Here is a 113,162-nt window from a genome sequence, read left to right as displayed (position 1 = left end):
GTTCGATTTCAGGCGCCCGGCCCGCTCGGCCATCCAGCCCGCGCAGATCTTGTAGCGGCGGACCGGGACGTCCAGGGTGGCCATGAGGTCGAGCAGGGCCTCGCGGTCCTCGGTGATCTCCTCGGCGATGCGCCGCAGTTCCGGGCCGCGTACCGAGCGGCGGTTCCGGTCGGCGATGCGCTGCACGAGCCCGACGCCGGAGGTCGCACCCATGAGGTGGTCGTTCAGGTAGATCCCCAGCTTGTCGGTCAGCATCCTGAGCCCTTCTGCGCCGTCTTCGTCGGTCCCCTTGCCGGTACGGGTTCCTGCGTCCGCGGGCCGGCCCGGCCGCACAGTGCAAGGACAGCAAACCGTGAGAGACCCGGATCGACCGGACGCAATGCCGGACAGAGGGCCGAACGGATCACGCACCGGACGGCCGGTGCGCCGGACGGTCAGCGCACCCGTGCCGCCGCAGGGCCGGACGGGGCGAGGACGTGCCCGCTCATACCGAGGGGGCGAAGGCATCGACGCCGGTGAGCCCGGCCGACAGCTTCCACAGCCGCGCCGCACTCTCCCTGTCGGTGGCCCAGGCGTTCACACCGCTGCCCAGAACGGAGCCCTGCGCCGCAGGTCCGGCGATATCGCAGTCCTCGCAGTAGACCCCGCCCTCGCCCGCCAGCTGCGGAGAGGTCGCTGCCCATACCTGGGTCGCTGCCCCCTGCCCGGGCGTTTTCCAGCCGCTGCCCGACGTGCTGGCGTCGATCATCGCCGTCAGCTCCGTCAGCTCGTCCTGGGACATGTGGCGGCCCAGTTGCGTGGGGATGGCGCCGGGGTGCAGCGAGAATGCCCGGACTCCCGAGGCACGGCCGCGTACGTCCAGGTGCAGGGCGAAGAGGGCGTTGGCCGTCTTCGCCTGTCCGTACGCCTGCCACTTGTCGTAACCGCGTTCGAAGTGCACATCGTCCCAGCGGATGTCCGAGAGCTGATGGCCGTTGGAGGAGACCGAGACCACGCGCGCGCCTCCGCGCTCGATCGCCGGCCACAACCGGTTCACCAGTGCGTAGTGGCCGAGGTGGTTGGTGGCGAACTGCGCCTCCCATCCCGGGCCGACCCGCGTTTCCGGGCTGGCCATGATCCCGGCGTTGTTGATCATGATGTCGATGTCCCGGTCCGAGGAGAGAAAGCGCTCGGCGAAGGACCGCACGCTGTGCAGGTCCGTCAGCTCCAGCTCCGCCACCTCCACGCCGTCGGTCCCGCTCAGCACCTCACGGGCGGCGGCGGGACGCCGGGCCGGGACGACGACATGCGCGCCCGCGCCTGCCAGGGCCCGCGTCGTCTCCAGGCCAAGACCCGATGAGCCGCCGGTCACGATGGCGAGCCTGCCGGTCAGGTCGATCCCCCGCAGGACGTCCTGAGTGGTGCTCGCAGCCCCGAAGCCGCTGTTGATCTTCTGCTGAGTGGTCATGCGGCGAACCTACGGTTTCGAGTGCACTTCAGGGCAACACCGGCTCGCGGCGGGATCCGGCTGCGGCCCGGGCCTGCCGGCGCACCTGGCGTACTCCAGGGCGACGGCCGAACCGGGTGTGCCCCGCGGGCAGGGGTACGGTCCCCGCGTGTGCGCAGGCGCCGGAGCCCCCGGGCTCGGGTGAGGGTGTCGCGTGTGCGCTGTCTGAGTTGTCGATGACGGTGTTGCCCGGCGAGTGTGTGTCATCGCGAAGAGAGGGCGGGCGGTGTTTACGGTGGGGCGATGCGACGTGCCCCCTGGTGGGTCCTGCTCCCTTCGGCGGGCGCCCCTCTGCTCCTGATCGGCAGCTCGATGTTCGCCCAGCGCATGGAGGGACCGGCCTACAACCCTGTGAAGGACACGATCAGCGTGCTGGCGTCCCACGGTGCGCCCGGCTACTGGCTGATGACGGGGATGCTCATCGCGCTGGGGGCCTGTTACATGATCACGGCGCACGGCCTGCGAGAGGCGGCCTTCCCCGGGCGGCTCGCCCTGGCCGGTGGCGGGATCGCCGCCATGGCTCTGACGCTGGCGCCCGCGCCTCTTCGCGGCGGCGCCCTGGGACACGGGTCGGTCGCGGCCGTCGGCTTCGTACTGCTCGCCGCGTGGCCGGCGCTGGCCGCGTCGCGCGGACAGGTGATCGTGCCGTGGGGGTTACGGGTGAAGGTGTCCCTCGTGGCAAGCGCGGTGATGGCCGCGGGCGCGCTGTGGTTCGCCGTGGAGCTGCAGGTCGGGCACGAACCAGGCATCGCCGAGCGTGCGGTGACCTTCGCCCAGGCCCTCTGGCCCCTGGTGGTGGCCGTCTCCTGCCGGGTGTGGGCAGGCGGTCCCGTCTCACCGGCCACGTGACGTGCCGAACAGGACGCCGGGGAAGCGGATCACGCCGGGGTGCCGAGCTCGACGAGGTGCCGGACCGTGGCCGGAGGATCGGCGATCTGGTGGAGGTGCGTACCGGGCCGGCGCACCACCCGCCAGCCCCGTTCCAGCGCTTCGGCCGCGCAACCGTCGTAGGGCGGGCTGAAGAGCAGATACGAGCAGGGGTGGTCGTCCCAGCCGCCGGGGACCGGGATGTGCTGTTCGTAGTAGGACAGTGGCAGGGCGGGCTGCTCATCGATGACTGCCCGTCGCGCGACGGGGTCGGAGAACATCGGGGCGATGTCGGCCTCGTCCCACCAGTCGGTCCAGCGGGGCAGCCTGCCGTTCACGGCCTTCGGGCCGAGGAACTCCAGCAACTCCGGTGACGCCACGGGCGTCGTGCCGGTCCGGGCGGGGAGCGCGGCGTCGACGAAGACCGAGGCCGCCACGGGATGGTCGAGGCCGGAGCGGATCACCGGAATGAACAGACCGGCGTTGCTGTGCGCCACCAGCGTGACGGGCCGGTCCACGGGGACTCCCCGGAGGGCCTCGCGGACGGCGCTGACGACGCGGGGCCAGAAGGGCGGAGCACCGCTCCCCACGTGCACCAGGGACGGCACCCGCGCCTGGTGTCCTGCCGCCGTCAGGTGGTCGGCCACGGGGAGCCAGGTGGAGGGGCCCACGGATGGACTGTGCACGAGGACGAAGAGCGGTTTCATCCGGCAATCCTGCCTCCCCTGCCACCGGATGAGCGGCAGCCTCTCCGCGAGCGGAACACGTCGTCGCCGCGCCCCTGTTCACAGCGCCGCAACACTCGTTCCCAGCATACGGACAGCGGCCGCGTCAACTCGACAGACCGGCCGGGGCACTGCGAGTCTCCCGCTATGCATCTCGTCAACCGCACCCTGGTCACAGCGCTTTGCTCAGCCGTAGTCGTCTGCACCACCCTCGCGGGCTGCGCCCCTCAGCCGGAGAAGAAGACTTCGGGCGCGGACAGCACGGCGAAGTCCTGTGCACCCGGAGGGCTCGCCACCGAGGTACCGGGGAAGCTGACCGTCGGCACCGACAAGCCGGCGTACGCCCCCTGGTTCGCCGACGACGAGCCGTCCAACGGCAAGGGGTTCGAGTCGGCTGTGGCGTACGCGGTGGCCAAGCGGCTCGGCTACGGGCGCGGCTCCGTGGTCTGGCAGAACGTGCCGTTCAACAGCTCGTTCGCGCCCGGCGTGAAGAAGTTCGACTTCGACATCAACCAGGTATCCATCAGTGACGCCCGCAGGAAGGCCGTCGCCTTCTCCACCGGCTACTACGACGTGCGCCAGGCCGTGGTCGCCCTGAAGTCGTCGAAGGCCGCGAAGGCGAAGAACGTGGCTGATCTCAAGGGGGCGAAACTGGGCGCCCAAGTGGGCACCACCAGCCTGGACTTCATCAACGACCTGGTGAAGCCCACCCAGCGGCCCGCCGTCTATCAGAAGAACGACTTCGCCAAGTCGGCTCTGAAGAACGGCCAGGTCGACGCCATCGTCGTGGACCTGCCCACCGCCTTCTACGTCACCGGTTCGGAGGTTCCCGAGGCCGAGGTCGTCGGCCAGTTCCCGAACTCCTCCAGTACCCCCGAGCAGTTCGGCCTCGTCCTGGACCGGGAGAGCACGATCACCTCCTGCGTGAGCCGGGCGGTGGACTCCCTCCGGAAGGACGGCACCGTCGCCGCCCTGGAGAAGCAGTGGCTCTCCGATGCCGTCGGCGTGCCGGTGCTGAAGTGAAGCTGACCAAGACCGTGCCCGGTGAGGACTTCTACGTCCCTTCGGAGCGCCGCATGGCCCGCGAGCGCCACCGGCGCAACCGCACCCGGCGGGCGACGGCGATCGCCGCGGTCAGCACACTCGTGACGGGTACGGTGCTGTTCCTGCTGATCACCGGCTCCCCCGGCTGGGCCCGCACCAGGGAGACGTTCTTCAGCGCCCACTACGCACGTGTGGCGCTCCCGCAGGTGCTGGAGGGCCTGTGGCTCAATCTGCGGCTGCTCGCGGCGTGCGGTGTCGCGGTGCTGGTGCTCGGCCTGCTGCTCGCTGTGGCACGTACGCTGCGCGGGCCGGTGTTCTTCCCGGTGCGCGCGCTGGCCACCGCCTACACGGACTTCTTCCGCGGCCTCCCCCTGATCATCTGCCTGTTGATGGTCGTCTTCGGCGTACCCGCGTTGCGCCTCCAGGGGGTCACCACCGATCCCGTACTGCTGGGCGGCGCCGCTCTCGTGCTGACCTACTCGGCGTACGTCGCCGAGGTCTTCCGGGCCGGCATCGACTCCGTCCATCCCTCACAGCGGGCCGCGGCCCGGTCCCTCGGGCTCAGCAGCGGGCAGGCGCTGCGCTACGTCGTGCTGCCACAAGCCGTACGCCGTGTCGTACCGCCGCTCCTCAACGACCTCGTGTCCCTCCAGAAGGACACCGGCCTCGTGTCGATCGCCGGCGCCGTCGACGCCGTGTACGCGGCACAGATCATCGCCAGCAAGGACTTCAACTACACCCCGTACGTCGTCGCGGGGCTCGTCTTCGTCGCGCTCACCATCCCGATGACCCGGCTCACCGACCTGGTCACGGCCCGGATGGACCGGCGTCGGGCACAGGGAGGAATCGTATGAGCGTGACACCTGCCGCCGCTCCGGACGCGCCCGTGCTGCGCATGGAGGCGGTCCGCAAGTCGTTCGGCTCCTCGCTGGTGCTGCGGGACGTGGATCTCGTGGTCGCCCCGCATACGGTGACCGCGCTGATCGGCGCCTCCGGGTCGGGGAAGTCGACCCTGCTGCGGTGCGCCAACCTCCTGGAGGAGGTCGACGACGGGGCCATCTGGCTCGACGGTGAGGAGATCACCGACCCGCGGACCGACACGGACGCGGTGCGCCGCCGGATCGGCGTGGTGTTCCAGGCGTACAACCTCTTTCCGCACCTGACCGTCCTGCAGAACATCACGCTCGCCCCCCGGCGCGTCCACGGTCTCCCCCGGGCGCAGGCCGACGCGCACGCCCGCGAACTGCTGGAGCGGCTGGGGCTCGGGCCGAAGGCCCATGAGTACCCGGACCGGCTCAGCGGCGGACAGCAGCAGCGGGCGGCGATCGTGCGCGCGCTGGCGGTCCGTCCCCGGCTGCTGCTCCTGGACGAGATCACCGCCGCGCTGGACCCGGAGCTGGTGGGCGAAGTGCTCAGCCTCGTACGCGAGGTGAAGGACGAAGGCATGACGATGGTCATCGCCACGCACGAGATGGCCTTCGCACGTGAGGTCGCCGACCAGGTCTGCTTCCTGGACGCCGGAGTGGTGCTGGAGCGCGGCACCCCGGACGAGGTCTTCGGAAGCCCCCGGGAGGAGCGGACCCAGCACTTCCTGCGGCGGATCATCGAGGCGGGGCGGCTGTAGGAACGCGGATGCCACGGGCGCCGGTTGCGGATGCCCGCCGCCGTGCACGGCAGCCCGTCCAACCCATTGACACCGGTCTCATGATTCCTTAGCGTCCTCCCGCAGCCAATAGGAAGGTTTCCTAACTTACGTGGGAGCGGAGTTGTGCGGGCCGGTGCGGGGCGCCGTCCGCTGCGGCTTGCGCACAGCGCCGCTCGCCCGGCGGCACGTACCCGGACGACCCGAGAGAGGGCTGATCTCATGGACGGCATACAGGAGCGGACCGGGCAGAACGAACCTCCCGGTGAACCCGCGGGGTTCGTCCGCCGTATCGGGCTCTTCCAGGCCACCACCATCAACATGAGCCAGATGTGCGGCATCGGGCCGTTCGTGACGATCCCCCTGATGGTCGCCGCGTTCGGCGGTCCGCAGGCCGTCATAGGCTTCGTCGCCGGCGCGGTCCTGGCCCTGGCCGACGGCCTGATCTGGGCCGAGCTGGGCGCCAGTCTGCCGGGCGCGGGCGGCAGTTACGTGTACCTGCGGCAGGCCTTTCAGTACCGCACGGGCAAGCTGATGCCCTTCCTCTTCGTGTGGACGGCGATGTTGTTCATCCCGCTCACCATGTCCACCGGCGTCATCGGCTTCGTGCAGTACCTCGGCTATCTCTGGCCCGGCATGAGCCAGGGGCAGGGCGATGTCACCGGACTCGTCGTGACCGCCCTGATCGTCGTGCTGCTGTGGCGGCGGGTGGAGAACATCGCCAGACTCACCGTCGGACTGTGGTGCGTGATGATCACCTCCGTGGTGCTGGTCATCCTGGCCGCGTTCACCCACTTCAGCCCGCACCGCGCCTTCACCTACCCCGCTCACGCCTTCGAACTGTCCAGCAACCACTTCTGGATCGGCTTCGCCGCGGGTCTGACCATCGGCATCTACGACTACCTCGGCTACAACACCGCCGCCTACATGGGCGCCGAGATCAAACGCCCCGGCCGCACCATGCCGCGCGCCATCATCTACTCGATTCTCGGCATCATGGCCATCTACCTGCTCCTGCAGATCGGCACGCTCGGCGTCGTCGACTGGAAGGACATGCTCGACCCGTCCGACCCGGCCTCCACCTCGGTGGCCTCAGCGGTGCTGGAGAAGGCCTGGGGCAAGGGGCCCGCCGACACCGTCACCGTCCTGATCCTCATCACCGCCGTCGCCTCGGTACTCGCCGGACTGCTCGGCGGCTCCCGGGTCCCGTACGACGCCGCCCGCGACAAGGTGTTCTTCCGTGCGTTCGGAAAGCTGCACCCCCGCCACCGCTTCCCGGTCCTGGGCCTGCTGTCGATGGGCGTCATCATGGCCGTCGGCTTCCTGATCGGGCGTCACACGGACCTGGCCACCATCATCCAGCTGCTGACCACGGTGATGGTGATCGTGCAGGCGCTCGCGCAGGTCGCCGCGGTCACGGTGCTGCGCCGCCGCCAGCCGGGGCTGCGCCGCCCGTACCGGATGTGGCTCTACCCGGTACCGAGCGTCGTGGCCTGCGTGGGGTGGCTGGTGATCTACGGCTACGCGGACAAGAACTCCCCCGGACGGCACCCCATCGAGTGGTCGCTGGCCTGGCTTGCCGCCGGCTGCGTCGCCTTCGTGCTCTGGGCACGCTACGAGAAGGTCTGGCCGTTCGGCCCGCGGGAGATCTCCGAGGAGTACCTGCACGACAACGGTCCGGACACGTCCCCGGGGGCCCGGGACAGCGCGGGAGCGGCCGGCCCGGCCTCGTCCTGAGGACCGGATCGACCGCCCGGCGACCCCTCCCCCGCTCTCAGCGGCCTCCGGTACCCAGGAGGGCGCCGACCTCGTCCATCTCCCGGGCGGTGAGGGGGCTCCGCTCCAGTGCCCCGGCGTTCTCCTCGGCCTGCGCCACCGTCCGGAAACCCGGGATGGGCACGCCGTCCTGCAGGACGTTGAGACGGTGCTGGACGGCCGCGCAGTGTTTCCCCTCGGCGAAGATCCGCCGCCCGGTCGGGGTCGTCGGTGCTCCAGCCGGAGGCGCGCACCAGGCCCTCTCGTACGAACTCCTCGCACAGGTCGCGCAGTTCGGCGGCGTGCTCGGGGTCCGCATCGGCGATGTGCAGCTGATAGAGGTCCACATGGTCCGTGCCCAGGCGGCGCAGCGAGGCGGTCAGGGCGCGGCGTGCGTGAGCAGGCGACGCGTCGTTGCCGGTGAGGACCCTGCGTTCCGCGTCGAAGGTATTGCCCCACTCGGTGGCGATGACGACGTCGTCACGACGGCCCGCCAGGGCGCGGTTCAGGATGTGTTCACTGTGTCCGGTGCCGTAGGTGTCGGCGGTGTCGAAGAAGGTGACGCCCAGATCGATGGCGCGGCGCACCGCCCGCACCGACTCCTCGTCGTCGACGCGCCCCCAGCCGGGCGGGCGGCCCTCGGAGTCGGTCCACTCACCGCCGATCGCCCAGCATCCGAACCCCAGCGCACTGACATCGATACCGCTGTTCACGAGCTTCCTGGTGGTCTCCATGCCCAGGGACGGCAGGAGTTGGAGCATTGGCGAAGTCAAGGCCGCGGGGTGCGGGGTTCAGCGGTCCTCGCCGGGGAGCGCCCGGCGTCACTTCACGCCCATGGGCAGCAGCCACCTCCGGCCACCGCACCGGGCGCGCACCCGGGGAAGCGCCTTCTGCCCGCTCCGGACCGGGGCTCCGGGTCAGCGCGGGCCGGTCCCGGCACAGGTCACGCAGGTGCTCGCGGCCGGGCGCACCTCAAGGCGCTCGGCAGGTATCGGCTCGCCGCACCGCTCGCACCGCCCGTACTCGCCTCGGTCCAACCGCTCCAGCGCCCGGTCCACGTCGTCGAGACGCGAGCGCGCCCGCACGAGCAGGGCGGCGACATGGGCACGCTCGAAAGCGGTACTCGACCCCTCGGGGTCGTGTTCGTCATCGACCGCCACCAGGGCGTTCGCCTCGACGATCTGGTCGAACTCACGGCTGAGGGCCGCGATCTGCTCATTCGCCCCGGCTCGTTCGGCCGTCAGCCGCCCGGCGGCGCGCTCGCGCCCTGCCGGATCGAAGAGCGCATCACGGAAGGAATCACTCATACCACCCTCAACAGTGCCATGACGGATCACATTCCGTCCGCCCTGTGCCTCCCTGTGCCACACGGCCGCACACGGCCGCACACGGCTGCAGAGCCCCCGGGAAGCCTTCGGCCGGGAGCCTGGGCTGTCTCCGCGACACTCTCGGTCGCACCTTCGTCGAGACCATCCGGCGGGGCCCGTCAGAGCGGCCGATGGGCGTTGAGCCGGGCGGCCTGCCGCGTCAGATGGTCGCGCTCGGCGAGATTCGCTGCCTTTCCGGCGGCCTCGGCGTACAGCCGGGCCGCTGTCACCAGGTCGCCGTCCCGTTCGTGGAGGTACGCCGCCACCGCGGTGTGGCGGGGCAGTGAGTCGTCCAGCGCGGAGAGCGCCGACAGCCCGGCGCGCGCCCCGTCCGCCTCCCCGAGGGCCACCGCACGGTTGAGCCGGACGACCGGGCTGTCGGTCAGGCGCACGAGCTCGTCGTACCACTCGACGATCTGCACCCAGTCGGTCTCCCCGGCGGTGGGCGCGTCGGCGTGGAGTGCCGCGATGGCGGCCTGGGCCTGGAACTCGCCCAGCCGGTCGCGGGCGAGGGCCGCCTGCAGCACCGCGACGCCCTCCGTGATCGCCCCGGTGTCCCAGCGTTCCCTGTCCTGCCCCGCGAGCGGCACCAGGCTCCCGTCCGGCGCGGTCCGGGCGGCGCGCCGGGCGTGGTGCAGCAGCATGAGGGCGAGCAGCCCGGCCACCTCGGGGTGGTCGGTCCCGGCGGCGAGCTGCCGGGTGAGCCGGATGGCCTCGGCGGAGAGGTCGATGTCGCCGGAGTAACCCTCGTTGAAGACCAGATAGAGGACGCGGAGCACGGTGGCGACGTCCCCGGGCTGGTCGAACCGTACCCCGGCGACGGTGCGCTTGGCCCGGCTGATGCGCTGCGCCATGGTCGCCTCGGGTACCAGGTAGGCCCGGGCGATCTGCCGGGTGGTCAGTCCTCCGACGGCGCGCAGTGTGAGCGCGACCGCCGACGACGGCGTGAGCGACGGGTGAGCGCAGAGGAAGTACAGCTGGAGCGTGTCGTCCACCGCGGACGCGGGCCCGGCCGCCGGCTCCTCGTCGAAGAGGTCCTCGCGCCGGCGCCGGGCGGCGTCCGCGCGCGCCGCGTCGAGGAACCGGCGCCAGGCCACGGTGACCAGCCAGCCCTTCGGGTCGCGGACGGGGTGCCCCTCGCCGGCCGAGCCAGGGGAGGCACCGGCCGGCCAGACGCGGACCGCCTCGGCCAGTGCCTCCTGCACGGCGTCCTCGGCCGCCGCGAAGTCGGCTCCGCGGCGGACGAGGATCCCCAGCACGCTCGGCGTGAGGCTCCGGAGCAGGGCCTCGTTCACCTCAGTGCTCACTCCGTGATGGTGGGCGGCGCGGCCAGGAACGGGCGCGTTTCGATCCACTCGTGGATCGGCTTGCCGCCGGCCCCGGGGGCGGCCGACAGTTCCCCGGCCAGCTCGATGGCGCGCTCGTAGCTGTCCACGTCGATCGCCATCCAGCCGGCGATGAGGTCCTTGGTCTCGGCGAACGGGCCGTCGGTGACCGGCGGCCGGCCCTCGCCGCCGTACTGGACGAACGTCCCCTCGGGGGCGAGCGCCTGGCTGTCGACCATCTCGCCGCTCCGCTCAAGGCGGGCTGCGAAGTCCTGCATGTACTTCACGTGGGCCGAGATCTCCTCAGGGGTCCACTCGTTCATGGGTACGTTGTTGATCGGAGCCGGGGCGCCGCGGTAGTGCTTCAGCAGCAGGTACTTGGCCATGGTGTTCTCCTCGGTGGTGGGGCGGCCCATTGTGGTCGCGTTCACTGCGGGGACGGAGCGGGCCACGGGTTCTCGACACCGTTGCACGAAATCGGCGTAAGAATTTTTTCCGGCCGTGCGGACAGGCCTGGGCGGGCCGGGCGCCGGGCACGGTTCAGGGGCCCGGTACGGGGACGGGGGGCTGCTGCACCCCGCCGGGCGTAGCCGGAATCCCGCTTCCCCACCGCATCCAGTTCGTACGGTTGCCCCTGCGGTCTTGTCCGTAGCGGAGCACGACCGCCCGCCGCTCACGCTCTAGCGTCTCGGGCACCACCTGGAGCGAGGAGCGGCACGTGAACTGGCTCATCCATGACTACCGCGAGGACGACCTGGCGTCGGTCGTCCATCTCATCGACACCACAGCTGATCTCGGCCAGGAGTCCGTCTTCTCCCTCGCCGAGTGCATCAGCGCCCTGACCTCCCGCCAGCCCGCTGTGGTCGCGGTGCACCGGGGGGAGCCCATCGGCACGGCGCTCGCCCATGTCTCCGGAGGCCGGGCCTGGGTGATGCGCATCGCCATCGCGCCGGCCTGGCGCGGCCGGGGACTGGCGAGCGCTCTGCTGATGGAGCTGGAACGCCGGCTGGTCGAGGCACGGGTGCACCGCATCGCCTATGTACTGGCCGAGGAGGAGATGCTCGGTGAGGGGCTCCGGAAGGCCGGCTACACGCGGCGGCCCGCCGTCGCGTACTTCGAGAAGACGGAACCGGCCACCGGTACCACGGCCAACCTGCTGGAGGAGCTGGGGGGCCGGCTGCTCTCCGGCGGTCTGTGGGACAGGGTCGCCGGGATGGAGTCGGAGAAGAACCTGATCGAACGGCGGATCGTCCTGCCCCTCGCCGAACCCGAGCGGGCCGCCCGGCACGATGTCATCCCACCCCGTGCCATCACCCTCTTCGGGCCGCCCGGGACCGGCAAGACCACGTTCGCCCGCGCCATCGCCTCCCGCCTCGGCTGGCCTTTCGTCGAGCTGCTGCCGTCGCGCCTGGCGGACGAGGGGAACCTCGCTGCGGCCCTGCGTTCGGCGTTCGCGCGGATCTCGGAGCTGGAGCGCGTCCTGGTCTTCATCGACGAAGTCGAGGAGATCGCACCGGTGCGGAGTGCCGGGACGGACTCGGCGATGTACGGGGTCACCAACGAGCTCCTCAAGCTCATCCCCGGCTTCCGCGAGCGGGACGAACGGCTGCTGGTGTGTGCCACGAACTCGATCCGTTCGCTCGACCCGGCCTTCCTGCGTCCCGGCCGGTTCGACTACCTGATCCCGATCGGCACTCCGGACGCCACCGCCCGCGCGGCGATCTGGTCGCGCTACTCCGCCGGGCGGAACACCGTCGACCTGGACGCACTGGTGGAGGCGAGCGAGCTGTTCACTCCGGCGGACATCGAGCACGCGGCCAGGATCGCCTCCCAGGCCGCGTTCGAACGCGACTCGGCGGACGCAGGCGCCCACACGGGCGACTACCTGTCGGCCCTCCGCCAGTGCCGGCCGACGGTGACCCCGGCCGCCATCGCCGAGTTCAACGCCGACATCACCACGCACGCCCGGCTCTGACCCACGGCCCCGACACGTCGTAGCGGGCCGGACCGTGGGTCCGGTCAACGGCCTCAGGCACCTGGAGTGTGCGCAGCCGGGCGGGCGCCCGCGCGGCGACTCGGGCAGGATGTCTCGGTGACCGAAATCCCGGAGGCGTTCTCGCGCAGTACCGTCGAGCGCGAGGGGGAGCCCGGAGCGGCCTGGCTTGCCCGGCTCCCCCGCATCGTCGGCGAACTGCTGGATCGGTGGGGGTGTGTGCCGGACGGCGCGGTCATGCACGGTGGCGTCGGAGTCGTCGTCCCGGCACGACGCCGGTCGGGGCCGGCCTCGGTGCTGAAAGTGTCCTTCCCCCACCCCGGCAATGCCCATGAACCGGACGCGTTCGTGACGTGGGCCGGGCGCGGAGCCGTTCTGCTGCACGAGCGTGACGACGACCGGTTCGCCATGCTGCTGGAGCGGGTCCGGGCATCGCCCCTGGCAGAGTCCGGGGACGACGACGAGGTGGCGGCGGTCGCGGGGCGCATCAACCGCCGGCTGGCCGTGCCGGCGCCGCCGGGCCTGCCACGGCTCCGGGACCGAGCCGGGTCCTGGGAGCGGCAACTGCGGGAGGACTCACGGGAGTCGGTGCACACGCTGCCGCGCCGCGTGGTGGACGCGGCCATCGCGACAGTCCGCGACCTCGGCCGGGAGCAGCCGGACACCCTTGTGCACGGGGACCTCCACGCAAGGAACATCCTGCGCGCCGACCGTGAGCCGTGGCTGGCTGTCGACCCCAAGGGCTACGCGGGCGACCCTGCTTACGACTGCGGCACCCTGCTCAAGTCGCGCGCCCTGTCCCTCCTCGAAGCCCCCGATCTCCGCACAGCGGTGCACCGCACCCTGGACGTCTTCACCGAGGCGGCGGAGATAGAACGGGAGCGTGCCCGGCGCTGGTCCCAGCTGCACGCCGTGCAGGCCGCCTTCTGGGGCCGTCGCCATGGATTCCGCATCGCGCGCAGCGGGCCCCGGCTGGACCGGCTCACCGAGTTCGCCGACCACTTGGCCTGTCTGCTCACGGAAGAGAGCCCGAAACGGCTCTGAGGATGTCCTGGCCGGACCACCCGGGGGCAGCTGTCTGCGAGTGTCCGCCCCCACCACGCCGGTGGGAACGCGTCGCAGAGGCCGGGCTCCGCTCTCGCGGGGCCCGGCCTCACCTTCCCCCGAGAGGGCGCGGCGCATCACCCGATCGCCGGGCGACCGGCCTCAGCGGACGCCGGTGACCCGGCTCTCCTTCAGGGCAGCGCAGTTGGAGTTGTCCACCGACACGTACACGTTGCTGATGGTGCCTCCCCAGCTCACGCAGTGGCCCTTGCCGTACACGTAGCCCGGTCCCGCGTAGGACGTGTAGTTGCCGTCGTCGCCGGCCGAGGCGTCGGTGTCGGGGACGTATATGTACGTGGCGACGTACGTGGCCTTCCCCGGGTTGGCGCGGATCGTCGCGACGCAGTTCTTGCCGTTCGATGAGTTGTAGGTCAGGTAGACGGTGCCGAGCGAGCCGATCGGCGCCGAGTTCACGGTCTTGTAGGCGCTGCCACAGACGCTCTGCGGGGTGACGTTGGGTGCGGCCGAGGCGGTGGTGGTGCCGAGCGCGGTCGTGGCACCCACCGCCAGAGCGGTAAGCGCCCCGGCAGCCATGAGATTACGCGTGATCCTCATATTTCCCCCTTGCGTATCCGAGAGCGGTTTGCTCCCACTTGATGTGACCCGCGAGGGGAGCCGATAGTTGTACGGCTTCGCACAGGGGCTGCCGTTGCCTCAGGCCCGGGCCGGACATACTCCCGGCCGTCACCGCCGCCGATGTCCGCGCCGGTCCCCTGACCCGCGTACGCGCTCGTCGTCACGGACCGGCGCCGGTCCCGGCTCCTGCCTCCGGATACGGACGACCGATCGGAACTCCGTTGTCCCGCAGGCCCGTTCGGGGATCTAAAGGCGCCGCCGACGTCTTCCCCGCAGCGGACGGTCTTCACGACAAACGCACACTGCTTCATCTTGGCAGGTGCTGGTCCAGGCCATAGCGTACGTGACGTATCGCGCTCGGTAATGGCTCGTTTCGAGCAGAAATCGACATAGCGAGTGCACGGATCGGCGTGAACTCCGCGGCTGCTTCCCTGGGTCCTGCGGTCGCTCACCGCTGCACTCCGGACGGGAGACACCATGCCCAGAACGTTCCGGATCGCCGCACTGGCCGCTGCGGCGTCACTCGGCGCCGCGGCCCTGGCCGTGCCCGCCTCAGCACACACTCCGCCGTCCGCGACGGTCCTCACCCCCTACGGACGGGTGCCCCAGTCCGATGTCGTGCAGGTCGACAGCCACCAGGCACTCAAAGTCGTCAACGGGCAGGTGGAGAAGGTGGATCTGCGCAGCCACGCCGTCGTCGCCCGCCTCGGCGCCGCTGCCTCCGGCCCGGCCGCGGCCGACCCGTACCGGCATGCGGCGGAGCTGCGCGCGCAGGCAGGCACAGCGGCCACCCCGAGCAGTACCGACCTCGGTGGCAACTGCCCGGCCGACTGGGGTCCGACCAACATCCAGTCCTTCGACACCACATGGACGGTCCCGCCCAAGCCCTCGGACTCGGCGAGCACGACAACGTTCTTCATCTGGAACGGACTGTCCGGCGGCGCCCTGCAGCCGGTACTCCAGTGGGGCAACGGAACGGCCGCCTACCAGATCGCCAACTGGTACTACGTCGGCGGCAAGTACGCGCACGGTACCTATCTGAGCGTCGCGCCCGGCACCTCCCTCACCGGCAAGATCGACTTCGTCTCCGCGGGCAACGGAACGTACACCTACAAGGAGTCGTTCGCCGGATACCCGTCCGCCGACGTCACCGTGGAGCGGACGAGCGCGGCCGACGGCGTCATCGAATGCTTCGAGCCCTACACCGACGGGGACGCGACGAAGAATCCGGACGCACCCGATGTGGCGATGAAGGGCATCCACCTGACCGGGCAGTCAGGGCACCCCGCGCCGTCCACCCTCGCCTGGACCGGCAACGGTTCGGCGGCCGGCACCAAGGTGATCGACGACAGCAGCTCCAACGGGGAAGTGGACCTGTACTTCAACGGCATATAGGCAGGCGGCCGGGGCCCGTTGACAGCTCCCACCTGTCGGCGGGGCCGGAGAGTGACCAGCTGGCCGGTCGGCCGGCTGGTCCGCTCGTACCGCCGGTGGAGACGCCGTCCTGGGCACCGGCTCACACGGTCGCGTACGGACCCTCTGCCGCCTTGGTGAGCTGCATGTGCGTGAGCTTGCGTACGAAGAAGACCGCGAGGACGGCGGCCGCGAGGTCGACGACGTCGCCGGCGAGCATGACGGCCACCGACTGCCGGTACATCACGGGGTCGTCCGACGACCTGCCCAGCACCGAGCTGATCCTGCCGAGTGCCAGCGAGAGGACCCATGCGGTCCACCATGCGGTCAGCAGCGCCCGCGGCGCCGGCCGCCGGGAGCCGTCGGCCGCGGTCGGGGAGCTGGCGTCCCAGGAATCCGAGGCGATGCCGTGCGGTATCCAGAGGCTTCCGAGCGGGACGAACCAGCCACCGACCGCCCAGCCCGCGCGCCGGCCCTGGATACCGGGGGCGAAGACCTCGGCATTCTTGCGGGTCCGGTGGAACCAGATGATGAAGACGACCGCGGTCACGATCAGCGCCAGCCCGTAAGAGACGGCGCCCAAATTGACCAGATGGTCGGCCCGTCGGCCTTCCTCCACGGTGTAGGCGGCGACCCCGTCGGCCGTGACATTGCCCAGCAGGTCGTACGTGTTGATGTGGACGACGACCGAGAAGACGTCCGTCGCGGCGCACAGCGCGAGCAACGCGGTGACGGCGAGGGACAGCCCCCTGGTCGGCTTCAGCCGCGGTCCGGCGTACAGATTGCGCGGTGGTGTGAAGGCAGGCGTGTGCGACATAACTGAGAGAACCCCCCACGGGTACGAAAAGCCGTCCACCGAAGGACGACCAGCCCCGAAGCTTATGTTCTGCTTATACCCCCGTCCAACCAGTTGTCGCTCAGTCAGGCCATGGGACGGCGTCCTGTGCGGCGCGTCGAACACATCGCTGGAGCAGCGTCGTTGCAGCGGCATCGCTTTGCGGCACGGCGTGGCGGCGCGTCCGGAAAGGGCCAGGCGATCGGGGCTCAGCTCCCGACAGCCGCCCGGTAGGGGCGGAAGAACTCGCGCAACTCCTGAGCGTACAGCTCCGGTTCCTCGAAGGCGGCGAAGTGTCCGCCACGCCGGGGCTCCGTCACACGTACGGCGTTCGCCGTGCGTTCGAGCCAGGCTCGCGGCGGCCTCACGATGTCACCGGGGAAGAGGGCGAAGCCGGACGGCACCTCGACCCGGCGGGCGAGCTGCGCGGGCGGGATCGCGGCGTTGGCGCTGTACATGCGCATCGAGGAGCCGATCGTCCCGGTGAGCCAGTAGAGCGTGATGCTGGTGAGGATCTCGTCCTTCGTGAAGGAGCGCTCGATATCGCCGCCGCAGTCGCTCCATGCCCGGAGCTTCTCGACGATCCACGCGGCCAGACCGGCAGGCGAGTCGGTGAGCCCGAAGGCTGCGGTCCCTGGCTTCGTACGGTGCATGGCCGCGTAGGCGCCCTCGGCCCCTCCCCAGGCCGCTGCCGCCGCGAGCCAGGCGCGCTCCTCGGGTGCCAGGTCCGCCGGGTCGCCGGTGTGGAGGGGAACCCCGGCGTCGGTGCGGTGGACTGCCACCACGCGCTCGGGGTGGTCGAGGGCGAGGTAGCGGCTCACATGGCTGCCGATGTCCCCGCCCGCCGCGCCGAACCTCCGGTGACCGAGGCCCTCCATCAGCCTGGCCCACAGGCCCGCTACGGCGATGGAGTCCAGTGGCGGGCCGGTGGGGCGGTCCGAGAAGCCGTATCCCGGCATGTCCGGCACGACCACGTCGAACGCGTCCGCGGGATCGCCACCGTGGGCTCCGGGGTCGGTCAGGAGCGGGATGACTTTCGTGTACCGCCAGAACGAGTCCGGCCAGCCGTGGCACAGGACCAGCGGCAGCACGGGCCCCACCGGCGCGACGGCCCGGGCATGCACGAAGTGGATCCCGAGACCGTCGACCGGGACGCGGTACCGAGGGAGCCGGGCGAGCGCCGACTCCTGCCCCGGCCAGTCGAATCCGTCCGCCCAGTACGCGACGAGCTCACGGAGGTAGTCCAGGTCGGTCCCGAGCGACCACCCGGCGTCCTCGGGCGCATCGGGCCACCGGGTCGCGCGCAGCCGGCCCCGGAGATCTTCGAGCGCCTCGGGGGTGGTCTGCGAGGTGAACGGCTGGGGATGGAGCAGGGAGTCCGGCATACGGCGCATCGTAGCGGCGGGCACTGACACCGTCCGGGAAGCGGGTTTCCTCACCGCTCGTGCCCGGCTTCCGGGTCCTCCGCCTCCGGAGGGTCGCGACCACCGTCGTTGCACCCGTCGGCGCGTGCGCTCAGCCGCGGGGCACGGTCAGTAGTAGTGCCTGCGGCCGCCGATCGCGTGTCCGGTCCCGCCGAGAATCCACAGGACCGCGCCGACCACGACCAGCACACCGCCGACGGTCGTCAGGAGGGAGACACCGACCAGCAGGCCGATGATGAGCAGAATGGCTCCGAGAACAATCATGTGAGGTCTCCTCGTGAGGTCTCTTCGGTCTGCGCATCCCCGCCGGGCGGGGCACGCAGCACCTTTGTCCTGTCCGCTGCGCAGCCCGGACCCGCGACTGCACGCCTACGACTTGGCCGTCTGGCGTCCCAGCGCGAAGGCCGCGCCGCAGATCCCGACGACCCCTGCCGCGGCACCGGACACTATGGCCTTGCGGTGCTTGACGACCGTCCAGGTCGTCGCCGCGGCGGAAGTAGCCTTCCCGGCGGTGGAGACGAGGGCCTTCTGCCCGCTCTCGACACCCTGGGCGGCAGCCTCACCGACCCGCGTGGCGGCCGTCCCTGCAGACTGCACGCCGGACTTGGCGGCAACCCCGGCGGACTTGGCAGCGGTCCCGGCGGACTTGGCAGCAGTCCCGGCGTCACGCGTCGTGGCCTTCGCCTTCGACGCGGTGCGGGCCGAGCTCTGCTTGGCCCGGTTCCCTGCGGCCCCGGCCTTCTTGCCGGCCGTGCTGGTGACTCGCTTCGCGGAATTCTTGTTTGCTTCAGTCATGACATCCGTGTTGCCGCAGGAGCGCCGGTGAAACACCATCAGCCCGTTCAGGAGCCATTGCCCGGCAGCAGCGAACCCAGCGGACCGAGGTCCAGGTTGAGGTCCTCCATGGTGAGTCCGTAGCGGTCGCAGAGCTCCGTCATGCGGTCCTGGAGGATCATCAGGGTCAGACCGATGCGCTCTTCCTGGTCGTCGCTGAGATCCCCCTGGTCCACCCGGTGCAGCGCCGTACGCTCCATCAGCTGGCGCAGCAACTCCACGATGGTGAGCACCAGTTTGATGAGATCACGCTCCACGGTCTCCGGATTCGTCCGCAGCCTGCGTGCCATCTCACTCTGGTGCGAGCCCTGCCCGGAGCCCTGCCCCGCCTCCTGGCCCGTACCGGACCCGCTCTCCGGACCTGCGGGAAGCAGGTCGAAGGCGTGCGCCGCCGCCTGGGTGAGGTCGTTCAGCCTGAGCTCTCCTGCAACCCCTTGAGGGTCTTCGGCCGTCATTGTGCTCCTCACCATGGTGCTGGTTCGTCGGACGTGATCGAGCGGATGACGGCCCGCAGATTGATGTGCACCAACTCGACGTCCGCGATGGACAGAACGAGGTCCCCGGTGAGAACGGCGCCACCGTTCAGGAGGCGGTCCAGCAGATCGACGAGAGCGACCTGCCTGCCGCCCAGCGGCTCACTGTCCTCGAAACCGGTGCTCTGCAGGGCGTCACTCACTGCGGGCCGCCCTCTCGGGCGTCGGGCGGGGTCGCGAACGAGTACGGAGCCCAGGGCCCGGTGATCTCGATGCGTACGCCGCCGGCATCGTCCGCGAGTCCCTTCAGCGACTGGCGGAACTCGTCGGCCCGGGCGGCCGGGACCAGGTACGCCTCGTTCGCGACGTTCTCCCCGGCGGCGCGGGCCAGTTCACCCTGCTGCGGGCGGTGCACCACGCGGGCACGCGCGATCCCGGACACCCGGCCGGACACCTCGGCTGCCAGTGCTCCAGCGGCTCGGTAGGCATCCTCGTGGCTGCGCTTCCGGGCCCTGCGCTGCTGCAGATAGGCCCGGCCCGGGCTCTCGGCGGCGGCCGGTCGCGGCGCGTCCGGCCGCGGCGCGGCGGCGGCCGTCCGCTGCGGGTCGGCATACACCTTCACCCCGAGTTCGACATGGCCTTCGAGCCAGGAGAGCAGCTCACCGAAGTCCTGCCGGCGCTCGTGGAGCATCGCCTCCACCCGCGAGTCGTCGAGATAGACCGTCGCCAGCCGCATCGGGAGGACGGTGGCGCTCTCGTAGGCCGCGGCGACCACCGTGTGGTGGGCACGCGCCAGAACCTCAAGCCGGTCCAGGTTCTCCATCTGCGCCTTCATGCCTTCGGAGCTGAAGGCATCCTCCGGCACGGATGACACCACCGCGGCGAGGCCATCGGCGCACACGGTGCGCAACGCGCCGCCGTCCAGGCCGGTGGCCGACGCGTCCGGCGCCGTACCGGCCCGGCCGACGGCGTAGACGTACGAGATGCCTGCCGCGCGCTCCGGGGAGTGAGCACTCACTGTCGCTTCCTCTCTTCGTCCGCCTTCCCGGCCGGCTGGTCCTTCCCCGCCGACTGGTCCGCGGATCCTGCGGGGAGTCCCGCAGCCGCCCTGAGCTCGGCGAGCTCCGCCTTGAGACGGTCGTTCTCGAGCGCCAGCTGTTCGTCGGCGGGGCGCAGGGGTGCGCGGGTGTCCTCCTGCTGCGAGCGGGCTCCGGAGGAAGCCCTGGAGGAGAGCGATGGATCGTGCTCCCACCAGTCGATGCCCATCTCCTTCGCCTTGTCGACGGAGGCGACGAGCAGCCGGAGCTTGATGGTCAGCAACTCGATGTCGAGCAGGTTGATCTTGATGTCGCCGGCGATGACGATGCCCTTGTCCAGGACACGTTCGAGGATGTCGGCCAGGTTGGCGGATGACCCTTGCTGGCCGTACGGGGACGCCCCGGAGGGCGACCCCATACGGCCTGCCAGTGAATCGGACACGTGTATTCAGCCCTGTCTGTGCTGTCGGCTCATGTCAGCGACTGGCCGATGCGGTGCGACGCGGAGCACGGCGGGCGGGACGGTCTTCTTCCTCTTCGTCCTCGTCCTGTTCTGCCTCGTCCTGTACGGTCTCGTCCTCGTCGGGAAGGTCCTCCTCGCCCCGGGGCTCGTCCTCGTCGGGGAGGTCCTCCTCGTCCTCGTACTCCTCCTCGTCGGCGTCCTGGAGTTCGTCGTCCTCGTCGTCCTCGGCGGGCTCGTCGTCCTCGTCGGCGTACTCGTCGGACTCGTCCTCGTCGGAGCCGGCCCCGTCCTCGGGCGCCTCCGGGTCCCCGGCGCCGTCCTCCTCGCCGTCCTCCGTGTCGCGGGCCTCGGCTTCCTCCTGCTCGACGGCGTCGTCGTGTTCCACGACGACCTCCCCGTCCCGGATCTCGCCCCGCCAGCCGTCGGTGGCCTCGCCGCGCATCATGATGAACTTGCGGTAGAGCTTGAGGTCGAGGCGGGCACGGCGGCCCTGGGCGCGCCAGATGTTGCCCGTCTTCTCGAACAGGCCCTTGGGGAAGTACTCAAGGACAAGCAGGACCCGCGTCAGGTTGTCGGTGATGCGGTGGAACGTCACCACACCCTTGACCGTGCCCTTCGCGCCCTCGGTGGTCCAGGTGATCCTCTCGTCCGGCACCTGCTCGGTGACGTTCGCCTTCCAGCTGCGCGTGGACTTGGCGACCTTCACCTTCCAGTTGCTGCTGGTGTCGTCCGACTTCTCGACGCTGACGACACCCTTGGCGAAGGTGCTGAACTCCTGGAACTGGGTCCACTGGTCGTACGCCTCGCGTACCGGAACGCCGACATCGATGTCCTCGACGATCGTCACGCTCTTGGACTTTCCGCCACCGCCCTTGCGGCCCTTGCCGAACATTCCCTTGACCTTGTCCTTGAGGACGTCCTTGACATGAGAGGTGCCTGCACTGAGCGCCGCCTGGGCGGGTGACTTGCCTTCGCTGAGGGCCTGTCCGCCCTTCGCCAGGCTGCTCGCGAGACCACCCCCGCCCTCCCCCGGGCTGGCGAGCTTGCTGACGCTCTCGCCCAGCTTGTGCCCGAGGTTGCTGACGGTGTGCTCGGCCCGTGCCCGCAGGTAGTTCTGCAGCTCGTCCTTGAGCCGGTCGGTCGCGGGGTTCTGCGCCACTTCCTGCTTCAGCTTGCCGAAGGCGGAGTCACTCATCGTTCCCCCCGCTCTTCTTCGCCGTACGCGTCCGGGTGCTGCTGCCACTGCCGGACGACGTCTTCTTGCGCGGGGCCGAGCCGGTCTTGCGCGCTCCGCCCGATGCGGTCCTGCGCGCCCCCGAGGAGGCCTTGCCCGCGGTCGAGCGGGCCGTCTTCGCCGCTCTGCGCTGCGGGCGCTCCTCCTCTTCGCCCTCGTCGTCCTCCCCGTCCTGGCGGGCACGGCGCCCGGTGTCCGGCTCGTCACCGGAATCCTCGTCGCGGGCCTTCGTGTCCCGCTCGTCCTCAGCGCCGTCCGGGTCGTCGAGCCCCAGCGTCCGCTCGTGGAGCGAGTCGGCCAGGCTGGTCGCGCGCTTGGTGAGGGCGGACGTGGCGGCGGACTTCGTGGCTTCCACCAGCTCCTTGCGGACCTGGGTGTTGAGGCTGCCGAGGACCGGCGAATCCGCGACGAGCTTGCCCAGCTGTGCCGGGTCCAGGCTCAGCTTCTTGCCGGCGAGGAACATGCCCAGGCCGATGGCCAGTTTGGCCTTCTTCGTACGCCCCAGCAGGTATCCACCCACCAGAGCCACGCCTATCTTGCCGTTGCATTTCATCGTTCGCACACCTCGGTCTCCCTGATGTCAGGGGTTGGATCGCAGTCGTCGCTGATTGGCTTCGAGCCATTCGAGCCGGTCGAGCAGCTCGTCCTCGCGACGGTCGAATTCGTCGTCCCCGATTCGGCCGCTGAGCAGTTCCTTTTCCAGGTCTGCCAGTTGCTGCCGTACGGGTTCGGGGTCGTAGTACTCCTGCTCCGCCGTGACCAGCACCTGGTCGATGACCCATGCTGTTCCGCGTACGGGAGCCAGCGGCAGAGTGAGAATGTTCGAAATGAGGCCCATGGCGGGGTCCTCCACCCGGATAGTTCGTTCTCGGGATCAGACGAAACTGTAGGGCGGCAGTGGCCCGTTGAGAGCGAACGTGTAGGCGTCGCCCCTCTTCTCGGCCTCCTCGTGCACCGCCTGGGACAGCTCCGCCGTCGCTTCGCGCTTGACGAGGAAGGAGACATTCAGAAAGTGCGACTTGGTCGGTTCGCCGACCGAGACACGCACCGCGGCAGGCGTCAGACGTGCCACGATCTCATTGCCCTCGTTCTCCTCGCGGACACGGACCTCGTTCGAGATCAATTCCCCGAGCGCCATCATGTCGCCCTGGTTGGCGGGGTTCTTGCGGGTCCGCTCGTTGAGTTCGCGTACCTCGGCGGATCCGGAGACGATCTCCAGCAGGAGATCCTGCTCCTCTCGGGCGATTTTGAGGTTGTACTCAAGACACCCGTCGATCTCCTTGAGCCGCTCGGTGTACGCGTCCTGCTGCTGCTCCAGGACCGCGTGCACCTGATCGTCGTCAGGACCCACCAGTCCGAAGCGCATCGGCAGGGCGGCTCCGTCCGCCAGCAGCCCTTCCAGGACCGTCTGATGGGCGACCAGGTCGCGGCGCTTGGCCCGCAGGTCCTGGGGTGCGTCACTGACGACCGCGCTGAGGCGCTTCGTACTGACGACACGCAGCTCCGAGGCCGGTTCGCCGACACCGACCGCGCCGTCCAGACGCAGGGGGTGGTCCGCGGCGGTTATCGCGTAGATGTAAGTGGACACAGGTGCTACTCCTCTCGGCGGCTTGAGCTACGGCGGCTGCTCGACGTGGACTTGCGCGCGGGGCGCTCCTCCTTCTCCTCCGACTTGCCGCCCTGGAGGGACTCACTGAAGGCCTCGACGGCGCCCGTCAGTGCTCCTTTCGACTTCCCCTTCGCACCGCTCTCGGTCGCCTCTCCGACCAGGTCGGTGAGCTGGCTCGGGGCCTTACGGCCGGATTCCAGGTCCAGTCGGTTGCACGCTTCCGCGAACCGCAGATACGTGTCGACGCTGGCGACCACTACACGGACATCGATCTTGAGTATCTCGATGCCGACAAGGGAGACACGAACGAAGGCGTCAATGACGAGACCTCGATCAAGGATGAGCTCCAGGACGTCGTAGAGGTTTCCCGATCCACCCCCACTGCCACTGCTCGATGCACTGCTCTGCTGAACAACACTCATGGTGAAACTCCTTTCCGATGGAACCGCGTACATCTCGCCGCGGCTGTACCGGATTTGGTGTCAGCGGTCTATCTGGCCCTTTGCGTAGCGGCGCACGCGCTCGTATCCCAGGAGACTCCCCTGTGCGTCGAGCGATACGCGGTAGGTGGCCATGACACTGGCGGTATCCGGGACCTTTTCGATCTCGGTCACCTCCACATCCGCCGACCAGCCGTCGTCCGTGGCCTTCAATGCCGACACCGAACTGGGTTCGCGCTGCAACATCTGCGCGAGCTGCTCGGCAGCACGCCGCATTGCAGTGCCGACATCCAGACGCTCCGGGCTGTCTTTGCTGCTTTGACTCTCCGTGGTTGCCATGATCCCGCCCGTCGTACGTCTTCTTGTGGGCTCCGATGGACTTCGTCCGAAGTCCGTACGCCGTCGTTCACGGCTGGTGAACGCGTGCCCCTAGGTCGGGAACCTATTCACGCCGGGGCCTGAGCATTCGCTTTGCGTCACGTACGGAGCGATCGGAAGGGCCTGACCTGCTGCATTGAATTCCGGGCAGCGGAAATCCACCGGTGAGGCAGGGGCCAGAACGACGGCTGGCCTGCCGGGACGCACAGGAAGGCGCGCCCTGGCTCAGCCGCGGCGGTGGTCGGCGCCCGGCGTGACAGGCGTCACAGGCGTCACAGGCGTCACAGCGTGGTCGGCTGCGCGCCCTGTGCCCAGGCCGTGCCAGCGGCCGGGGTGCAGGGAGAGGATCCGGTCGAGACCGACGACGCGCAGCACGCGGACGATGTGGGTGGAGGCGCCTGCCAGAGCGATTCCGGCCCCCGTTCCGAGTGTCGTGTTGCGCGCGACGATGAAGGCGTGGAGTGCGCGTCGCCGTAGCGCTCCCCTTCCGTGCCGGTGCGGGCTTCGGTGAGGCCGTCCATGTGGAGCAGCAACGTATCGACGGGCCGCAGAGCGGTGGTGGCGGCGGCGAAGCGCGCGTCGGGCAGGGCTCCGACGAGGAAGCCTCCCGGCGTGGCCAGGTGACCGGCGGTGCCGTCGGCGCGCAGGACCAGTGCCGGCGGGTGGCCTCCACTGGCCAGGGAGACGTCGAACCCGTGGTCCCGGGGGGTGAGAATGCCGAAGATGACCGTGCAGTACCGCGCGCGAAGTGCGTCTCGTGGTAGAGCTTGCCGCCCACGGTGAGCAGATCGGTGAACCTCAGCCGGCCCACCATCTCCTGCCGTCCGTAGCCGAGCCGGTTCAGCAGGGTGGTGTTCGCCTTCGCGATCCTGCCGTCCAGCAGGGCGGAGAGGTAGTCGCACGGAGCGTTCTCGTAGAGGTCGTTCACGTCGTCCTCCAGCAGTGCGCTGAACGACGCCGCCGGCGACACCTCCTCCCCCGGCCCGGAGCCGAGGTCGACGCCGTCCGGCCCGTGCCCGGCCCCGCACATCACTGGGGGTCGCAGAGGAAGGAGAGGATCGCGCGGTACTGCTCCGCCTGCGCGGGCACCACCAGCCGCCACATGTTCTGGTCACAGCCGAATCCGTGCGCCAGGAGGACCACCGGCCCGTCCGGCCGACCGGTCACCACGACGTTGTTCCTGCGCTGGACGTCCATTCGAACGTCCCGCCACCCGTGGGCTCCTGGCCCACGCCGGTCCCAGGGGATCCGGGCCGGCGTGGGCCGACCAGTGGGGGGAGCCGGCGGCACGGCGCATGGGTATTGACCATGGGGAACGAGGCCCAGAGATGGCTGCGCCGTTCCAACGGGACGCGCAGCCGGCCGCAACCGCGCAGACCGGGGGGACCGCCGGGATCGCCGGGATCGCCGGGATCGCCGGGACCGGATCATGCCATTCGAGGCAGGACATCCGCCTCTCTTCTCAGAGTTGGCTGCCGACGGCGACCAGCAGCGCTGCCATGCCGACCGTCAGCCACATCACGTAGTCGCCGAGCAGCCCCGAATGCAGACGGCGCAGGGGTACGACCAGGTGGCGCTCGCCCGGGGCCAGCACACTCCGCAGCACCTGCGAGGGCCGCCAGACCGCCGCGCAGGCCATGGCAGCGGCGAGGCCGGCCGACAGCAGGCCGAGCAGGACACCGGGCGAGGTCCACGCCGCTTCGGGCGCCGCGGAGACCGCCTCCGCGGCGCCGCTCCGGACGCTCGCGAGGTATCCGGCGTGGTCCGTGAAGGCCCTGGCTCCCCTGGCGACCGCGGCCGCCACCGCGGGCACCGCCCCGATCGCCAGACAGAGGGCGAGGAGGACCGCCGGGACTGCTGTCATGGTGCGCGGGACCGGCCGGCGCGGATCCCGGATCTCGGGTTCCTCCCCCTCGCCGCTGGTCTCCAGATCTGCGTGGGTGCGCCGTGGGGCCGGCCCCGCACCGAAGAAGACCCGCAGCCCCGCGCGGAGCACGGCGGCGCCGGTGACCGCGGACACGAGGACGTACAACGCGGGCAGCCATGGCCCGCTCCCGCCCGCGGCATGTTCGGCGATGGACTTGCCCAGCCCCGTACCGAAGGGCGGCAGGCCCGCCAGGGCGAGCCCCCCGGCCAGGAACAGCACACCCGCCCCGCGCAGCTCGCGGCCCCGGGCGTGCAGCGCGTGTTCGTCGACCGACCCGTATCTGTCCAACAGCACACCGACGAGGCCGAACAGGGCGGCTTTGGCGCCGGCGTGTCCGGCGACGTAGACGGCGGTGCCGGCCGCGCCGCCGGGGCTGAGCAGGCCCAGACCCACCAGGAACAGACCGGTGTGTCCGATGGTGGAGAAGGCGAGCAGCCGCTTGAGGTGCCGCTGCTGCCAGCACATCACCGCACCGACGACGCCCGTCACCGCCCCGGCGGCGACCATGGTGTGCTCGAACGCGTCCGCGGGGATGCCGTGCCGGCCCGCGAAGACGGCGTGGTAGACCCGCGCCGTTCCGTACACGCCGAGTTCGACCATCACACCCGACATCAGCATGCAGACGGGCGTCGGGGCGACGGCGTGGGCGTCGGGCAGCCAGAAGTGGAAGGGGACGATCGCGGCCTTGACCAGCATGCTGACGACCACGAGGACGAATGCGGTCACGAGCAGCGCGTCGGGCCGGTGTGCGGCGAGGTGGCTGCCGATCTGCGCCATGCCCAGTTCGCCCGTGCGCGCGTAGAGCAGGCCGATGCCGAGCAACGAGCAGTACGCGGCAAGGGAGTTCACCACCCCGAAGGTGAGCGCCCCGTGCAGCGGGCGGGGGTCCTCGACGTGGTACCCGGTGAGCGCGTAGGCGACGACCCCCATCAACTCGAAGAAGACAAAGGCGTTGAAGAGGTCCCCGGTGAGGGCGAACCCGCACATGCCCGCCTCGAAGAGCAGCAGCAGGGCGGGGAAGGAGCCGCGGTGCCGCTCGGGGGGCTCGTCGAAGTACCGCCACGAGTAACCCAGTACGGCCAGGATCAGGATCGAGACGAGCAGCGCGAGGCCGATTCCGATCCGGTCGCCGACCAGCACGATCCCGACGCTCTCGCCGCCCTTCATGGTCCACCCGCCCGACCAGGAGACCACCCGGCCGTCCCCGGCACGCAGCCACACCTGCAGCAGCCCGGCGCATGTGGCCACGGCGGCCGCGATCGCCAGGACGTCGTTGACCGTGCGGGGCAGCACCCGCCCGACAACCACCAGCAGGGCAGCCCCCATCAGCGGGAGTGCCACGGTGAGGGGCAGCAGATCGGTCGTATCGGGCACCGGCTAGCCCTTCAGCCCGGTCAGGGCTTCGGGGTCGAGGGTCCCGGTGCGTTTGCGGATCTGGATGACGAGGCTCAGCAGCAGCGCGGTCACCGTCGCGCCGACGACGACGTCGGTCAGGACGAGCGCCTGCACCACCGGGTCGACCACGACGGAGCTCAGCGGAATGTCGGCGAAGACCGGCGCCGTGCCACCACGGCGGTAGCCCACGGCGAGCAGCAGGACGTACGTGGACGACTGGGCCACCGCGAGGCAGCCGACCGCGTGAACGAGATTACGGCTCGTCACCATGCCGTACACACCGACGAGGAAGATCCAGCCGGCCGCGAGAAAGGGCAGCATGGTCACGATTCCTCCTGCGGAGCCTGTGCGTTGCCGGATGGGGACGAGATCTCGACCGCCTGGTCGAGGAACTGGGCGAGCAGCACGATGACGCCGGATGCCACCTCGACCCCGACGGCCGCGTTCACCAGCGGCACGAGGCCGCCGGACGACAGCTGGTCGAAGGTGCCCAGGGGGAGGACGTTCTGCAGGTACGCACCGCCCGCGACGAGCCCCGCCAGGCCCAGTGCGGTGAACGACCCGGCCGCCGCCGCGTCCAGGGCCCCGTAGAGAGCCAGCGGACGGACGCGGCGCAGCACGCGGTAGTCGGCCGCCAGATAGGCCAGGTGCAGACCGGTGGCGAGGACTACGCCGCCCTGGAACCCTCCGCCGGGGGTCAACTGGCCGTGCGCCACGATGTAGATACCGACCAGGACCGTCACGGGCAGGAGACCCGCACCGAGCAGCAGGGTGGACGGCATCACCCACTGCGGTTCCGGATCCTCCCGGTCCTCGTCGCGGGTTCGCCGCAGGAGCACGACCGCTCCGAGGACGGCCGCGAAGAGGATCGACTCCTCCCCCAGGGTGTCCAGGGCCCGCTGGTCGAAGTTGATGGAGGACACGACGTTGGCGGTGTGCCGGTGGAGGGCGGCTGCGACCGACCTGTCGCCGTACGGATGGCTGCGCGTACCGAACGGCGGAAGGCCCGTGCAGGCGGCGGTGAACGCGATCGCCACCACCAGCGCGGCGGCGAGGAAAGCCCCTTTACGTACGGTCCTGGTCATGGGTCACACCCCCTTCCCTCCGTCCCCGCCGCCCGGGCCTTCCTGGTCACGACGTCCGTCACGGCGCGGCATCCGGCGCGTCTTGCGCACCGTCAGCAGGACGAGGAGCGGGGTGAGCGCGCTGCCCACGGCCAGCTGTGACAGTGCCACGTCGGGCGCCTGAACGGCGAGGAACAACACCGAGAGGCAGAGGCCCAGAGCCGCCAGCACCACCGCCTGCCGCACCGGGTCGCGTGTGAGAGCCGCGCAGGTGGCCGCGACCGTCACCAGAAGCAGGGACACGGCGACCAGGAAGTCGACGCCGCCTGCGTCGCCGCTCACGCCGGCGGCCCCTGTTCGGTGCGCGGCCGGACTGTCGTCTTCGTGATGGTGCGGGCGATGGAGATGGTGACGACCGGACCGGTCACCGCCATCACGGCGGCGATGAAGAGGAACTTGACCGCCGGGCGGCCTGCGCCGGCATCGACCGCGAGCGCCAGACAGATCAGTGGCAGTCCGACGGAGGTGGCGGGCGAGAGGGCGTGCAGCCGCAGGTACGGCCCCGGCAGGACGACCAGCGCGAGGGCCGCCAGCGCAAGCGCGGCCAGCCCGCAGCACATCAGGACCACGGCGCAGATCTCGCGGATGCCCATGTCAGCGCCCCGGTGTCCGCGTACGGTCCTGCGACGGGCGGGCACCGCCGGCCAGGCAGCGGCAGAAGACGAGCGTGCCCGCAGGCGACAGCACCGCGAGCACCAGGGCCAGGTCGGTGTAGGCCGGTCGCTGCAGCCCGCGTGCGGCCAGCAGGAAGACCGCGGCCGCCACCGCCCCTCCCAGCGCGATCCCGGCCAGGCGTACGGCGGGTTCACCCCGGCAGGCACTCCACAGACACGGTCCCATCCCGAGGGGCAGCAGGACGCAGCAGGCCAGCAACCACGCGTTCACGCGCAGCGCCTTCCCGGCAGCGCCCGCTCCACGCCGGGAACGGCGCTTCCGAGGAGGTGCACCGTCAACTCGGCTCCCGTGCCGGGGCTCCCGGCCTTGCTGATGTCGACGACGCATGAGCCCGGGCTCGCTGCCAGCAGCACCGCGGCCCACCCGGGACTCACCCCCGGTTCCAGCCGGAACGTCGCCGTTGTCCCCGGCACGGGCCGGCCGGCCAGCACCCGGACGACCACGCCGAGAAGCTGCGCGCACTCGCGCAGCAGGGCCGCGGGCAGGGACGCACCGGCGGCGAGCAGGCCGCGTACCCCGCCGCGCGGTTGCTCCGCCCTGCGCAGCCCCTCGGCGGCGACCGCACCGAGCGCCGCGGCGCCGGCGCCGACCGCGAGCTCCAGTTGGGAGACCGAGGTGATGAGGACGGTGTAGAGCAGGAAGAGGAACGCCCACCAGCCCAGCAGGGTCACCGCGGTCACCACGCCGCGTGCGGTCACGGTCGCCTCCTGACAGTCGTGGTCCCCGTGGATACCGACAGAGCAGAGCCGGGACGGAGTCTCCGCCGACGGAACACTCCAGTTCCTGCCGCGTCGACGCCACAGGCGGTACCGGGACAGTGCTCGTCTCTCCGGACGGACCGGGACTCAAACACGGCCCGGCCGCCGCGGCCCGTACGCCCGCCGCGCGGGAACTTCCGTTACAGCAGGCCGCCGTGGAGCTCTCGGACCTCGTCCGTGCGGACTGCTGTGGCCACAGACTGCTGGATCCCGGGCTCCCCCGGGGCTCCCGCGTGCGGGCATCACCCGAAAGGTTCCGGGATTGCACCGGGTAGCGGCCGTACACCCGGGGCCATGAACAGCTGAGATGCTGATCGGCCGACGGGCTCTTCGGCCGAGGGGTGGAGCAAGCGGGCGCGGGAGGGGCGGGCACCGGTTGCACGGGGGGGACCGGGTACTGCGGTGGCCGGGTACTGCGGGGTGGGAGAGAACGACAGGCCGGTGCGCTCACTCTCCCCCTTCGTGATCGCTGCCCGCGTCTCCGGCGCCGGTCTGGGCGTTGGCCGTACGGTCCACCTCCAGCCAGGAGTCCGCGTGGGAGTTGTCCACTTCGACGGCCGCGAGGTGTGTGGGCAGGGTGACCGAGGACACCAGCAGCGGGAGGGACGCGGCGGTGGCGGCTCCTTGCCCGCAGACAGCGCTGATGGCAAGGCCGGCGGCCACCGTCAGGATGCTTCGCACCCTCGCCGCCGAGCTGGTCCTGGGCGGTTGGGGCTGGAGTCGTGGCACGCCGGGTGCGTCGGCGTTCCGCGGTGGCGCGGTGTGATGCGGGGGCGTGGTGTCGTGTGGGTGTGTGGTGTCGTGTGGGTGCGCGGGTTCACGTCGGGATGTCACTGTGTCGTCCTGCCTCTCACGGCCACCGTGACGAGACGGTGGCCGCCGGATTCAAGGGCCGCCATCGGGCGATCGGACAGAGGGTCGGGCAGTGCCCGTGGGGTGAAGGCCACGGGCAGGCCGTCAGACTCCGAGAGGCGAAGCCGCGTCGTGGTGGCGGCTGATGTTCCGCTCCAGGAGCCGCGTCGACTCCGGCACACCGATGCTGCGCTCGCCGCCCCTTTCGGGGAGGCGCCCGTCCGATGCCTTCAGCTTCCGCATGGCGGTGTCGATGGCCTCGTGAGCGGCGAAGAGACACGGCGTGGAGTAGATGGCGACGTCCACATCGAGTGCGTCAAGCTCCGGCAGGGACAGGCGTGGTGACTTTCCGCCGGCGATCTGGTTGAAGAGCAGCGGCTTGTCACCGATCACGTCACGGATGCGGCGGATCCACTCGACACTGCGTACGCCGTCGACGAGCACCACATCGGCGTCTGTCTTGGCCAGCGCCGCCGCGCGGTAGAGGATGTCCTCCTCCTCGACCGCGTCGGTACGAGCCACCACCACCATGTCGCCGCGGCACTCCAGCACCATGTTGAGCTTGTCCAGGTACTCGCCGAACGGCAGAACCTGCTTGCCGTCCGCGTGTCCACAGCGGCGCGGGCGCTTCTGGTCCTCCAGGATCACGCCGGACGCACCGGCCCTGTTCAGCCGCTGCACGACGTGACAGGCCACCTCGGGGTCCACGTATCCGTCGTCGATGTCGACGAGGAGGTGGCGGCCGGGGAAGGCCAGACGCAGCCGCTCGACGAAGGCGACCATGTCGGGCCACGCGATGTAGCCGATGTCGGGAAGTCCGTAGTGCGAGGCAGCGAAACCGAATCCCGAGACGAAGAAGCCGTTGTAGTGCTCGGCGGCGACAGAAGCGGAGTACATATCGTAGATACCGATGAGCGGTGTGGTTCCCGGCGCGGAGATCTCTTCGCGCAGGGCATTTCCGTAATGCATCGAACCTCCAGGGGGTCCCGGCTCCGAAAGCGTTATTGCTCTCGGCTTGACCTTTAATTTACAGATCCTTGACGTTCCGATCGCCGATCCCGGCGCCCATTCGCCCCTGGAAGGAACCGGTGCCGGAACCCGGTATATCTAGGCAGAATCGTTTCTACCCAGGAGCCGTTCGGATGATTTGCAAGAGGCTCCCGCCCCGGGGTGTCCGCCCGGGGCGGGCAGGCATCACCGAAGTGGCCGAACGCTCCCCTTTCGGCGGAGCCCTCGCAGGGGTACGCGAAAACACCTTTCCCGGGTGACGCACTTCCTTCCCCTCTTTCTCCAGCCGGGCCGGGCGGCGGAAGAGGGGCTGATCGACACGCTCACCCGCACATCGACCGTCACCGAACTCTCCCGTCACATTTCCGATGTGCTGCACCGCCGGATGGGGGCGGCCCCGGATATCCGCGCAACGCGGCTGCGCACACCGGTCACCAACTGGCCCACCAGGAAGAGGCGGAGGGGACCGTCACGCCGGTCCGGTGGCATCCGCCGTGCAGGTGAGAGCGTGGAGCCGGCGGTCAAGTGCCCCTGCATACAAGGGCACTTGACGGGCCCCTTCTACAGCGGGCGGCCCCCGGCCACCGCGACACGGCCGCCGATCTCGATCCAGCCCTCATCGGAGACCCGGGCCACGATGTCCGAACCGCGGCCCTGCCTGATGCGCAGATCCCGGCCCAACTCACCCGCCAGCAGCATCGCCGCGGCGCCGGTTGCCTCGTCCTCGGTAATGGCGTCGCCCCGCCTCGGGAATCCACGCGCCCGGACCGTGCCCGCGTCCTCGTCCGCCCAGGACCACGCGTACAACCAGCCATCGCCCTCCGGCGGCGCCGGCAAGGCGTCGACAGCGGCCGCCGACGGATACTGCTGGGTGCGCTTGCCCGACACCCACCCCGCCCGGCCGCGGATCCAGGTGAACTCCCCGTCGGTCCAGGTGCGCACATCACCTGCCACTGTCCGCAGCACACCGGCGGGCGTGCCATGCGCCCGGAGCAGCCACGCCGTTCCGATCAGCGGATACCCGGCGAAGGGAAGCCGCACGCTCGGCGTGTAGATGTCGACCGTGACCTCCCCGGCGACGGTATCGACGAACACGGTCTCCGAGAAACCGAGTCGCCGGGCGGTCTCCTGGCGCTCTGCCGTGCCAGGGACGGCAGTTCCGTCACGGAACACACCCAGCGGGCTTCCCCCGGTGCCGTCCCGGCCTATGAACACCTGCACCATCTCCATATCGGTCATAGTCGAACTCAAGCATGTACGCGGCTCTCCCCCGAGTATTCGGGAACGCTCGCCACCGGCGGGGCGCCGCTCACCGAACAGGCCCGCCCGGGAAGGAAATCCAGTCGTGGCATCCACCTCCGTCCTGGTAGGACGGGGGCATGGCTACCGAAGTCCTCGACCCCCTGGGCCGTCTGCTCGCCGAGCGTGCCTGTGAGCGCCTGATCACCGAGTTCGTCCGCCGGCTCGACCTGGGCGTTCCGGGTGACGTGGCGGAGCTGTTCACACCTGACGGGCTCTGGGAGTGGGCCGAGGGCGGCCGGAGGGTCCAGGGCCGCGAAGCTCTGCGGACCTACTTCGGTTCCCGGCCTGCCGACCGGCTCTCGCGGCGGATCTGCACGAACATCCTGGTGACTCTCACGTCCGGGTCGACGGCGACCGCGACCACCTACTTCACGACGTACCGTGTCGACGGCCACACCGGCGGAATGCAGCCCCCACGGATCCCGGCACAGGTGGGGCACTACGCGGACACCTTCCGCAAGACTGACGGCGAGTGGCTCCTCGCCGCCCGCTCCACGTTCCTGGCCTTCGCCGGTCCCACGGAACGTCTGGGCGCCGCCGTCACGTCGTAAGGCTGCGGCGGAACCGGAGGGGGAACGGGGCACGCGTGTGCCCCGGGCGCCGCCCGCCGCTGTCGGCCCTGTTTCCGTGCTGTACGCCGTGCTGTACGGTCGGGGCATGTCGAAGCCAGTGACGATCCGGGTCGATGACGAGTTGCACGCGCTGCTCAAGGAACGGGCCGAAGCCGAGGGCACCACGGTGACCGCGCTCATCGCCCGCGCCGCACACGACGCCGTCCGTGACCCCCGTCTCGAAGGCGCAGCGGAAGTCTTCCGTGCGTTCGTCACCGACAACGCCGACGCGTTCGACAGCGCCTTCCCCGATGACGCGCCGTCCCTGCTCGACGCACCGGGGCGGGCCGCCTGACGTGGAGCTCCATGTCGATATCCGCTGGCTTCTGGAACGCCAGGCGGAGGCCCTGCCCAAGCACCCGCACATCCATGACTTCTCCAGCCTGGTGGCAGCTGTCGGGCGGCACCGCGTCAACACCCCGAGGGTCGGGGCCACCGTCGACAACTCCTGGCGCGCTGCCGCGCTGATGCACGCCGTCATCCGCCTGCGCCCGCTGCCCGCGCGTAACGCCCTGTTCGGCGTAGGCCTGGTCGTCGCCTACATGGACGCCGCCGGTGAAGGCATCGACGCCCCGTACGGCGCGCTGATCGACCTCGCCCGTGACATCGACTCCGGCCGCTGCGACGCGTACGACGCCGCCGACCGCATCCGGTCCTGGCGCATCTGACCACCACGGCGGGGCCCGCTCCGCCGGGACGCCGAACGTGCGGGGCTCCGCTCGGCCCGGCACGTGACGGGTCTCAGGCCGTCCCTGGCCGGGCCCCGGAAGCCGCGGGCTCAAGGCCTCCGTGCCACGACCGGGCAAGCCGGAACCCGAGGTCGTCGACGCGGAAGGCCGGGTGGCTCTTGCGGCGGCACGACGCCCTGCACCCTCGCGGGGCGTCGTACGCACCTCCGCCACGGAACACCCGGTACGGGCCGTAGACCCCGGGGTCGTACACGTCCCAGCACCACTCCCACACGTTGCCGAGCATGTCGTGCAGGCCCCACGCGTTCGGAGCCCTGGTCGCGACGGGGTGCACCCGGTCGCCGGAGTTCCCCCGGTGCCAGGCGATGTCGTCCAGCTCTCCGTAACGGACACCGGAGGTCCCGGCCCGGCACGCGTACTCCCACTCCGCCTCGGACGGGAGGCGGTAGCCGTCCGCCTCCCAGTCGCAGCGGACGTCCCGGGCCTCCGGATCCTGCCCGAGCACGTAACAGGGGTCCAGACCCGCCTGCCGCGACAGCAGGTTGCAGAAGCGCACGGCCTCGCCCCAGGACACCTCGGTCACCGGCGTACGCGGCCCTGCCGGAGCGGAACCCTCCCCGCCCTGAACGGAGCGGTACAGCTCGTGCGTCACGGGATACGGCGCCAGGCTGAACGCCCTGACCGCGACCGTCCAGTTCGTCCTGGTGCCTTCGTCCCGCAGGGAGATCTCACCGGCCGGGATACCGACCATGCGCGGGGAGACGGCCTCGCACGTCTGCGCTTCGGAAGTCATAGTGTGATCATATAGGTCAATACCCCTGCCCCATCAGCCTGTTCGGGACAGTGGGCCTCTCGAACCGGAGAGCGTTCCGCGCTGTACGGACTTCCCGTCGCCGAACCTCAACTCTCCCGCACGGGGCGGGCCTTGCCGTCACCGGTCACGTAGGAGGTCAAGTCGCTGCCCAGGATTTCGGTGACGAGCCGGTGCCCGGCCTGGTTCGCGGGCCCGGACGGCTTGTGCTGCCCCGACGCCGGGCCGGAATCGGCGGCCGCCGCGCCGGCGCTTCCCAGAACGGCCTGAGCGATCAGTGCGCTTGCGGCCAGGAGCTTGGGGAACGTACGCATGTGACACGCCTTTCTTGGCACAGGTCCTGGCGGCGGGGCACGGCCCGTGGCCCGCCGCTGCCCGCGGTGGGGTGTTCAACGGCTCGCCCGGGGCGCCCCGTCGGAGCCTCTCGCCCGCGGTTCTCCTCCCAGTGTGTGTGCGAACGCCGGCCGGACCGGCCGAAGGAGTGGCTCCGGGCGCTCCGTTCACTCGAACGGGGCCACCCGTGCGGCGCACGGCCAACCACGGCGTCCTCGCCGGGAGTGACCACACCGGCAGCCACATACGGCAGCTTCGTCGCCGGGCCCCGGGCCGGGGAGAGAACTCGTGGGAGTGAAGGCGGACGGGCGTAGTGCGGTGGCGGGCGCGGCGCGGTACCCACGGGGTGGGTTTCCTCCCGGTGGGCCACCCCCCTGCGGGCACCCTCGTACGGCCAGGGTTCTGCCCCCGCGATGCCGCCCGGCGCTGCCCCCCGGCGGCGCCGAGGGGCACGGACCGCGGTGACCGGGGACAATGAGGTACTCGACCCCGGAGAGGGCGGCCGGGGACGCGGCACACGGTCGGAGGTGCGGCATGGAGGCGAGCGCACAGCAGCCGGGGCGGACCACCGGCTCCACGGCGCGGCCGGGACGGACCGGACGTGCGGTCCGGACCGCGCACGGCACGGTGGCCCACCGCCTGATCGCGGACCACCTGGTGGAAGGCCGGGCCGAGCCGGGGACCGAGATCGGGCTGCGAGTGGACCAGACCCTCACCCAGGACGCGACCGGCACGCTCGTCATGCAGGAGCTGGAAGCACTCGGGCTGGACCGGGTGCGCACCCAGGTGAGTGTGCAGTACGTGGACCACAACATCCTCCAGACCGACGAGCGGAACGCCGAGGACCACGCCTTCCTCCGCTCGGCGGCCCGCCGGCTCGGTGTCTGGTACTCGAAGCCGGGCAATGGTGTCTCGCACCCCGTCCATATGCAGCATTTCGGTGTTCCGGGGCGGACACTCGCCGGTTCGGACTCGCACACCTGCGCCGCCGGCGCCCTGGGCATGTTCGCGGTCGGCACCGGGGGCCTGGAGGTCGCACTGGCCATGGCCGGCCGGCCGCTGCGCATCACCATGCCGCACATCTGGGGCATCCGGCTGACCGGAGCACTGCCGGAGTGGGTCAGCGCCAAGGACGTCGTCCTGGAGATGCTGCGCAGGCACGGGGTCAAGGGCGCGGTGAACCGGGTCCTGGAGTACCACGGCCCCGGTCTCGCGTCGCTGTCGGCGATGGACCGGCATGTGATCGCCAACATGGGCGCGGAACTGGGCGCCACCACCACGGTGTTCCCCTCCGACGACGCGGTACGCGACTTCCTCCGCAGCGAGGGCCGTGCGGACGCCTGGACGCCTCTGCGGGCTGCGGACGACGCGGTCTACGACCTGGACGAGGAGATCGACCTCACCGCACTGGAACCGCTCATCGCCCGCCCCACATCGCCGGGGAACGTCATGCCCGTCCGCGAGGTCGCGGGTGAACCGGTGGGGCAGGCGGTGATCGGTTCGTCCGCCAATCCCGGTCTGCGCGACTTCGCCGTGGCGGCGGAGATGGTCCGCGGGCGGCAGACCCCGCCCGGGGTCAGCTTCGACGTCAACCCGACGTCCCGGGAGATCCTCCAGGACCTGAGCCGCTCCGGCGCGGTATTCGACCTCATCGCCGCGGGCGCCCGGATTCACCAGGCGGGCTGCCTGGGCTGTATCGGCATGGGGCAGGCACCCGCGGTGGGCCGCAACTCGCTGCGTACGTTTCCCCGTAACTTCCCCGGGCGTTCGGGTACTCAGGACGACGCGGTCTGGCTCTGCTCGCCGGAGACGGCGACCGCCTCCGCGCTGCGGGGTGTCATCACCGATCCGCGCGACTGGGCGGCGGAGACCGGACTGGCGTATCCCGATGTCAAAGCCCTGCGGGCCGAACCCGTCAACACAGCGATGCTCGAACCACCGCTGCCACCCGATGAGGCCTCCCGGGTGGAGCTGGAACGCGGTCCCGGTGTCTCCGCCCTGCCCGACCTCGATCCGCTTCCGGACAGCGTGCTCCTGCCCGTCCTCCTGAAGATGGGCGACAACGTGTCGACCGACGAGATCTCACCGGCCGGCGCCAGGGCACTCCCCTACCGCTCCGACATCCCGCGCCTCGCGGAGTTCACCTTCACCCGGATCGACCCCGATTACCCGGCCCGCGCGGCTGACTGCCGTGACGCGGGCGGTCATCTCGTCGTCGGCGGGGAGAACTACGGGCAGGGCTCGTCACGCGAGCACGCGGCGCTCACACCCCGGTACCTGGGGCTGCGGGTGGTGATCGCCACATCGTATGCGCGGATCCACTGGCAGAACCTCGCCAACTTCGGTGTTCTCGCACTCGAATTCGACGATCCCGGGGACTACGACCGTATCCGGCAGGGCGACGAGATCCGGCTCGACGGCCTGCACGGCGCTCTCGCCCCGGATGCCGAACCGTCGGTGGTCGCCGTCAACACCACACGGAACGAGCGCTACCGGCTCCACCACCATCTGCCGGCCCACCGGCGCAGCACTGTCCTGCTCGGGGGCGTCATCCCGGCAGTGGCCGCCGAGGAAGCCGGACGCCGGACGGGCGCGGGCAGTTCGTCCGACGGCGCGGCAACGGGCGGCGGAACGTGATCGACGCGTTCGACTGAATCCACGCATGGGGGCCCGGTCCTGCTGATAATGACGCTGTGGCGTTGAAGGACAGGAAACTCCTCGCGCCCCTGACGCTCGTCGTCGTCGGGGCGATCGCACTGCTGGGGTACGCCTCACAGGCCGAGACCAGCAGTGCACAACGGCGCGCCGACAGCCGGGGGGTGCCCGGCGCCGAAGCGCGGGCCCCGGACGGGGACCAGCCGGGGAAGGTCCGTGAAGGCACCGCGTACACCCCGCGCAGAACGCAGCAGAACGCCCGTGTGGGCGCGCTGTTCCAGAAGGACGACACCGGTGATCACTTCTGCACTGCGAGCGTCGTCGCGAGCCCGGGACGCAACATGCTCATCACCGCCGCACACTGTGCTTACGGCAGCACCGGGAAGCCCAGGGCCGACCTCGTCTTCGCGCCCGCCTACCGGGCAGGGAAGGCTCCGGCCGGCCTGTGGCACGTCAGCAAGGCCGTCGCGGACGACCGCTGGGCCAGGAACGGGGACCAGGATCTCGATGTCGCCTTCCTCCTCCTGGACAGCAACGACGGCAGACGGATCCAGGACGTCCTCGGCGGCAACACGCTCGGTATCGACCGGGGCTTCCGCCACACGGTCAAGGTGACCGGCTACCCCAACAACCGGGACACACCGATCTCCTGCCGCAACCGCTCGACCCGTTTCAGCGCCACACAGATGCGGATCCACTGCACGAACTTCGCCGGCGGTACCAGTGGCAGTCCCTGGGTCACCGAACCCACGCCGAACGCGCGCACCGGCACGGTGATCGGTGTCCTGGGCGGCTATGAACGCGGGGGTGACGACGATGACGTGTCCTACGCGGCGTACTTCGGCAAGGACATCGCGCGCCTGTACCGTCGCGCCCTGTCCGGGGACTGAGCCCTCCGGGCGGGGCGGCGGCACAGGCGAACGTGATCGCACCCGGAAGCAACAGCCCCCGGAACAGGATCCGCCGGCCCGCCGCCGGCGCGGGTGTACCGCCCGTGGGCCGGGAGGGGGTCAGGGCGCGGCGATGTGCTGCCGCTCCGCTGCGACAGCCAGGTCGGCCTCCGTCCGCGCGACCGCCGCAGCCAGGTGAGGCAGAACGGCCTCCAGGAACTGCTGCCGGGTGGCACGTCCCGCGTGCTGCGACACGTTGACGGCCGCGATGGTGCGCCCCGAGCCGTCCCGGAGCGGCATCGCGACCGAACGCAGGCCCTCCTCAAGCTCCTCGTCGACCAGGGCGTGGCCGTCGCGTGCGACGGATTCCAGAATGTCCGCCAGGGCGCCGGGTGTTGTCACGGTATGGCGGGTGAGCGGCTCGAACGTGATCCGTGCCAGCCGGGCGGCGCGTTCCGGCGCGGGCAGGCTGGCGAGGAGGACCCGGCCCATCGAGGTGGCATAGGCGGCGAACCGCGTGCCGACGGTGATGTCCACGCTCATGATGCGGGCCGTGGGTACCCGCTCCACATAGCGGATCTCGTCACCGTCCAGGACCGCGACGGACGCCGACTCCCTTACCTGGCCGGTGAGTTCGGCCAGATGGGGCCGTACGATCTCGCCGAAGGAGAGCCGGGAGAGCCGGGCGTAGCCGAGTTCGAGTACGCGCGGAAGCAGTGTGAAGGCACCCTCGTCGGCGCGCACATAGCCGAGGTGCTGGAGAGTGAGGAGGGAGCGGCGGGCGCTGGCACGCGGGAGGGCGGCCGCTGCGGCGACGGCGGTGAGGGTCAGTCCGCCGCGGGCCGCGCCGAGAGCGCGCAGGACGGTGAGCCCTCTGGCCAGCGACTGGAGGAAATCGGGGCCCAGTTCGGCCTTCAGGCCGGTGCCGGTGTCCGCCGCCGCGGAGGTGACCGGCGGTGCCGCCGGACGGGAGGGCGCGCGCAGTGCCTCTTCCATCGCCGCCGCGGCCAGGCGCAGGCGTGGCAGGGCGTGTTCGCGGAGGGACTGCGCGCTGTGCCGGCTGGTGTGGCTGACGACGCTGAGGGCGCAGACCGGCGTCCCCGCCGGATCGCGGACGGCGTGGGCCACAGCGACGAGGCCCGGTTCGATGAGCTGATCGTCCGTCGACCAGCCGAGGTCCGCCGCCTCCCGCACACGTGCTTCGAACGCCGCTTCGGTCCGGTCCGGCCGGAGTGGCGGGACACGGGGCGGCACGGCGGGGAACCCCGTGTCCAGCGGGTCCTGCCCACGCCGGGTCAGCCATCGGGTGCGGTCGGCCCCGTCCCATCCGGCGGCGAAGACCGCCCCCGGGGCGCAGCGCTCCGCGGGCAGCAGATCGCCGATCCGGAAGGCCAGTGCCATGGCCCGCCGGCGGGTGGCCTGGGTGATGAAGCGGACTCCGTCGCCGTCGGGTACGGCGATCGAAACGGACTCGTCCAGCTCGTCGGCGAGGGCGATGGCGTGCGGCTCCAGCGCGCCGGGCAGCCCGCAGGAGGCCAGGTAGGCATTGCCGAGCTCCATCAGCCGCGGGGCGAGCATCAGGTCGCGGCCGTCGGAGCGGAGGTACCCGAGCCGGGCCAGGGTGAGCGCGATCCGGTCGACGGTGGAACGCGCCAGCCCTGTCGTGCGGGCCAGGTCGCTCGCGCGCAGGCGGGAGTCCGGGTCCCCGGCCATCGTGCGCAGCACTGCCAGGCCGCGCTCCAGCGGGCCGACGGTCTCGCCGGGCGGGGCGAGTGCCGCGGCGGACTCCCGCATGGCCTGCGGCATGGGCCGTACCTCCTCGGGGCGGTCGCCGGTGCCGGCGACGGTGGGAAAACCGTACCCGCAGCCGTTGACAGGGCCGAAGGCTCGGCGGAGACTCAAGCCCAAGCAATTATGAACGAAAGTTCATCAGGCGAACAGGGGCTTGGCATGGACAAGTTGGCGGCCACCGCCGATGAGGCGGTGGCGGACATCCCGGATGGCGCTTCCCTCGCTGTCGGCGGATTCGGCCTGAGCGGGGTCCCGGACGTCCTGATCCAGGCCCTCCATGCCAGGGGCTCCACCGGGCTGAGTGTCGTCTCCAACAACTGCGGTGTGGACGGCGGCGGCCTCGGCACGCTGCTCGCGGCCGGCCGGATCGCCCGGGTGACCGGCAGCTACGTCGGCGAGAACAAGGAGTTCGCCCGCCGCTATCTCGGCGGTGAACTGGAGCTCGAACTCACCCCCCAGGGCACGCTGGCCGAGCGGCTGCGGGCCGGCGGCTGCGGCATCCCGGCCTTCTACACGCCCGCGGGCGTCGGTACCCAGGTCGCCGACGGCGGGCTGCCCTGGCGGTACGCCCCCGACGGCAGCGTCGCGGTGGCCTCGCCGCCCAAGGAGGTACGTATCTACGACGGCCGCGAGTACGTCCTGGAACGCGCCATCACCACCGACTTCGCCCTGGTGCGCGCAGCCAGGGGCGACCACCACGGCAACCTCGTCCTCAACAAGGCGGCCCGCAACTTCAACCCGCTGGCGGCGATGGCCGGGCGGATCACCATCGCCGAGGTCGAAGAGCTCGTCGAGCCGGGCAGGATCGGACCCGACGAGGTCCATGTGCCGGGGGTGTTCGTCCAGCGCGTCGTCGCGCTGACCCCGGCCCAGGCAGCCGACAAGGGCATCGAGCGGCGGACCCTCTCGGTCTCCGCCGCTCCGAGGGGGGTGGCGGGCTGATGGCCTGGACACGGAACGAGATGGCGGGGCGCGCCGCGCGCGAGCTCAGGGACGGCACCTACGCCAACCTCGGCATCGGCCTCCCGACGCTGGTGCCCAGCTTCCTCCCCGCCGGGATCGACGTGGTCCTGCAGTCGGAGAACGGGCTGCTGGGCGTGGGGCCGTATCCGACCGAAGCCGAGGTCGACCCCGACCTCATCAACGCGGGCAAGGAGACCGTCACCGTGCTGCCCGGCGCGAGTTTCTTCGACTCCGCGCTCTCCTTCGGCATGATCCGCGGTGGCCACATCGACGCCGCGATTCTCGGTGCGATGCAGGTGTCCGCGGCGGGTGACCTCGCCAACTGGATGATTCCCGGAAAGATGGTCAAGGGGATGGGCGGGGCGATGGACCTGGTCCACGGCGCCCGCACCGTCATCGTCCTCATGGAGCACACGGCCAGGGACGGCTCGCCGAAGATCCTCCAGGAGTGCACGCTGCCGCTGACCGGCCGCCGCTGCGTCAACCGCATCATCACCGACCTGGCCGTCCTCGATGTGACCGGTGAAGGCCTCGTGCTCGCCGAGACGGCGCCCGGCGTGAGCCCGGACGAGGTCGCGGCGCGCACCGCCGCACCCGTACTCCTCCCCACGGGCCGCGCGGACGCCCGCTGACCCGGCCCGGGCCGAACGGAAGACCCCGGCCCGAGGGCCGTGCCGCACCTCCCTGGTACCGGAAAGGCAACCGTCCACCATGTCGCTCACCCAGTCCGGCATATCCCGCGAGATCACCGAGGCGCACGAGGCCTACGCCCGCTCCGGTGTGGTCCGGCACCACCCCGCCCGGGGCTACGCCCCGTACCGGAGCACCCTGCTGCGCCATCCCGCGCAGCCCCTGACGGCCGTGCACGACCCGGAAGCGGTGGAACTGTCGGGCCCGGCCTTCGGCGTCACCGACGTCACGGCGCTGGACGCCGACCTGACGCGCCAGCACCAGGGGGAGCCGATGGGAGAACGGATCACCGTCACCGGCCGCGTCCTCGACCGTTCCGGCCGCCCGGTGCGCGGCCAGCTGGTGGAGATATGGCAGGCCAACGCCTCGGGGCGCTACGCCCACCAGGGCGACCGGCACGCGGCGCCTCTCGACCCCCACTTCACCGGGGTGGGCCGCTGCCTGACGAGTGACCAGGGCGAGTACTCCTTCACCACCGTCAGACCCGGCGCCTATCCCTGGCGCAACCACGCCAACGCGTGGCGCCCGGCGCACATCCACTTCTCGCTCTTCGGGCAGGCCTTCGCCCAGCGGCTGGTCACCCAGATGTACTTCCCGGGCGATCCGCTCTTCGCCTACGACCCCATCCTGCAGTCGGTCACCGACGACGCCGCCCGGGAGCGTCTGGTCGCGCGGTACGAACACGAACTGTCCCGTCCCGGGCAGTCGCTGGGCTACCGCTGGGACATCGTCCTGGACGGCCCCGCAGCCACCTGGACCGAGGAAGGCCGATGACCGTGCCGCCCACCCCCTCCCAGACCGTGGGCCCCTTCTACGGATACGCGCTGCCCTTCCCCGGCGGCCCCGAGATCGCCCCGGCCGGACACCCCGGCACCATCACCGTGCACGGCTCGGTCCTCGACGGGGCCGGGGAGCCGGTCCCGGACGCCGTGCTGGAGTTCTGGCAGCCCGCCCCCGACGGTTCCCGTACCGGGGCACCCGGCTCGATGCGCCGCGACCCGGTGACCGGCGGTCATCTCGGCCGGGACGGGGTCACCTTCACCGGCTTCGGCCGGGTCGCCACCGACGCGGACGGCCGGTGGGCCGTGCGCACCGTGCCCCCCGGCGGCGTGCCCTACCTGTCCGTCTGCGTCTTCGCCCGTGGACTGCTGCACCACCTCTACACCCGGGTCTATCTCCCGCAGGCGGCTGCCGGGGACGATCCGCTGCTCGCCGCCCTCGACCCGGCGCGCCGGCGGACCCTGCTCGCGGCCGGGACGGCCCCGGACACCTACCGGTTCGACATCCGCCTCCAGGGCGAAGAGGAGACGGTCTTCCTTGACTTCGGCTGAACACCGCACGACGGGCGCGGTCCCGTCCGGGGACCGGGGGGAACGGGAGGCCGCCGATGTCGGCCTGCTCGATCCGGTACGGGCCGGGTCGGCCACCGAGGCGGCCACCGGCGACCGCGCGTTCCTGCAGGCGATGCTCGACGCGGAAGCCGCCCTGGCCCGCGCCCAGGCGGCGCTCGGACATGCCCCGGCACGGGCCGCGGCAGAGATCTCGGCTGCGGCCCGTGCCGACCGCTTCGACGTACGCGACCTCGCGCTGCGGGGCCGCCCGGGCGGCAACCCGGTCATCCCGCTCGTCAGTGATCTCACCGCCGCCGTGTCCTGCGAGGCCGCACCGTACGTCCACCGGGGCGCCACCAGTCAGGACGTGCTCGACACCGCGGCCATGCTGGTGACGGCTCGCAGCCTGCCGGACATCATCCAGGATCTGCACCGGACGGCCGGGACACTCGGGCGGCTGGCAGCGGAGCACCGGGAGACGCCGATGGCGGGCCGCACCCTCACCCAGCACGCCGTCCCCACCACCTTCGGCCTGAAGGCAGCCGGCTGGCGCAGTCTCGTACTGGACGCGGCGGACCGGCTGTCGGCCCTGCGCCCGCCGGCCCAGCTGGGCGGCGCCGCCGGGACCCTGGCGGCCTTCGAGGTCCTGGCCTGCGAGCCCGGCAGCGGTCCCGGCCTGCTCGCCGCCTTCGCCGGCGAACTCGGTCTGGCCGCGCCCCCTCTGCCCTGGCACACCCTGCGCACCCCCGTGGCCGACGCGGGCGGGGCGCTCGCCCTCACCGCGGGCGCGCTCGGCAAACTCGCCGCGGACGTCCTGGTGCTCTCGCGCACCGAGATCGGCGAGCTGGCCGAGGGCGGCGGTGGCCGCTCCTCCGCGATGCCGCACAAGAGCAACCCCGTGCGGGCCACGCTGATCGCTGCCGCGGCCCGCAGAACACCGGCCCTCGCCTCCGTGCTGCTGGGCTCGCTGGCCGCCGAGGACGAACGTCCGGCAGGTGCCTGGCACGCCGAGTGGCAGACCCTGCGCGAGCTGCTCCGGCTGACCGGCGGAGCAGCCCGGCTGGCCGCCCGGCTCACCGCGGATCTGGTGGTGTTCACCGAGCGCATGGCCGGGAATCTGACCGTGACGCAGGGTCTGGTGGTCAGTGAGCGGATCACCGCCGAGCTCGGCCGGCTGCTCGGCCGCGCCCCGGCCGCCGAACTGCTCGCCCGCGCCGCCCGCAGGGCCGCCGGCGGGCCACTGAGCCTCGCCGCGGTACTGCGGGAGGATCCCGCGCTCAAGGGCCTCGTCAGCGACGAAGCCCTCCGGGAACTCGCCGACCCGGTCCGTTACCCCGGCTCGGCCGCCGCCTTGACCGACCATGCTCTGAAACGCGCCCCCCTCGGAAGGAACCGGCCGTGAGCCCCCTGCCGCACCACCTGCTCGACGGCGCGCCCGACGGCGCCCCGCTCATCCTCGGCCCCTCCCTCGGCACCTCCGCGTCCGTCTGGGCGGACCATGCCGCCGCCCTGTCCCGTACCCACCGCGTCCTCCGCTTCGACCTGCCGGGGCACGGCGGCTCCCCCGCCGGGCTGCTCCCCCGGGACGGCTCAGCCACCGTCGCGGACCTCGCCGCTCTCGTCCTGCGGCTGGCCGACGCGCAGGGCTGGGACCGCTTCGGGTACGCGGGAATCTCCCTCGGCGGTGCCATCGGCGCACACCTCGCGGTGCACCACCCGGAGCGGGTCGGCGCGCTCGCGCTGGTCTGTTCGTCCGCCCGGTTCGGCGACCCGGCCGGCTGGCGGGAGCGCGCCGCACTCGTCAGGGCCGAAGGCACAGCGGTGCTCGTACCGGGCGCGTCCGGTCGCTGGTTCACCCCGGCCTTCACCGGATCGGCCGCCGCCAGGGCCACCGTCGCCGACCTCCGCGACGCGGACCCGGCCGGGTACGCGGCGTGCTGCGACGCGCTGGCCGCGCACGACCTGCGGAGCGAACTCCACCGCGTCGGCGCACCCACCCTGGTCGTCGCCGGGCGCGAGGATCCCGCCACTCCCCCGGCCCATTCCCGGGAACTCGCCGACGGGATCCCCGGGGCCACTCTGCTCGAACTGCCGGGCGCCTCCCACCTGGCCCCGGTCGAGCAGCCGCAGCCCGTACTCGCCGCACTCCGGGCGCACTTCGACGCACCGGCGGGTGACGACGCGGCGCGCCGGGCGGCGGGGACGGCCGTACGGCGGGCCGTGCTGGGCGGCGCTCACGTGGACCGCTCCGTCGCACGCAGCACCCCGTTCACCGCCGCCTTCCAGGACCTCATCACCCGCTACGCCTGGGGGGAGATCTGGACCCGCCCCGGCCTGGACCGCCGTACCCGCAGCTGCATCACGCTCACCGCACTGGTGGCCCACGGCCGGCTCGAAGAGCTGGCGATGCACATCGGCGCGGCGATCCGCAACGGGCTCACCCGCGACGAGATCGAGGAGGTCCTGCTCCAGAGCGCCGTCTACTGCGGTGTCCCCGCGGCCAACGCGGCCTTCGCCACCGCCGAGCGTGTGCTGTCCGACCTCGACGGGACCACCTGACGGCGTCCGCGCCGCTCTCCGCCACCGCCACCGCCCCTCGCCGTACCAGGAGTCCGCATGCGCACACGTGTAGGCATCATCGGCGCCGGCCCCGCCGGGCTGCTGCTGTCCCACCTGCTCCACCGCCAGGGCATCGAGAGTGTCGTGCTGGAACTCCGCACGCGGGAGTACGTCGAGCGGCGCCAGCGCGCCGGCATCCTCGAACACGGCACCGTCGAGGTACTGCGGGCCTCGGGCGCCGGGGAGAGGATGGACCGCCAGGGCATCCCGCACCAGGGGGTGGAGCTCAGGTTCGACCGCCGGGCCCACCGCATCGACCTGGCAGCCGGCACCGGCGGGCGCTCCGTGATGGTCTACGCACAGACCGAGGTGGTCAAGGACCTCATCGCACTGCGTGAACAGGCGGACGGTCAGGTGCTGTTCGAGGCAGAGGCCCTCTCGGTCGACGGCGCCGATACGGCTTCCCCCTCGGTCCGCTTCCGCCAGGCGGGGGCTGAACAGACCCTGGACTGCGATGTCGTGGTGGCGTGCGACGGCTTTCACGGCATCGGGCGGCGTGCGGTGCCGGACGGCGTCCTCACCGTTTCGGAGCGCACCTACCCCTTCGCCTGGCTGGGCATCCTGGCCGATGTGCCGCCGTCCTGCGACGAGTTGATCTACGCCCACCACGCCCGTGGCTTCGCCCTGCACAGCATGCGGTCGCCGCAGGTCAGCCGCCTCTACCTCCAGGTGGATCCCAGCGACACCACCGACAACTGGCCGGACGCGCGGATCTGGGACGAACTCGACGCGCGCTTCGAGACCGAGAGCGGCTGGACGCTCGGGCGCGGCCCGGTCACCGAGAAGAGCATCACCCCGATGCGCAGTTTCGTGGCGGAGCCCATGCGTCACGGCCGTCTCTTCCTCGCCGGGGACGCGGCGCACATCGTTCCGCCCACCGGGGCCAAGGGGCTCAACCTCGCCGTCGCCGACGTGACACTCCTGGCGCGGGCCCTCTCCCACTGGCACACCCGGCAGGACGAGACGCTGCTGGACGCCTACTCCGAGACCGCGCTGCGCCGCGTCTGGCGGGCCGAGCACTTCTCGTACACGATGACGAGCCTGCTGCACACCGACCCCGCGGCCACCGCGTTCGACCGCCGCCTCCAGCTCTCCCACCTGAGGTACATCACCTCGTCGGACGCCGCGTCCGCCTCGCTCGCCGAGAACTACGCGGGGCTGCCCGTCGTCTGACAGCACCGCGGGGCGCGCGGCCGGGCGCGGACCCCGGTGTCGTTATGCTCGGAGGCCCGTACCCGCGAGGAGCCATGACGACCGCCCCGAACCTGCCCCAGCTGCTCATCGAGGCCAAGCGGTGGTTCGACGACGCCCTGCTGGCCGGTATGCGGCAGGCGGGCGAGCAGCCGGTGACCACCGCCCAGGCAGCCGTCTTCGCCACCCTGGACGCCGGGGGCACCACCGTCTCCGAACTCGCCCGGCGCATCGGTGTGACCCGGCAGACCGCGCATCAGGCCGTGCACGGCCTCATCGGGATGGGGCTGCTGGAGCAGGCGACCGACCCGGTTTCGGCGCGGAGCCGGCTGATCAGGACCACCGAGGAGGGCGCACGCGCCCACCGGCACGCCCAGGACGTACTCGCCGTCATCGAAGCGGCCCTGTCCGACCGTATCGGCGCAGCCACCGTCGCCGCCCTGCGGGAGGCGCTGACCGCGCCCTGGGGCGAGCCGCCCCGGGTGGACGCGCCCGCCGCCGGATGAATTCGCCGAGGGCAGAACGCCACCGGCGGTCTGCCGGGCGCGGGGCTCCTACGCTGAGGAGGTGAGCAGCCATGCGCCGAACGAAGCCCGCGTCCTTCCCCTGCGCCCGGGTGCAGCCACCCCTGCACCGGCCTCGCGGACCGAGACGAGAGAACCCCTGTGGCGTGATGTCGTGGGAGGCGTCCTGCGCCGGGAACGCCTCGCGCAGGAGCGCACGCTGAAGGATGTGGCCGACGCGGCCAGAATCTCGATGCCGTACCTCTCCGAGCTGGAACGCGGTCGCAAGGAGGCCTCGTCGGAGGTCCTCGCGGCTGCCGCCCGTGCGCTCGGGCTCGGGCTCGCCGATCTGCTCGGGCTGGGCCGGCGCGAGCTCGCCCGTCTCGCCCCTCCGGGTTCGGCCGTTCCGCGTACCGCGGCAGCGCCCGCCCCCACGGCGCCCGGGCTCACCGCCGGGGAGCAGCCCGCCCGCACCGGCCGGAGCGGCTCCGTGGTGCCCCTGCCGGACCCGGCCCACCGTACGGCGGCGTCCCCGGTCTCCCACCGGGGCGAAGTGCGCCTGGCCGCCTGATCGCCGGCCTCCGGGAGGCTGTACGGGGCCGCGCCCCGTACAGCCTCCCCTCCCGGGCGCCGGGGCGCTACGCCGCCGCGTTCCGGCGGCTGAGTACCTGGTCGGCGAGCCCGTACGCGACGGCTTCGCGCGCGGTGAAGACCTTGTCGCGGTCCATGTCGGCGCGCAGTTCGGAGATCTCGTGGTGCGTGTGCCGGGAGAGGACCTCCTCGATCTCCGCGCGGATCCGGAGCATCTCCTTCGCCCGCAGGCTGAGGTCGGAGACCGTGCCCTGCTGGCCGCCGCTCGCGGGCTGTCCCAGCAGCACGCGGGCGTGGTCGAGGACGAACCGCCGGCCGGGGTCGCCCCCGGCGAGCAGCACCGCTGCGGTCGAGGCCGCCTGGCCGACGCAGAAGGTCGAGATGGGCGAGTTGACGAAGGTCATGGTGTCGTAGATGGCCATGAGTGAAGTGACCGATCCGCCGGGTGAGTTGATGTAGACGGAGATCTCCGTTTCCTGACCGGACGACTCCAGGTGCAGCAGCTGGGCGATGACGACGTTGGCCACGCCGTCGTCGATCTCGGTGCCGATGAAGATGATCCGTTCGGAGAGCAGCCGGCTGAAGACGTCGTAGGACCGCTCCCCCTGCGGGGTGCGCTCGACGACGTTCGGAATCGTGTACTGCCCCATGTGCATCGGGTACCGGTCCATCTCAGAGCCCCGTCCGTCGCCGCGGGCCGGCCGGGCGGACGTCGCTGAGCGACTCCACGACCCGGTCGACCATGCCGTACTCCCGGGCCTGTTCGGCCGTGAACCAGCGGTCACGGTCGCCGTCACGGGAGATCGTCTCCTCGCTCTGGCCGGTGTGCTCGGCGGTGATCCGCTCGATGGCCTTCTTGGTGAATTCGAGGTTCTCGGCCTGGATCGCGATGTCGGCTGCGGTCCCGCCGATACCGGCCGACGGCTGATGCATCATGATCCGCGCGTTCGGGAGCGCGTAGCGCTTGCCCCGGACTCCGACCGTGAGCAGGAACTGGCCCATGCTGGCGGCGAACCCCATCACGAGGGTGGAGACGTCGTTCGGGATGAGCCGCATGGTGTCGTAGATCGCCAGCCCGGCCGTCACCGAACCGCCGGGGCTGTTGATGCAGAGGCTGATGTCGGTCTTCGGGTCCTCCGCCGACAACAGGAGCAGCTGGGCGCAGACCCTGTTGGCCGACACTTCGTCGACCTGGGTGCCGAGCAGGACGATGCGCTGCATGAGGAGCTGTGCGGCCAGGTGGTCGTCGAAGCGTGTGGCGGGGGTACCGGCGTCATCGGACGCGTGTGGGGCGAGGGCGGCGCCCCAGCCGGCGGGGGGAGTAGGCATCGGTCCTCCTTGTCGGGGGCGCGGAGGTTCCGCGCTCCCCCCACTGTCGGGCCGTTCCCGCACCCTGTTGAGCTCTCTCGGCCCGCAGCAGATTCGCTGACGGCAGAGCCGGTCCGGCCTGCCCCGGCGGGTTCCGGGGCAGGCGGTGCGGCGATCAGCTCAGCGAGCGGTAGAGCCCGAACTCCGTTATGCGGGCGGGGCGGCGGGAGGCACATACGCGCAGCCGCCACTGCCGGGCGGCCACCGGGGCGGGCAGCAGCACGATGCGGCTCGCACCGACGGTGCCCACCTTCGCGACCTGCGTCCAGCCGTCCTCCGTCCTGGCCTCCACGACCGCCTGCTCGATCTGCTGGCCGTGCCGGATGTCCTCGGCGAGCCGGATGCGGTTCACCTCGCGCGGGCGGCCGAAGTCGGCGTGGAGGGCGCCCTTCGACGCGGCGGGCGCGGTCCACGCCGTGTCCGGGTCGCCGTCGACCGCGCGGGCCGGGTGGTGCCCGTCGCCCCAGGTCCGCGCGGTGTGCGCGAGGTTCTTGGGCAGCTCGCTGCCAATGCGCTCGTCGAAGGCGCGCAGCACTGCGACGTCCGCGGCGGGGAGCCTGCCCTGCTGGTCGGGCGGAATGTTCAGCAGGAGCACGGAGTTGCGTCCGACCGACCGCATATAGATGTCGGTGAGTTCGTCGACCGTCCTGGGCTTCTGGTCCGCGTGGTAGAACCAGCCCGGCCTGATGGAGACGTCGCACTCGGCCGGCCACCACTGGAGGTACTGAGCCACCGCCCGGGAGGCGGCGAGCGCGTCCCGGCTGCCCTGGTCCGGAGCGTCGTACGGGAGCGCGTAGTCGGTACGTCCGTACTCCTCGGCGGCGACGGGGACGGCGCTCCACTCGTCCTCACGGGCCAGCCCGCCCTCGTTGCCCACCCAGCGGACGTCGGGCCCCGAAACCGCGACGGAGGCCCCGGGCGCGAGGGCCCGGACCACCTCGTACCAGCTGTCCCAGTCGTAGTGCTCGACCTTCTCCGGAGGGATCCGCCCCTGGGCTCCGTCGAACCACACCTCGTCCACCGGGCCGTACTCGGTCAGCACTTCGTAGAGCTGGTTGAGCATATGGGCGCCGTAGTCGGTGGCCTGGAGCCGGAAGCTGCGCAGGTGCTTTCCTGTGCGGTCGTCGCCGTCCACGAGCGTGGGCACGGTGCGCTCCGTGCGGGCGCTGCCGTTGGCGTACACGCCGTGCAGGTACTGGTTCTCGTCGGCCGGTGAGATGTAGACACCGACCTTGATGCCGTGGGCGCGCATCGAGTCGGCGAACGACCGCAGTACGTCCCCGCGGCCGCCCTCCCAGCTGCTGGAGGCGACCCCGTGCTCCGTGTAGCGCGAGGGGTAGAGGACGAAGCCGTCGTGATGCTTGACGGTGAGGATGGCGAGCCCGAAGCCGCCGTCGCGCAGCGCACGGGCCCACTGGTCCGTGTCCAGTCCGGTCGGCTGGAAGACATCGGGGCTTTCCTCACCCGTCCCCCACTCCAGGCCGGTGAAGGTGTTGACGCCGAAATGCAGGAAGGCCGTCTTCTCCAGCCGCTGCCAGGCGATTTGACGCTCGGTCGGGCGGAGTCGTGCGGCCTTCTCGACCAGTTCGTCCGGGGTGTCATCGGGGCTGATCGCGATGCGGTATCCGGGCTCAACGGGGAAGGAGGGGCGGCGGTGAGGCGCGGCCAGAGCGTCCGGGGCGAGCAAGGGTGAGCCTGCGGAAGCGGTGACGGTGGCGAGCGCGGTGACGAAGAGGCGGCGGCTGAGAGCCATGGGCGGGTCCTCCGGTTTCGGTGGCTTCGGGCGCGGGCCTGCGTACGGCCGCACCTTCGTCCAGTCATCCGATGTCCTGCGGAGCCCAGCCTCTCAATTCCACCGTCTCGCCGATGAGCCGACGGAGAAGAGTCCATCTGTCCGTAAGGAAAGTCCATCCGGGCACGACGCGGGGCCGGCAGGGCCGGTGGCGTGGCCCACGTGTGCTGTGGGTACGTGCCACCGGCCCTGCCGGCCCCGCGCGCTTCCCGTCAGTCCGCTGCGGGAATCCTTCCGGTCTCCTGCTTCTTGCCGAGTCCGGGCAGATAGCGCCCGATCAGCAGCTTGTACAGCCCGGCGCCCAGAGCGCCGCCGATCAGCGGCCCGACGATGGGCACCCAGAAGTAGAGGTTGCCGTACTGATCCCGCCAGGCGGAGTGGTAGCCGGTGATGAAGCTCGCGAGCCGGGGACCGAAGTCACGGGCGGGGTTGATGGCGTAACCGGCGTCCGCACCGAACGCCATGCCGATGGCCACGATGAGCAGACCGATGAGCAGCGGTCCCAGATTCGCGCCGGGCGGGTCGTTCAGCAGGTCGGTGAGGGCGAACAGCACGAAGAGCAGGATCGCGGTCCCGAGGATCTGGTCACGCAGCGCGCCCCACTCGCTGACCGGCAGGGTTCCGTTGCCGGGCAGTGTCGAGAAGACGAACTGGGACTTCAGCGTGTGGCCGGGGTCGAACTTGGCCAGCACCTCCGTGTAGTTCCACCTGACGAGCAGCGCGGCGGCGAAGGCTCCCGCGGTCTGGGCCACCACGAAGGGCACGACCTTCGCCCAGGAGAACCCCCTGAAGAGGGCGAAGGCGAGCGTGACCGCCGGGTTGATGTGGGCCCCGCTGATCCGGCCCGCGACATACACACCCAGCGTGACACCCAGGCCCCAGGCCCAGGCGATGCTGTCGTGGTCCCCCAGACCTGCGGCCGCCACCTGCGCCACCACTCCGCACCCGAACAGAATGAGGATGAGGGTGCCTGCGAACTCGGCGGACAACTCAGCGACGAGTCCCGTTCTCTGTGCGCCTTTTGACATGGACACCTGCCTCCAGACAGTCCGGACTGAGACGTACGGCCGGCGGCGCGAAGGGGGCGGAGCGGCAGACCGACGCACCGCACGGCCCGGACACGCACACCGGCATACCCATACGACGTGCACCGGTCCAGCAGCGCAAGCCGTGGCGGGCGACCGGGTGCAGGTCCGGCCGGCCGGGCCGGATTCCGCCCCTCCGCGCACCCCCGCCCGCGCGCCCGCCGCGGTACCCGGGGAGCCCCCGCACACCCCCTCTTGACGCGGACACGTCGAGCTGAAATGGTCTGGACCAACCGGGTGGAGGCCACGGATGCCACGACCGCATCACTCGGTTCCCTCCGGTACGGAGGTGGTCCCCACCGCCCTCCCTTCGCGCCTCTCGGCCCCACCCGCGAGAGGCCGGCCTGCCCGCAGCGGTGTCCCCCCACGGACCCGCCGCATGCAGGAAGACCTGATGTGAAGGAGTTCTCATGCACGCGAAAAGGAAGACAGCCGCGATTCTCGGCGCGATCCTGGCGCCGGTACTCGCCCTCAGCCTGCCCGTCGGATCCGCCAGCGCGCACGGCTACATCTCCTCGCCTCCCAGCAGGCAGGCGCAGTGCGCGGCCCACACCGTCAGCTGCGGCGCCATCACCTACGAGCCGCAGAGCGTCGAGGGCCCCAAGGGCCTGCAGAGCTGCAGTGGCGGCAACTCCCAGTACGCCGAGCTCGACGACGACTCCAAGGGCTGGGCCGTCACACCGGTGTCCTCCACCACGGATTTCCAGTGGACCCTGACCGCGCAGCACGCCACCAGCACCTGGCAGTACTTCGTCGGCGGGCAGAAGATCGCCGAGTTCGACGACCATGGCGCCAAGCCCGGCGCGACCGTCACCCACTCGGTGAACTTCGGCAGCCTGAAGGGCAAGCAGAAGGTCCTCGCCGTATGGAACATCGCGGACACCAGTAACGCCTTCTACACGTGCATCGACGTGAACGTCGGCTGACACGCGTACCGCACCGGCGCCGTACGTCCGGTCGCGCGCAGCGGGCCCCTGCCCGGGACAGGCCGGGGGCCCGCTGTGCGCCGGCGGCGCAGCGCCGGGTCCCGCACCTCCATGGCAGCCGGGGCGCTCCCGCCGGGACCCGCCCCACCCCACGGACGAGGAGTGGCAGAGAATGTTCCGACGACGAGGCCTGCGCGGCTTACTGGCTCCCCTGCTGGCGCTGGCGTGCCTGGGAGCCGTGGCGCCCGCGGCGAGTGCGCACGAGGGGCGGCGGTCCGCGCCCTTCGTCGTGAGCGAGAGTCAGTTCGAGCGGATGTTCCCCGAGCGGGACCCCTTCTTCACCTACGACGGGCTGATCGAGGCCACGCATTCCTACCCGCGGTTCGCCCGGACGGGGGATCTGCTCGTACGGCGGCAGGAGGCCGCGGCGTTCCTCGCCCAGGTGAGCCATGAGACGGGCGGACTCCTCTACAAGGTCGCCCAGGACAAGTCGACCTACCCGGTCTTCTGCGACACGACCCAGCCGTACGGCTGCCCCGCCGGGCAGGACGCGTACTACGGACGCGGCGCGATCATGCTGAGCTGGAACTTCAACTACAAGGCCGCAGGTGACGCCCTCGGGCTCGACCTGCTGGACGACCCGTGGCTGGTCGAAGAGGATCCGGCCGTCGCCTGGGCCACCGCGCTCTGGTACTGGAACACCCAGGACGGGCCCGGCACCATGACCGGCCACCAGGCCATGGTCCGCCACGCGGGGTTCGGCGAGACCATCCGGAGCCTCAACGGCACCGCGGAGTGCGACGGCGGCGATCCCGCCAGGATGCAGCACCGCGTCGACCTCTACCTGCGGTTCACCCGCGTCCTGCACACCCCTCCGGGCCGGCGGGTCACCTGCTGACGCGCGGCGGCGCACCGTCGCGCAGGTCGCCGGCCGCCTCGACGAGGAGCCAGCCTCGGGGCGGCAGGTCCTGGCCCAGCGTCAGGGCCCCGGCGACCGAGGTGATCATCGCGGCGGGCGCGGGTTCGGCGAGCGGGGCGAGCAGCGTCGCGTAGGTACGCGCCGGGCTGCGCGGCAGGCTGATCCGGGGGCGGACCGGGTCGGCGCTGCCGTTCGTGACGGCGAGCTGCCAGCCATGACCGGTGCGCGCCAGACGCGGGATCAGATACGGACCGCCGCTCACCAGGGGCAGCCCCGGCCCGTCACCCTCCAGATGGCGCACCATCGCGTGCAGCAGCCGCCGGCCGTCGTTGTCGTGGGGCAGCAGCTCCGGAGCGGTGGCGGCGAGGACCCCCACCCGGCCGCCGAGCTCGTTGGTGAAGACGCAGCGGCCCGGACCCCAGGGGCGCAGGTCCGGGGTGAGGATCGTGGTCCAGACGTCGGCGCCCCCGGCGGGGTCCAGCCGGGCAAGCGCAGGTTGCAGGTTGACGCTCAGATGGATGTCGTCACCGGCCGCTTCGGCCGGCGGGGCCGGAGCGCATTCCAGGGAGTACGGGCCGGGCGCGGACGGCGCATGCCGGTCGGCGAGCTCGGTGACGGTGACTCCGAGCAGCGCCCCGAATCCCCGCTCGGTCAGCACCTGCGCGGCGACGCCGTCGACGAGGAGCCCCCCGGAGAGCATCCGCCGCAGTGCCGCGTCGTCGAACGCCCGGGCCGCCTGGCCGAACAGCGCCCGTACCGGCGCGTCCTCGGCTGTCACCGGCACCCCGTAACGCAGCAGGAAGTCCGCGGTGGGCCCCGGATCGACCGTCAGATCCGCCAGGTTCCCCGGCTGCGCCGTGTGCGCGTGTGCCGGGGCGTCCGGGTGGAAGGGCAGCCCCACACCGTACGTACCCAGCTCGCCGTGGTGACGGTCGGCCACGTGGTCGAGTGCGGGGCGGGACCGCCGCAGCAGGGCGGCGACGCCCGGGAAACGCTGGGCCCGGCCGGACTGGACGGGCAGGACGTTGAGCAGCAGGGCGTCCGCACCGCAGAGCTGTGCGGTCACCATCTCGGACCAGGTCTGGGTGTCGGACTTGGACCAGGTGGTGTGCGGCCAGTTCTCGATCTCCGGTTCGGTGCTCACGCGAGGAGGCCGCAGACTCCGCTGGTGGTCCAACGTCCATAGGGAACCGCTCAGTTCCCGGCCGGACGTGTCGCTGTAGGGCGCGAAGTGCGGCCGGTGCACCACTTCGCCGCCGATCGAGAGCGCGTCGAACAGGGCCGGCCAGTCGCGGCCCTCGACCGCGTGCACCGCTGGGCCCGAGCTCATCAGGCCCAGCCGGGAGCGGCCTGCCGAGTGCTTCTCGACGGCCTCTGCCACCAGGGCGGCGACTTCGAGCTGGGCGGTGCGCCACGTTCCGCGCAGCAGGCCGCGCCAGGGGTGGGGGGTGCCCGGCGCCGTCACCGCGGCCACCACCTCCTCGCGCGTCACGGGTGCGCCGACCAGCTCCGCGAGCCGGTCCAGCATGGGTGGTTCGAATCCGCCTCCCCATTCCAGCGGCGCGTGGTTGTGGTAGCGGAAGTCGTCCTCCAGCCACAGGACGCGGAAGTCGAGCTCGGCGAAACGGGCGTAGTGCGCGGCGATCCAGGTGCGCCAGCGCGGACAGGCGAACGACGCCTGGCCTGCGGCGGTCTGCCCGTCGGGCCCCACCATGGGGGCGAAACCGTGCCGGTCCCGGCGTCCGCGGTCGGCGTGCCCCGCGGTCACCCACGGGTTGAGGCTGACGTCGAGACCGGCGTCGCGCAGGATCCCGGCCGCGGTGGCAGCCGTTTCGTACAGCCGGTCCTCCTCGGCGCCGTCGGGGTGGCCGTTGTGGAACTCCTCGGCCGCGAGCAGCAGTACGACCTCGTCGACACCCGAGAGCCGGCAGAACCCGGCGAGTTCGGCAGCCTGCCGGGCGGCGGCCGGTGTGGGGTGGATGTGGAACCTGAGGTGGTACCGGGCGGGCACGTGGGGCCTCCATGGTGCGCTGTCGGCGGTGAAGGCCCCAGGCGCTCTGCGTAGTGACGTACTGATTCGGTGGCGGGATGTCCGCCGCCCCGGGCGGCGGCGCCGCACTGCCGTCGTCCGGCCTGAGGCGCGGCAGACGGCAGTGCGGCGTAATCCGGGGTCCTGCCCCGCCGGTCTTCGCGGACCCGCGAGGACCGGCGGGGCAGGGTCAGCGGGCGGAGCCCGCAGCGGTCAGCGTGAGGGTCTGCTCCGCCGCGCTGCGTCCACCGCCCACCGGGCCACCGGTGGTGTCGGTCCACGCCCGGGTGGGCGTGGTCTCGGCCAGGCGGTTGCCGGCGGCCGACAGACCGAGCACGAGTCCGCTGTAGCGGTTCACCAGACGGTAGGTGCCGGTGGACTTGCCGCCCACGGTGGTGTTCTTGATGACGAACCACTGCTGCCCGACGCCCGGTCCGCCGGCCGGCGCGTCGGTCGCACGGGGCTTGGCCCCCCAGGCGCGCCCGCTGTCGGACTTCGCGTCCACACCCAGGAGTTGGTGGGTGGCCGCGTTGGTGATGCGGTAGGAGCCGTCACCGCCGGGGGTGAAGATCCAGTGGCCGAGAGCCGAACCGGCCGCCGGGGCCCGGGATGTGGTCGCGGTGCTGCCCCGGACCTGGGTGAGGGCCCGGCCGGCGTCTCCGGCGATGGTGTAGCTCTTGCCCGGGGTGACGGGAGCCGCGGGGGCGCCCGTGTCGACGACGGTGTTGTAGTACTCCCCGTCGGCCCCTCCGGAGCAGGAGAACGAGCAGTACGAGCGGAACGACTTGCCGACGATGGTGGAGCCGGTCTTGTTCGCCGAGTCGAGGAACCAGCGGTACCAGGAGCCGCTCAGGTAGTCGCCGGAGTCCCCGATGAGCCGCCACTTCTGGGTGGCGAGGTTGTCGGTGACGTAGAACCGCTGCGGCTCACTGCCGTCCTGGTTGATGGCCTCGGGCTGGCCTATGTACACACCCAGGTAGGCGTCGTAGGCGATGTTCATGGTGAGCAGGTCGGACTTGGCGGGAAGCTTCCCGTTGGCCCGCTGCTCCTGGACGTTGCCCGGGTTGGCCGGGCTGTAGTCGTTCGCGACGGGCGTGTAGCCGGTGGTGTGGTCCGCGTCGACCGGCTCCAGGTTGCTCTCCAGCCCACCGGTCCCCGGCTGGGACCAGGAGCCGTTGTACCACTTCTTCCAGGAACCGGGCGCCATCTTCGCCGACATGGGAGCGCGGGCGACGTGGGAGAGGCTCCCGTCGGTCCATCCCCCGGAGACACCGCCCTTCGGGAGGACGCGGGAGTTGTAGTAGACGTAGAAGTAGCCGGACGCGGTGTCCACGAACAGGCGCGCGTCACCGTCGCCGTAGTCGTAGGTGTCGTGGGGGAAGGCCTTGGTGTCGCCGCGCTGGGTGCTGTACGGCGAGGTCAGCACGTGGTCCTTGATGGTCCAGGTCTTGCCCTGGTCCTTGGACACGGTGTAGTCGATCGCGTCGTAGTGCAGCCCGTCGCCGAAGGGCTGCGGGCTGAACTCGTTGTGGACCAGGCCGTACCAGTCACCGCTGTCGGGGTCCACCCACACCCCCATCAGGTCGCAGTAGTTCTTCTGCGCGTAGCTGGAGTTGCCGGGGGCGTAGGTGGCCGAACGCCCGGTCGGGCTGTTGTTGCACCGCCAGGTGGTGTCGTTGTTGCGGTCCTTGGCGTTGGCCGGGTTGACCGCGTCACTGAGCGCGGAGGAGCGGGTCGCCGAGTCGAAGTCCTTGCCGGCGTAGAACGACCAGGTGCGGGAGTCGTCCGCCCCGTACAGGGAGTGGGCCGACTGGTAGTAGAACGCGCCGTTCTTGTCGGTGTACGTGGCGGCCGGGCTGTCGTCCGGGTTGGTCCAGGAACCCTTGGAGCCGATGGAGACGGTGTACGCGGGGCCGGGCGACTGGGCCGACGCCGGGGCGGTGGCGAGTGCGCCGGTCAGGACCACGGCGACGGCGGCGAGCACACCGGCGGTCTTCGTTCTGAAGCGGACTGACACAGATACTCCTCTCCTGCCCGGGCCCGGCCGCCTGTCGGAGACGCGTGGGGCCCAGGACTGCGGGACGTCCGGCGGCACAGGGCTGGCCATGCCGGCGGGCTGGGGGTGGGGGTGCGGGGTTCACAACGGTGCAGGAATTAGTTTGAATAAAATCTGAACTAATAGAAGACTGTCAAGGCTCCCGGCCGGGATCGCCCCGCAACCGGCGCCCCTGGCTGCGGGCTTGCCATCATGGGGGCGCCGGGATTCCACGCCCGCACAGCCCCCGCCCAGAGATGAGGACGCAGTGACCGACCTTCGTGCGATGACGTCGTCGTACGCCCGGCCCGCCCGCCCCCGGGACCGGGGGTCCATCCGGCCCGCCAACCTCGGCGTGGTGCTGCGGATCCTGCGCGACGCCGGTCCCCGCTCCCGCGCGCAGATCGCCACCGACACCGGGCTGCCCAAGCCGACCGTCACCACGCTCGTCGCCGAGCTCGTCGCAGCGGGCCTGATCCGCGAAGGACCCGCGCAGCGCGAAGGCGCTGTGGGCCGTCCCGGCACCCTGGTCCGGATCGACGGCGGCGACCTCTGCGGCATCGGCCTGGAGGTCAGCACCAGTTACGTCCAGGTGCTCGCACTCACGCTGAGCGGGGACAGCGTCTACGAGCACCGCGTCGCCGTCGCGGTCGCCGAGGCCGGCGCGGAAGAGGTCCTGGACCTGACCGCGCGAGAGATCCAGGCCTGCCTCACCGCCATCGACGGCGACGGAATCCGTCCGGTCGGCCTCACCCTCGCCCTTCCCGGCGTCATCGACTCCGCGTCCGGAACGGTCGACTACGCACCCGCCATCGGCTGGCGCGGGGTGGCCGTGGCAGACGGGCTCCGCCGGCGCCTCGACCGGCCGGTACCCGGTCTCGTCCTGGAGAACGACGCGAAGCTCGCCGCCGTCGCCGAGCACGTCCAGGTGCAGGGGTCGGACGTGCACGACATGGTGTGCATCACCGGCGAACGCGGCATCGGCGCCGGCATCATCAGCGACGGCCGGCTGTTGCGCGGGGCCACCGGCTTCGCCGGCGAAGTCGGCCACATGCCCCTGGACCCGCAGCGCCGCCCCTGCGTCTGCGGGCGGCGCGGATGCTGGGAGGTGATGGTCGGCCTGGACGCGATCCTGCGGCAGGCCGGCGCCGGCGGCGACGACCCGGTCCTCGACCCTGCCATCGAACTGGAAGCCCGGCTCGGCGAGTTGCGCCGGCGCGCCCTGGACGGGGACGGGCGCACCCGCGAGGCCCTGGAGCAGGTCGCGGAGGACCTCGGCCTGGGCCTCGCCCTGCTGGCCGACGTACTCAATCCGCGCGTCGTGGTGCTGGGCGGATACTTCACCCACATCGGCGACCTCATGCTGGACCGCGTACGGGAGGTCGTCCGTGAACGGGTGATGGCGTCGGACGCCGGCAGGTGCGAAGTGCGGCTCTCCGAGCTGGGTTTCGCCGCCGCAGCCCGGGGCGGCGCGTATCTCGCGCTCGACGCGGTCTACCAGGACCCGGGGGCGGTCTGAGGCGGCTGCCGTCAGGGCGTCCAGGGGTGCGGCGCCCGGTGTTCACCGCTGTTCGTGAGCCGTCCGCCTCTCCCGCAGGACGGCCGAGATCCGCAGACACCAGTCCCGGTTCCCCTCTTCGAAGGCGAGACCGCGCAGGCACGTCAGGTACGGGCCGATCCGTTCACCCCCGAGCAGGAAAGCGTCCTCGTCCGTGTCGCCCCGCATCTGCGCCAGCAGCTTGCCGAAGAGCTCGATCCGCGCTCCGGCGGCGGAGGCCCGCTCCTCCAGCTGCTCGATCACCGGCTCGATACCGATGTGGTCGGCTGCCTGGACCTTCACGAGCAGATCGTCACGGATGAACGAGGGCTTGGACACGGCAGCCGCGAACTCCTCCAGCTCGGCGAGACCGGCGTCGGTGACCCGGAAAAGCCGTTTGTTGGGCCGGGTCTCCTGGACCACCTGCCGACCGGAGACCAGTCCTTCCCTCTCCAGCCTGGTCAGCTCGGCGTACAGCTGCTGGGGCAGGGCGTACCAGAAGTTCGCGACGCCGACGTCGAACGCCTTGGCCAGCTGGTATCCGCTGTACTCGCCGTCCAGCAGCGCCGCCAGCACGGCATGTCGCAAAGCCATCGGGGGAGGCCTTCCCTTCCGTCGTCCGCCCTTGCATGATACTCAAGAAAATGACTAGTCACATTCTTGAGTATCAGGAGGGGTCATGGAGACTGCCGAACGCTTCCGCGCCGCCGTGGAGAAGCGCGATCTCGCAGCGCTGGAGGGCCTGTTCACCGAGGACATCCGCCTCTACAGCCCGGTCAAGTTCACCCCGTTCGAGGGCAAGGGCATGGTGCTGGGGCTCTTCGGTGTCCTGCTGCGCACCTTCGAGGACTTCCGCTACACCGGCGACTTCGAGGGGGCAGCCGAGACCAGCGCCGACGGCCAGGAGGCACCGTCGGCGATCCTCGTCTTCCGGGCCACCGTGCGCGGCAAGGAGATCCACGGCATCGACCTGCTCCAGTTCGACGAGGCTGGCCTCATCAAGGAGTTCACCGTGATGGTCCGCCCGCAGTCCGCGGTGCACGCCCTGGGGCAGGCGGTACTCGACGGCCTGGTCACCGACGGCCTCGTCCCCCGGCCGGACGGCAGCTGAGGCGGCGCGTGGCGCCGCCCTCGCCGGGTACGGCCGGCAGGCCGGGCCACCCGTAGGCCGGGACCTCAGCAGGCCGGGGCCGTCAGCTGGGACAGGGCTGCCGTCGCGAATGCGGCCGTTCCGGTCTCCAGGGTGAGGCGGACGCTGGGAAGGTAGCGGGAGGAGTGGTTGCCGGGCAGGCCGCGGAGCTTCTCGGCGGCCCGGGCGCCGGGGGCGGCCGCCCACTGCGCGGGGCCGACGGTTCCGAGCATCCAGTAGCCGCCGCGGATGCCGGGGCGTCCGTGAAGGTGGGCGCCGGCGCCGGTGAGGAGCGGGAAGTCCTCCGTGGCCGAGGTGGCGGGCCAGCCGGTGACGCGGGAGCGTCCGAAGGCGGCCACGTGGGCGGTGCGTACGACGGCTGAGACGTCCGCGTCGGCGAGAGTGACCCCGGAGCGGGACGTCTCCGTGCAGGTGACCCGCGGCGGCAGGGCCGCGGAACCCGCCTCGGCCCGGGCCACCCGCTCCACGGCCGCAGCGGCCCGGTCGAGGGCTGCCTCGGAGAAGGCGCGGACGGTGACGCGCAGCACGGCCCGCGAGGCGATCATGTTCCCGGTCCGCCCCGCGTCCGGGGTCCGCAGCGAGGAGGCGGTGACGACCAGTCGCTCGGCCGGGTCGGTCTCGCGGGCCACGACGGCGGAGAGCCGCGTCACCACACCGGCGGCGGCGAGCAGGGGGTCGGCGGTGAGGTGCGGGGTGGCGGCGTGGCCGCCGTCTCCCTCGAAGCACACCTCCAGCGTCAGGCTGCCGGCCAGAACCGGTCCTTCGGCGTGCGCCACCATGCCGCCGGGGAAGGATGCCGTGTGCTGCGCGAGGACGACGTCGGGCGGGGTCACGCGTTCGTACAGGCCGTCCTCCAGCATGGCCCGGGCACCGGTCAGGGTCTCCTCGGCGGGCTGCCCGACGACGAGCAGGGTGCCGCGCCAGCTGTCCCGCCGGGCCGCCAGCCAGCGAGCGGCGGCCGCCGCACAGGCCAGGTGCACATCGTGACCGCAGGCGTGCATCACCGGGACGGGCCGCCCGTCCGGTCCGGGGGCGGTCGCGGTACTGGCGTAGGGAGCACCGGTCCGCTCGGCCACGGGCAGGGCGTCGAGTTCGGCGCGCAGGAGGACGGCCGGGCCTTCGCCGTTGGCGAGTTCGGCGGCGACGCCGTGACCGCCGACGCCGCGCAGCACGCGGAAGCCGTCGGCCCCCAGCCAGTCCGCGAAGCGGGCGGCGGTACGGCGCTCGGCGCCGGAGAGTTCGGGATGCCGGTGCAGGTCGAGATAGAACTCGGCGGCGGACGGCAGCAGGACGGCCAGTCCGGGTAGCGGGTGCGGGGCGCGGTCGGCGTCCGTGATGGTGGCGGGTCTGTCGTGGTCTCTGGTCACGGGCGGGACTCCTCAGTTGTCGGCCGGATGCGCATCGACGGTGGGGATCGTCGAGTTCCTTGCGAAGTCGCCTGCACGGGTGGTGAGTTGGCAGACGCAGTGGCGAGTGGGGCCTCGGTGGAGCTGCCGGGGACCGGCGGATGCGGGGGTGTCAGCGGAGTGACAGCGGAGAGCCAGGGGGCTGACGCCGCAGGCGCGTAGAAAGGTGGAGCCCGAGGCCCCGGCCTCCGGCAGGTTCAGCGCTTCACCGGTCACGACCGTCCCGGTCGGCAGCCGGTCCTCGGACTCACAAGGAGACATCATGGCCGACACCCTCGCCTCCCTCGCCCAGGAGATCCTTGACCTCGAGTCGGAGACGTTCGAGATCACCGACTACTCGGACGCCAGCGAGGTCATGCTGGGCTCCTCCACCAGCTGCTCCTCCACGAGCACCTGCTCCAGCACCACCAGCACCACCTCCTGCACCGCCTGACGTCCGACGCCGGGTTCGACGGTCCCCGGCGCGCGTGTGCGCGCCGGGGACCGTCCACGTCCGGAAGGGGTGTCCGGTGGGGATCCGACGGGCACCGGGGCGCCGGGGCCCGTGGAGGAGCAGGGCCCGGACGGCCACGGGTGCGGGTGCGGGTGCGGGTGCGGCCACCGTCACGGGAACGGGTGCGGCACCCGGCGCAGATCCTCCTCCCGCAGAGGGGCCGGGACCAGACCGGCCCGGTGAGGCGCGGTCCGCAGACGCGGCATGTGCAGGGCGCGCTGGCGCAGCCAGCCGAAGTCGATCGGCAGCAGTCCGGGGGCGAGAGTGGCCACCGTACGCAGCCCCATCCGGCGCTGCTCCGGCGTCGTCTGGTCGACGGCGATGACGTCGCACCCAGCGCCGCCGAGCAGGTCGCACAGGAGCAGCAGGTCGTCGCGGAGGTCCCCGGTACGCGGCCGGCGTTCCTCCCAGTCGGCGAACAGGCGTGTGAGCGAGCCGGTACGGGGTGGAGCGAGATAGCTGGCGGCGTGCCGGCGCATGGCGGGCAACCCGAACAGCGCCGCGTGGTCCGGCAGGCGGGTGACGAGGTCGAAGTCCGCCGCCATGGCGGCGAGTTCGTCCGGTCGTTCGGCGACCTGGCCGGGCAGGTGGGGGAGGTAGGTGAGGATCTCGGACACGGCGCCCTCCACGGCCGTCTCCGGGTCGAAGGAGGCGGCAGCCGCGAACGCCAGTGTGCCCGGCCCGTCGTCACGGCGGACGGCGAGGCCGGTGGCCACGGGCACCGGGAGGTCCACACGGTTGTCGAAGACATGGACGTCGTAGCCCTGGAGCGCGGCCCGTGCCACCATCGCCCGCACCTTCGGGCCGCGTACCGAGTCCAGGTCGATCTCGGGCAGGGGCAGGCCGCCGTACCAGCCGAGCAGGAAGGCGTCCCGTTCGATGAGTTCCAGGAGCCCGAAGAACACGGCCTCCTCCCATGTCCCGCCGGTGGCGCAGCCGTTGGAGCACTCGAAGACGAAGTTGTCCTCACGGGTCCCCGCGCTGTAGTACACGAGCCTGGCCGGGACCAGCACCGGCCGCTCGTCGCGCAGTGACCAGCCACTGACCCAGGGCAGCGGCCGGGCCGGGTCGAAGGGCTCGACCATCGGATCCTCGGCGTAGGTGCGGGGTCCGTAGAGGCCGCACAGACGCGGGTCGAGGGCCCGGTCGCCGAGTTCGTCGAGGGAGGCGGTGACGACGGGGGCACGGTGGCGGCGGTGGGTGCCCGCGTACCGTTCCAGACCTTCCAGGAATGCCAGGTCGCGGCTGTTCGCATAGGAGTTGGCCTGGCCGCTCCAGGTGACGTCGGTGAGTCCGGCGTAGCCGCGCATGAAGACGCTGCCGGCGACCGGGGCGGTCGTGGGCGAGGTGACGTCGATCCAGGTGCCACCGCCGAGCACCCCGCACACCGGGTTGGCGAGGCCGAGGACCGGCAGGGGGTAGTCGGCGGGGCCACGCAGCCGGTAGGCGTCGGGGCTCGGCTTCGGGCGGGAGGACGGCGGCGCCGGGGCGGCCTCCGCGGCAGCCTCCCGAGTGGCATCCTCGGTGAACGGACGGCAGTGCGGGCACATCGGTTCGGGCACCAGCGGGAAGGTGCGCACCCGGAGGGTCTCCAGGTCGAGTTCGGTGATCCGCGGGAGTGCGGCGTCGGGGCCCGGCGGGGTGTGGCGTGCGGCGCCGGTGGCGGTGAGGCGGTGCAGGGACCACACGGCGTCCACGGTGTGGTCCGGCAGGACGGGCCACCGGCCGGCCGCGGTGGTCTCCGTGCCGGTCTCCAGTGCCTCGCGTTCGGTCCGGGTGCGCAGCCGCTGACGGCGCATGGCCAGGCAGGTTCCACAGGCGGGACCGGCGTCGGGCGCACCGCCCCAGGGGCCGAACAGGACAGCCTGGGCCGTGAGATGGACGACGGCCGAGCGCGGCGTCGCGTGGTCCGTGCGGCCGAGCACGTTGGCGTCGCCCATGCGGGAGACGGCCGGTGCGGGCAGGCCGGTCGCCGCGGCGCGGACCGCGAGGCGGGACTGGAGGTCCGCGCGGGCGCCCTCCAGGGTGGACACGGCCGGTGCGGGGGCGGTGAGAGGGGTCATGGCCGGTTGCTCCAGCGGAAGATCCGGGTCGCGACGACTCCGAAGACCAGGGCGAACACCGCGAGTCCTGCGCAGTCCACGGCGATGTCACCGAGGTCACCCCGTCCGCCGTAGGCGTCGGTGAGACCGTCGTTGAGGTAGTGCAGCGGCAGCACCTTGGCGACGGTGCGCAGCCAGCCCGGCATGAGGTCGTCGGGGAAGAACGAGCCGGAGAGGAAGGCCATGGGCACCATCACGATGTTGGCGATGGCCGCGACCGCCTCTGGGGTGTTGGCGACGCTGCCGACGACCAGGCCCATCGAGAGGAACGCGGTGACGCCCAGCACCAGCAGCGGAACCGCCGCCCACCAGGGCCCACTGATCCGGAGGCCGAAGAACGGAAGCAGGGCGACGACGGTGAAGAGCACCGTCTGCACGAGAGCGATGACCAGCGCCACGGTCCAGCGTGAGGCGAGCAGGGTGCGCAGCCGGGTCGGGGTCCGCCAGATGAGGCGGAGCAGGTCGTCCCGGCGCCACTGCATCAGGGCGAAGCCGACGGAGAACACCGCCGCGTTGCCCACACCCCAGGAGAGCACGCCCGGGGCGATGTAGTTGATGGACGACAGTCCGCCGTCGACGTGCTGGCCCTGGAAGATCAGGCCGAAGAGGACCAGGAAGGCGAGCGGGAAGGCGAAGGTGAAGAAGAGGGTCGTCTTGTCGCGCACGCTCGCGACGTAAGTGGCCCTGGTCAGTGCGGCGTAGGCGCTCAACGGTGGTGCTCCGATCCAGTGCCGGTCAGTGCCAGATAGGCGTCTTCGAGGGTGGGCGTGCGGACGCTGACCGTGTCGATGTCCACCAGGTCACCGAGGGCGGGCAGGACGCGGTTGGGGGCGGTCGTCTCCAGCGCGAGGTCGTCGCCCTGGAGAGTGACCCGGTCCACGCCGTCCAGCGCGAGCACCGTCTCGCGGGCGAGCCCCGCGGCGGGGACGAGCAGCCGGGTGGGGGCGGCGAGGGAGCGGATGAGGTTGCGGGGCGTGTCGAGGGCGGCGACCCGGCCGCCGGCGATGATCGCCACCCGGTCGCAGAGCGCCTCGGCCTCCTCCAGGTAGTGGGTCGTGTAGATGATCGTCCGCCCTTCCGCGCGCAACGAGCGCAGAACGGCCCACAGTTCGCGCCGGGCTTCCGGGTCGAGGGCCGCCGTCGGCTCGTCCAGGAAGACGAGTTCGGGTTCGTGCAGCAGCACGGTTGCGACGGCGAGGCGCTGGCGCTGACCGCCGGAGAGGTGGTCGACGCGGGCGTTCTCCTTCTCGGTGAGGCTGACGCGCTCCAGCGCGGTGGTCGCGGCGGCCGGGTCCATGCCGTAGAGCGCGGCGACGGTGCGCAGGTGCTCGCCGGCGGTGAGCCGGGCGAAGAACGCCGACGCCTGCGTCTGCACCCCGATCCGGGCCAGCAGCGCGGTGTCGCGCGGCCAGGGGCTCTGCCCGAAGACCGTCACGGTGCCGGAGTCGGCCTCGCGCATGCCCCCGGCGATCTCCACCAGGGTGGTCTTGCCGGCGCCGTTGGGGCCGAGGATGCCGAAGAACTCGCCGCGCCGTACGTCGAGGCCGACTCCGTCCAGAGCGGTCACCTCTCCGTACCGCTTGGTGACGCCGTTCAGGGCGATGACCGTCTCGGTGGAGGTCTCGCCGGGGACGGTTTCGGTGGTGCTTTCGGGTGTGCTCATCGCCTCAATCCCAGGGTGGTTCCGTGGGCTCGGAACGCCTGGGAGCGGTCCGGTGCCCGCCGCCGGGGCGGGGTGCCCCGGCGTAGCGGTGGGGGGTGCGGGACTGGTGCCGGAGGGCTTCGTGGCGGCTGTGGCACCTCCGCGGGTCGGCGTGGCGGGCGTGGGCCCGCCGGTCGCGGGAGGCACGGTGCGCCGGGAGCGGCCGAACGAGCCGAGGGCCCACAGCAGCAGGACGACGGCGAGCAGGCCGACCGGCGACCACCAGGCCAGGGTGGCGAGGTCGTCCGGCAGGACCGTGCGCAGCGCGGCTCCGCACAGGGCGAGGAGCGCGGCGCTCTGCACGGCGGTCAGCACGGCGAAGCCTCCGTACAGGACCTGTAGTCGGGGCGGGTACGCGGCGAGGCCGGGGCCCCGGCGGAACAGGGCGCGGACCGCGATGCCCGCGAAGTCACGGCTGCCGGAGGCGAGTCGGGTGACACCGAGGGCGTGGCCGAGGGCCCGGTAACCGTCGAGCGGCGGCAGCGGCAGCAGGTTGGCCAGTGCGGCGACCACCCCGAGAAGGAGCAGCGCGCCGAGCGCGGGGCGGGCCTGGGCGTGTGCGGGCAGCAGGGCCCACACCGGATAGAACGGCACCAGGAAGAGCAGGTTGGCGAGGGCTCCGGCACACGCGGTGGCGACCTTGCGGCCCCGGCTGCCGAGGAACTGCACATCGTCCACCGTGCAGTAGAGGTAGGTGGCGCCGAGGATCCAGCGCAGCCCGATCTCGGCGACACGGCCGCCCCAGGCCCGTGCGAAGAGACCGTGGGCGAGTTCGTGGAGGGCGAGGCTGCACCACAGGACGCAGCCGACGGCGAGCAGCAGCGCGGGCTGCCGCGCCGTCTCCTCGGTCTGCCGCCACAGTGTGCCGCTCTGGACGAGGACGGCGACGAGCAGCGCGACGGCCGCCGCGACGAGGAGGGTCCGGGCGACGGGCCGCCGGGCGGGGGCGGTGACCCGGTGCAGCCGGTCCATGAGCGCGGGCGCGTCGGCGACCATCCGGGTCCGCCCGGAGAGGATGCCGCTCGGCGGGCGGTCGGCGGCCTGCGTGGCGGGACGCACGGAGGGCGCGGCCGCTGCGGGACCGCTGTCGAGGAGGTCCCGGCCGTGCAGCAGCCGGAGCATCTGCCCCCACTGCGCCTCGCCGAGGCGGGCGCCGAACTCACCCGCGTACGCGTGGCCGATCTCGTCGAGGCTACGACTGCCGTCGAGCCGGGCGATGATGAAGTGCTCCTTGGGACCGAACTCCAGGCGCCGTCCGGTACGCGGGTCCATCAGCAGATGGATGCGGTCACTGCCGCGCAGCAGGCTGGGGCCGAACACGACGTCGCCCCGCACGCGCGGCCGGGCGGCGAGGAACGCGCCGGCGCTCACCCCTCGCCCCCTGCCCCCCGGCCGCCCGCCCGCGCGCCCGCGCCGTCCGGCGCACCGCCGGCGCCGGGCCCGCCGGTGTCCGCGGCTCCCGCACCCAGGGTTGCGCCGTCGCGCAGGGCGCGGGCCAGGACGTAGGAGAGGAACGCCTCGTCGCGGATGGTCGCGCTCAGCCGATTGTTGGTCATGTGCATGTACGGCGAGAGCAGCATGGGCAGCGCGTGGGCGGGGTCGCTGGTCCGGATGTCGCGGCTGCCGTCCCACGCACGGAAGGCCAGTTCGCCTCGCAGGGTCAACTCCGTTGCCCGGTCCCGCAGTTCGGCGCAGTGCTCGGCCCAGCCCCGCAGGAACGCCGGGAGCCGCTCCGGCTCGCCCCGGGACACCGCGTCCCGGATGCCGCGGAAGCGCCCGGGGAGGCTCGCGCCCATCGCGGCGTAGGCGCTGTCGTAGCCCTCGGTCGCGGTGTAGTTCGTTCCGTCGAACGCCTGGTCCCAGAAGGCGTGATAGCGGTCGAGGAAGGCGAGCAGGGCCTCGTCACCCTGGAGGAACGTGCCGGACATGACCATCATCAGCTGGGCGGAGAGCCCGAGCAGCACGGTGCGCAGGTGCAGGTTCATGCTGCGCGCGGCTTCGATGACCAGGTCGCTGGAGTGCTGGAAGTGCCACTCGGCGAGCGAGACACCGCCGGGGCCGCCGTACTTGCCGTACTCGGGCTCGTAGGGGCGGTCCTCGAAGGAGTTGTTGGGGCGCAGCCGCATCCGCCCGTCGTCGCCGACGAACTGCGCGCGCTGCTCCCCCGTGTACTCCAGGGTGAACAGCGTCTCGTACAGCTCGGCGAGGAATCCGGCCTTCACCTCGTACAGCGCCGGGCGTTCGCGCAGGAAGGCGGCGAGGGCCGCGTGCGTCCGCTCCCGGACGACAGGGGCGCCGGCGGCCCGCCGCGGGCGCAGACGCAGGCGCAGATGTGGGCCTTCCAGCCAGTAGTTGATGAAGAAGTACCCGTCGAGCAGGCCCTCTTGGGTGAGGTCGTCCACCAGCGGCTTGACGCACTGCAGGAGCAGCGGGCGGGGGCTGGCGGCGTAGAAGACATGCACGGCCAGCCACTCGCCGGGCGCGTCACCGGCAGGAATGGCGTGCGCCTCGTCGGCATGTGTGGCGCCGGTGGCTGAGGAAGCGGTGGGTGCGGTCATCGGGTTCGGTCCTCTTCGCGCAGGCCGGCGGGGCGGGGCAGCATCTCTACGGCGAGTTCGGCGACGTGCCGCCCGCGGGGTGAGGTCACGTGGAGTTCACTCTCGCCGGGCAGCATCTCCTCGAATACGGTGCGGGCCCGTTTGCCGGCCAGGAGGCCTTCGAGGGCGATGAGGGAGAGCGGGCTCTCGAAGTCGACGTACTGCGGCTTGGAGCCGCCGAACCAGCCGCCGTCCTCGCCGGAGGCCTCCTCGTGGACGGTGGCGAATACCCGGGCGGGCAGCCCGTGCCGGACGCGCCAGCGGTACCAGGCCAGGTACCACTCGCCGTCGGTGGCGTCGGGAGCGTGCGGCGGGAGGCTGCCGTCGGCCGCCGTCCATGAGCGCCGCTGGAGCACGAGGGAGTGGTGGCGGACCCGGGGCCGCCGGGTGACACCCGCGTCCTGCGGCCCGGTCGGCACCCCGCGCCACACGTCCGGCACGGACCGGGCGGTCGGCGAGAACAGCAGCAGGGTACGGGGAATCTCGGGCAGCACCATCGGGACGAGGTAGCCGAGGTAGAGCGGGACGACCTCGCGGTCCAGGCGGCGCGAGCGCAGCACGAGCCGGTCGGTGTCCGCGTCGTGCACGGCGTGGAGGTCCTCCAGGTACAGCCGGGCGTCCTCGGGTGCGGTGCTGTGCTCACCGGGGCAGACGATCTCGTAGTCGGTGAGACGGCCGTGGAGGTTGAGGTTGGTGGTGGCGGCACCGGCGGTGATCTCCGCGAAGACCGCCCCGGGAGGCAGCAGCCGGCGCAGTTCCGCGCGCAGCGCGCCCGTCAGGCCGGCGGTCTCGGCCGGGCCGGTGCCGCCCTTCGGACCGGAGGTGTCCGTCGGGCCGGAGGTGTCCGTCGGGCCGGAGGTGTCCGTCGGGCCGGTCGTGACCGCGCCGTCGAAGCAGTGGGTGAAGCGGGTGAAGGGGAAGCACAGGCCGCCGAAGGAGTCGTTGAGCACGACCAGCGGATCGCCTTCCCGACGGGCCAGCTGGAGGAAGTGACTGTGCGGCTGGAAGGCAGGCGTGGCGGCGCCCAGCGCTTCGGCCACCTCGTCCACGACAGCGTCGTCGAGGGTGAACTCCTGTGCGTCCGCGGGCATTTCCTCCCAGCTCTCGCGCATGCGGGTGCTGAGGGCCGCGCGCGCCCGGTCGATCGCGGTGATCTCCGGCATGCCGAGCCAGTTCTCCTCCGGGGCGTGGCTGCCGTCCGGGAGACGGTCGTCCTTGGCCGCGGTGAACTGGAGGTACTGCCGGAAGATGTCCTCGTGGAAGTCGTGGACCAGGCGCAGCAGGTCCGGGCAGTGTCCGCCGCGACCGAAGCGGGCAAGGAAGAAGCCCTTGAGGGTGAGCCGCTGGGGCAGCGCCACGTCGAAGGCGGGCAGCACCCGGCCGATCGAGCGGAGCGGTGCGGCGGCGAGCGCGGTCCACTCGGCGAGGCCGGCGGTGGTGGTGCCGGCGGACACGTCCTCGTAGACCAGGGTCCGCGGTAGTACCGGCCGCTCGGCGCCGAGGTCGGCCTGGAGGCCGAGGAGGTCGGCGCGCAGCGCCTTGAGCAGGACGCGGCGGCCGGGGACGTCCTCACACGGGTACCGGGCCAGGATATCGGCAGGTCCATCCAGGCGGTCGGCGAGTTCGCCGGCCCAGGGACGTTCGAGTGCGCGCAACGAGCCCTGGAAGGCGCGCAACGGATCGCGATCGTGAACGCCCGTGTCGAGACTCGGCAGTTGGAGCATGCCGAGGTCGAGCAGGGCGGTGAGATAGCGTCCCGCGGCCTCGTCGTCGGCGCCGGTGGTGGTGGCCAGCCAGGCTGCCAGGTCACCGTGGCGGAGGGTGCCGTCACGGTCCCGCAGCAGGGTGAGCATGCCGTCCAGCGTGCCCCGGCGGCGCAGGAAGAGGAGGCGGTCCTGGGCGGCGTCGAAGCTGACCGTGGCACTGTCGTCGCCCGCGGTGACGGCCCGCTGGACGTAGCGGACCCGGTCGTCGTCCAGTTTCCATCCGGAGGCGAGGGCCACCGGCAGGTCGGCGCGGCGCCGCGGGTCGGCGGCGATGAGTTCGACGATCCGGGTGAGCGCGACGACGTTGAGCCGGCAGTGCCCGGTCCAGTCGTCACCGACCCGGGTGGCAGCCGGTGCGCCGTCCTCGCCCGCCGTCTCGAACCCGCCGAGGGCGACGCCGGTGAGGGTGCTGAAGGGGCTGGTCTTGCACGCGGTGCGGTAGACGTAGGAGAGCAGGGAGCGCTCCATCTTGCGGGCCCGCTTGCCGGGTACGGGAGCGGTGTCGGCGGCGAACGCGTCGAGCCGCTCCTCCACGGTGGGCGAGGCGAGCAGCAGTCCCTGGCGCAGCCGTTCGTCCCGGGCGAGTTCGCGCAGGGCGGTGCGGGTGCGGGCGAGCCCGGCCCCGAGGACGGTCTCGCCCTCGGCGCGCAGGGCGGCCCAGCGGGTGCGGGCGTCGAGCCAGGCCGCGAGGTCGGCTCCGGCGCCGCCGCCGATACCGGCGGCCAGGGCCCGGGCCGCGTCCAGGTCGTTCGGCAGGCGGTTGTTGAAGACGCTGCGGCGCAGCGCGAGCAGGCGGCGGCGCAGCGCGGCGTCCTCGGTGGCGCCGACGACGACGGACAGCGGGTCGCTGAGCGCAGCGCCGAGAGCGGCGATCCGGTCGTCCTCGGCGGCGGCCCGAACAGCCCAGTCGGCCGCCTCCGGTGCGCGCAGGGCGGCGACGGTGTCGACCGGCAGGCCCGCGACGCGCAGCATGAAGCGGCCGTGCAGGTCCGCCTCCGCGGGCTCGCCGCCGGGGCCGGTATGCCGGGCCGGGCTGGTGGCGCTGGTGGCGCTGGTGGCGGTGGGGCTCACGCCCTCCCCCTTTCGTGTGGGGTGTGCTGCGGTCTGCCGGAGGGCCGCCGGGCCGGCCGGCGGCTCCGGGACGGGAAGGGGCTGCGGGTCACGGCGCGACGATGTCGTAGCGGTAGTCGGCGGAGCGGGACCGTTCGTGGCCGATCATCATGATCAGCAGCGGGAATTCGCCCCGCTCGGCCAGTCCGAGTTCCTCCTCGAAGGAGACGCTGTCGAAGCCGAGGGCGACTCCGCAGCCGGTGCCGACCGCGGAGGCGGTGGTGTAGACGGCCTGGGCGACGGCGCCGACGACGGCGTTGACCAGGCGGTAGCCGCGGTCGCCGACGGCGTCCAGTACCGCGTGGGTACGGGCCACGGGCACCAGGACGGCGGCGGCCTGCTCCACGTTGTAGTTGGCGAGGAAGTAGTTCCGCTGGAGGAAGGGGCCGTGGTCCCCTGCCTTCATCAACACCAGCTCGCCGCTGTCCCGGTCGTACTCGTAGAGCCCGGCGGGTACGTCGCGGACCTGGTTGACGAAGACGCACAGCCGGGTCAGGGGGGCTCCGCCGGGTGATTCGGCGTCGCTGTCCAGGGTGCCCGCGGCGACCGCGGCCCGCAGTGCGGCGGAGAGCCGGGCCGCGTCGAGCGGCTCGGCGGACGTGAACCGCCCGAAGCTGCTGCGGCGTTCACGCAGCGCCCGGCGCACGGAGACGTCCAGCGGCGGAGGCTCCGGCAGCGCGACCCGGTCGCCGGAAGTGGCGGGCGCGGCGAGGGAGCCGTCCAGGACGCCGGGGGCGGGCCGGTTCGCGGCGCCGTCCAGGGTGGCGGCGTGGATGCGACGCAGGGTCGGGAAGGCCAGCACCCGGTGCGACTTCTCGTCGGGCACCCGCCGTACGGAGGCCCCGGGCGTCGGCCGGGCGGGTACCGCCGGGGCGGCGCCCGCCCAGCGCAGCGGTACGACGGCGAACACACCGTCCTCCTCGGGATCCAGCCCGAGCATCCGGCCGAGCCGGGACTCGTCGAACCAGAAGGCGCTGCCGAGGTGGAGGCCGTGCGCGCGGGCCCACATACGCCAGGTCTGCAGGAGGGCTCCGACGTCCATCGTCACGGCGTGGTAGCAGAAGGAGTTGTACTTGAAAGAGTTCTGCCAGAACGTCACCCCGAGGACGAGGAACTGGTCCGTGCCGGCGGCTTCTTCCAGGCCGCCGAGGGCCGCACGGACCTCCGCGCTCACGTCGCCCGACAGGAGCCGGGTAAGGCGGTGGCGCGGAGTGTCGTAGTAGTGGACGCCCGGCGTCAGGGGTCCGCTCGCCCCGCTGATCCAGTGCACGCCGACGGGGTAGAGGCCGCCGCCGGAGGCGGTGCCGCGGGACCAGTTGGCGTGCGAGTAGAACGGCAGGGAGCCCAGGTCGGTGTTGGCCTGGACGGCGAGGCGGCGACCGGTCAGGCCGTAGGAGTCCCGGAGCATCGCCCCGAGCAGGGGCAGTGTGAACGCCTCGGTGCCGGACCCGCCGAACAGGCCCCGGCCGAGGGTCGCGTCCTCGGCGCAGCCGCCGTCGGGCAGCGGCACGGACTGGGCTCCGGGGAAGAACTTGCCCTTGCGCGGCCGGTCGGACCAGTCGGGGACGAAGTCGGCCGGCTCCATGGGGACGCGTCCCCGCCGCATCACCGCGGTCGCGTACTCATGGGCGTATCTCACGATCACTCCCTCGTTTGCTCGTGCTCGGTGGTGGTGGCCGGCGGCGGCTGAAATGCCGTACGCCGGTGGGTGGATGGTGCGCGTGTCCGGTACGCGCCGGTCGCAGGTGGGGCGGTGTCAGGGGAAGGGGTGCGGGGCCGGGTTGAGGCCGTCCGGCGGCAGGTCGTCGGCGCGCAGTCCGGCCTCGCGCAGCGCGGTGCGGACGCGGGGCATCAGGGGGCCGCGCTGGCGGTTCCAGCCGAAGTCGATCGGGATCAGACCGGGCACCAGGACCTTGACCGTGTGAAGGCCCAGAGCGCGCTGTTCGGCCGCGGTCTGGTCGACCACCACCACGTCGAACCCCCTGGCCACCACGGCCTCGACGCAATGCTGCACGTCCTGGCACAGATCGGCCGCGACGGGAAGGGCGCCGGGTCCGGAGGCGAGTGAGGACAGCGGCACCCGGTCCGCCTCGTCCCGCCCGCGCAGCAGGAAGTCGGTGTACCGGCCCATCTCGGGCAGCCCGTACAGGAGCGGGTGGTCGTGCAGTACGCGCACCTCGTCGAAGTCGTCGGCCATGCGGCGCAGCCGGCGCTCCTCGCGGACGGTACGGCGGCGGAGGTTGACGGAGTCGGTGGCGATCTCGCAGAGCCCGCCGGCGAGCGCCGCCTCCGGGTCGAGGGAGGCTCCCGCGCCGAAGCAGAGCAGCCCGGAGCCGCCGTCGACGCGTTCGGCGACCGCGGTCACCACCGGTACCGGGAAGGTGACACGGGTGTCGAAGAACCGGGCCCGGTAGCCGTACATCGCCAGCCGGTCGACCATGGCACGGGTCTCCGGCCTGGTGCTGCTCGACGGGTCGATCTCGGGCAGGCGGGCCCGGCCGAACCAGGCCAGCAGGAACGCGTCCCGCTCGACGGTCTCCATCAGGCCGTGGTACACGGCCTCGGTGCGACTTCCGCCGGAGGCACAGCCGTTGGAACTCTCCTGGACGAAGCGCCGCCGGATGCCTCCCGGCGCGTGGTAGTACGCCACGATCTCCGGTACGAGGACCGGCCGGTCCTCCCGGAGCGACCAGCCCCACACCCACCGCACCGGGCGGTCCGGGGCGAAGCGGGGTGCGTCCGGATCGGCGGCGTGGAAGGCGTCGGAGTACAGACCGGTGACCCGCGGGTCGACCGCCGTGTCGCCGAGGTCCTCGTAGGCTGCGGTCACCACGGTCCGCTTGGCGCGGGCCCGCATCCCGGCGTACCGCTCAAGGCCCTCCAGCAGCCCCACTCGTACGCTCGCACCGTACGTTCCGGTGTGACCGCCCCAGTAGCAGTCCCGCAGGTAGTCGCCCGAGCGGGTGGTGAACGCACCGACCGTGGAAGAGGTCGAGCCGGAGGCCAGATCGGGTACGACGGAGGGGCCGAGCATCCCGGTGAGGGAGTTGGCGAACGCCTCCGGCACCAGGTCGTAGGCGTCCAGCGGGCGCAGCCGGAAGCTGTCCGGGGCGTACGCGGGGCAGGCGTCCAGGGTGATCCGCGCGCCCTCGGCGGTGTCGTCGGGGCGCGAGCCGCAGGACGGGCACTCGCCGTCCGGCACCAACGGGAACCGGGCGACGCGCAACGTCTCCAGGTCCAGCAGCCAGACCCACGGATGACGGGCGGGGCGCGGCCGCCGGGCCGCAGCCGCGACGAGCGCGGACAGGGCGTCCACCGCGAAGTCGGCCCGCCACGGCGGGGTACCGGTGGCCCGGGTCTCCCCGCCGCGCTCGATGGCGTCGCGCAGGTACCCGGCGCGCACCGACTGCCAGCGACGGGCCAGGCACCTTGCACAGCCCGGACCGCCGTCCGCGCTCACAGGGCCGACCACGGCGTGGTGCCCGTACACCCCCACCGGCACGGCACGGGGCTCCACATCCGTTGCTTCACCGGGCAGTTCGTCACGCAAGCCGAGTGGAACCACCACGGCCGGCGGCATGCCGGGGTGGCGCCCCGCGCGCTCGGCGAGGGCGGCGGTCAGCGCGGCACACACCTCGTCCCACGGCCCGGCGGGCACCGGGTCGCGTGGCAAGGCCCGGTCGGGCGGCGCTGCCACGGTCTCAGCCGGCACGGTTCTCCCCGCGGGTGAGCAGGACGCGCGCCACGTGGATGTGACCGGCGGCGAGGTCGGCGGCGGGCAGTGGCACGGCGAGGGCGTCCCGGCCTGCGGCGGCGAGTGCGTCGAGCACGGCGGCCCAGGTGGTGCCCGTGTCCGGCAGCGCCACTGCGCCCTCGGCGACCAGGGTCGCGGCGTCCAGGTCGTCCCATGCCGGATCGCCGGTGTCGGGACCGTCCGCGGTGCCGGGATCACCCCCGGCGCCGCGCAGTTGCTCCGCGCCGAGCAGGTCGCGCAGGGCCTCCACCGCGGCATCGCGGTACCGCAGACCGCTGCCGACCGCCCAGCGCACCGCGCCGGTCGACGCGTCGGTGAGCCGGGCCAGCGCCACGGGCAGCAGACCGCCGCCGGCCGCGGTGAGGTCGAGGATCTCGACGGTGACGCCGAGGTTGTCCGCCGAACGCAGCAGGAAGAGCCCCTCCGGGTCGGCCGCGAGGGAGGACGCGTCGACGACGGACACCGGGGCACTGCGGCGGACGGCGCCGCGCAGCGCGTCGAGGGCGAGCGCGGTGGCCAGGGCACGCGCGAGCGCGGCCCGCGGGCTGCCGCCGGCGCCGGTGCCGGCCGAGGTCCGCTCGAACAGGCCCAGTTCGTTCCAGCCGCCCAGAGTGCGCACGGCACCCGACGGCACCAGCACGGTCCGTCCGTCGGTCAGGGAGACGGCCTCGCTCCAGTGCGCGACCCGGTCCGCAGGGACGTCGAGACCGCTGGAGACGGCCAGTTCGGCGGGCGCAACGCGCGTCCACTTGGCCGCGGCGGCCTGGAGAGCGGCGTCGTCGAGCACCCGGGGCGGGACGACATGTTCGGCGTAGACCTCCGCGGCGCGGAAGAGGGCGGCGAGACGGGCGCCGGCCACGGTGTGGATGTCGGCGGCGGAGATGCGGCGCTCCTGGCCGGGCGCGATCCCGAGGCGGACCGTGCTCACCTTGAGCGGGGTCTGCTCCCAGTCGTCGTCGGCGAACGCGGTGAACACGCCGACGCGGTCGTGGACGAGAACGTCACGCTCCTCCAGTGCCGCGAGCAGGTTCCGGGCCGCGTCCTCGTCGGCGGCCCCGTCGGCGGGCGCCGCGACGGGCTCGTCCTGCCCGTTCGGCGCTCTCAGCGCGTCGCCGGGGAGGCCGTCCGGCTCGGCGGATCCGGTGTCCTCGGCCGCGCAGTACGGGCAGCGGGGATGCGGCAGCAGCGGCTCGGTCAGCACGTCGAGGGAGTCGAGGTCCTGGACGACGACCTGGTTGCGGGTCTCGGCGGGCAACGCCTCGGTGGTGAGGCGGAACACCTCGAACGCGAGGAGGTTGCCGAGCATGCCGGCCAGCGGTCCCGCGAGGTCGGGTGCGGGGGCGCCGAGCGGAGCGGCGGGACCGACGGAGGCCCACAGTTCCGCGCTGTCGGCGGCGTCGGCCCCCGCACCGAGCCGCAGGGCGGCGCAACACCAGCAGCCGGGGGTGCCGGCGGTCATCACCGGGCCGACGACGGCACGGTCGCCGAAGGTCCAGGCGCCGAGGAGACGGCGGCCCGCGGGCACGCCCTCGGCGAGCAGACGGAGCAGTTGGCGGCGCCCGGCCGCCCCGGTGACCACGACGGTGTCAAAGCTGTCGAGGTCCGGCCAGCCGTACGTCCCGTCGGCGGAACCGGCTCCCCCGGTGTGCGGGGCGGCGGGCGCGGGCAGGCGGACCAGATGCGGGGCGCAGTCCGCTTCGGCGAGGGCGGCGGCCTCCGCGTCGAGGTCGGCCGCACCCTCGACGCCGTGGAGTTCGCGGGAGAGTACGGCGCGCGGCCCTTCGGCGGGTTCGGTGAAGGCGACGGCCTCGCAGCCGTTGCGGAGCAGTCCCAGCGCCGCCCAGCGGGCCAGGGCGTCGTCGCCCAGGACGGCGACCGGGGTGGAGCGGAAACGCAGGAACCGGCCGGGCGCGTCGTCCGCGTAGTGGTCGAGGTAGTCGAGCTGGTGCGCGAAACGCCGCGCGATCTGCGGCGGCACCGTGTCCGCCGAGGGTCTGGACTGGGTGTCCCGGGCGAAGCCACGCGCGTAGAGGGCGCGCACGAGCTGGACGACCATGTCGCGCTGCTTGTCCCCCAGACCGGCGCACAGCTCCTCGACCCGGCGTTCACCGTCGAGGTGGGGCACGATCAGCGTGGCGAAGCGGTAGGCGGACTGGGTGACGACGTTGAACCCGCCGTGGGCGTTGTGGAAGAGCACCCCGGACGGAGTCCGGGTGAACAGGACGTCCCTGCGGATGCGGGGCCGCGACTGGGCGATCTCCTCGTAGGACGCGGGAGCGGTGGCCATGGGGTGCGGAAACCTCCGGAGTGTGGTGGGGACGGTCAGCCGGCGGTCGACGGAGGCAAGTCCGTCGGACCTGGTGGGGCGGCATCCGGCAGGTTGGTGCCGGCCGCCTGGACGAAGAGCCGCAGCAGGTCGTGGACGCGGTAGCGGCCGGACGGGTTCTCTTCCAGCAGCCCGGCGTTGACGAGGGCGCGCAGGACCAGGTTGCCCGGGGCCGGGGGCGACGTCTGTTCGAGGCCGGTCGGCGCCCAGCCGGAAGGGGGCGGCGGTGCGCCGGCGGCCGGCAGCGCGGGGCGCCCGCCGGTCGGTTCGCCGCGCAGGACGGCGCCTTGCAGTTCGCGCAGCGCCTGGCCGGGCTCCACACCCAGCTCCGAGGTCAGGTGTGCCCAGATCCTGCGGTACTCGGCGAGCGCCTCGGCCCGTCTCCCGGACCGGTACAGGGCTTCGATGAGGAGGGCGGACAGCCCCTCGTGCCCGGCGGCGGCCTGGACTGCCTCACGGGCCTCGGCGATCACCTCCCGGTGCCTGCCCAGGCGCAGTTCACCATCGAGGACGCGTTCGACGGCGAGGAGCCGCTCCTCGGCCAGCCGGGGCACATGGTCGCGATGGAGCTCGTCGGAGTGGACGTTGCCGAGGAGCGGGCCCTTCCACAGGCTCAGCGCGGTCCGGCCGAGGCGCAGTGCGGAGTCCGGATCCTCGCTGGCCCGGGCCCGGGCCAGTAACTCGCGGAACCGCAGCAGGTCGAGGGTGTCGGCGTCGGCATGGAGCCGGTAACCGCCGGGAACGGCCTCGATGGCGTGGTCGGCGACGCCGTACTTCACGAAGAGCCGGCGCAGCCGCAGTACGCACGTGTGCAGCGCCGACCGGCCGCCGGCCGGTGGCCGGTTGCCCCACACCGCGCGCTGGAGCAGATCGCCGGAGACGAAGACGCCGGGATGCAGCAGCAGCGCGGCGAGCAGCGAAGCCGGCTTGGAGGGCTGCAGGACGACCGTCTCCCGGCCGTCGGTGATGGCCAGCAGCCCGAGCACCAGGAACCGGGGACGGCTGGTGGCCACCGCTGTGGCCGTCAGTTCGGGAAGCGCGCCGTCGGGCGCGGGGGCACCGGTCTTCACCACAGCCTTTCGCATCGCACGTTTGGTGGGCTTGATCCGCCAAGGGCCGTACAGGGCAGTGCTGTTACGTGGTGCTGAGATGCGCGACTGGCGCAACTTCCGTGCCGAGTGGTGAACTTAGGTTCGATCAGGCCATCGCGTCCAGTGGTCGTCGCGAAACAGATGGTTATATCTGAGGTCGTCGATGCTTGGTGATGTCCGTCCGTTGACGGGGTTTTGGCGGGCGGCCGGCCGGGGCATAGGGTCCCGGGGAGAGCGCGGCAGGATCCTCGTACGCCGCGCCCAGGGGGAGGGTTCATGCAGTGGTGGGTGTTGATCCCGGTCGTCTCGATGATCACCGGGCCCGCGGCCCTGTACCTCATGACCCGGCGCAAGCGCCGGTCGGAGGGCTCCGGCGAGCACGAAGAACTTTCGCGGAAGTACACCGCGCTGCTTGAGGATTCCACTTCGGGCGAACTGCCCAACGGCCGCGGGCGTTACCCGGATACACACTGACCTCCGGCGCACACACACGGGAACACAGCCCGCCGACGAGCGGACGATGCGATTCCGGGCGCGCGGCGGCGGTTCTCCCCCGCGCCCCCCGAACAGGATGCGGTGAACTGTCCGCGCTCCGTCCCCGGAACCAGCATCGTTTCCGGGCAGCACGACAAGGGACCCGCTTCGGCTCCTGGGCAGGACCCGCAACAGATCAAGGACGTCACCGGGCAGTACCCGGGCCTGTGGGGCGGCGACCTGATGTCAGGCGCCGGACCCCGACGAGGCACCGGTTACACCCGTCGCAGAGACGTTCGATCATGTCTCGATCCACACGATGCGGTGTGATCTCCGCCGTTTGTACTTAACCCCGGTAGGTCTCCAGCAGCCGCAGCCACACCTCGCTGATGGTCGGATACGCCGGGACCGCGTGCCAGAGCCGCTCGACGGGGACCTCCCCCGCGACCGCGACCGAGGCCGAGTGGATCAGCTCGCTCACCCCCGGGCCCACGAACGTGGCGCCCACCAGGACCTCGCGGTCGAGATCGACGACCATACGGGCCCGGCCCCGGTAGCCGTCGGCGTAGAGCCCCGCGCCCGCGACGCCCGCCATGTCGTAGTCCACCGCCCTGACCCGGTACCCGGCGCTCTCCGCCTCGGCGAGGGTGAGACCTGCCGACGCCGCCTCCGGGTCCGTGAAGACCACCTGGGAGACGGCGGCGTGGTCGGCGGTCGCGGCGTGGGCGCCCCACCGGTCGGTCTCCAGGAGCGGGACCCCCTGGGCCCGTGCGGTGATCGCGGCGCCCGCGATACGGGCCTGGTACTTGCCCTGATGGGTCAGGAGCGCGCGGTGGTTGACATCGCCCACGGCGTAGAGCCAGTCGCTGCCCTCGACCCGGCAGCTGTCGTCCACGGTGAGCCAGGAGCCCGCGGTCAGCCCCACCGCTTCCAGGCCGATGTCGTCGGTGCGCGGGGCGCGGCCGGTGGCGACGAGGATCTCGTCCGCCTCGATCCGCTCGCCGTCCTCCAGCACCACGGTCACCGGTCCCCCGCCCCGCTCGACCGAGGCCGCGGAGGTGTGGAAGCGGAGGTCGGCCCCCGCCTCCTTGAGCGCCGATGCGACCAGCTCACCCGCGAAGGGCTCCATCCGCGGCAGCAGTCCGCCGCCGCGCACCAGCATCGTCACGCGGGAGCCGAGCGCCTGCCAGACAGTGGCCATCTCGGCGGCCACCACTCCCCCGCCAACGACCACCAGCCGCCCCGGGACCTCCCGCGCACTGGTCGCCTCGCGGCTGGTCCAGGGGCGGGCCCCGGCCAGTCCGGGTACCTCGGGTACGACCGCGCGGGTGCCCGTGCACACGGCGACCGCGTGCCGCGCGGTCAGCTGCCGCTGCTCGCCGGCGGGACCGGTGACGACGACCGTCCTGGTGCCGGTGAGCCGCCCCTGGCCGCGGTAGAGGTCGACTCCGATGTCCTCCAGCCAGCTGACCTGGCCGTCGTCCTTCCAGTGCGAGGTGTACTCGTCACGGTGGGCGAACACCTCCGCCGCGTCGAGGGGGCCCTGGACGGCCCCGCGCAGCCCGGGCACCCTGCGGGCGTCGGCGCGCGCCGTCACCGGGCGCAGCAGCGCCTTGCTCGGCATGCACGCCCAGTACGAACACTCGCCGCCGACCAGTTCGCTCTCGACCACCGCCGCGCTCAGGCCTCCCGCACGGGCGCGGTCAGCCACGTTCTCGCCGACCGGACCCGCTCCGATCACCACTACGTCGTACGCCGTGTTCTCCATGCCATCGGTCATGGTGGCCAGTCTGGTACGGGGTGTGCCGTGCGGCCACATGGGCAGTCGGAATAGGACAGCGAACACCACGGTTGACGCGGGCGAAAACACCGGTCAGCCAGGAGAGGCGGGCACAGCATGAGCACGGTCGAGCTCACCAAGGAAAACTTCGACGACGTCGTGACCGACAACGACTTCGTCCTCATCGATTTCTGGGCTTCCTGGTGCGGGCCGTGCCGTCAGTTCGCCCCGGTCTACGAGGGCGCGTCCGAGCGGCACGAGGATCTCGTCTTCGCGAAGGTCGACACGGAGGCCCAGCAGGAGCTGGCGGCTGCCTTCGAGATCCGCTCCATCCCCACCCTGATGATCGTGCGGGACAATGTCGCGGTCTTCTCGCAGCCGGGCGCTCTGCCGGAGGCCGCCCTGGAGGACGTGATCGGACAGGCCCGCGCGCTGGACATGGACGAGGTCCGCAAGTCCGTGGAGAACGAGAAGGAGGCCTGAGGCCTCCGTCCCCATCCGGCCGGGGTCCGCCGGGAGGCACTGCCTGCCCGCCGGAACCCGGCCGGATCTTTCTCTGCCCCGCGGGTCAGCGTTCGAGTACGAGCGCGAGCCCCTGGCCGACGCCGATGCAGAGGGCCGCCAGACCGGTGCCCGAGCCGGCCGCGGCCAGCTGGTGGGCGACGGATCCCGCCAGGCGTGCGCCCGACGCACCGAGCGGATGGCCGATCGCGATGGCGCCGCCGCGCGGGTTCACGACGGCCGGGTCGAGATCCGGCCATTCGGCGAGGCAGCCGAGCGACTGGGCTGCGAACGCCTCGTTCAGCTCGAAGGTGGTGAGGTCGGCGAACCCCTTGCCCGCCTTGGCGAGGGCCCGCCGGACGGCTTCGACGGGGCCGAGTCCGAAGAGCTGCGGCTCGACACCGGTCACCGCGGATGCCCGGATGCGGGCGAGCGGTTCCCGCCCGGTGGCCCGCAGCCCCTCGTCATCGACCAGCAGCAGGGCCGAGGCGCCGTCGTTGAGCGGCGAGGCGTTGCCCGCGGTGACGGTGCCGCCCTCACGGAAGACGGGCTTGAGGCGGGCGAGCGCCTCCATGCTCGATCCGGCACGGATGCACTCGTCCCGTACGAGGTCGGTTCCTTCGTACGGCACGACCTCCCCGTCGTAGTGGCCCGCGTCCCAGGCCGCGGCGGCCTTCGCGTGGCTGGCCAGGGCGAAGGCGTCCTGCTGCTCCCGGCTGATGCCGTGCTTGTCGGCGATGAGTTCGGCGCCCTCGCCGAGCGGCACGGTCCACTCGTCCGGCATCCGGGGATTGGTCATCCGCCAGCCGAGCGTGGTGGAGTGCAGCTGCTGGTGGCCGGCCGGGAAGGCGCGTTCGGGTTTCTGCAGGACCCAGGGCGCGCGCGACATCGATTCGACGCCGCCCGCCACGGCCACCGACGCGTCGCCCACCGCGATGGCGCGCGCCGCCTGGATGACCGCTTCGAGCCCCGAGCCGCAGAGCCGGTTGACGGTGACACCGGGGACCGAGACCGGAAGACCGGCCAGCAGCACCGCCATCCTGGCCACATCGCGGTTGTCCTCGCCCGCGCCGTTGGCGTCCCCGAAGTACACGTCGTCGATACGGGACGGGTCGAGGCCGGGAGTGCGCGCCACGAGCGACCTGACGACGTGCGCCGCCAGGTCGTCGGGGCGGACCCCGGAGAGGGCCCCCGCGAATTTCCCGACCGGCGTACGGACTGCGTCGACGATGTGGACGTCGCGGATACGCATCGCACCTCTCCCCTGCCACCCGGACGTTCGCCAGGTGAACAATCGTTCATGACGAGTTACCGCCCGAGTCTCTGCCCGCCCCCTCTCCCTGTCAACGCCTGCCCTTCAGCGTCTCCCGGTCACCGCCGTGCCAGCACTTTCCAGAGGCCCGGGTCCTCGAAACCGAGCGCCCAGAGGGAGGTGCCGCGCACCCCGTACTTGCGCAGGGCGGCCAGCTGCGCGGAGGCACCCCGCGCGTCCTGGTACCAGACGGCCCGGGGCTCGTCCCCGTCGCGGTACGTGAAGTGCGGGCTGCCCGAAGCCCGGTCGAGCGCATAGGGCGCGCCCACCCTGCGGCGCAGCGCCTCCGCCTGCTTCCAGGTCACGTGCCGCGCCGAGCGGCTGCCGTCGGCCGGCCAGTCCCAGCCGTAGCCGGGCAGGGCCATCTCGATCCTGGCCGCCGGTACGAGCGCGGTGGCCCGGCGCAGGATCTCGTCGTACCAGGCCGTGGTGGAGAGGGGACCGGGCGGGCCGCCCGACCAGTGCAGGTCGTACGCCATGATCCGCATCCGGTCGGCGGCCCGGCCGATCGCGGCGTAGTCCCAGATCCGGCCCGTGGTGGCGGTCTGGGGCGAAACGGTGACGACGCACTGCTTGGCCACGGCGTGCAGCTTCGCGCAGAGACCGGTGACGAAGGCCGCGTAGGCCGCCCGCACCTTCGGGTAGTCGGGTGTGGCGGTGGTCGCGATGGTCTCGTAGTCGAGGTCGACGCCGTCGTATCCGTGGCTCTGCGCGAGCCGGACCAGGGCCTCGGTGTGCGCGGTGCGCAGCGCGGGGGTGGTGAGGATGTGCGCCAGATCGCCCGGCTTCATCGTGTCCATGTCCATGACGGTGGGCACGACGCGGATACCGGCCCGGTGCAGTCCTTCGATGATGCGGGTGTCGCCCGCGCCGGGGTGCCCCTCGATGCGGTCCGCGGCGGCGGCCTTGTACCAGAAGGGGCTGACGGTGTGCAGCTGGCCCGCGTGGCTCAGCGCGTCCTGGTAGCCGGTCTCCTCGTCCCAGTAGGGAAGCCAGGCCGAAGAGGTGCGCTGGAGGTCCCCGCTGTCCGGCGCGCCGGGCGGGCCGGACGCGGCGGCGGTCGCGGCGGTCGCGGGGAGCACCGCCGCCAGGAGACAGACAAGACCGGCCACCGAACGGGCTGTACGGGATCTTCGGGATGTACCGGATGTACGCGTAGTGATCATGGGCAGAGAGTGACGGGGCTTGCGGGGTCCCGCCCTGCGGGGTGCTCCGTCCAGGTTCTAACGTGACCCGGATGACGACGTATCAGAGTGACCACGGAGCACTTCCCGGCAGCTCGGGCCCCAGCGCGACGACGGAGACCGAACCCCGCGGCATCGGTCCCGTCAGGACCTCGTACGCCCCCGCTCACGACGGGGCTCCCGACCCCGGCGAAATCGTCTGGACCTGGGTGCCCTACGAGGAGAACGACGGGCGCGGCAAGGACCGGCCGGTCCTGGTGGTGGCGAGGGAGGAGGCGGGCACACTGCTCGCCGTACGCCTCTCCAGCAAGCCGCACGACCGGGACCGGGAGTGGCTGGCGATCGGGGCCGGGCCGTGGGACCGCGAGGGGCGCGAGTCCTGGGTGGACCTGGACCGGGTGCTGCGGGTGCACGAGGACGGGATGCGGCGCGAGGCCTGCGCGCTCGACCGGCCGCGGTTCGACGCCGTCGTGGAGCGGCTCAGGGAACGGTACGGCTGGCGCTGACCCCGCGACAGCGTGGCAGGGGCCCCGGGTGGCCGAGCGGACCCCGGCGGGCTGCGGCGCGGCCGTGGAGGCACCGCAGACTCCCGGCCAACGGCGTTTCCGGCCGCGCGGGGCGCTCTTGTGCGGACCGCCGGCAGTGGCTTAGGTGGGACGGAACGTTTTCCGGAAGGCACCGGACAACGGCGGAAGGTATCTTCGCCCCGAGGAGCCGATCATGACCATGCCGCTGCTGACCGAGGTGGACGCGGAGCGCCTGCTCCGATGTATCTGCTTCAAGACAGGACCGCCCCGTACGGTCGGTGTCGAGCTCGAATGGCTCGTGCACGACCTGGAGCGCCCCGACTCGCCGGTGTCCGAGGACCGGATCGGGCGGGCGCAGACCGCAGTGCGTGCGCTGCCGCTCGTCTCGGTGCTCACCTTCGAGCCCGGCGGGCAGCTGGAGCTCAGCTCGCTGCCCGCCACATCGCTGTCCGAGTGCGTCGGGACCATGTCCGCGGACCTGAGCGCGGTGCGCGGTGCGCTGCGCGGCGAGGGGCTGGTACTCACCGGCCTCGGCCAGGACCCCTGGCACCCGCCGCGCAGGCTGCTGCGCGAACCGCGGTACGACGCGATGGAGCTGTACCTGGACCGGCACGGGAGTGCGGGCCGCTCCATGATGTGCGGCTCGGCCTCCATCCAGGTCTGCCTGGACGCGGGCCACGACGAGCCGGGTCCGCTGGGATACGGCCGGCGCTGGAAGCTGGCGCATCTGCTGGGCGCGGTGCTGGTGGCCGCCTTCGCCAACTCCCCGCACCGCCAGCGCCGCACCACCGGCTGGGTCTCCACCCGGCAGTCCCAGTGGGCCGACCTCGACCCGGTGCGCTCGCTGGCGCCGGAGGACGGCCCCGAGCCCCGGGACGCCTGGGCCGCTCATGTCCTGGACGCCCCGGTGATGTGCATCCGGGCCGACGAGGGTCCCTGGCCCGTCCCGGATGACCTGACGTTCCGCCAGTGGCTGCGGACCGGCCTGCCCCGGCCGCCGGACCGCGAGGACCTCGACTACCACCTGACCACGCTCTTCCCTCCGGTGCGGCCGCGCGGCCATCTCGAACTGCGCATGATCGACGCGCAGGCCGGTGAGGACGGCTGGATGGTGCCGCTCGCGGTGACCATGGCGCTCTTCGACGATCCGGCTGCCGCGGAGACCGTGTACCGCGCCGTCAAGCCCCTGGCGGAGACCGCGGGCGGGGCCCGCGCGCCCCGCAATCCGCTCTGGGAGACCGCCGCACGTTCCGGCCTCGCCGATCCCGAGCTGCGCGCCGCCGCTGCGGTCTGCTTCGCCGCCGCGCAGGAGGCACTCCCCCGGCTCGGCGCGTCCGCCGCCGTGCAGGAAGCAGTCGCCGCTTTCGATGCCCGCTATGTCGCACGAGGCCGATGTCCCGCCGACGACCTGCTGGATCCCGGCCCCGGGAAGGAGCACCACTCATGACCGCCGACCCCACTGCCGTGCGACGCAGCGCACTCGATGCCCTCACCGCGGCGCGCGAGCGCACCAGCGCTCTGACGGACTGCGTCGAGGACAGCGAACTCACCGCACAGCACTCACCCTTGATGTCCCCGCTCGTCTGGGACCTGGCGCACATCTCCAACCAGGAGGAGCAGTGGCTCCTGCGGGCGGTCGCGGGCCGCGAGGCGATGCGCCCCGAGATCGACTCGGTCTACGACGCCTTCGAGCACCCGCGGGCCACCCGCCCGTCACTGCCGCTGCTGCCGCCCGCCGAGGCACGCCGCTACGCGTCGGAGGTACGCGGCCGGGTCGTCGACGTACTGGAGAGCACCCCGCTGCACGGGCGGCCGCTGGTCGACGCGGGTTTCGCCTTCGGGATGATCGCCCAGCACGAGCAGCAGCACGACGAGACCATGCTCATCACCCACCAGCTGCGCAGCGGCCCCGTCGCGCTCACCGCCCCCGCTCCCCCGCGCACCGACAGCGCCGGCCTCCCGGACGAGATCCTCGTCCCCGGCGGCCCGTTCACCATGGGCACGTCGGACGAGCCTTGGGCGCTCGACAACGAACGGCCCGCCCACCAGCGGCTCGTACCGGCCTTCCACATCGACACCACCCCGGTCACCAACGGCGCCTTCCTGCGGTTCGTCGAGGACGGCGGCTACCGCGACGAGCGGTGGTGGGCGGAGCAGGGGTGGGACCTGGTCCGCGGGCACGAGCTGAGTGCGCCGCTGTTCTGGCGCCGCGAGGGCGGCCAGTGGCTGCGGCGCCGCTTCGGCGCCGTGGAGCCCGTGGCGCCCGGCGAACCGGTGCTCCATGTGAGCTGGTACGAGGCGGACGCCTATGCCCGCTGGGCGGGACGGCGGCTGCCGTCCGAGGCCGAGTGGGAGAAGGCCGCGCGCCACGACCCCGCGACCGGCCGTACGCACCGCTACCCGTGGGGCGACGCGGACCCCACGCCCGAACGGGCGAACCTGGGCCAGCGCCACCTCGGCCCCGCCCCGGCGGGCAGCTATCCGGAGGGCGAATCACCTCTCGGTGTGCGGCAGCTGATCGGTGATGTGTGGGAGTGGACGTCCAGCGACTTCCTCCCCTATCCCGGCTTCGCAGCCTTCCCCTACCGCGAGTACTCGGAAGTGTTCTTCGGCCCGGACCACAAGGTGCTGCGCGGCGGTGCGTTCTCCGTCGGCGAGGTGGCCTGCCGGGCGACCTTCCGTAACTGGGACCTCCCGGTGCGGCGCCAGATCTTCGCCGGTTTCCGGACTGCGAGGGATGCCTGATGTGCCGCCATATTGCCTTCATCGGACCGGCTGAACCGCTCGGCGATGTGCTGGTGCGGCCCCGCCACTCGCTGGTCCGCCAGTCCTGGGAGCCGCGCAGGCAGCGCAACGGGACGGTCAACGCCGACGGGTTCGGCGTCGGCTGGTACGCCGATGACGACCCGGTGCCGGCACGCTACCGCCGCGCGGGGCCGGTCTGGGCCGACCTCTCCTTCGCCGATCTCGCCCGGGTGGTACGGAGCGGGGCAGCCCTTGCGGCGGTCCGTGACGCGACCGGGGCGGGCGCCGACGGCGAAGCCGCCGCCGCGCCGTTCGCGGACGGTCCCTGGCTGTTCAGCCACAACGGCGCGGTCAGGGACTGGCCGGTGAGCGCGGCGCCGCTCGCCGCCACTCTTCCGGCGGTCGAACTGCTCGGGATGGCCGCGCGCTGCGACTCCGCCCTGGTGTGGGCGCTCGTCCTGCACCGGCTGCGGGAGGGCGACCCGCTCGGCCAGGCGCTGGCCGACACCGTCACCGACTTCGCGGCGGCCGCGCCCGGTTCGCGGCTCAACCTGCTGCTGACCGACGGGGCCGCCATCGCCGCCACCACCTGGGGCGACTCCCTCTGGTACCTCACCGGGCCCGGTACGGACGGCCGCACGGTCGTCGCGTCGGAGCCGTACGACGACAGCCCCGGCTGGCGGGAAGTCCCGGACCGCACCCTGCTGGTGGCGACCCGCACCGATGTCCAGCTGACCCCACTCAAGGAGCCCACGGCGTGAGTCCCTTCCAGCTGACCCGCACCCTGCCCGAGAACGCGACGGACGCCGCACTGCGCGCGGACGTGCGCCAGGGGCTGACCCGTACACCCAAGACGCTTCCGCCCAAGTGGTTCTACGACGCGCGGGGCAGTGAGCTCTTCGAGGAGATCACCGCGCTGCCCGAGTACTACCCGACCCGCGCGGAGCGGGAGATCCTGGTCGCCCGCGCGGACGACATCGCGGAGGCCACCCGCGCACGCACCCTGATCGAGCTGGGTTCGGGGTCGTCGGAGAAGACCCGGCATCTGCTCGACGCGCTGCCCGGGCTGATCAGTTACATCCCGGTGGACGTGAGCGGGACCGCGCTCACCGCGGCGGCGGACGCCCTGCTCGCCGAGCGGCCGCAGCTCGCCGTGCACGCGCTGATCGCGGACTTCACCCGCGAGCTGGCGCTGCCGGCCTCGCCAGGCCCCCGGCTCGTCGTCTTCCTGGGCGGCACCATCGGGAATCTGCTGCCCCCCGAGCGCGCCGGGTTCCTCAGGTCCGTACGCGACCTGCTCCAGCCGGGCGACCATCTGCTGCTGGGCACCGACCTGGTGAAGGACGAGAGTGTTCTGGTCCCCGCCTACGACGACGCCACCGGTGTCACAGCGGCGTTCAACAAGAACGTGCTGAGCGTCATCGCCCGGGAGCTGGGGGCGGACTTCGACCCGGCCGACTTCGACCATGTAGCGGTGTGGGACCGCGAGAACGAGTGGATCGAGATGCGGCTGCGGGCACGCAGAGCCTTCACCGTCAAGATCCCCGAGCTGCAACTGGTGGTGCCCTTCGCGGCGGGCGAGGAGATCCGGACGGAGGTGTCGGCCAAGTTCCGCCAGGAGCGGGTCCGCACCGAACTGGACGCGGCAGGACTGTCGCTGCACCACTGGTGGACCGATCCCGACGGACGGTTCGCGCTGTCGCTCAGCGGTCCACCAGCTCGTCCGTGAGGAGCTTCGACGCCTTCCTGGCCGCCGTAGCGGCGTCCTCCCCGGTGAGCACGTCGGTCATATAGGGCTTGATCGGGTTGTCCGCCTCGACCGCCGCCCAGCGCGGCGAGTTCGGGGTGGCCCGCCCGCGCGCCGCGCCCGCGGCCATCGCGGCAGTGCCCTCCTCGCCCTTCACCACGCCTGCGAGCGTGGTCTTGTTGGGGACGTAGCTCATGGTCCTGGCCAGCTCGGTCTGCCACTTGCGTCCGGCCAGGGCCTCGACCACCGTGACGGCCGCGTCACCGTGGCGGGCCTTGTCGGGGATGATCAGGTCGGAGCCGCCGGTGAACACCGCCGACGGTCTGGCCGCTGTCCTGCCGGGGATCGGGAAGAAGCCGAGCCTGCCCTTGAGCTGCGGATTGCTCTTCAGGATGGTCTGTGCCGTGCCGGGCACGGCGACGATCTGTGCGACATCCCCGCCCGCGAACACGTCGGCCTGCTGCGGATGGGCCTCGTCCGAGTTCTTCGGACCCCGGCCGAGCCCCTGGAGCTCCTTGTAGAAGTCCATGCCCCTGATGGCCGCCGGGCTGTCGAGGGCACCGGTGTAGTTGCCGCCCGCCTCCTCGGCGAGTTCGCCGCCCTCGTCCCAGATGAAACCGGAGAGGGTGTACCAGTCCTGTCCGGCCAGGTAGATCCCCTGCCGGCCGCCCCCGTTCAGCTTCTCGGTGTCCGTGATCCACTGCGCGCGGGTCCGCGGCGGCTCGGTGATCCCGGCGTCCCTGAACAGGTCCTTGTTGTAGATGACGACCCGGTTGGCCGCGTACCAGGGGATGCCGTACTGCGCGCCGTTGATGCTCCCGGGATCGGCGAGACCGGGCAGCCAGTCCTTGCTCCCGAGGTCACGGACCGATTCGAGGGTGAGGTCGCGCAGCCCGCCGCTCTGCGCGTACATGGCCACCTGGGTGTTGCCGACCTCGATCAGGTCGGGGCCGTCGCCCGACCGGAGCGCCCCTGTGACCTTGGCGCCGATTCCGCCCCACTCCTGGATCCGCACGTCGAGCCTGATGTTCTTGTGCTCGCTCTCGAACTGCCGGGTGAAGCGCTGGACGAACCCGTCGGACGCGCTGTCCTTCATCAGCCACACCGTGACGGTGGTGGCGCTGTCGCCCGTGCCAGGCAGGTACCCACAGCCGGTGAGCGTGGTCGCGGCGAGTGCGGTGGCGGCGAGCAGAGCGGTACAGCGCGGTCCGGGGCGGTTCTTCACGGAGGTCACCTCTGTCGTAAGGACACGGCAGTTCATGACCCGACGTGGGGGAAGCGCAGACGGCTTGAACGGGTTGGCTGGATTTTGGTACAGACCAATCCCCCAGGTCAAGCCCGCGGGTACCCGCTGCCCGGCCGCGGGGGTGGCGACCGGCGCCGCGCGGAGTACGCCTCCGTACGGCACCGTGGAGGGAGGCGACGAAAGGAGCAGGTCATGTCGGACCACACCTACCGGGTGACCGAGATCGTCGGCACCTCGCACGAGGGCGTCGACCAGGCCATCCGCAACGGCCTGGCCCGCGCGGCCACGACGATCCGGGGACTCGACTGGTTCGAGGTCACCCAGGTGCGCGGACAGATCGTGGACGGACAGCCCGAGCACTACCAGGTCGGCCTGAAGGTCGGCTTCCGGCTGGAGGACGAGGGGTGACCAGGCCCGCTCCCCCGCCTCCGGGAACACCCCGGGGAATGCCCGACCGACCCGGACGTTGACACCGTCGTGAGCTCTGCGATCTCCTCGACCCCCTTCTCCGTACTGGACCGCTCCCGCACCCGTGAGGGAAGCGACGGCCCCGCGGCCCTGCGCGACACCGTGCGCTTCGCCCAGCAGGCCGAGGCTCTCGGCTACCACCGGTTCTGGGTCTCGGAGCACCACAGCGTGCCGGGCGTCGCGGGCTCCGCGCCCACCGTGCTCGCCGCGGCCGTCGCGGCGGCCACCTCCGTGATCCGGGTGGGCACCGGCGGCGTGATGCTGCCCAACCACCGGCCACTCGTCGTGGCCGAGCAGTTCGGGGTGCTCGAAGCGCTCTTCCCCGGCCGGATCGACATGGGACTGGGGCGGTCGGTCGGGTTCACCGACGGCATCCGCCGGGCCCTGGGACATGGCAGGCAGGACGCGGAGGACTTCGCCGCCCAGGTGGCGGAGCTCCTGGGCTACTTCTCCGGCGACCAGACCGCACACCCCCAGGTCCACGCCCACCCGGCCGAGGGGCTGCGGCCGCCCGCCTTCGTCCTGGCGACGGGCGCCGGAGCCCGGACGGCTGCCGCGGCCGGGCTGCCGCTGGTGATCGGCGCGGTGAAGGGCGAGGACGAGATGCTGCGCGCCGTGGACGGATACCGCGCCGCGTTCCGCCCATCGGCCTGGGGCGAGCGGCCGTACGTCGTACTCTCGGGCACCGTCGCGGTGGCGCCCACCACCGAGGAGGCCCGCCGGATCCTGCTGCCCGAGGCCTGGTCCACGGCCTACTCGCGCACCCACGGCACCTTCCCGCCGCTCGCGCCCGCCGAGCGGATCGCCGGGCTGCGGATGACCGGACGGGAGCGGACCCTCTTCGAAGAGGCGCACCGAGGCCAGCTGCACGGCACCGAGGACGAGGTGGCGGAGGGCCTGGAGAAGGTGCTGAGTCGCAGCGGCGCGGACGAGTTCCTGGTCACGACCAGCACGTACGACCGCACGGCGCTGCTCGACTCCTACCGGCGGCTGGCACGGATCACCGGCTGAACCGTCCGGCCCGCCTCCCGGCGCGTTACCGCGCGGCGACCGTCCTGCCGCCCTCCAGGAGGGTCTTCAGCCCCGAGAGGATCATGACCCAGCCGTCGCTGACGCCCTCCAGCATCTTGCTGTCGGGACTGTCGAAGCCGTCGTGCGTGATGGTCAGCTTCACGCCGGCGGAGGGAACTTCGGCGGGCTCGATGTCGAAGGTGACCTTCGAGCGCTCCTGCCGCGCCGCCTCGGACTCCTCGTCCGACACCTCGCCGAACAGCGCCCGGTGCATGGACTGCAGCGTGTGCCAGGTGTACGAGAGCCGCTTGCCGGGCTCGGCCTCGATGACCCGCTGGTCGAGGTCCTCGAAATCCCCGTCAGGTCCCATCTTCCACTCGACGGGCGACCCGGAGACCCAGTCCGAACGGGGCCCCCACCCGTCCATGTACTGCTTGATGAACTCCCAGTCGGTCAGGGCCTGGTAGAGCTTTTCGGGGGTCGTCTGGATGTAGGTGACGTAGACGAATCCGGGCTTGTCCATGGCTGGTCCTTCCAAGGTCTGCTTCAGCTGGGAGAGCGTGGCCAGCCGCCCCCGTTCGTACCGGCCGATCCAGCGGTCGGCTATCTCCTGGATCGGCACGGGATTGAGGTAGTGCAGTTTCTGCCTGCCGTGCCTGACGGCTGTCACCAGATGAGCCCCGGCCAGCACCGCGAGGTGCTTGCTCACCGCCTGCCGGCTCACCCCGAGGCCTTCGCTCAGCTCCCGCAGGCTCTGACCGTTCCGGGCGTTGAGCCGGTCCAGGAGCCGTCTCCGGTTCGGATCGGCCAGCGCCCTGAATGCCTCATCCATGCTCACCCGCACAGTATAGGCAACCATTCGGTTGCCTATCAAGCGGAGGTAATCATTCCGCGCGCCGCCCGGGCTCTGCTACGGTTTCCCCATGTCAGTGATCCGTTGGTATCAGCGCTATGAGCCGGCTCCGGGTGGAGCCGGAGGTCACCTGCGCTGACCGACCGATCACCCGGAGCCAGCAAGGCAGAGACGCACCGTCTCTGCCTTTCGTCGTACAGGCGGGCTGGTACCGGGCAGCGTGCACCACGCACTCACGGCCTCCCGCCGCAGCAGATACGGGATGCCCCATGAACACCACCACCCCGACCACGCCCGGCACCGGAGACCTGCGGGTCACCGGCTTCCGGCGCCTCGTCGCGCCGTCGGTCCTGCGGAGCGAACTCCCCCTGGACAGTGAGCGTGTGGCACTGGTCCGCGACAGCAGGCGAGCGGTACGGTCCGTGCTCGCCGGGGAGGACGACAGACTCCTCCTCGTCGTCGGCCCCTGTTCCGTCCACGATCCGGAAGCGGCGCTGGAGTACGCCCGGCGCCTCGCCGCGGCCGCGGCACCGCTGAGCGGCGAGCTCTGCGTCGTGATGCGCGTCTACTTCGAGAAGCCGCGCACGACGCTCGGCTGGAAGGGGCTCATCAACGACCCCGGTCTGGACGGCACGCACGAGGTGGAGCGGGGACTGCGCACCGCCCGCGGGGTGCTGCTCGACGTACTCGGCACCGGGCTCCCGGTCGGCTGCGAATTCCTGGAGCCGACCAGCCCGCAGTACATCGCGGACGCGGTCAGCTGGGGTGCGATCGGCGCGCGGACGCCGGAGAGCCAGGTGCACCGCCAGCTCGCCTCCGGGGTTTCGATGCCGGTCGGATTCAAGAACGCCACGGACGGCGACGTCCAGCCCGCGGTCGACGGCTGCCGGACAGCCGCGGGCAGCCATGTGTTCTTCGGGATCGACGGCGAAGGCCACGGCTCGGTCGTCTCGACGTCCGGCAACCCCGACTGCCATGTCATCCTGCGTGGCGGCCGCGGCGGCCCGAACTACGGCCCGCAGGAGGTCGGTGACGCGCTCGCGCTGCTGGCGAAGGCGGATATGCCCCAGCGCCTGGTCGTCGACGCCAGCCACGCCAACAGCGGCAAGGACCCGGTGCGCCAGGCGGAGGTCGTACGGGAGATCGCCGGCCGGGTGGCGGCGGGCGAACAGGGCATCGCCGGGCTGATGCTGGAGAGTTTCCTCCTGGAGGGCCGCCAGGAGCCGGGCCCGCTCGGCACCCTGACGTACGGCCGGAGCGTCACCGACGCCTGCGTCGGCTGGGAGGAGACGGAGCGGCTGATCGGTGAGCTGGCGGCAGCCGTCGTGAGCCGCCGCGCTCGTCTGCCGCGACAGACAGGGACGGTCTGAGGTCACCCCCTAGAATTCCGGTATGCAAAGCCCCCATGACCCGTATGTCCGTGTCCGTGGCGCCCGCGAACACAATCTGCGCGGTGTCGACGTGGACATTCCCCGTGACGCCCTGGTGGTGTTCACGGGGGTCTCGGGCTCGGGCAAGTCCTCGCTGGCCTTCGGGACCGTCTACGCGGAGGCCCAGCGGCGCTACTTCGAGTCGGTCGCGCCGTACGCCCGCCGGCTCATCCACCAGGTCGGCGCTCCGAAGGTCGGGTCGATCAGCGGTCTGCCGCCCGCGGTCTCACTCGAACAGCGCAGGTCGGCGCCCACCTCCCGGTCCTCCGTCGGGACGGTCACCACGCTCTCGAACTCGCTGCGGATGCTCTTCTCCCGTGCGGGTGACTACCCGGCGGGGGCCGAGCGGCTCGACTCCGACGCCTTCTCGCCGAACACCGCGGCCGGCGCCTGCCCGGAGTGCCACGGCCTGGGGCGGGTGCACCGGACCAGCGAGGCGCTGCTGGTGCCCGACCCCTCGCTCTCCGTCCGGGAGGGCGCCATCGCGGCCTGGCCCGGGGCGTGGCAGGGCAAGAACCTCCGTGATGTGCTCGACGCGCTCGGGTACGACGTGGACCGGCCCTGGCGCGAGCTGGCGCAGCAGGACCGCGACTGGATCCTCTTCACCGACGAGCAGCCGGTGGTGACCGTGCACCCGGTGCGGGACGCGGGGCGGATCCACCGCCCGTACCAGGGCACCTACATGAGCGCCCAGCGGTATGTGCTGCACACCTTCGCGGACTCCAGGAGCCAGTCGCTGCGCGCCAGGGCCGAGCGCTTCCTGACGAGCACCCCGTGCCCGGTGTGCGGGGGCCGCCGGCTGCGGCCCGAGTCGCTCGCGGTCACCTTCGCGGGCCGTACGATCGCCGGGCTCGCCGCACTGCCGCTGTCCGGTCTCGCCGGGGTGCTGGCCGGCGCGGAGGGCGGTGAGACCGCGAAGGTGCTCACCGCCGACCTGCTGGCGCGCATCGCGGTCATCACCGAACTGGGTCTCGGCTACCTGAGCCTGGACCGCACCACCCCGAGCCTTTCCTCGGGCGAACTGCAACGGCTCCGGCTCGCCACGCAGTTGCGGTCGGGCCTCTTCGGCGTCGTGTACGTCCTGGACGAGCCGTCGGCGGGGCTGCACCCCGCGGACACCGAGGCGCTGCTGGTGGTGCTGGACCGGCTCAGGGAGACGGGCAACTCGGTCTTCGTGGTCGAGCACCAGCTCGATGTCGTACGGCGTGCGGACTGGCTGGTCGATGTGGGGCCCGACGCGGGCGAGCACGGCGGCCGGGTGCTGCACAGCGGGCCGCCCGGGCTCCTGGCGGACGTCGCGGATTCGGTGACCCGGCGCTATCTCTTCGACGCGTCGCCGGCCCCCGCACGCACACTGCGGGAGCCCTCCGGAGTGCTGGAGATCGGCCCGGTGACCCGGCACAATCTCGATGGCCTGCGGGCCGGGATCCCGCTCGGCGTGCTCACCGCGGTGACCGGTGTCTCGGGCTCGGGAAAGTCCACCCTGGTCGGCGAGATCACCGAGGAACTGCCCGGTGTGCGGCGGCTGGTGGCGGTCGACCAGAAGCCGATCGGCCGTACGCCCCGGTCCAACCTCGCCACGTACACCGGTCTCTTCGACACCGTACGCAAGCTGTTCAGCGCCACCGACGAGGCGAAGGCCCGCGGCTACCGGGCGGGCCGGTTCTCCTTCAATGTGCCGGGCGGGCGGTGCGAGACGTGCCAGGGCGAGGGGTTCGTCTCCGTCGAGCTGCTCTTCCTGCCCAGTACGTACACGCCCTGCCCGGACTGCCACGGGGCGCGCTACAACCCGGAGACCCTGGAGATCAGGCACCGGGGGCTCTCCATCGCCGAGGTGCTCGACCTGACGGTGGAATCGGCCGCCCGGTTCTTCGCCGAGTCCCCCGCCGCCGCCCGCAGTCTGCGGACCCTGCTCGACGTGGGGCTGGGCTATCTGCGCCTCGGGCAGCCGGCGACCGAGCTGTCGGGGGGCGAGGCGCAGCGCATCAAGCTGGCGAGCGAGCTCCAGCGTGCCCGCGGAGCGCACACCCTGTACGTCCTGGACGAGCCGACCACCGGGCTGCACCCGGCCGATGTGGAGGTGCTGATGCGGCAGTTGCACGGTCTGGTCGACGCGGGCCACACGGTGGTGGTGGTCGAGCACGACATGGCGGTGGTGGCCGGGGCCGACTGGGTGATCGACCTCGGGCCCGGCGGGGGCGGCGACGGCGGACGGATCGTCGCCGCGGGCCCGCCGGCCGAAGTGGCTGCCGCGCCCGGCAGCCGGACCGCGCCCTATCTGGCACGCGCCCTGCGGGGTGCGTGACCGGAGCTGCCGGGACCGGTCACGCCCGGGACCGCGGCCGGGTCAGCGGCCGACCTTGCGGGTGGCCCGCAGCCACTCCTTGTTCATCGCCGTGATGGACGGCAGCGGGATGCCCTTGGGACAGGCGGTGGCGCACTCCCCGGCGAGGGTGCAGCCGCCGAACCCCTCGTCGTCCATCTGCGCGACCATGTCGAGCACCCGCGTCTCGCGCTCGGGGGCTCCCTGGGGCAGCACATTGAGATGGTTGATCTTCGCGGAAGTGAACAGCATCGCCGAGCCGTTGGGGCAGGCAGCCACACAGGCACCGCAGCCGATGCACTCGGCGTGCTCGAAGGCGTAGTCGGCGTCCGGCTTCGGTACCGGCGTGGCATGCGCCTCGGGCGCCGCACCGGTCGGGACGCTGACATAGCCGCCGGACTGGATGATGCGGTCGAAGGCCGACCGGTCCACGACGAGATCCTTGACGACCGGGAAGGCCGCGGCACGCCAGGGTTCGACGTCGATGGTGTCGCCGTCCTTGAAGGAGCGCATGTGGAGCTGGCAGGTGGTGGTGCGCTCCGGGCCGTGGGCGTCGCCGTTGATGACCAGGCTGCACGCGCCGCAGATGCCCTCGCGGCAGTCGTGGTCGAAGGCCACGGGCTGGTCGCCCTTGAGTGTGAGTTCCTCGTTGAGGGTGTCGAGCATCTCAAGGAACGACATGTCCGGTGAGATGTCGTCGACTTCGTAGGTCGTCATGGCGCCGGCGGCGGCTGTGTTCTGCTGGCGCCAGACGCGCAGGGTGAGCTTCATGCGTAGCTCCGCTGAGTGGGGTGGACGTACTCGAAGACCAGGTCTTCCTTGTGCAGGACGGGGGCGTCGCCGGTGGCGGTGAACTCCCAGGCGGCGGCGTACGAGAACTCCTCGTCGCGGCGCGCCGCCTCCCCGTCCGGGGTCTGCGACTCCTGGCGGAAGTGGCCGCCGCAGGATTCCGCGCGGTGCAGGGCGTCGAGGCACATGAGCTCGGCGAGCTCCAGGTAGTCCACGACGCGGTTGGCCCGCTCCAGCGACTGGTTGAACTCCTCGCCGGATCCGGGCACCTTGATGCGGCGCCAGAACTCCTCGCGGATCTGCGGCAGCCGGTCGAGTGCCTTGCGCAGGCCGTCCGCCGTGCGGGCCATGCCGCAGAGTTCCCACATCAGCTCGCCGATCTCCCGGTGGAAGGAGTCGGGCGTCCGGTCGCCGTCGACCGCGAGCAGCAGGTTGAGCCGGTCCTCGGTCTCGGCGACGGCCTCGGCGACCACCGGGTGGTCGGCGCCGATCTCCTCGTGGTGCGGGTTGCGGGCGAGGTAGTCGTTGATGGTCGACGGCAGGACGAAGTAGCCGTCGGCGAGGCCCTGCATCAGGGCGGATGCGCCGAGCCTGTTGGCTCCGTGGTCGGAGAAGTTGGCCTCACCGATCGCGAACAGGCCGGGAATGGTGGTCTGGAGGTCGTAGTCGACCCAGAGCCCGCCCATCGTGTAGTGCACGGCCGGGTAGATGCGCATGGGTGTCTCGTAAGGGTTCTCCGCGGTGATCCGCGCGTACATGTCGAAGAGGTTGCCGTACTTCTCCTCCACGGCACGGCGGCCCATGCGGGTGATCGCGTCGGCGAAGTCCAGGTAGACGCCCTGGCCGCCCGGGCCGACACCCCGCCCCTCGTCGCAGACGTTCTTCGCGGCGCGTGAGGCGATGTCGCGCGGGACGAGGTTCCCGAACGACGGGTAGGTGCGCTCCAGGTAGTAGTCGCGCTCGTCCTCGGGGATCTCGTTGGCGGGGCGGGCGTCGCCCTTCGCCTTCGGTACCCAGATCCGGCCGTCGTTGCGCAGCGACTCGCTCATCAGGGTGAGCTTCGACTGGTGCTCGCCGGTGCGCGGGATGCAGGTGGGATGGATCTGGGTGAAGCAGGGGTTGGCGAACCAGGCACCGCGGCGGTGGGCGCGCCAGGCCGCGGTGGCGTTGGAGTTCATGGCGTTCGTCGAGAGGTAGAAGACGTTGCCGTAGCCGCCGCTGGCCAGCACCACGGCGTCCGCGAAGTGGGTGGAGATCTTCCCGGTGATCAGGTCGCGGGCGACGATCCCGCGGGCCTTGCCGTCGACGACGATCAGATCGAGCATCTCGGTGCGCGCGTGCATCTCGACGCTGCCCGCCGCGATCTGGCGGGAGAGCGCCTGATAGGCACCGAGAAGCAGTTGCTGTCCGGTCTGACCGCGGGCGTAGAAGGTCCGGGAGACCTGGACCCCGCCGAAGGACCGCGTGTCGAGGAGCCCGCCGTACTCACGGGCGAAGGGCACGCCCTGGGCGACGCACTGGTCGATGATCTCGACCGAGATCTGGGCGAGCCGGTGGACGTTGGACTCGCGGGACCTGAAGTCGCCGCCCTTGACGGTGTCGTAGAAGAGCCGGTGCACGGAGTCGCCGTCGTTGCGGTAGTTCTTGGCGGCGTTGATCCCGCCCTGCGCGGCGATGGAGTGGGCGCGGCGCGGCGAGTCCTGGTAGCAGAACTGCACGACGTGGTAGCCCTGTTCGGCCAGGGTGGCGCCCGCGGAGCCGCCCGCGAGGCCGGTGCCGACGACGATGACGGTGTGCTTGCGGCGGTTGGCCGGGTTGACGAGCTTCGCCTCGAAGCGACGGGTGTCCCAGCGTTCACCCACGGGCCCCTGGGGGGCCTTCGTGTCGGCGGCCGGCGCGCCGGTCGTGTACTGCGTGTAATCGGTCATGTCAGCTCACGACTCCGGTCATGACGGCGACGGGTACCGAGATGAAGCCCACCGTCAGCACCAGCGCGAGGATGTTGGCAATGCCCTTGAGTACCCGGTCGCGGGTGGCTTTCCCGGCGCCGAGGGTCTGGGCCGCGCTCCAGAAGCCGTGCCTGATGTGCAGGCCGAGCGCGAGCATCGCGACGATGTAGATGACGTCGCCGTACCAGGTGTGGAACGTCGCCACGACGTTCTCGTACGGGTGCCCGGGCTGGGCGTTGGTGTTCACGGTGAGGGTGGTGAAGTCCAGCAGGTGCCAGACGATGAACAGCGCGAGGATGATGCCGCCCCAGCGCATGGTGCGGGTGGCGTAGCTGGCGCGCGGGCGCTTGTGCGCGTAGGCGACCGGCCGGGCGCGCAGGTCGCGGCGGCTGAGCTGGTAGGCACAGACCGCGTGCAGCACCACAGCGGCGACGAGTGCGACGCGGATGATCCACAGCGCCCACTCGTAGTGCAGGAAGGGCTCGCCGATGGTGCGCAGCCAGTGGGCGTAGCTGTTGAACTGGCCGGAGCCGAAGAAGATCTTGAGGTTGCCGAACATGTGGACGACCAGGTACAGCAGCATGACCAGACCGCTCACGGCCATGATCGTCTTCTTGCCCACGGTCGATCCCCAGACCGAGCGCGCCATGGACGGCCGTCGGTCCGTCTTCGTTGCCAGTGCCATGTCAGAGGACGTTACGGCCCCGGGTGGCCAGAGGTCCAAGACATGACCCGGCTCATCTCCATAGCCGTTGCCTATCGTGTTCGGTTACCGTGGCTCCATGCAGCTCCAGCAGCTCGGCTACTTCGTCGCCGTCGCAGAGACCCGTCACTTCACCCGCGCCGCGGAGGAGCTGCACGTCGCCCAGCCCTCGCTCTCCCAGCAGATCAGGGCGCTGGAGAAGGAGCTGGGTGCCGAGCTGTTCAGCAGGGCCCGGGGGAACATCGCCCTCACGGACGCCGGTGAGACGCTGCTGCCGCTCGCCCGCCGGATCCTCGCCGACGCCGAGACGGCCCGGCACGAGGTGCAGGAACTGGCCCAGCTGCGGCGCGGCCGGGTGCGGCTGGGTGCCACCCCGAGCCTCTGCACCGGCCTGCTCCCCGACGTCCTGCGCACCTTCCACGACCAGCACCCCGGCATCCAGCTGATGATCGAGGAGGGCGGCTCGCACGACCTCGTACGGGAGCTGGCACGCGGCGCGCTCGACCTCGCGCTGGTCGTCCTGCCGCTGCCCACCCCGTCCCCCGCGCTCACCACCGTCGAGCTGCTGCAGGAGGACCTGGTGGCCGTCTCGTCGCCCGCGGCCGTGGCGCCCCGCTCACCCCTGCGGATCGCCGATCTGGAGGGCGAGCCGATGGTGATGTTCCGGCACGGCTACGACCTGCGGGACCTCACGCTTTCGGCCTGCCGGGCCAAGGGGTTCGAACCGTACTTCACGGTCGAGGGCGGCGAGATGGACGCCGTCCTCGGCTTCGTACGGGCGGGGCTGGGGATCGCGGTGGTGCCGGGCATGATCGCGGCGCGGGCCGGGCACGGGCTGCGGGTCACCCCGCTCGCCCGGCCCGGACTGCGCCGCACCATCGCGCTGGCGCACCGCAGCGATGTGGCGCCGCCACGGGCCGCGCGAGTGCTCCAGGAGGTCCTGCTGGCGAGTCACACCGCGTCGGCCAGCGACAGCGTGTGAATCCGGTCGGGGGCACCCGGCCTCGCGTAGTACCAGCCCTGCGCCGTGTCGCAGCCAAGCTCCTTCAGCTGGTCGGCCTGTGCGCCCGTCTCCACACCCTCGACGGTGACCGCGAGCTGCAGGCTGTGCGCCAGCGCGACGATCCCCTCGACGATCTTGAGATCGACCGGATCGGCCGGGTGCTGCTGCATCGACTGTGTGAACGACCGGTCCAGCTTCAGCACACTCACCGGCAGCCTGCGCAGATTGGCGAGGTTGGAGTAGCCGGTGCCGAAGTCGTCGAGGGCGATGTCCACGCCCATGTCGGCCAGTTGACGCAACGGCTTCAGCAGATCGTCGTCGGCGCCGATCAGTGCCGACTCGGTGACCTCCAGGCAGAGCGCGCCGGGGTCGAGGCCGGTGCGCTCCAGGACCGCCACCGTGTCGGCGACGAGTCCCGGGTGGTAGAGCTGGGTGGGCGAGAGGTTCACGTTGATCCGCAGCGGTCCGCCGTCGCTGTGCGCGGGGTGCAGCTGCTGCCAGCCACGCGCCTGCCGTACGGACTCCTCCAGCACCCAGCGGCCGAGCGGCACGATCAGTCCGGTGTGCTCGGCGAGCGAGATGAACCGGTCGGGCCCGAGTATCCCGTGCTGCGGGTGGGACCAGCGCACCAGCGCCTCGGCGCCGTGCACGGTGCCGTCGCCGAGGTGCACCAGCGGCTGGTACTCGATGAAGAACTCTCCGCGCTCCAGAGCCGCCGGCAGCGCGGTGGTGAGCCCGTGCCGGGTGATGGCCCGGGCGTCCGCCTCGGCATCGGCGAGCTGGAAGCGGTTGCCGCCCGCGGCCTTCGCCCGGTACATCGTGATGTCGGCGCTGCGCAGCACCTCGGCCGCGCTCTGCGTCCCGGACAGCCCCTCGACCACCCCGATGCTCCCGCGGACGGTCAGCTCCCGGCCGTCGATCCGGATGGGGTTCGCCAGCACGGACAGGATGCGTACGGCCAGCTCCTCGACCTCGTCGGCGGACTCGTACCCCGTGGTGAGCGCGACGAATTCGTCGCCGCCGAGCCGGGCCACCATCTCGCCCGCCGCCGTGGCACAGCTCTGCAGCCGGTCGGCGACCTCGACGAGCATCCGGTCGCCCGCGGAGTGTCCGAGGCTGTCGTTGATCGCCTTGAAGCCGTCGAGGTCCAGATAGCAGAGGCCGAAGCGCATCCCTTCGGGTGCGGAGACCGCCTTTTCGAGCCGCTCGAAGAAGAGCGTGCGGTTGGGCAGCCCGGTCAGCGCGTCGTGCGTCGCCTCGTACCGCAGCCGCAGGTTGAGCAGCCGCCGCTCCGTGGTGTCCTCGATGAGCGCCAGCTGGTACTGCGGCCTGCCCTCCGGGTCCCGCAGCAGCGACACCGTGAGGTTGGTCCAGAGAACGGTGCCGTCGTTGCGGTAGTAGGGCTTCTCGACCCGGTAGTGCTCGCGCTCGCCCCGCACCAGCTCCGCGTGCATCCGCCAGACCTGCGGGGCGTCGTCCGGGTGCACCCACTCGTTCACCTTGCGGCTGCGCACGTGGTGGTCGACCCCGCCGAACATCCGCAGCAGGGCGGCATTGATCTCCAGGATGTTGCCGTCCAGGTCGGCGATGCCGATACCGACCGCCGCGTCCTCGAACACCGCGCGGAAGCGCGTCTCGGTGACGTGCAGCGCCTCCTCGGCGGCGCTGCGCGCGGAGAGCGCCGAGCGGGCGATGGCCTCCTGTTCGGCGAGCGTGCGCTCGCGCAGCGCCTGGGCGAAGCCGGCGGCCATCGCGTGCTGCAGGCGGGCGCAGCGGTTGCGGATCTCCTCGCTCGTCAGGTCAGGGCCTGTCGTCCGCTCGCCGCAGTAGAGCACCAGATACGAGTCGACCACGCCGAGGGTCCGGGCGAGGGCGTCGGGGTCGGTGCAGTGGGCGGCCACCAGATCGGCGCCGATCCGCTGGGCCGGCGAAGGGTCGAACGGCCAGGCGTGCAGCGCGTCGCAGAGGTCGCGTGCGAGCGGCAGCAGGTGCTGCTCGAACTCGGGCCTGGTCAGCGAGGTCGCGGTGGAAGGGAAGATGGCCCGGCTCCAGATGGTCGCGAAGCGGCCGACTCTGTCCTCGGGGCTGTCCTGGTCGGCCGGCGACGCCGTCTTCTGCCTCGGCACGTTCACGCCCTGAGTCCCACTCCCACGCAGCCCGAGAAGGCATACGGGTCCTCCTGGTCGACCGGGGTGTCGGGCCGCCACTCCGGCATGGCGACCAGGCCGGGCTCCACGAGCTCGTACCCGTCGAAGAACCGGGCGACCTCCTCGTGCGAGCGCATCACCAGCGGGTTGCGGATGGTGCGGTAGACACCCACCGCGCCCCCCGCCTGCTCCTGCGGGACCGGGATCCCCTCGTACGACGCGTGCGTGAGGATCAGCAGGCTGCCCGGCGCGAGGGCGTCCCGCAGGGCCGCCACCGCCGTGTACGGGTCGTCGGCGTCCTCGATGAAGTGGAGTACGGCCACCAGCAGCAGCGCCACCGGACGGCCGAGGTCGAGCAGGGCCGCTACCTCGGGGCTGTCCAGGATCTCCTGGGGCTTGCGCAGGTCGGCGGCGGCCACGGCGGTCAGGTCGTTGCCTTCGAGCACGGCCTTGCTGTGGGCGACGGCGACCGGATCGTGGTCGACGTAGACCACCCGGCAGTCCGGGTCGACGGACTGGGCGACCTCGTGGACGTTCCCGAAGGTGGGGATGCCGGAGCCGATGTCGAGGAACTGCGTGATTCCCTGCTCCACGGCGAACCTGACCGCACGGCGCATGAACGCCCGGTTCGCCTGCATCACCTTGGGAAGTCCCGGCATGAACTCCATGGCTTTGCGGGCGGCCTCGCGGTCGACCTCGAAATTGTGCGAACCGCCCAAGTAGTAGTCGTAGATCCGCGACACGCTCGGCACCGAAAGATCGATGCCCTGCGGGGCCCAGGCAGGTCGCTCCATCAATGTCTCCCACAAGTCGGCACGAGGATCCGGCCATGTCCATGGCCATTGTTCGAGTGTTCGGGCCGAATCTACTGACCACCTGGCAAGAGAGCGAGCAAAAACGGAAATTGGCGGTCCGTTATTGGTCACACGCCGCTGGCACGTGCTTCCGGCCTGCCGCCGCACGCTCCGTGCGGGCGTGGCGGAGACCATGGTAGGCACGCCGCCCGGCAGCAATTCCCGCGGGTGACACGTGAGATGGCCGCCTCAAACACAAAGACGCAGATATCCCCCCTTCCGGCGAATCGGCGGCAACGCCGGAGCGCTGCGGCGCCCGCCGGATCATGCTCGACGACATGTACAGATCGCCGCGGACGCTCGTTCCGCTCACCGGCCGGCTGCTGGCGGTGGCGGGCCTCGTCTGGCTCCCGCTGATACCCGTGCCCGCAGCGGCATCCGACTGCTCCTACGCCTACATCTCCCAGTCGGGGCACGGGGTTTCGGGGACAGCGGTCGCCGTATCGGGGAGCGGCAGGTGCAGGGCCGAGCACACCCATGCGCCGAAGCCCCCGCCACCGCGCCCCCCGAAGCCCCGGCCGAAACCGCCCCCTCCGCCACCGCCACCACCACCGCCTCCTCCGCCACGGCCCGTGTACCACCCGCCGCCCGTCCACCACCGCGTGGTGGTCCCGCCGCCCGCCCCGGCACCGCCCCCCGCGCCACCGAAGCCCTCGGTGCGTGCGCGTCCGCCTGCGCCGAAGCCCGTGGCACTCCCGGACTACAAGGCACCCGTACGGAAGAAAATGCGCACCGGGCCGCCCATCGTCACGCTGATGCTCCTCGTGACGGCTCCTGCCGTCTTCGCCGTGGCCGTGCTGCGCCCGCGCTCCTCCCGCTGATCCGCCCGTTGACCGACGGAGACTCCCGTGTCGGAATGGCTTGTTCTCACTCTCGCGATGGCGGCCGCGTGCGCCGTCGTCCTGACCATCACCCTGATCAGCAACCGCCGGATCGCCGAGGACGACGACCCGTCGCAGACGCCTGACGTCATCGAGTACATGACGATGATGATCGGCGTGATCTACGCCATCGTGCTCGGCCTGGCCATCGCGGGCGTCTGGGAGGGCCGCAGCGCCGCCCAGGAATCCGTACGGATGGAGGCCCAGGCCCTGCACGAGGTCGACGCACGCTCGGCCGTCTACCCCCCGGCAGTCCATCAGCGCATCCACACCGATGTGGAGACCTATGTCAGCTACGTCCTGGACACCGAGTGGAAGCACATGGGTGAGCACGGCGACCTCACCGACCGCGGTGCCCGACTCCTCGGCCAGGTACGCCGTGACGTCACCGACTACAAACCGGCCAACGACCACGAGGGCGAGGCCTACCAGCCGCTGGTCGACCAGGTCTCCGCGGCCGACGACGCCCGCAGCTCGCGAGCGCAGAGCGCGCGGGCGACGATGCCCGGAGTCGTCTGGTTCGGTCTGATCATCGGTGCGGTGATCACCGTCGGGCTGATCTTCACACTCCAGATCCGGCGCACCCCGAAGGAGCTGTTGCTGGCCGGGCTCTTCAGCGCGCTCATCGCCTTCCTGCTCTTCCTCATCTGGGACTTCGACGCACCATTCGGGCGGGGCGCGATCTCCGCCACGGCCGCACCGTTCCTCGATCTCTTCCCGCACGCATCCAAATAGGAGCCCGAACGCCGGAGCGATAACCTCTCGGCGTGACAGAACAGCAGCCTCACCAGTTCGAACGTGGCACAGACGGTCCCAAGGTGATCGTGGTCGGCATCGACGGATCGGAGCCGTCGCTGCGGGCCGCCTCGTACGCCGGGGGGCTCGCCCGCCGGCAGAACGCACTGCTCGCCATCGTGTACGTCCAGCCGGTGCTCTCCGCCGGGGTCTCTCTCGGGGCCCCGGTCGGGGACACCACCGGGGAGATCGCCGAGGAACTGGTGGCCGAGATCCGGGCCGCCACCGAGCGGGTCAAGGAGATATTCGCCGTGCGCTGGGAGTTCCACACCTTCCGCGGCGACCCGTACAACGGCCTGGTCACCGCGGCCGACGAACTCAAGGCGGACGCCGTGGTGGTCGGGGCATCGGAGTCGGCGGGGCACCGGATCGTGGGATCGGTCGCCGTCCGGCTGGTCAAGGCGGGCCGCTGGCCCGTCACCGTCGTCCCGTAACCCCCGTCTCCCGGCACGGCCCCGCGGGGGTACCGCCGCCGGCGCCGGGCCCGCGCGGCGAGCGCTGCGCCGACCGCTCACCGCACCGCTCACCGCACCGTTCAACCGCTCGCCGCAGAGCCGTGTCCGGCCGCTGTTCGTTCCCGCCGTGCTGCGCTCGTATACGACGGTGACCACCACACAGACACGCCGCGGGACGGACGAGCGGGACCTGCTGGAACTCCAGCGCAGCCACGGCGGTGCGCTGCTGCAGTTCCTGCTGGGGCTGACGTGCGGGGACCGGCAGCGCGCCGAGGACCTGGTGCAGGAGACCCTGGTGCGTGCCTGGCAGCATCCCGAAGCCTTCGAGGGGCCGTGGGAGTCCATGCGGCCCTGGCTGTTCACCGTGGGCAGGCGGCTGGCCATCGACGCCCGCAGATCCCGGCTGGCACGCCCGGCCGAGGTGAGCGACCGCCTCCTGGAGACCACCGCCGCCCCCTGCGATCCCGCCGAGCGTTCCGCCGCCGCCCTCGACGTACGCGAGGCCGTGCGGACGCTGACCCCGGAACACCGGGAGGTGCTGGTGCAGATCTACTTCCGCGGGCTGAGCGTGCACGAGACCGCCTCGGTGCTCGGGATACCGGCGGGAACCGTCAAGTCGCGCTCGCACTACGCCCTGCGCGCCCTCGGCCGCAGCCTGCCCGGGTATCCGGACGGGGTCCGCTGAGCCGGCCGGAACAACCGGCCCCGGAGGGCGAATCCTGGGTTCCGGCCCCGCGGGGCATCCGGCACGGGTTCAATGCTCCCTGGAGCGTCCGGAGGCGCACCTGCCGCAGTGCCGGACGACTGCCCGGCCGAGAGATGAAAGAGGCGAGACGGGATGCGTCCCGAGAGCACCAACGGGACCAGTGGTGACGAACTGCTGGTGCCGATGGACTGGATGTACGCCGAGTACATCGCGGATGAACTGCTGCGGACCGGCGATCTCATGCCGCCGACGACGATCGAGTTCCAGGCGGGGCGGGACGCGCTGGCGCTGACCGTCTTCCTCTCCGAGGGGCCGGCGGGCGGGGCGCGGATGGTGGCGCGGCTCGACGAATGGCTCTCGCTCACCGCCTACGACGCCCGGTGGCGGGAGTGGGTGTGCGCCCGCATCGGGGCGCTGGTGGAGGCCGGCGGGCAGGGCCCCGACCTGCCGCTGGCCCTGGCGGCCTGGCGCTGGCTGGACGACACCGAGCTCTTCGCCGCCGACCTCGACGCGGTCGCTCCTGGGGTGGTGCCGGGCGGGGACGACGAACCCCGGGTGTGGACCCCGGCCTGGCAGCTGGGACTGCCGCTGGGGCATCTGGCGATCCACCTCTTCTGAGGAGTGTCGCCGGACCGCCGGAAGCGGGCGCCCCGCCTCATGAACCGTGCACGCCCGCACGGTACTTCGGGATGCGCAGCGTCACCTTCATGCCCGCGCCGCGTGCGGTCTCGATCACGAGGCCGTAGTCGTCCCCGTACACCTGGCGCAGCCGCTCGTCCACGTTGAGCAGCCCGATACCGGAGGACGGTCCGACCTCGCCCCGCAGGATCCGGCGCAGCCGTTCCGGTTCCATGCCGACGCCGTTGTCCTCGACCACCACCTCGGCCTCGGCGCCCGCGTCCAGTGCGCTGATGGTGATGCGGCTCCGTCCCGCCTCCCCCTCGATGCCGTGCTTGACGGCGTTCTCGACGAGCGGCTGCAGACAGAGGAAGGGCAGCGCCACGGGCAGCACCTCGGGCGCGACCTGGAGCGTGACACCCAGCCGGTCGCCGAAGCGGGCCCGCACGAGCGCGAGGTACTGGTCGATGGAGTGGAGTTCATCGGCGAGGGTAGTGAAGTCCCCGTGGCTCCGGAAGGAGTACCGGGTGAAGTCGGCGAATTCGAGGAGAAGTTCACGTGCCCGCTCCGGGTCGGTACGGACGAACGAAGCGATGGCTGCCAGGGAGTTGAAGATGAAGTGCGGGGAGATCTGGGCCCGCAGGGCTTTGATCTCGGCCTCGATCAGCCGCGTACGGGACCGGTCGAGTTCGGCGAGCTCCAGCTGTACGGAGACCCAGCGGGCCACCTCCCCGGTGGCCCGCGCGAGCACAGCGGACTCGCGCGGCGCATAGGCGACGAGCGCGCCGAGCACCCGCTCGTCGACGGTCAGCGGGACGGCCACGGCCCAGCGCAGCGGGCAGTCAGGATCGCCGCAGTCGCTGCTGAACGCCTGGTCCCTGCCGGTCTCCAGGAGCGCGGCCAGCTGCTCCATGGCGGGGGCACGGTGGTGCTCCCCGATGCCGTCCCAGGCGAGGACGCCCTCCCGGTCGGTGAGGCAGAGCGCGTCGGTGCCGAGCAGCGAGCGCAGCCGGCGTGCGGCCTTGCGTGCGCTCTCGCCGGTGAGCCCGGCGCGCAGCGGCGGCGCGGCGAGCGAGGCGGCGTGCAGGGTCTCGAACGTCGCGTGCTCGACCGGAGTGCCGACGCCGCTCCCCCGGGCGGGCCGGGTGCGCCTGCCGAGCAGGAATCCGGCGGCCGGCAGCAGCGGTCCGAGCACGATCAGCACGGCCAGCACGGCGCCGCTCACCGGCCGCCGCCCCGCGACGTGGCCAGCGCCTCCGGCAGGTGGAAGCGGGCCATGGCGGCGCTGGTACCGGGCGGGATGCGGCCCGGGGTGGCCAGCGACACCAGGATCATCGCGAGGAAACCCACCGGCACGGACCAGACGGCGGGCCAGGCGAGCAGGGTGTGGGCCCAGCCGGGGCGCACACCCCCGCCCATCGTGACCGAGACGGCGATCAGCGCGGAACCGCCGCCGAGCAGCAGCCCCGCGACCGCGCCGGGCGGAGTGAGCCGGCGCCACCAGATGCCCAGGACCAGCAGGGGGCAGAAGGACGAGGCGGAGACGGCGAAGGCCATCCCGACGGCGTCCGCGACCGGCACCCCGCTGACCAGCAGCGCGGCGCAGAGCGGTACCGCCATGGCCAGCAGTGTGGCGAGCCGGAAGTGGCGTACGCCGTGTGCCCCCTGGGTGAGGACCCCGGCGACCGCCATGGTCAGCCCTGAAGCCGTGGAGAGGAAGGCGGCGAAGGCCCCGCCGGCCACGAGCGCGCCGAGCAGGGCGCCTCCGGTGCCGCCGATCACCCGGCTGGGGAGCAGGAGCACCGCCGCGTCGGCGTCGCCGCCCAGGGACAGCTCCGGCGCGTACAGCCGTCCGAGCGCCCCGTACACCGGCGGGAGCAGATAGAAGACGCCGATGAGGGCGAGGACGACGACGGTGGTGCGGCGGGCGGTGCGCCCGTCGGGGCTGGTGTAGAAGCGGACGACGACATGGGGCAGCCCCATGGTGCCGAGGAAGGTCGCGACGATCAGCCCGTACGTCGCGTACAGCGGATGGTCCGCCCGGTCGAAGCCTGCCGCGGCGGCCAGCCGGGGTCCGTCGGCCGGCACCCGGGGCCGGCCGTCGCCCTGCCAGGCGAGGACCAGGAAGAGCGCGGGGACCAGCAGCGCGGTGAGTTTGAGCCAGTACTGGAACGCCTGGACGAAGGTGATGCTGCGCATGCCGCCCGCGGCCACCGAGAGCACGACGACCGCCGCGACGATCACCGGGCCGAGCCAGCCGGGCGCGCCGGTGAGGATTTCCAGGGTGAGCCCGGCGCCCTGCAGCTGGGGCACCAGGTAGAGCCAGCCCGCTCCGGTGACGAGGATCCCGACGAGACCGCGGACCTGCCGTGACTCCAGCCGCCCCTCGGCGAAGTCGGACAGGGTGTAGGCGCCGGAGCGGCGCAGCGGTGCGGCGATGAGGACCAGCAGGACCAGGTATCCGGCGGTGTAGCCCACCGGGTACCAGAGCATGTCGGGACCGTGGAGGAGGACGAGTCCTGCGATGCCGAGGAACGAGGCGGCCGAGAGGTACTCGCCGCTGATCGCCGCGGCGTTGAGCCGTGGGCCCGCGGTGCGTGACGCCACGTAGAAGTCGGAGGTCGTACGGGAGATCCGCAGGCCGAAGCCACCGACGAGGACGGTGGCGAGGACGACCGCGGCCACCGCGACCACGGCGTACGTCCGGCTCACCGTGCGGGGCGGCCTTCCACGAGGCGGGCGAAGTCCTGCTCGTTGCGCTCGGCGCGGCGGACGTACCACCAGGCGACGGCGGTGAGCAGGGGGCAGGCGCAGAGACCCAGGCCGATCCAGACGGCCAGGTCGCTGCGGAGCGCGGCGAACGCGACCGGCAGGGTACCGGCGAGCAGCGCCACCAGGGCGAAGGCGCCGAGGCCGGCGCGGAGCTGGCCGCGCATGAGGGAGCGTACGTAGGCGTCGCCGAGCGCGGTCTGTTCGTCGATCTCCGACTGTGCCCGGTAGCGGGGCAGCGGTCGCACCCGCCGGGGCTCGCCCGTCACGGTCTCGCGTCGGGGTTGCTGCTCTGCGGACATGGCGCGGAGTGTACGCAGCGCGGCGAGGCACGGGGAAGGAAACGGGCAAGGAGTACCCGGGCGGGGTCAGTGGCCGGGGGGCCGCATCAGCCGGTCGCGCAACGCCCTGGCATGGCGCCTGCTGACGGGGAGTTCGGCCGCCCCGATGCGTACGCTCATCGAGCCTGCGTCCAGGCGCAGTTCGTCGATGCGGTCGAGCGCGACGAGATGGCTGCGGTGGATGCGGACGAATCCGCGGGAGCGCCAGCGCTCCTCAAGGGCGGAGAGCGGCACCCGGACGAGATGGCTGCCGTCGGCGGTGTGCAGCCGTGCGTAGTCCCCGTGGGCATCGGCGTAGGTGATGTCGGCGACCGCGACGAAGCGGACGACACCGCCGAGTTCGACCGGGATCTGGTCGGGAGCGGCGTCCAGGACCGGTGCCGTCCGGTCGGCGACGAGTTCGGCGGCCCGGCGCACGGCCTCGGCCAGGCGTTCCCTGCGCACCGGTTTGAGTACGTAGTCCACGGCCTTGAGGTCGAAGGCCTGTACGGCGAAGCCCTCGTGCGCGGTGACGAAGACGATCAGTGGTGGCCGGGTGAACCCGGCGAGCAGCTGGGCGATGTCGAGTCCGGTGAGCCCGGCCATGTGGATGTCGAGGAAGACGACGTCGACGGCCGCCGCACCGTCCGCCCCGGGTTCGAGCGCGCCACCGATGCGGCGCAGCGCCTCGGTGGCGCTCAGCGCGCCCTCCGCGGTGCCGACGCGGCTGTCGCTGCGGAGCAGGTAGAGGAGTTCCTCAAGGGCGGGCTCCTCGTCGTCGACAGCCAGTACGCGCAGCATGGCCCGGAGTGTACGACCTGGCGGGGGCGGCGGGGCGGGGACCGCGGCGGGTGCACCGGTCCGGGGAGCGGCGGCGGGTGCGGCCTCAGATTCCGTAGACCCGCGCGGCGGTGGCCCCGAGTACCTGGGCACGCTCTCCCTCACTCAGCCCCTCGGTCAGCCGGTGCGCGGTGTCCACCACTTCGCCGTAGGAGGATGCCAGGGTGCAGACCGGCCAGTCGGAGCCGAACATCAGCCGGCCGGGGCCGAAGGCTTCGAGCACCGTGTCGGCGTACGGGCGGAGACCGGCCGTCGTCCAGCCGGCCCCCGCCTCTGCCACCATGCCGGAGAGCTTGCAGACGGTGTTGGGGCGGGCCGCGAGGGCGCGCACGTCGGACGCCCAGGGCCGGAGCGAGCCGCCGGCGATGGGCGGTTTCCCCAGATGGTCGAGTACGAAGGTGAGTTCGGGCAGTTGCGTCGCGACGGCGGTGGCGACGGGAAGCTGGTGGTCGAGCACGATCAGGTCGTAGGCCAGCCCGGCCGCGGCGACCGCGGCGAGCCCGCGCTGTACGTCGGGGCGCAGCAGCCAGCCGGCGTCCGGTTCGCCCTGCACCTGGTGGCGGATGCCCACCAGGTGCTCCCCGCCCGGCAGTTCACGCATGGCTGCGAGCGTGTCCGCGATGCCGGGGGCAGTGAGATCGGTCCAGCCGACGACTCCGGCGACCAGGCCGCTCTGCCCGGCCAGGGCCAGGAACTCGGGGGTCTCCTCGGCGGCGGTGACGGTCTGGACGAGGACGGTGGCGTCCACGCCCGCGGCCCGGGCCTGGGGAGCCAGTTCCCCGAGCGCGAAGTCACGCCGGAGCGGGGCGAG

At 71.8% G+C, this 113,162-nt stretch carries 111 protein-coding genes and 2 pseudogenes (2 of these 113 cut by a window edge); 44 read left to right on the top strand and 69 right to left on the bottom strand.

Going from position 1 to position 113,162, the window contains the following annotated elements:
• Together OG917_RS30065 and OG917_RS30060 are read right to left on the bottom strand one after the other, a co-directional pair.
• Positions 1-255, bottom strand: partial view of a hypothetical protein gene (locus OG917_RS30065; RefSeq protein WP_328321536.1) — the start only. Its footprint begins 258 nt before the window's first position; the window shows 255 of its 513 coding nt (coding positions 1-255); the start codon lies at positions 253-255; the stop codon falls past the left edge of the window.
• Between the two features lie 229 nt (positions 256-484).
• On the bottom strand, positions 485-1,447 hold the full coding sequence (locus tag OG917_RS30060) for an SDR family NAD(P)-dependent oxidoreductase (protein ID WP_328321534.1): 963 nt from the start codon (positions 1,445-1,447) through the stop codon (positions 485-487).
• A gap of 282 nt (positions 1,448-1,729) precedes the next feature.
• Between OG917_RS30060 and OG917_RS30055 the strand changes: the two genes are divergently transcribed.
• Positions 1,730-2,335, top strand: a complete 606-nt coding sequence (locus OG917_RS30055; RefSeq protein WP_328321532.1) for a DUF998 domain-containing protein — start codon at positions 1,730-1,732, stop codon at positions 2,333-2,335.
• A 29-nt stretch (positions 2,336-2,364) separates the two neighbouring features.
• Here OG917_RS30055 and OG917_RS30050 read toward each other — a convergent pair whose 3' ends face one another.
• Positions 2,365-3,060: an alpha/beta hydrolase gene (locus OG917_RS30050; protein ID WP_328321530.1), complete on the bottom strand. Its 696-nt coding sequence runs from the start codon at positions 3,058-3,060 to the stop codon at positions 2,365-2,367.
• Between the two features lie 165 nt (positions 3,061-3,225).
• Here OG917_RS30050 and OG917_RS30045 point away from each other — a divergent pair, with 165 nt between their 5' ends.
• From OG917_RS30045 to OG917_RS30030, 4 genes are all read left to right on the top strand, one after another.
• A complete protein-coding gene (locus OG917_RS30045; RefSeq protein ID WP_328321528.1) occupies positions 3,226-4,101 on the top strand; it encodes an ABC transporter substrate-binding protein in 876 nt (291 codons plus the stop codon).
• A gap of 53 nt (positions 4,102-4,154) precedes the next feature.
• Positions 4,155-4,976, top strand: coding sequence for an amino acid ABC transporter permease (locus tag OG917_RS30040; RefSeq protein WP_328322303.1), 822 nt, complete (start codon positions 4,155-4,157; stop codon positions 4,974-4,976).
• The gene (locus OG917_RS30035) at positions 4,973-5,746 is read left to right on the top strand and encodes an amino acid ABC transporter ATP-binding protein (RefSeq protein WP_328321526.1); all 774 of its coding nucleotides are present in this window, start codon (positions 4,973-4,975) and stop codon (positions 5,744-5,746) included. Before OG917_RS30040 ends, OG917_RS30035 begins: the two co-directional genes overlap by 4 nt.
• Before the next feature lie 240 nt (positions 5,747-5,986).
• The gene (locus OG917_RS30030; protein WP_328321524.1) at positions 5,987-7,501 is read left to right on the top strand and encodes an APC family permease; all 1,515 of its coding nucleotides are present in this window, start codon (positions 5,987-5,989) and stop codon (positions 7,499-7,501) included.
• A 37-nt stretch (positions 7,502-7,538) separates the two neighbouring features.
• Here OG917_RS30030 and OG917_RS30025 read toward each other — a convergent pair.
• The 4 genes and pseudogenes from OG917_RS30025 to OG917_RS30010 form a co-directional block, all read right to left on the bottom strand.
• Positions 7,539-8,253, bottom strand: a pseudogene (locus tag OG917_RS30025) (aldo/keto reductase).
• 183 nt (positions 8,254-8,436) lie between these two features.
• The gene (locus OG917_RS30020) at positions 8,437-8,826 is read right to left on the bottom strand and encodes a TraR/DksA family transcriptional regulator (RefSeq protein ID WP_328321522.1); all 390 of its coding nucleotides are present in this window, start codon (positions 8,824-8,826) and stop codon (positions 8,437-8,439) included.
• Positions 8,827-9,005: 179 nt separating this feature from the next.
• Positions 9,006-10,181: an RNA polymerase sigma factor gene (locus OG917_RS30015; protein WP_328322301.1), complete on the bottom strand. Its 1,176-nt coding sequence runs from the start codon at positions 10,179-10,181 to the stop codon at positions 9,006-9,008.
• A gap of 8 nt (positions 10,182-10,189) precedes the next feature.
• Positions 10,190-10,597 carry a YciI family protein gene (locus OG917_RS30010; protein WP_328322299.1) on the bottom strand — a complete coding sequence of 136 codons (408 nt, stop codon included), beginning with the start codon at positions 10,595-10,597 and terminating at the stop codon, positions 10,190-10,192.
• Between the two features lie 332 nt (positions 10,598-10,929).
• Here OG917_RS30010 and OG917_RS30005 point away from each other — a divergent pair, with 332 nt between their 5' ends.
• Together OG917_RS30005 and OG917_RS30000 are read left to right on the top strand one after the other, a co-directional pair.
• Positions 10,930-12,186, top strand: a complete 1,257-nt coding sequence (locus OG917_RS30005) for an ATP-binding protein (RefSeq protein ID WP_328321520.1) — start codon at positions 10,930-10,932, stop codon at positions 12,184-12,186.
• 117 nt (positions 12,187-12,303) lie between these two features.
• Positions 12,304-13,248 (top strand): aminoglycoside phosphotransferase family protein, encoded by a 945-nt coding sequence (locus tag OG917_RS30000; RefSeq protein WP_328321518.1) that lies wholly within the window; start codon positions 12,304-12,306, stop codon positions 13,246-13,248.
• Positions 13,249-13,410: 162 nt separating this feature from the next.
• Here the strand turns inward: OG917_RS30000 and OG917_RS29995 are convergent, their stop codons facing one another.
• Positions 13,411-13,863: a spore-associated protein gene (locus OG917_RS29995; RefSeq protein ID WP_328321516.1), complete on the bottom strand. Its 453-nt coding sequence runs from the start codon at positions 13,861-13,863 to the stop codon at positions 13,411-13,413.
• Positions 13,864-14,361: 498 nt separating this feature from the next.
• On the opposite strand from OG917_RS29995, the gene OG917_RS29990 reads away from it, so the two are divergent.
• Entirely contained in the window at positions 14,362-15,279 is a 918-nt protein-coding gene (locus OG917_RS29990; RefSeq protein WP_328321514.1) for a hypothetical protein, read from the top strand.
• A 121-nt stretch (positions 15,280-15,400) separates the two neighbouring features.
• On the opposite strand, the gene OG917_RS29985 is transcribed toward OG917_RS29990, so the two are convergent.
• The 26 genes and pseudogenes from OG917_RS29985 to OG917_RS29860 form a co-directional block, all read right to left on the bottom strand.
• The gene (locus OG917_RS29985; RefSeq protein ID WP_328321512.1) at positions 15,401-16,114 is read right to left on the bottom strand and encodes a DUF4328 domain-containing protein; all 714 of its coding nucleotides are present in this window, start codon (positions 16,112-16,114) and stop codon (positions 15,401-15,403) included.
• A gap of 227 nt (positions 16,115-16,341) precedes the next feature.
• Positions 16,342-17,517, bottom strand: coding sequence for an epoxide hydrolase family protein (locus OG917_RS29980; RefSeq protein WP_328321510.1), 1,176 nt, complete (start codon positions 17,515-17,517; stop codon positions 16,342-16,344).
• 147 nt (positions 17,518-17,664) lie between these two features.
• Positions 17,665-17,820, bottom strand: a complete 156-nt coding sequence (locus OG917_RS29975; protein WP_328321508.1) for a DUF6131 family protein — start codon at positions 17,818-17,820, stop codon at positions 17,665-17,667.
• A gap of 105 nt (positions 17,821-17,925) precedes the next feature.
• Entirely contained in the window at positions 17,926-18,351 is a 426-nt protein-coding gene (locus tag OG917_RS29970; RefSeq protein WP_328321506.1) for a hypothetical protein, read from the bottom strand.
• A 47-nt stretch (positions 18,352-18,398) separates the two neighbouring features.
• On the bottom strand, positions 18,399-18,845 hold the full coding sequence (locus OG917_RS29965) for a gas vesicle protein K (RefSeq protein WP_328321504.1): 447 nt from the start codon (positions 18,843-18,845) through the stop codon (positions 18,399-18,401).
• Positions 18,846-18,853: 8 nt separating this feature from the next.
• A complete protein-coding gene (locus OG917_RS29960; protein ID WP_328321502.1) occupies positions 18,854-19,066 on the bottom strand; it encodes a gas vesicle protein in 213 nt (70 codons plus the stop codon).
• On the bottom strand, positions 19,063-19,881 hold the full coding sequence (locus OG917_RS29955) for a GvpL/GvpF family gas vesicle protein (RefSeq protein ID WP_328321500.1): 819 nt from the start codon (positions 19,879-19,881) through the stop codon (positions 19,063-19,065). The genes OG917_RS29960 and OG917_RS29955 overlap by 4 nt, the downstream gene beginning before the upstream one ends.
• A complete protein-coding gene (locus tag OG917_RS29950; RefSeq protein WP_328321498.1) occupies positions 19,878-20,342 on the bottom strand; it encodes a gas vesicle protein in 465 nt (154 codons plus the stop codon). Before OG917_RS29950 ends, OG917_RS29955 begins: the two co-directional genes overlap by 4 nt.
• A 34-nt stretch (positions 20,343-20,376) precedes the next feature.
• Positions 20,377-21,558: an SRPBCC family protein gene (locus OG917_RS29945; protein ID WP_328321496.1), complete on the bottom strand. Its 1,182-nt coding sequence runs from the start codon at positions 21,556-21,558 to the stop codon at positions 20,377-20,379.
• On the bottom strand, positions 21,551-22,150 hold the full coding sequence (locus tag OG917_RS29940; protein WP_328322297.1) for a hypothetical protein: 600 nt from the start codon (positions 22,148-22,150) through the stop codon (positions 21,551-21,553). Before OG917_RS29940 ends, OG917_RS29945 begins: the two co-directional genes overlap by 8 nt.
• A gap of 27 nt (positions 22,151-22,177) precedes the next feature.
• Positions 22,178-22,435 (bottom strand): gas vesicle protein GvpG, encoded by a 258-nt coding sequence (locus OG917_RS29935; RefSeq protein WP_328321494.1) that lies wholly within the window; start codon positions 22,433-22,435, stop codon positions 22,178-22,180.
• A 36-nt stretch (positions 22,436-22,471) separates the two neighbouring features.
• On the bottom strand, positions 22,472-23,185 hold the full coding sequence (locus OG917_RS29930) for a GvpL/GvpF family gas vesicle protein (RefSeq protein WP_328321492.1): 714 nt from the start codon (positions 23,183-23,185) through the stop codon (positions 22,472-22,474).
• Positions 23,186-23,190: 5 nt separating this feature from the next.
• On the bottom strand, positions 23,191-23,628 hold the full coding sequence (locus tag OG917_RS29925) for a gas vesicle structural protein GvpA (RefSeq protein ID WP_328321490.1): 438 nt from the start codon (positions 23,626-23,628) through the stop codon (positions 23,191-23,193).
• A gap of 60 nt (positions 23,629-23,688) precedes the next feature.
• A complete protein-coding gene (locus tag OG917_RS29920; RefSeq protein ID WP_328321488.1) occupies positions 23,689-23,985 on the bottom strand; it encodes a gas vesicle protein GvpO in 297 nt (98 codons plus the stop codon).
• Between the two features lie 320 nt (positions 23,986-24,305).
• Positions 24,306-24,926, bottom strand: a complete 621-nt coding sequence (locus tag OG917_RS29915) for a PP2C family protein-serine/threonine phosphatase (protein WP_443059043.1) — start codon at positions 24,924-24,926, stop codon at positions 24,306-24,308.
• A 151-nt stretch (positions 24,927-25,077) separates the two neighbouring features.
• A pseudogene (locus OG917_RS29910) lies at positions 25,078-25,221 on the bottom strand (alpha/beta fold hydrolase); the annotation flags it as partial.
• Between the two features lie 265 nt (positions 25,222-25,486).
• A complete protein-coding gene (locus OG917_RS29905; RefSeq protein ID WP_328322295.1) occupies positions 25,487-27,277 on the bottom strand; it encodes a complex I subunit 5 family protein in 1,791 nt (596 codons plus the stop codon).
• Between the two features lie 51 nt (positions 27,278-27,328).
• Positions 27,329-27,673: a sodium:proton antiporter gene (locus OG917_RS29900; RefSeq protein ID WP_328321486.1), complete on the bottom strand. Its 345-nt coding sequence runs from the start codon at positions 27,671-27,673 to the stop codon at positions 27,329-27,331.
• Positions 27,670-28,431 carry an MnhB domain-containing protein gene (locus tag OG917_RS29895; RefSeq protein WP_328321484.1) on the bottom strand — a complete coding sequence of 254 codons (762 nt, stop codon included), beginning with the start codon at positions 28,429-28,431 and terminating at the stop codon, positions 27,670-27,672. The genes OG917_RS29900 and OG917_RS29895 overlap by 4 nt, the downstream gene beginning before the upstream one ends.
• A gap of 3 nt (positions 28,432-28,434) precedes the next feature.
• Complete coding sequence (locus tag OG917_RS29890) at positions 28,435-28,752, bottom strand: Na(+)/H(+) antiporter subunit B (RefSeq protein ID WP_328321482.1); 318 nt, start codon at positions 28,750-28,752, stop codon at positions 28,435-28,437.
• The gene (locus OG917_RS29885; protein ID WP_328321480.1) at positions 28,749-29,063 is read right to left on the bottom strand and encodes a cation:proton antiporter; all 315 of its coding nucleotides are present in this window, start codon (positions 29,061-29,063) and stop codon (positions 28,749-28,751) included. The genes OG917_RS29890 and OG917_RS29885 overlap by 4 nt, the downstream gene beginning before the upstream one ends.
• A gap of 1 nt (position 29,064) precedes the next feature.
• Positions 29,065-29,355 (bottom strand): monovalent cation/H+ antiporter complex subunit F, encoded by a 291-nt coding sequence (locus tag OG917_RS29880; RefSeq protein ID WP_328321478.1) that lies wholly within the window; start codon positions 29,353-29,355, stop codon positions 29,065-29,067.
• On the bottom strand, positions 29,352-29,843 hold the full coding sequence (locus OG917_RS29875) for a hypothetical protein (RefSeq protein ID WP_328321476.1): 492 nt from the start codon (positions 29,841-29,843) through the stop codon (positions 29,352-29,354). Before OG917_RS29875 ends, OG917_RS29880 begins: the two co-directional genes overlap by 4 nt.
• A gap of 507 nt (positions 29,844-30,350) precedes the next feature.
• Positions 30,351-30,566, bottom strand: coding sequence for a hypothetical protein (locus tag OG917_RS29870; RefSeq protein ID WP_328321474.1), 216 nt, complete (start codon positions 30,564-30,566; stop codon positions 30,351-30,353).
• 294 nt (positions 30,567-30,860) lie between these two features.
• On the bottom strand, positions 30,861-31,724 hold the full coding sequence (locus OG917_RS29865; protein ID WP_328321472.1) for an isocitrate lyase/PEP mutase family protein: 864 nt from the start codon (positions 31,722-31,724) through the stop codon (positions 30,861-30,863).
• Positions 31,725-32,324: 600 nt separating this feature from the next.
• The gene (locus OG917_RS29860) at positions 32,325-33,002 is read right to left on the bottom strand and encodes a PhzF family phenazine biosynthesis protein (protein ID WP_328321470.1); all 678 of its coding nucleotides are present in this window, start codon (positions 33,000-33,002) and stop codon (positions 32,325-32,327) included.
• 140 nt (positions 33,003-33,142) lie between these two features.
• On the opposite strand from OG917_RS29860, the gene OG917_RS29855 reads away from it, so the two are divergent.
• The 3 genes from OG917_RS29855 (at position 33,143) to OG917_RS29845 (ending at position 34,344) form a co-directional block, all read left to right on the top strand.
• Positions 33,143-33,616, top strand: coding sequence for a nuclear transport factor 2 family protein (locus OG917_RS29855; protein ID WP_328321469.1), 474 nt, complete (start codon positions 33,143-33,145; stop codon positions 33,614-33,616).
• Positions 33,617-33,722: 106 nt separating this feature from the next.
• Positions 33,723-33,971, top strand: a complete 249-nt coding sequence (locus OG917_RS29850) for a ribbon-helix-helix protein, CopG family (RefSeq protein WP_328321467.1) — start codon at positions 33,723-33,725, stop codon at positions 33,969-33,971.
• On the top strand, positions 33,928-34,344 hold the full coding sequence (locus tag OG917_RS29845) for a toxin Doc (protein WP_328321465.1): 417 nt from the start codon (positions 33,928-33,930) through the stop codon (positions 34,342-34,344). The genes OG917_RS29850 and OG917_RS29845 overlap by 44 nt, the downstream gene beginning before the upstream one ends.
• Before the next feature lie 73 nt (positions 34,345-34,417).
• Here the strand turns inward: OG917_RS29845 and OG917_RS29840 are convergent, their stop codons facing one another.
• Positions 34,418-35,158, bottom strand: coding sequence for a formylglycine-generating enzyme family protein (locus OG917_RS29840; protein ID WP_328321463.1), 741 nt, complete (start codon positions 35,156-35,158; stop codon positions 34,418-34,420).
• A gap of 107 nt (positions 35,159-35,265) precedes the next feature.
• Positions 35,266-35,490: a hypothetical protein gene (locus OG917_RS29835; protein ID WP_328321461.1), complete on the bottom strand. Its 225-nt coding sequence runs from the start codon at positions 35,488-35,490 to the stop codon at positions 35,266-35,268.
• 553 nt (positions 35,491-36,043) lie between these two features.
• Between OG917_RS29835 and OG917_RS29830 the strand changes: the two genes are divergently transcribed.
• Both OG917_RS29830 and OG917_RS29825 read left to right on the top strand, forming a co-directional pair.
• Complete coding sequence (locus OG917_RS29830; RefSeq protein ID WP_328321459.1) at positions 36,044-38,146, top strand: aconitate hydratase; 2,103 nt, start codon at positions 36,044-36,046, stop codon at positions 38,144-38,146.
• Between the two features lie 56 nt (positions 38,147-38,202).
• Positions 38,203-39,054, top strand: a complete 852-nt coding sequence (locus OG917_RS29825) for a trypsin-like serine peptidase (RefSeq protein ID WP_328321457.1) — start codon at positions 38,203-38,205, stop codon at positions 39,052-39,054.
• A 120-nt stretch (positions 39,055-39,174) separates the two neighbouring features.
• Here the strand turns inward: OG917_RS29825 and OG917_RS29820 are convergent, their stop codons facing one another.
• On the bottom strand, positions 39,175-40,848 hold the full coding sequence (locus OG917_RS29820) for an IclR family transcriptional regulator domain-containing protein (RefSeq protein WP_328322292.1): 1,674 nt from the start codon (positions 40,846-40,848) through the stop codon (positions 39,175-39,177).
• 156 nt (positions 40,849-41,004) lie between these two features.
• Here OG917_RS29820 and OG917_RS29815 point away from each other — a divergent pair, with 156 nt between their 5' ends.
• The 9 genes from OG917_RS29815 to OG917_RS29775 all read left to right on the top strand — a co-directional run bounded on the left by OG917_RS29815 (position 41,005) and on the right by OG917_RS29775 (position 48,713).
• A complete protein-coding gene (locus OG917_RS29815) occupies positions 41,005-41,787 on the top strand; it encodes a CoA transferase subunit A (RefSeq protein ID WP_328321455.1) in 783 nt (260 codons plus the stop codon).
• Entirely contained in the window at positions 41,787-42,440 is a 654-nt protein-coding gene (locus OG917_RS29810) for a CoA transferase subunit B (protein ID WP_328321453.1), read from the top strand. Before OG917_RS29815 ends, OG917_RS29810 begins: the two co-directional genes overlap by 1 nt.
• Positions 42,441-42,519: 79 nt before the next feature.
• Complete coding sequence (pcaH, locus tag OG917_RS29805) at positions 42,520-43,272, top strand: protocatechuate 3,4-dioxygenase subunit beta (RefSeq protein ID WP_328321451.1); 753 nt, start codon at positions 42,520-42,522, stop codon at positions 43,270-43,272.
• Entirely contained in the window at positions 43,269-43,829 is a 561-nt protein-coding gene (gene pcaG / locus OG917_RS29800) for a protocatechuate 3,4-dioxygenase subunit alpha (protein WP_328321449.1), read from the top strand. The genes pcaH and pcaG overlap by 4 nt, the downstream gene beginning before the upstream one ends.
• A complete protein-coding gene (pcaB, locus tag OG917_RS29795) occupies positions 43,816-45,231 on the top strand; it encodes a 3-carboxy-cis,cis-muconate cycloisomerase (RefSeq protein WP_443059042.1) in 1,416 nt (471 codons plus the stop codon). Before pcaG ends, pcaB begins: the two co-directional genes overlap by 14 nt.
• Entirely contained in the window at positions 45,228-46,388 is a 1,161-nt protein-coding gene (gene pcaDC / locus OG917_RS29790; protein WP_328321447.1) for a bifunctional 3-oxoadipate enol-lactonase/4-carboxymuconolactone decarboxylase PcaDC, read from the top strand. The genes pcaB and pcaDC overlap by 4 nt, the downstream gene beginning before the upstream one ends.
• Before the next feature lie 57 nt (positions 46,389-46,445).
• The gene (locus OG917_RS29785; protein ID WP_328321445.1) at positions 46,446-47,621 is read left to right on the top strand and encodes a 4-hydroxybenzoate 3-monooxygenase; all 1,176 of its coding nucleotides are present in this window, start codon (positions 46,446-46,448) and stop codon (positions 47,619-47,621) included.
• Positions 47,622-47,695: 74 nt separating this feature from the next.
• The gene (locus tag OG917_RS29780) at positions 47,696-48,145 is read left to right on the top strand and encodes a MarR family winged helix-turn-helix transcriptional regulator (RefSeq protein ID WP_328321443.1); all 450 of its coding nucleotides are present in this window, start codon (positions 47,696-47,698) and stop codon (positions 48,143-48,145) included.
• A 61-nt stretch (positions 48,146-48,206) separates the two neighbouring features.
• The gene (locus OG917_RS29775; RefSeq protein ID WP_328321441.1) at positions 48,207-48,713 is read left to right on the top strand and encodes a helix-turn-helix domain-containing protein; all 507 of its coding nucleotides are present in this window, start codon (positions 48,207-48,209) and stop codon (positions 48,711-48,713) included.
• A 67-nt stretch (positions 48,714-48,780) separates the two neighbouring features.
• On the opposite strand, the gene OG917_RS29770 is transcribed toward OG917_RS29775, so the two are convergent.
• From OG917_RS29770 to OG917_RS29755, 4 genes are all read right to left on the bottom strand, one after another.
• Positions 48,781-49,383 carry a ClpP family protease gene (locus tag OG917_RS29770; protein ID WP_328322288.1) on the bottom strand — a complete coding sequence of 201 codons (603 nt, stop codon included), beginning with the start codon at positions 49,381-49,383 and terminating at the stop codon, positions 48,781-48,783.
• Between the two features lie 22 nt (positions 49,384-49,405).
• Positions 49,406-50,062, bottom strand: a complete 657-nt coding sequence (locus tag OG917_RS29765) for a ClpP family protease (RefSeq protein ID WP_328321439.1) — start codon at positions 50,060-50,062, stop codon at positions 49,406-49,408.
• Between the two features lie 154 nt (positions 50,063-50,216).
• On the bottom strand, positions 50,217-51,854 hold the full coding sequence (locus OG917_RS29760) for an alpha-L-fucosidase (protein WP_328321437.1): 1,638 nt from the start codon (positions 51,852-51,854) through the stop codon (positions 50,217-50,219).
• A gap of 251 nt (positions 51,855-52,105) precedes the next feature.
• Positions 52,106-52,921 carry an MIP/aquaporin family protein gene (locus OG917_RS29755; RefSeq protein ID WP_328321435.1) on the bottom strand — a complete coding sequence of 272 codons (816 nt, stop codon included), beginning with the start codon at positions 52,919-52,921 and terminating at the stop codon, positions 52,106-52,108.
• 467 nt (positions 52,922-53,388) lie between these two features.
• On the opposite strand from OG917_RS29755, the gene OG917_RS29750 reads away from it, so the two are divergent.
• Both OG917_RS29750 and OG917_RS29745 read left to right on the top strand, forming a co-directional pair.
• Entirely contained in the window at positions 53,389-53,904 is a 516-nt protein-coding gene (locus tag OG917_RS29750; protein WP_328321433.1) for a lytic polysaccharide monooxygenase auxiliary activity family 9 protein, read from the top strand.
• Between the two features lie 172 nt (positions 53,905-54,076).
• Positions 54,077-54,802, top strand: coding sequence for a chitinase (locus OG917_RS29745; RefSeq protein WP_328321431.1), 726 nt, complete (start codon positions 54,077-54,079; stop codon positions 54,800-54,802).
• Here the strand turns inward: OG917_RS29745 and OG917_RS29740 are convergent.
• Entirely contained in the window at positions 54,792-56,834 is a 2,043-nt protein-coding gene (locus tag OG917_RS29740) for a hypothetical protein (protein ID WP_328321429.1), read from the bottom strand. The two genes, OG917_RS29745 and OG917_RS29740, sit on opposite strands and share 11 nt — an antisense overlap.
• A gap of 208 nt (positions 56,835-57,042) precedes the next feature.
• Positions 57,043-58,869 carry an RICIN domain-containing protein gene (locus tag OG917_RS29735; protein ID WP_328321427.1) on the bottom strand — a complete coding sequence of 609 codons (1,827 nt, stop codon included), beginning with the start codon at positions 58,867-58,869 and terminating at the stop codon, positions 57,043-57,045.
• Positions 58,870-59,155: 286 nt separating this feature from the next.
• On the opposite strand from OG917_RS29735, the gene OG917_RS29730 reads away from it, so the two are divergent.
• Positions 59,156-60,406: an ROK family transcriptional regulator gene (locus OG917_RS29730; protein WP_328321425.1), complete on the top strand. Its 1,251-nt coding sequence runs from the start codon at positions 59,156-59,158 to the stop codon at positions 60,404-60,406.
• A 42-nt stretch (positions 60,407-60,448) separates the two neighbouring features.
• Here OG917_RS29730 and OG917_RS29725 read toward each other — a convergent pair whose 3' ends face one another.
• Positions 60,449-61,018 (bottom strand): PadR family transcriptional regulator, encoded by a 570-nt coding sequence (locus tag OG917_RS29725; RefSeq protein ID WP_328321423.1) that lies wholly within the window; start codon positions 61,016-61,018, stop codon positions 60,449-60,451.
• A gap of 85 nt (positions 61,019-61,103) precedes the next feature.
• On the opposite strand from OG917_RS29725, the gene OG917_RS29720 reads away from it, so the two are divergent.
• Positions 61,104-61,535 carry a nuclear transport factor 2 family protein gene (locus OG917_RS29720; protein ID WP_328321421.1) on the top strand — a complete coding sequence of 144 codons (432 nt, stop codon included), beginning with the start codon at positions 61,104-61,106 and terminating at the stop codon, positions 61,533-61,535.
• A gap of 65 nt (positions 61,536-61,600) precedes the next feature.
• On the opposite strand, the gene OG917_RS29715 is transcribed toward OG917_RS29720, so the two are convergent.
• On the bottom strand, positions 61,601-62,941 hold the full coding sequence (locus tag OG917_RS29715; RefSeq protein WP_328321419.1) for an amidohydrolase: 1,341 nt from the start codon (positions 62,939-62,941) through the stop codon (positions 61,601-61,603).
• Positions 62,942-63,242: 301 nt separating this feature from the next.
• On the opposite strand from OG917_RS29715, the gene OG917_RS29710 reads away from it, so the two are divergent.
• The gene (locus OG917_RS29710) at positions 63,243-63,413 is read left to right on the top strand and encodes a thiazolylpeptide-type bacteriocin (protein WP_328321417.1); all 171 of its coding nucleotides are present in this window, start codon (positions 63,243-63,245) and stop codon (positions 63,411-63,413) included.
• Positions 63,414-63,583: 170 nt separating this feature from the next.
• On the opposite strand, the gene OG917_RS29705 is transcribed toward OG917_RS29710, so the two are convergent.
• From OG917_RS29705 to OG917_RS29665, 9 genes are all read right to left on the bottom strand, one after another.
• Positions 63,584-65,536 carry a TOMM precursor leader peptide-binding protein gene (locus tag OG917_RS29705; protein ID WP_328321415.1) on the bottom strand — a complete coding sequence of 651 codons (1,953 nt, stop codon included), beginning with the start codon at positions 65,534-65,536 and terminating at the stop codon, positions 63,584-63,586.
• A complete protein-coding gene (locus tag OG917_RS29700) occupies positions 65,533-66,285 on the bottom strand; it encodes an ABC transporter permease (protein WP_328321413.1) in 753 nt (250 codons plus the stop codon). The genes OG917_RS29705 and OG917_RS29700 overlap by 4 nt, the downstream gene beginning before the upstream one ends.
• Positions 66,282-68,648, bottom strand: coding sequence for an ATP-binding cassette domain-containing protein (locus OG917_RS30685; protein WP_443059041.1), 2,367 nt, complete (start codon positions 68,646-68,648; stop codon positions 66,282-66,284). The genes OG917_RS29700 and OG917_RS30685 overlap by 4 nt, the downstream gene beginning before the upstream one ends.
• On the bottom strand, positions 68,645-69,835 hold the full coding sequence (locus OG917_RS29690; protein WP_328321411.1) for a lantibiotic dehydratase C-terminal domain-containing protein: 1,191 nt from the start codon (positions 69,833-69,835) through the stop codon (positions 68,645-68,647). Before OG917_RS29690 ends, OG917_RS30685 begins: the two co-directional genes overlap by 4 nt.
• On the bottom strand, positions 69,832-72,711 hold the full coding sequence (locus tag OG917_RS29685) for a lantibiotic dehydratase (RefSeq protein ID WP_443059040.1): 2,880 nt from the start codon (positions 72,709-72,711) through the stop codon (positions 69,832-69,834). The genes OG917_RS29690 and OG917_RS29685 overlap by 4 nt, the downstream gene beginning before the upstream one ends.
• A gap of 88 nt (positions 72,712-72,799) precedes the next feature.
• Complete coding sequence (locus tag OG917_RS29680) at positions 72,800-74,335, bottom strand: SagB family peptide dehydrogenase (protein ID WP_443059111.1); 1,536 nt, start codon at positions 74,333-74,335, stop codon at positions 72,800-72,802.
• 171 nt (positions 74,336-74,506) lie between these two features.
• The gene (locus OG917_RS29675) at positions 74,507-76,462 is read right to left on the bottom strand and encodes a TOMM precursor leader peptide-binding protein (RefSeq protein ID WP_443059039.1); all 1,956 of its coding nucleotides are present in this window, start codon (positions 76,460-76,462) and stop codon (positions 74,507-74,509) included.
• Complete coding sequence (locus OG917_RS29670; RefSeq protein WP_328321407.1) at positions 76,452-78,791, bottom strand: TOMM precursor leader peptide-binding protein; 2,340 nt, start codon at positions 78,789-78,791, stop codon at positions 76,452-76,454. The genes OG917_RS29675 and OG917_RS29670 overlap by 11 nt, the downstream gene beginning before the upstream one ends.
• 35 nt (positions 78,792-78,826) lie before the next feature.
• Complete coding sequence (locus OG917_RS29665) at positions 78,827-79,915, bottom strand: AfsR/SARP family transcriptional regulator (RefSeq protein ID WP_328321405.1); 1,089 nt, start codon at positions 79,913-79,915, stop codon at positions 78,827-78,829.
• 282 nt (positions 79,916-80,197) lie between these two features.
• Between OG917_RS29665 and OG917_RS29660 the strand changes: the two genes are divergently transcribed.
• A complete protein-coding gene (locus tag OG917_RS29660) occupies positions 80,198-80,395 on the top strand; it encodes a hypothetical protein (RefSeq protein ID WP_328321403.1) in 198 nt (65 codons plus the stop codon).
• 346 nt (positions 80,396-80,741) lie between these two features.
• Here OG917_RS29660 and OG917_RS29655 read toward each other — a convergent pair whose 3' ends face one another.
• Positions 80,742-82,175 (bottom strand): dihydrolipoyl dehydrogenase family protein, encoded by a 1,434-nt coding sequence (locus OG917_RS29655; protein WP_328321401.1) that lies wholly within the window; start codon positions 82,173-82,175, stop codon positions 80,742-80,744.
• Between the two features lie 117 nt (positions 82,176-82,292).
• Between OG917_RS29655 and trxA the strand changes: the two genes are divergently transcribed.
• Entirely contained in the window at positions 82,293-82,658 is a 366-nt protein-coding gene (gene trxA / locus OG917_RS29650; protein WP_328321399.1) for a thioredoxin, read from the top strand.
• 85 nt (positions 82,659-82,743) lie between these two features.
• On the opposite strand, the gene OG917_RS29645 is transcribed toward trxA, so the two are convergent.
• Positions 82,744-83,928: a thiolase family protein gene (locus OG917_RS29645; protein WP_328321397.1), complete on the bottom strand. Its 1,185-nt coding sequence runs from the start codon at positions 83,926-83,928 to the stop codon at positions 82,744-82,746.
• A gap of 119 nt (positions 83,929-84,047) precedes the next feature.
• Positions 84,048-85,100 carry a glycosyl hydrolase family 18 protein gene (locus OG917_RS29640; RefSeq protein ID WP_328321394.1) on the bottom strand — a complete coding sequence of 351 codons (1,053 nt, stop codon included), beginning with the start codon at positions 85,098-85,100 and terminating at the stop codon, positions 84,048-84,050.
• Between the two features lie 125 nt (positions 85,101-85,225).
• Between OG917_RS29640 and OG917_RS29635 the strand changes: the two genes are divergently transcribed.
• The 5 genes from OG917_RS29635 (at position 85,226) to egtD (ending at position 90,173) form a co-directional block, all read left to right on the top strand.
• A complete protein-coding gene (locus tag OG917_RS29635) occupies positions 85,226-85,678 on the top strand; it encodes a type II toxin-antitoxin system PemK/MazF family toxin (RefSeq protein WP_328321392.1) in 453 nt (150 codons plus the stop codon).
• 214 nt (positions 85,679-85,892) lie between these two features.
• Positions 85,893-87,146, top strand: coding sequence for an ergothioneine biosynthesis glutamate--cysteine ligase EgtA (gene egtA, locus OG917_RS29630; protein WP_328321390.1), 1,254 nt, complete (start codon positions 85,893-85,895; stop codon positions 87,144-87,146).
• A complete protein-coding gene (gene egtB / locus OG917_RS29625; protein WP_328321388.1) occupies positions 87,143-88,444 on the top strand; it encodes an ergothioneine biosynthesis protein EgtB in 1,302 nt (433 codons plus the stop codon). The genes egtA and egtB overlap by 4 nt, the downstream gene beginning before the upstream one ends.
• A complete protein-coding gene (gene egtC, locus OG917_RS29620) occupies positions 88,444-89,205 on the top strand; it encodes an ergothioneine biosynthesis protein EgtC (protein WP_328321386.1) in 762 nt (253 codons plus the stop codon). Before egtB ends, egtC begins: the two co-directional genes overlap by 1 nt.
• The gene (gene egtD / locus OG917_RS29615; RefSeq protein ID WP_328321384.1) at positions 89,202-90,173 is read left to right on the top strand and encodes an L-histidine N(alpha)-methyltransferase; all 972 of its coding nucleotides are present in this window, start codon (positions 89,202-89,204) and stop codon (positions 90,171-90,173) included. Before egtC ends, egtD begins: the two co-directional genes overlap by 4 nt.
• Here egtD and OG917_RS29610 read toward each other — a convergent pair.
• A complete protein-coding gene (locus tag OG917_RS29610; protein WP_443059038.1) occupies positions 90,148-91,416 on the bottom strand; it encodes an extracellular solute-binding protein in 1,269 nt (422 codons plus the stop codon). The two genes, egtD and OG917_RS29610, sit on opposite strands and share 26 nt — an antisense overlap.
• 213 nt (positions 91,417-91,629) lie before the next feature.
• Here OG917_RS29610 and OG917_RS29605 point away from each other — a divergent pair, with 213 nt between their 5' ends.
• The gene (locus tag OG917_RS29605) at positions 91,630-91,845 is read left to right on the top strand and encodes a dodecin (protein WP_328321380.1); all 216 of its coding nucleotides are present in this window, start codon (positions 91,630-91,632) and stop codon (positions 91,843-91,845) included.
• A 69-nt stretch (positions 91,846-91,914) separates the two neighbouring features.
• On the top strand, positions 91,915-92,916 hold the full coding sequence (locus tag OG917_RS29600; RefSeq protein WP_328321378.1) for an MsnO8 family LLM class oxidoreductase: 1,002 nt from the start codon (positions 91,915-91,917) through the stop codon (positions 92,914-92,916).
• 25 nt (positions 92,917-92,941) lie between these two features.
• Here the strand turns inward: OG917_RS29600 and OG917_RS29595 are convergent, their stop codons facing one another.
• Positions 92,942-93,748 carry an ArsR/SmtB family transcription factor gene (locus tag OG917_RS29595; protein WP_328322280.1) on the bottom strand — a complete coding sequence of 269 codons (807 nt, stop codon included), beginning with the start codon at positions 93,746-93,748 and terminating at the stop codon, positions 92,942-92,944.
• A gap of 290 nt (positions 93,749-94,038) precedes the next feature.
• Between OG917_RS29595 and OG917_RS29590 the strand changes: the two genes are divergently transcribed.
• Both OG917_RS29590 and OG917_RS29585 read left to right on the top strand, forming a co-directional pair.
• Positions 94,039-95,139, top strand: a complete 1,101-nt coding sequence (locus OG917_RS29590; protein ID WP_328321376.1) for a 3-deoxy-7-phosphoheptulonate synthase — start codon at positions 94,039-94,041, stop codon at positions 95,137-95,139.
• 22 nt (positions 95,140-95,161) lie between these two features.
• Entirely contained in the window at positions 95,162-97,504 is a 2,343-nt protein-coding gene (locus OG917_RS29585) for an excinuclease ABC subunit UvrA (RefSeq protein ID WP_328321374.1), read from the top strand.
• Between the two features lie 42 nt (positions 97,505-97,546).
• Here the strand turns inward: OG917_RS29585 and OG917_RS29580 are convergent, their stop codons facing one another.
• Genes OG917_RS29580 through OG917_RS29570 form a run of 3 tightly spaced genes read right to left on the bottom strand, consistent with a single transcriptional unit; the run spans position 97,547 to position 100,945 of the window.
• Positions 97,547-98,293, bottom strand: a complete 747-nt coding sequence (locus tag OG917_RS29580; protein WP_328321372.1) for a succinate dehydrogenase/fumarate reductase iron-sulfur subunit — start codon at positions 98,291-98,293, stop codon at positions 97,547-97,549.
• Positions 98,290-100,239, bottom strand: a complete 1,950-nt coding sequence (locus OG917_RS29575; protein ID WP_328321370.1) for a fumarate reductase/succinate dehydrogenase flavoprotein subunit — start codon at positions 100,237-100,239, stop codon at positions 98,290-98,292. The genes OG917_RS29580 and OG917_RS29575 overlap by 4 nt, the downstream gene beginning before the upstream one ends.
• Before the next feature lies 1 nt (position 100,240).
• The gene (locus tag OG917_RS29570; protein WP_328321368.1) at positions 100,241-100,945 is read right to left on the bottom strand and encodes a succinate dehydrogenase cytochrome b subunit; all 705 of its coding nucleotides are present in this window, start codon (positions 100,943-100,945) and stop codon (positions 100,241-100,243) included.
• Between the two features lie 97 nt (positions 100,946-101,042).
• Here OG917_RS29570 and OG917_RS29565 point away from each other — a divergent pair, with 97 nt between their 5' ends.
• Positions 101,043-101,945: a LysR family transcriptional regulator gene (locus OG917_RS29565; protein WP_328321366.1), complete on the top strand. Its 903-nt coding sequence runs from the start codon at positions 101,043-101,045 to the stop codon at positions 101,943-101,945.
• Here OG917_RS29565 and OG917_RS29560 read toward each other — a convergent pair.
• Entirely contained in the window at positions 101,915-104,098 is a 2,184-nt protein-coding gene (locus tag OG917_RS29560; RefSeq protein ID WP_328321364.1) for a putative bifunctional diguanylate cyclase/phosphodiesterase, read from the bottom strand. The two genes, OG917_RS29565 and OG917_RS29560, sit on opposite strands and share 31 nt — an antisense overlap.
• Positions 104,095-104,907, bottom strand: a complete 813-nt coding sequence (locus OG917_RS29555) for an SAM-dependent methyltransferase (protein ID WP_328321362.1) — start codon at positions 104,905-104,907, stop codon at positions 104,095-104,097. The genes OG917_RS29560 and OG917_RS29555 overlap by 4 nt, the downstream gene beginning before the upstream one ends.
• Positions 104,908-105,653: 746 nt before the next feature.
• Here OG917_RS29555 and OG917_RS29550 point away from each other — a divergent pair.
• The 5 genes from OG917_RS29550 (at position 105,654) to OG917_RS29530 (ending at position 108,422) form a co-directional block, all read left to right on the top strand.
• Entirely contained in the window at positions 105,654-105,788 is a 135-nt protein-coding gene (locus OG917_RS29550; protein ID WP_328321360.1) for a hypothetical protein, read from the top strand.
• A gap of 27 nt (positions 105,789-105,815) precedes the next feature.
• Positions 105,816-106,583, top strand: a complete 768-nt coding sequence (locus OG917_RS29545) for a bestrophin-like domain (protein WP_328321358.1) — start codon at positions 105,816-105,818, stop codon at positions 106,581-106,583.
• Positions 106,584-106,615: 32 nt separating this feature from the next.
• Complete coding sequence (locus tag OG917_RS29540) at positions 106,616-107,077, top strand: universal stress protein (RefSeq protein ID WP_328321356.1); 462 nt, start codon at positions 106,616-106,618, stop codon at positions 107,075-107,077.
• A 169-nt stretch (positions 107,078-107,246) separates the two neighbouring features.
• Entirely contained in the window at positions 107,247-107,783 is a 537-nt protein-coding gene (locus tag OG917_RS29535) for a sigma-70 family RNA polymerase sigma factor (protein ID WP_328321354.1), read from the top strand.
• A gap of 153 nt (positions 107,784-107,936) precedes the next feature.
• Positions 107,937-108,422: a hypothetical protein gene (locus OG917_RS29530; RefSeq protein WP_328321352.1), complete on the top strand. Its 486-nt coding sequence runs from the start codon at positions 107,937-107,939 to the stop codon at positions 108,420-108,422.
• A gap of 37 nt (positions 108,423-108,459) precedes the next feature.
• Here OG917_RS29530 and OG917_RS29525 read toward each other — a convergent pair whose 3' ends face one another.
• The 5 genes from OG917_RS29525 to OG917_RS29505 all read right to left on the bottom strand — a co-directional run.
• Positions 108,460-109,647, bottom strand: a complete 1,188-nt coding sequence (locus OG917_RS29525) for a histidine kinase (protein ID WP_328321350.1) — start codon at positions 109,645-109,647, stop codon at positions 108,460-108,462.
• Positions 109,644-111,134: a sodium/solute symporter gene (locus tag OG917_RS29520; RefSeq protein WP_328321348.1), complete on the bottom strand. Its 1,491-nt coding sequence runs from the start codon at positions 111,132-111,134 to the stop codon at positions 109,644-109,646. Before OG917_RS29520 ends, OG917_RS29525 begins: the two co-directional genes overlap by 4 nt.
• A complete protein-coding gene (locus tag OG917_RS29515) occupies positions 111,131-111,493 on the bottom strand; it encodes a hypothetical protein (protein ID WP_328321346.1) in 363 nt (120 codons plus the stop codon). Before OG917_RS29515 ends, OG917_RS29520 begins: the two co-directional genes overlap by 4 nt.
• Positions 111,494-111,559: 66 nt before the next feature.
• Positions 111,560-112,312: a LytR/AlgR family response regulator transcription factor gene (locus OG917_RS29510; RefSeq protein ID WP_328321344.1), complete on the bottom strand. Its 753-nt coding sequence runs from the start codon at positions 112,310-112,312 to the stop codon at positions 111,560-111,562.
• Positions 112,313-112,397: 85 nt separating this feature from the next.
• Positions 112,398-113,162, bottom strand: partial view of an amidohydrolase family protein gene (locus OG917_RS29505; protein ID WP_328321342.1) — the 3' portion only. Its footprint extends 75 nt past the window's final position; the window shows 765 of its 840 coding nt (coding positions 76-840); the start codon falls outside the window, past its right edge; its stop codon occupies positions 112,398-112,400.

It is taken from the genome of Streptomyces sp. NBC_00388 (genome assembly GCF_036061255.1).
GTDB lineage: Bacteria > Actinomycetota > Actinomycetes > Streptomycetales > Streptomycetaceae > Streptomyces.
Note: the sequence above shows the minus strand (reverse complement) of the source record. Positions and strands in the feature narration are given on the sequence as shown.

Coding starts and splice junctions, on each gene's coding strand:
- OG917_RS29665 (WP_328321405.1), bottom strand. CDS start 79,915: ATGCGAAAGGCTGTGGTGAAGACCGGTGCCCCCGCGCCCGACGGCGCG.
- OG917_RS30010 (WP_328322299.1), bottom strand. CDS start 10,597: ATGGCCAAGTACCTGCTGCTGAAGCACTACCGCGGCGCCCCGGCTCCG.
- egtB (WP_328321388.1), top strand. CDS start 87,143: ATGACCGCCGACCCCACTGCCGTGCGACGCAGCGCACTCGATGCCCTC.
- OG917_RS29705 (WP_328321415.1), bottom strand. CDS start 65,536: ATGACCCCTCTCACCGCCCCCGCACCGGCCGTGTCCACCCTGGAGGGC.
- pcaH (WP_328321451.1), top strand. CDS start 42,520: ATGTCGCTCACCCAGTCCGGCATATCCCGCGAGATCACCGAGGCGCAC.
- OG917_RS30020 (WP_328321522.1), bottom strand. CDS start 8,826: ATGAGTGATTCCTTCCGTGATGCGCTCTTCGATCCGGCAGGGCGCGAG.
- OG917_RS29885 (WP_328321480.1), bottom strand. CDS start 29,063: ATGGGCATCCGCGAGATCTGCGCCGTGGTCCTGATGTGCTGCGGGCTG.
- OG917_RS29785 (WP_328321445.1), top strand. CDS start 46,446: ATGCGCACACGTGTAGGCATCATCGGCGCCGGCCCCGCCGGGCTGCTG.
- OG917_RS29635 (WP_328321392.1), top strand. CDS start 85,226: ATGACGACGTATCAGAGTGACCACGGAGCACTTCCCGGCAGCTCGGGC.
- OG917_RS29940 (WP_328322297.1), bottom strand. CDS start 22,150: ATGAAATGCAACGGCAAGATAGGCGTGGCTCTGGTGGGTGGATACCTG.
- OG917_RS29860 (WP_328321470.1), bottom strand. CDS start 33,002: ATGACCGATATGGAGATGGTGCAGGTGTTCATAGGCCGGGACGGCACC.
- OG917_RS29965 (WP_328321504.1), bottom strand. CDS start 18,845: ATGACGGCCGAAGACCCTCAAGGGGTTGCAGGAGAGCTCAGGCTGAAC.
- OG917_RS29720 (WP_328321421.1), top strand. CDS start 61,104: ATGGAGACTGCCGAACGCTTCCGCGCCGCCGTGGAGAAGCGCGATCTC.
- OG917_RS29975 (WP_328321508.1), bottom strand. CDS start 17,820: ATGATTGTTCTCGGAGCCATTCTGCTCATCATCGGCCTGCTGGTCGGT.
- OG917_RS29765 (WP_328321439.1), bottom strand. CDS start 50,062: ATGCCTACTCCCCCCGCCGGCTGGGGCGCCGCCCTCGCCCCACACGCG.
- OG917_RS29855 (WP_328321469.1), top strand. CDS start 33,143: ATGGCTACCGAAGTCCTCGACCCCCTGGGCCGTCTGCTCGCCGAGCGT.
- OG917_RS30030 (WP_328321524.1), top strand. CDS start 5,987: ATGGACGGCATACAGGAGCGGACCGGGCAGAACGAACCTCCCGGTGAA.
- OG917_RS30055 (WP_328321532.1), top strand. CDS start 1,730: ATGCGACGTGCCCCCTGGTGGGTCCTGCTCCCTTCGGCGGGCGCCCCT.
- OG917_RS29770 (WP_328322288.1), bottom strand. CDS start 49,383: ATGGGGCAGTACACGATTCCGAACGTCGTCGAGCGCACCCCGCAGGGG.
- OG917_RS29585 (WP_328321374.1), top strand. CDS start 95,162: ATGCAAAGCCCCCATGACCCGTATGTCCGTGTCCGTGGCGCCCGCGAA.
- OG917_RS30035 (WP_328321526.1), top strand. CDS start 4,973: ATGAGCGTGACACCTGCCGCCGCTCCGGACGCGCCCGTGCTGCGCATG.
- OG917_RS29530 (WP_328321352.1), top strand. CDS start 107,937: ATGCGTCCCGAGAGCACCAACGGGACCAGTGGTGACGAACTGCTGGTG.
- OG917_RS30040 (WP_328322303.1), top strand. CDS start 4,155: ATGGCCCGCGAGCGCCACCGGCGCAACCGCACCCGGCGGGCGACGGCG.
- OG917_RS29760 (WP_328321437.1), bottom strand. CDS start 51,854: ATGGCTCTCAGCCGCCGCCTCTTCGTCACCGCGCTCGCCACCGTCACC.
- OG917_RS29780 (WP_328321443.1), top strand. CDS start 47,696: ATGACGACCGCCCCGAACCTGCCCCAGCTGCTCATCGAGGCCAAGCGG.
- OG917_RS29830 (WP_328321459.1), top strand. CDS start 36,044: ATGGAGGCGAGCGCACAGCAGCCGGGGCGGACCACCGGCTCCACGGCG.
- OG917_RS29655 (WP_328321401.1), bottom strand. CDS start 82,175: ATGACCGATGGCATGGAGAACACGGCGTACGACGTAGTGGTGATCGGA.
- OG917_RS30060 (WP_328321534.1), bottom strand. CDS start 1,447: ATGACCACTCAGCAGAAGATCAACAGCGGCTTCGGGGCTGCGAGCACC.
- OG917_RS29750 (WP_328321433.1), top strand. CDS start 53,389: ATGCACGCGAAAAGGAAGACAGCCGCGATTCTCGGCGCGATCCTGGCG.
- OG917_RS29845 (WP_328321465.1), top strand. CDS start 33,928: ATGACGCGCCGTCCCTGCTCGACGCACCGGGGCGGGCCGCCTGACGTG.
- trxA (WP_328321399.1), top strand. CDS start 82,293: ATGAGCACGGTCGAGCTCACCAAGGAAAACTTCGACGACGTCGTGACC.
- OG917_RS29905 (WP_328322295.1), bottom strand. CDS start 27,277: ATGGGGGCTGCCCTGCTGGTGGTTGTCGGGCGGGTGCTGCCCCGCACG.
- OG917_RS30050 (WP_328321530.1), bottom strand. CDS start 3,060: ATGAAACCGCTCTTCGTCCTCGTGCACAGTCCATCCGTGGGCCCCTCC.
- OG917_RS29565 (WP_328321366.1), top strand. CDS start 101,043: ATGCAGCTCCAGCAGCTCGGCTACTTCGTCGCCGTCGCAGAGACCCGT.
- OG917_RS29815 (WP_328321455.1), top strand. CDS start 41,005: ATGGACAAGTTGGCGGCCACCGCCGATGAGGCGGTGGCGGACATCCCG.
- OG917_RS29605 (WP_328321380.1), top strand. CDS start 91,630: ATGTCGGACCACACCTACCGGGTGACCGAGATCGTCGGCACCTCGCAC.
- OG917_RS29580 (WP_328321372.1), bottom strand. CDS start 98,293: ATGAAGCTCACCCTGCGCGTCTGGCGCCAGCAGAACACAGCCGCCGCC.
- OG917_RS29725 (WP_328321423.1), bottom strand. CDS start 61,018: ATGGCTTTGCGACATGCCGTGCTGGCGGCGCTGCTGGACGGCGAGTAC.
- OG917_RS29645 (WP_328321397.1), bottom strand. CDS start 83,928: ATGCGTATCCGCGACGTCCACATCGTCGACGCAGTCCGTACGCCGGTC.
- OG917_RS29980 (WP_328321510.1), bottom strand. CDS start 17,517: ATGCCGGACTCCCTGCTCCATCCCCAGCCGTTCACCTCGCAGACCACC.
- pcaG (WP_328321449.1), top strand. CDS start 43,269: ATGACCGTGCCGCCCACCCCCTCCCAGACCGTGGGCCCCTTCTACGGA.
- OG917_RS29895 (WP_328321484.1), bottom strand. CDS start 28,431: ATGACCAGGACCGTACGTAAAGGGGCTTTCCTCGCCGCCGCGCTGGTG.
- OG917_RS29710 (WP_328321417.1), top strand. CDS start 63,243: ATGGCCGACACCCTCGCCTCCCTCGCCCAGGAGATCCTTGACCTCGAG.
- OG917_RS29835 (WP_328321461.1), bottom strand. CDS start 35,490: ATGCGTACGTTCCCCAAGCTCCTGGCCGCAAGCGCACTGATCGCTCAG.
- OG917_RS29575 (WP_328321370.1), bottom strand. CDS start 100,239: ATGACCGATTACACGCAGTACACGACCGGCGCGCCGGCCGCCGACACG.
- OG917_RS29995 (WP_328321516.1), bottom strand. CDS start 13,863: ATGAGGATCACGCGTAATCTCATGGCTGCCGGGGCGCTTACCGCTCTG.
- OG917_RS29680 (WP_443059111.1), bottom strand. CDS start 74,335: ATGGAGCCGGCCGACTTCGTCCCCGACTGGTCCGACCGGCCGCGCAAG.
- egtC (WP_328321386.1), top strand. CDS start 88,444: ATGTGCCGCCATATTGCCTTCATCGGACCGGCTGAACCGCTCGGCGAT.
- OG917_RS29985 (WP_328321512.1), bottom strand. CDS start 16,114: ATGTCGCACACGCCTGCCTTCACACCACCGCGCAATCTGTACGCCGGA.
- OG917_RS29555 (WP_328321362.1), bottom strand. CDS start 104,907: ATGGAGCGACCTGCCTGGGCCCCGCAGGGCATCGATCTTTCGGTGCCG.
- OG917_RS29820 (WP_328322292.1), bottom strand. CDS start 40,848: ATGCGGGAGTCCGCCGCGGCACTCGCCCCGCCCGGCGAGACCGTCGGC.
- OG917_RS29595 (WP_328322280.1), bottom strand. CDS start 93,748: ATGGATGAGGCATTCAGGGCGCTGGCCGATCCGAACCGGAGACGGCTC.
- OG917_RS29670 (WP_328321407.1), bottom strand. CDS start 78,791: ATGGCCACCGCTCCCGCGTCCTACGAGGAGATCGCCCAGTCGCGGCCC.
- OG917_RS29755 (WP_328321435.1), bottom strand. CDS start 52,921: ATGTCAAAAGGCGCACAGAGAACGGGACTCGTCGCTGAGTTGTCCGCC.
- OG917_RS29810 (WP_328321453.1), top strand. CDS start 41,787: ATGGCCTGGACACGGAACGAGATGGCGGGGCGCGCCGCGCGCGAGCTC.
- OG917_RS29840 (WP_328321463.1), bottom strand. CDS start 35,158: ATGACTTCCGAAGCGCAGACGTGCGAGGCCGTCTCCCCGCGCATGGTC.
- OG917_RS29920 (WP_328321488.1), bottom strand. CDS start 23,985: ATGGCAACCACGGAGAGTCAAAGCAGCAAAGACAGCCCGGAGCGTCTG.
- OG917_RS29510 (WP_328321344.1), bottom strand. CDS start 112,312: ATGCTGCGCGTACTGGCTGTCGACGACGAGGAGCCCGCCCTTGAGGAA.
- OG917_RS29970 (WP_328321506.1), bottom strand. CDS start 18,351: ATGACTGAAGCAAACAAGAATTCCGCGAAGCGAGTCACCAGCACGGCC.
- OG917_RS29935 (WP_328321494.1), bottom strand. CDS start 22,435: ATGGGCCTCATTTCGAACATTCTCACTCTGCCGCTGGCTCCCGTACGC.
- OG917_RS29850 (WP_328321467.1), top strand. CDS start 33,723: ATGTCGAAGCCAGTGACGATCCGGGTCGATGACGAGTTGCACGCGCTG.
- OG917_RS29690 (WP_328321411.1), bottom strand. CDS start 69,835: ATGACCGCACCCACCGCTTCCTCAGCCACCGGCGCCACACATGCCGAC.
- OG917_RS29745 (WP_328321431.1), top strand. CDS start 54,077: ATGTTCCGACGACGAGGCCTGCGCGGCTTACTGGCTCCCCTGCTGGCG.
- OG917_RS30045 (WP_328321528.1), top strand. CDS start 3,226: ATGCATCTCGTCAACCGCACCCTGGTCACAGCGCTTTGCTCAGCCGTA.
- egtA (WP_328321390.1), top strand. CDS start 85,893: ATGACCATGCCGCTGCTGACCGAGGTGGACGCGGAGCGCCTGCTCCGA.
- OG917_RS29865 (WP_328321472.1), bottom strand. CDS start 31,724: ATGCATTACGGAAATGCCCTGCGCGAAGAGATCTCCGCGCCGGGAACC.
- OG917_RS29990 (WP_328321514.1), top strand. CDS start 14,362: ATGCCCAGAACGTTCCGGATCGCCGCACTGGCCGCTGCGGCGTCACTC.
- OG917_RS29945 (WP_328321496.1), bottom strand. CDS start 21,558: ATGAGTGACTCCGCCTTCGGCAAGCTGAAGCAGGAAGTGGCGCAGAAC.
- OG917_RS29570 (WP_328321368.1), bottom strand. CDS start 100,945: ATGGCACTGGCAACGAAGACGGACCGACGGCCGTCCATGGCGCGCTCG.
- OG917_RS29925 (WP_328321490.1), bottom strand. CDS start 23,628: ATGAGTGTTGTTCAGCAGAGCAGTGCATCGAGCAGTGGCAGTGGGGGT.
- OG917_RS29515 (WP_328321346.1), bottom strand. CDS start 111,493: ATGTCCGCAGAGCAGCAACCCCGACGCGAGACCGTGACGGGCGAGCCC.
- OG917_RS29660 (WP_328321403.1), top strand. CDS start 80,198: ATGCAGTGGTGGGTGTTGATCCCGGTCGTCTCGATGATCACCGGGCCC.
- OG917_RS29590 (WP_328321376.1), top strand. CDS start 94,039: ATGAACACCACCACCCCGACCACGCCCGGCACCGGAGACCTGCGGGTC.